Origin of the sequence: Rheinheimera pacifica, assembly GCF_900108485.1 — a bacterium.
In the GTDB taxonomy this organism is placed as follows: Bacteria; Pseudomonadota; Gammaproteobacteria; order Enterobacterales; family Alteromonadaceae; genus Alishewanella; species Alishewanella pacifica.
Genome location: NZ_FNXF01000005.1, coordinates 115343 through 230171 on the forward strand (window position 1 = coordinate 115343; position 114829 = coordinate 230171).

Below are 114829 nucleotides of genomic sequence, written 5' to 3' on the forward strand. Positions count from 1 at the left end.
GCCGAGTTTATTGCTATATTGGACAGTAATTTACAGCCTACTTACCTGAATCCGGCATTCTCATCCGTTATACCTGCTCCGCAATATCCACTGGCCATTTTTAAAGATGAAGAAAGCGATGCTTTGCTGCTGGCCGAAATTGCCCCGCAACCACACTGGCACGGTGAAGCCTGGCTACAACTGGCACAAAATGAAAGGCGTACGCCGGTAGCTTTAACTATGACCCGCCACCTGGATAGTGGCAGCTACTTGCTGACCGGGCGTGATATCAGCACCTGTAAGCGAAAGCAAACAGAACAAGATGCCGATTATATTTATGATGCCGACACCGGCCTTTTTACGCCGTTACTGCTTAACCAATTTATTCAGACTGCGATAAACAGCACCACCGCCAGCCAGCCGCAGTTCGCCATTTTCCTGATCAAGTCCAATCAGGTATTAAGTTACATGGCCGCCGCCCCCCAGGACAAAGTACCGGATGTTATCCGCAGCCTCAGCTCACAGTTAAAACAATACAGCAGCAAAGGCGCCGTAGTAGCCAGATACAATACCGATACATTGGCCATACTGATCCCCGCACACCTGTGCTCAGCACAGATTGAAGTTAACCTGAACCGGCTGGCGCATAAAATTTTGCTGGTAGCCGACCAGGCTGCACAAGAGTTTAAGCAATCGGCCTTACAAACCTATATTGGCATCAGCATTTATCCGTTGGATGGTACCAGCCCGGCAGTGCTGTTAAGCAGTGCTTCCACGGCCATTTGTAACGCCGCCAGGCTCGGCCGCAGTAATATGCAATTTGCCAACAGCCGTTATCAGCTTAAAGCACCGGAATACCTGGCTCTGGAAGCCGAATTGCTAAAAGCGCAGGAGAACGACGAGTTTGATGTTTACTATCAACCCAGGCTGAGCATTGGCAGTAATCGTGTTGTCGGCTACGAAGCCTTGCTGCGCTGGCACAACCCCAAACGTGGCATACTGGCACCGCAGTATTTTCTCAATATAGCGGACGATACCGGCCAGGTTGTTGTGCTGGATAAACTGGTTTTCCGTAAGTGCTGCCAGCAACTGAACCACTGGCAGCAAACCGGTATCAGCCGTGGCCGCATGTCGGTGAATATTTCTACGCTGAGCTTTCGCCAGCAAGATTTTGTCAGCTCGTTACAGCAACAACTGGAAGACGCGCAGTTATCAGCAGACTTGTTTGAACTGGAACTGCATGAAGATATTTTCCTGCAACCCGACAGCACAATAAACACCACGTTACAGCAACTTATTACACTGGGCTTTCATTTAACACTGGATAATTTTGGCCAGGGCATATCGTCATTGTCTGTACTGCGCGAATACCCACTGCACAGCCTGAAAATAGCGCAGAGCTTTATCCGGGATATGGAACACAATGAACAGCAACGTAATATAACCGCAAGCTTAATCAGGTTGGCGTCTTATTTACAAATAGATGTGATAGCAACCGGTATTGAGAATGAAATGCAGGCGTACCTGCTGCATGTGATGGGTTGTGATATTTTACAGGGCCATTTATTTAGCAAAGCCCTGCCAGCGAGCGAAATACCCGCTCTGCTGGCAAGAGAAAACCGGTTATTACGTAAAGAAGTCGGCTAGGCAAGCGCAGTTAACGTAAGTCGCTGGTTAAGTGACTTCGTCGCGCTTTTCCCGGCCCAGTAAATCCAGTGCAGCCAGTTTTGCATCTTTACCCTGATACAACACCTGATAAATCTGCTCGGTAATCGGCATTTCCACACCGACACGCTGTGCCAGGTTAAAGACCTCTTTAGCGTTACGATAGCCTTCAACTACCTGGCCAATAGCCTGGATAGCCTCTTCAACACCTTTGCCCTGCCCCAGCAGCAAACCAAAACGCCGGTTGCGTGACTGGTTGTCGGTACAGGTAAGCACCAAATCGCCCAAACCTGCCATGCCCATAAAGGTATCTTTCTTCGCACCCAGCGCACAGCCTAAGCGGCACATTTCAGTAAGACCACGGGTAATTAATGCCGTGCGGGCATTAGCACCAAAACCAATACCATCGGCCATACCGGCACCAATGGCAATCACATTCTTAACTGCCCCACCCAGCTGAACACCTATAAAATCGGTGTTGGTGTACACTCTGAAGCTTTTCGCACAGTGCAGTAAATCTGATAACTCGCGGATAAACTCAGGATCAGTAGACGACAATGAAATAGCTGTAGGCAAGCCCATGGCCATTTCTTTGGCAAAAGTCGGGCCGGAGAACACCGCCAGCGATACCTGTTCACCCAGAATATCACGTGCCACATCCTGCAACAGCCGGCCCGTGTCGGGTTCCAGGCCTTTGGTCGCCCAGGCCACACGGCCATTAACCTGCAAATGCGGTTTAATCAGCTGCAGTGTGTCGGCAAAGGCATGGCTTGGTACCACAATCAGAATATCGCGGCTGCTGGCAACAACATCGGCTAAGTTTGAGCTTACCTGCAATGTAGCCGGCAGGCGGATGTCCGGCAGGTACTTCTGGTTAACTCTGTGCTCAGCCATATGGGCCATTTCCTGCACATTCCGGCCCCACAAACTGATGGTGTTGCCATTACGTGCCAGACAAATAGCCAGAGCAGTGCCATAAGACCCTGCTCCGATCACAGCAATTGCTGAAGGTTGCATTATTTAAGCGTCTGCCTTCACGCCTTGCATTTCTGCCTGACGTTTTTGCAGATATTGAGCAAACAGCGCATCAAAATTCACCGGAGCCAGATTCAGCTGCGGGAAAGTACCACGGTTTACCAGGTTAGATACGGCTTCACGGGCATAGGGGAATAATGTATTCGGGCAGAACGACGCTAACATATGCGCCATTTGTGAGTCTTCCAGCTGACCGATAGAAAAAATACCCGCTTGCTGAACTTCACACAAAAACGCCACTTCACCTTCTACTTTGGTGGTTACTGTCAGTGACAGTACAACCTGATACACGTTGTCTTCCAGCTTTTCGCTACGGGTATCTAAATCCAGTTGCACTTCTGGTTTCCATTCTTTACGGAAAATAGCAGGTGCGTTAGGAGCTTCAAACGAAATGTCTTTTACGAAAATACGCTGGATAGCAAATTGTAAACCCTGCTCAGTGGCAACGCCGTTTACTTGTTGTTCGGCCATGATAATTCCTGTTGTGGTATTTATGATTGTAATAAAGGATCGAGCTTACCTGCCGCATCAAGCGCCAGCATGTCATCGCATCCACCAATATGCTGCCCGCCGATAAAAATCTGAGGCACTGTTGTGCGCCCGGCAGCACGTTCGATCATCTGTGGGCGCAGCTCAGGTTGCTCATCAATACGAATTTCCTGATAGGCCACGCCTTTGTTATCCAGCACTGACTTTGCGCGAACACAATAAGGACAATAGGCCTTAGTGTAAATAGTCACTTGCGACATCAATTACCTCTTCGATTTGACGACCGGCAAACTGGCGCCTGTCCAGCTTCCCATACCGCCCTGTAATATAGATACAGTAGTGAAGCCCTGCTTAACTAGGCTGGAAGCCGCTTTTGATGCTGTCATTCCAGCCTGACATACCACAATAATGGGCTCGTCTTTTTGCTTTTCAAGCCCGGCCAGCTGTTGTTTTTCAATATCGGCCAGCGGTAAGTGTTTGGCACCAGTGATATGGCCTTTGGCAAAATCGGCTTCAGTGCGGATATCCAGCACCACTGCATTGCTGCGATTTACCTGCAACGTCAGCTCTGTGGGTGATATCTGTTTTATGGCAGAAAAACGCGACTTGATCAGGCTGGTGATTAACATAATAAATAACACCACCCAAATCGCACTTAAGATCGGATGATTAGTAACAAACTCTATATACTGCTGCATACTCATTCTGCTTATCGGAAAATAAACCAGCGCAGAGTATACTCAGTTTGCCGGCCCTGAGCCAGCACACTGCCGATACAGGGCTGGAGAATTGCGCAAAATTCGGTAAGATAGCCATTCACTTTATCCGCATGTCTTAGCTAAACAACGGAGCACACATGACCAGTCGCAAAAAACCTTTGGTATTATTAATTCTCGATGGCTGGGGCCACCGTGAAGAGACCAGCAACAATGCGATTGCCCAGGCCAACACTCCGGTAATGGACCAGTTATGGCGCGATTACCCGCACACGCTGATTTCAGGTTCGGGGCTGGATGTCGGCTTGCCTGACGGCCAGATGGGTAATTCAGAAGTCGGCCACGTTAATCTGGGCTCCGGCCGCGTGGTATACCAGGATTTTACCCGCATTACTAAAGCCATCAGCGATGGTGATTTCTTCACCAACCCGGTACTGACAACCGCAGTAAAGGCTGCCGCCAGGCAACAAAAAGCAGTGCATATTATGGGGCTGTTATCCCCAGGCGGCGTACACAGCCATGAAGACCATATACTGGCCATGATTAAACTGGCAGAGCAACAAGGTGCCGGCCCGGTTTATTTACATGCCTTTCTGGATGGCCGCGACACCCCGCCACGTAGCGCCCAGGCCTCGCTGGAAAAAATTCAGGCGCATTTTGCCAGCAGCGGCAGTGGCCAGATTGCCTCTGTAATTGGCCGTTACTTTGCCATGGACCGCGACAAACGCTGGGATCGTGTACAACAAGCCTATGATCTGATTACTCAAGGCAAAGCAGATTTTCAGGCAGCAGATGCTGTCAGCGCGTTACAACAAGCTTATCTGCGTGATGAAAATGACGAATTTGTCAAAGCCACTGCGATAGTAGGTAAAGATGGCAAACCGGTAAAAATGCAGGACGGTGATGCCCTGATTTTTATGAACTTCCGTGCTGACCGAGCACGCCAGTTTAGCCGCGCTTTTATCAATGATGATTTTGATGGCTTCAAGCGCGAGTACCGCCCGGCCCTGAGCAGCTTTGTTATGCTGACAGAATATGCCGCCGACATCAAAGCCCCTTGCGCCTACCCACCAGAGAGCCTGAACAATGTATTGGGTGAGTGGCTGGCAAAACATAATAAAACCCAGTTGCGCATCTCAGAAACTGAAAAATATGCCCATGTTACCTTTTTCTTCAGCGGTGGCCGCGAAGAGCTGTTCAGCGGCGAGCAACGTATTCTGATTGATTCGCCCAAAGTGGCCACTTACGACCTGCAACCAGAAATGAGCTCGGCTGAGTTGACCGACAAGCTGGTAGCTGCGATTCATAGCAGCGAATTTGACGTTATTATCTGTAACTACCCCAATGGCGACATGGTGGGCCACACCGGCATTATGTCGGCAGCCATTAAAGCTGTTGAAGCTGTCGATTCCTGTATTGGCCGTGTTGTTGCCGCGCTGCAGGAAGTAGGTGGTGAATGCCTGATCACAGCTGACCACGGTAATGCAGAACAAATGCTGGACACTGAATCTGGTCAGGCCCATACCGCCCACACCAGCGGGCCGGTGCCGTTAATTTATGTTGGTCGCCAGGCAACCGTGGTTGAAGGCGGTATCCTGAGTGATATTGCTCCTACAATGTTGCATTTAATGTCGATGCCAGTACCTGCCGAGATGACAGGTAAAGTACTGATGCAGCTGAAATAGATGCCTCTACACTGTATAAAACGCTACTTACAGCAGTCTTGTTGGCTGCTGTGCTTTTGCCTGCCTGTAACTACCGTTGCCCAGCAGCAGGAGCAAGAGCTGGCAGAAGTTAAACAGCAAATACAGCAAACAGAAAAAGAAGTTAAGCAGCAACAAAAACAGCTGGAGCAAGCGGAAAAAAAGCTGCAACAGTCGGATAAAGCGCTGGCAGAAGCCTCAGCCGCAGTGCGTGAAACCGAGCAACAACGCCAGCAGCTTATTACGCGTGAGCAACAGTTACTTAAGCAAAAAACAGAGCTGGAGCAAAGCCTGCAACAGCAGCAAAAGCTGCTGGCATCACAGTTAAAAAGCGCTTACAGCCTGGGGCAACACGACTACAGCCGCATGCTGCTAAATCAGCAGGATTCAGGCAAGCTGGAGCGGGTGCTCAGTTACTACCAGTACTTTAACCGTGCCCGTATGCAACAACTGGCCGAACTTAATAACACCATTAGCCAACTACAGCAGGTTCTGTCTGAACTGAGCGAAAAACAACAGCAACTGGCGCAAACCCTGACTGTATTACAACAGCAACAACAACAACTGCTTGGTGCCAAAACCGAACAGCAACAAGCCGTTGGCCGGTTGCAAGCCATGTTAAAGCAACAAGGCCGGCAGCTGGATTATCTGCGCCAGAACGAAGCCAGCTTACAAGCCAAACTGGAAGAGCTGCGCCGGCTGGCACAGCAGGCCCGGGAACTGGCAGGGTTAACCAAAAACAAAGGCAAGTTGACCTGGCCCCTGCAAGGCAGCTTGTTGCAACGCTTTGGCGAAAGCCGCCAGGGCGGTATATCATCCCGCGGTATTCTGATCCAAAGCACAGAAGGCCAAGCCGTTAAAGCGGTTGCTGATGGCCAGGTCATTTATGCTGACTGGCTTAAAGGTTATGGCTGGGTCATCGTGCTGGACCATGGCGCTGGTTTTATGAGCCTGTACGGCCACAATCAAAACTTACTGAAAAAACCAGGCACCCGTATCAGCGCCGGTGAAACCATTGCTCTGGCAGGCACCAGCGGTGGCCAGTCTGCTGCCGGGCTGTATTTTGAGATCCGCAATAAAGGTGAGGCGGTTAACCCGCTGCAATGGCTCAGCAGGAATTAGCGGTTGAAAATAGGAATAACAGTAACGTGCGTTTGCTAACTTACCTGCTGCTCAGCCTGCTTAGCGTAAAGCTCTATGCCGTAGAGCCCGATGCCAGAATAGCTATTATTATTGACGATATCGGTTATCAAAAATCGGATTTAAAACTTGTTGATTTACCTTTTCCATTAACTTATGCCGTGTTGCCACACACCCCCTACGGCGCCCAGGCAGCGCGGCAGGCTTTTGCACAACAAAAAGAGGTAATGCTGCATATGCCAATGGAAGCCAGCAACGGCAAAGCACTTGGCCCGGGTGCCCTGACCAGCGACATGTCAAAACAGCAAGTCCAGCACACCCTGGAACAGGCTTTGGCGGATATTCCTTACGCTATTGGTGTTAATAATCATATGGGTAGCTTGTATACCGCGCAGGAACAACCGATGGCCTGGATGATGGAGTATTTAAGCCACCGCCAGCTGTTTTTTGTCGACAGCCTTACCACGCCAAACAGCACAGCAGCCAAATATGCCCGCCATTATGGCGTGACAAACTTAAGCCGGCATGTGTTTCTCGATAATGTACAAACAGAAGCCGCTATCACGATACAGTTTGAGCAGTTGCTTGCCATTGCCCGCAAGCGCCACAGTGCCATTGCTATTGGCCACCCTTACCCGGAAACTTACCGCTTTTTGCGGAAAAACCTGCCGGTGTTGCGCCAGCAAGGCATAGAGCTGGTCAGTATTTCGGCCTTGTTGCCAACGGGCCACAACGTGGTTGCTGCTGGTTTTACTGCACCGGCTATTTCAGCGGCACAGTAAAGTTGCAGGCATAAAAAAACCGCCAGCAGGCGGTTTTTTTATGCTCAGGCTTAGCTCATGGCAGCCTGCAGCTTTTTCATTGCATTCTTTTCTAACTGACGTACCCGCTCAGCAGACACACTGTATCTGTCGGCCAGTTCCTGCAATGTCAGCTTATTGTGGTCAAGCCAGCGGGCCCGGATAATATCCTGGCTACGATCATCAAGGGTACGCATTGCGGCTTGTAAACGGTCTACCGCAGCGTTATCCCACTGATCTTCTTCTACCCGCAGTGCCAGATCAGAGGCTTTATCCTGCAGATAATATGCCGGTGCAGTATAGGCTGCTTCGTCATCATCATCCGGCGCGTCAAATGGCATATCGTAGTTGCTCATGCGTGATTCCATCTCGCGCACTTCATGCTCGGCAACACCCAGCGACTCTGCTACGTTTTTCACTTCTTCCTGGTTAAACCAGCCTAAGTGTTTCTTGGCTTTACGCAGGTTAAAGAACAATTTGCGCTGGGCTTTAGTGGTAGCAATTTTTACGATGCGCCAATTTTTCAGCACATACTCATGAATTTCGGCTTTAATCCAGTGCACGGCAAAGGAAACTAAACGCACACCAACATTAGGATCGAAACGTTTTACCGCTTTCATCAGGCCAATATTGCCTTCCTGAATTAAATCGCTTACCGGTAAACCATAACCAGAGTAGCTGCGGGCAATGTGCACCACAAAGCGCAGGTGTGACATAATTAATTGGCGTGCGGCTTCTAAATCACCGTTCTGGTGTAAACGTTCAGCCAGATTGCGCTCTTCTTCTGCGCTGAGCATGGCAATGGAACTGACAGCATGAGTGTAAGCTTCCAGGCTGCTGCTGGCTGCTACCGGTAGTGACATCATTTCTGCTGTATCGCTCATTTGTGTGTCCTGTCCTAACTAAGTGAACCGATATTAGCACTCTTTGACAGAGAGTGCTAATTTTAGTTGCGGCAGTTTTTAGATCTGCTTATTCTAAAAACTGCGGTGTAATAATTAAACGCTATTAAGGGCCAGTGGGTTCAATAGCACTGATATGCCGGCGTACTGAAAGGTAAGAGCCGGTAAGGCCCAGTAGTACTGCCAGCAACATTAAGCTGAAAAACTCTGTTACGCTAAACGCCATCAGGCGAAACTCGCTGTCGTATAAAGAGGTAACACTACCAATAGCGCCTTGCAGCCACCACAGCATGGCTTCTACAATCAGAAATGCCAGCAAGCCACCGAATACACCAAACCATACACCACTGTATAAGAACGGCCGCTGAATAAAGGCATCGGTTGCCCCTACCAGTTTCATCACTTCAATTTCGTCTTTCTTACTCATAATAGATAGCCGGATGGTATTGCCAATAATCAGCAATACTGCACCAAGCAACAAAATAGCAATCACCAGCACCGCCTGGCGCAACAGGCTGACAATAGCATCCAGCCGGGTAAGCCAGTCGATATCCAGTTTACCAAACTCGACGATACGCTCTTTTGACAAGCGATCCAGTAACTGGCGGGCACTGCCGGCGCTGGTGTTTTTCGGCAATACCAGTAATACATCCGGCAAAGGGTTGTCTGTCAGATAAGTCAGTGCAGCGCCAAAACCCGAAACATCGGCAAATTCAGCCAGCGCCTGCTGCTTGCTGATATGAGTGACGCGGGCAATGTCATTGTCGGCCTGCAGAATTTTCAGCAAACTGTTAATTTGCCTGTCGTCAGTGCCATCTTTAATAAATAAGCTGATCTCAGCAGCCTGAGTAAAACTGTCGCTCACCTGCTGCACATTTTTTACCAGCAGATGCAAAGTAGCAGGTAGTGTCAAGCTAACGCCCAGTACGCCAATAGTCAGAATAGAAGCAGAGGGCGTGCGCCATAACTCGCCCAGGCTAAACAATGCCTGGCGCACATGGTTAACCCAAAACATCACAAAACGGCGGCCAAGACTAATTTTATGCGCAGAAGCCCCGCTGCTGGCACGGCCGGAAAACAGAATACTCATAATGGGTCTTCCTGATACTGCAGCAGGCCATCGTTAATCATTTTGCCTTGTTTTAATGTCAGAGTACGGTATTTCATCCGCGCGACCAGACCAAGGTCGTGCGTGGCAACCAGCACCGACACACCTACCTGATTAAAGGCCTCAAACACCCGCATAATGTCTTTGGACAGATCCGGGTCAAGGTTACCGGTAGGTTCATCGGCCAGTAGCAAAGGCGGTTTATTCACCACAGCGCGGGCAATGCCTACCCGCTGCTGCTCACCACCAGACAAGGTTTGCGGCAGGCAGCGTACTTTATCCAGCAGGCCCACTTTATCCAGCGCAGCATGCACACGCTTTACCATATCTTTACCGCTAAAGCCTTCTATCACCAGCGGCAGTGCCACGTTATCAAATACAGTGTGATTCATCAGCAGACGGTGATTTTGAAAAATAATGCCAATATCGCGGCGCACATAAGGAATATGCGGCCGGCGAATACGGCTTAAATCAACGTCGTTAATTAATACCCGGCCAACACTGGGGCGTTCAATCAGGCTGATCAGCTTTAACAGCGTACTTTTACCGGCACCAGAGTGGCCGGTAAGAAATGCCATTTCACCTTTTTCCAGTTTAAAACTGACGCGATCCAGCGCAACAAAACCACCCGGATAGCTTTTACTGACCTGATCAAACTCCAGCATAGTTACGCATCCCGGTTAAATAGCGCGCGAATAAAGTCCTGGCTGTTAAACACGCGTAAATCATCTATACCTTCACCAACGCCGATATAACGCAGGGGCATTTTAAATTGATCAGCAATGGCAAAAATTACGCCGCCTTTGGCGGTACCATCAAGCTTGGTTAAGCTGATCCCGGTTAATTGCACCGCTTCATTAAATACTTTGGCCTGGCTGAGCGCATTCTGGCCCGTGCCGGCATCCAGCGTCAGCATCACTTCATGCGGTGCTGTCGGGTCAATTTTTTGCAGTACACGAACAATTTTTTTCAGCTCTTCCATCAGGTGAGCTTTATTTTGCAAACGACCGGCCGTGTCAGCAATTAACACATCAACCTTACGCGCTTTGGCCGCCTGATAGGCATCAAAAATAACTGAGGCACTGTCTGCACCGGTGTGCTGGGCAATAACCGGGATTTGGTTGCGCTCGCCCCATACCTGCAGTTGCTCTACCGCCGCAGCCCGGAAGGTATCGCCTGCCGCCAGCATGACCGACTTCCCCTGCTGCTTAAACTGTTGTGCCATTTTACCGATAGTCGTGGTTTTACCGACACCGTTAACACCCACCATCAGAATAACAAAAGGCCCGCCCGCATTTATCGGCAACAAAGGTTGCTCAACATCTTTTAGCAGCGCTGCCATATCCTGCTGTAACTTTTCAAACAACAGCGAAGAGTCTTTCAGCGATTTACGATCAGCATGTTGCTCCAGTTGCCGGATCAGCTTCTGCGTGGTATCAACACCAACGTCGGCCAGCAGCAGCTGGGTTTCCAGCTCTTCATACAGCTCGTCATCTATTTTGCGGCCGCTGAATAAGCCCGCCAGGCCAGAGCCCAGATTCAGGCTGGTTTTGGCTAAGCCCTGCTTTAAACGGGAGAAAAAGCCGGTTTTTTTTGCCGGTTCAGTAACTGTAACGGGTTCAGCAGCTACCGGTTCAGCCGCAGTTTCAGTTGTGGCTTCAATAGCCTCAACAGCTGCACTATCCGCCGGTTCAGCATCCGTTACAGTGGTATCTGGCACAGCAGTTTCGGTCTGGCTATCGTCTTTGCCAAAGCCAAGCCAGGAAAACAGTTTATTTTTTTTGCTCATAAGCTCAAGTGTATGCAGATAAAAACTAAGGTAAACTTGGCCGTTATACTAACACCTTTGTGTTAAAGGCAAAACGGATTAGATGAAACAAGCAAAAAGCACAGTAAAACGCCACTCTGCTGGCGAAAAACGTCTTGCCGCGGTAGCAGGTGCACCGGGAGAAGTACGGGTTATAAGTGGTAAATGGCGTGGCCGCAAACTGGCAGTGTTAAATGCTGAGGGCCTGCGGCCAACCACCGACAGAGTAAAAGAAACGCTGTTTAACTGGCTGATGCACGACATTAGCGGGGCAACGGTGCTGGATTGTTTTGCCGGTAGCGGCAGCCTGGCGATAGAGGCATTATCACGTTATGCGGCCCATGCCACCTTAGTGGAACGTGATGCCGGCCTGGCACGGCATCTGAAACAAAACCTGCAAAAGCTAAAATGCGACAACGCGCAGGTGATAAATCAGGATTGCTTAAGCCTGTTATCCACCATGGCAACAAAGCAATACAATGTGGTGTTTATCGATCCACCTTTTCGCAAAGGTTTAGCGCTGCCCTGCTGTCAGGCACTGGAGCAACAGCAATGGTTAGCCGACAATGCCCTGGTATATCTGGAAACTGAAAAAGAACTTATAACGGCACAGATGCCGGCAAACTGGCGTTTACTAAAAGAGAAAATAGCCGGCCAGCTGGCTTACCGGCTATATCAGCGCAGCTAATACGCGCAGGCTGGGTTAATCTGTATTGCTCAGCTCCATTCCCAGGTTAGTCAGGCCTTGCTCTTTTACCCAGTTTTGCAGCATTTGCCGCTCTTCGCGGCCAAATTGCTTAACGGACGTCACAAGTTCAATCAGTTCAGCCAGGCAGTCCATTTCGTATTGCATCAGCGGGTGCTCGCGAACGATTTTTTTCAACTCTGCTTCGGTAGTAATATCATCGTCAATACTGTCGTGCTCGATTAACCGCGCTACGGTTGCCTGCGAAATTTTCGCGACATTGATAAATTCAGCGGCATCTTGCTGGGCAATACCGCTTAGCATCATATCCAGGGCCGTGGCGCAATCTACTGCCGGATAGACACCAAAAATATCAAAGTCACTTAACTCCGGTGTTATTGCGTCCAGTTCTTCAGACAGTTTTTCGAAATTAATTTTGGCTTTTTTTACCGTTAACCACTCCCATACCAGCGTCAGTATATGGCGTGGCAGTTCGGCATCACCGGTTTGGGTTACTTCAGCAAACAGCTGGTAATTCGGTAACATGCGTTCAAGCAAGGTGGCAGCAACGGCGGCTTGCTGGTAAAAGTTCAGCTCACGCATCGCCTGAAAATTATTGGCTTTTTGTTTCATCTTTGTCCTGAAGACATGACCAGCAAATATCAAAACTCTGATAGTTAAGTTCACCACAGCTACATTGCCACTGTGCTGGTTCATGCTTTAATTGTTGTAAATACTGGTTGATTATACGCTGTGCACAGGGAAATTGCTGCTGTGGCACCCAAAGCTGAATGCCAACGTCATTTAATGGCAGCTCACCCGCTGCCCCGGCAAGATATTCACCGCTCACTCTGACTAACACAGCGGCGTGCTGCAATAAGCCTTGCACCAGCCCCGCTTCAAAACTGTTGGCCGCCTGATATAACCGCTGCCATTGCTGCACGTCATTGGGGTGCAACAGTTCCATTATCAGCCCGTCACTTGCAGTTGCTTTTGCGCATATTCAAATTTCAGTTTGAACTCCATCATGCGCTCTTCCATCGCCTGCACCTGCAGTTGATGGGTTTCTTGCTGTTGTTGTAATTCGGTACGAAGTGCACGAATTAACTCACGGCTACTGTCGGCTTCCTGCTGTTGTTTTTGCTCTGCCGCATACTGGCGGTTTTGTGCATGCTCAAGCTGGGCTTCTATTTTTTGTTGCCGGCTCTGGCTAAGCTGATACTGCTCTGTCAGGTTAACGTAATCTGCCTGCAAGCGGGTCAGTTCAGAGCCTAAGCCGCTGCTTTCATCGGTTGCTCTGGCCAGTTGCTGCTGCAAGTCTGTCAGTTGTTGTTCTGACGCGTTCAGCTGTTGTTGCCATTGCTGCTGTTGCTCAGCCTGAACAGACAGCTGTTGTTGCAGTTGCTGAATTTTTTGTTGCTGTAAGTCGTGAGTTCTTTTACGGTCCTGCACTTCCTGTTGCAGCCTGGCGATGGCTTGCAGTTTGTCCTGCTGCGCGCCCTCCATCGCAGCCACACGTTGATGCTCTGCCGTTAACGCTGCGGCCTGCGTCTTCAGGTTTTGCTGCAGTTCGGCCAGTTGCCGCTCATGTTCGGCCTGTAACGCATTAAGTTGCTGCTGGTGTTTTTGCTGTTGTTCACTGGCTAATCTCAGCTCGGCGTTAGCCTGTTGCACAACCAATTTTAATTCGTGGGCAGCGGCTTTGGCTTGCTCTGTGTCAGCTTCTGCTGATGCCAGTTGCTGCTGTAGCTGACTTAACTGAAATTCGGCCTGCTGCAGCTTTTTCTCAGCTTCGTTATTGCCGTTATCGGCGTGTTGCAATTGCACAACCTGCTGTTGTAATTGCTCGTATTGTTTAATCTGTGCAGTGTAATTTTGCTGTATTGCCGACAACTGAGTGCTGGTTTTCTCCAGCTCTTCGGTAACGGCGTGATGTTGCTGGCGTAACTTAGCCAACTCCAGATGATCGGCACTGGCTACCGGAGCAGCCATATCAAGTTGTTGCTTGGTATGTTGCCAGTCTTTAAATAGTTTCTGGTAGGCTTGTTCTTGTTCAAACAAGCGTTGTTGCCACTGTTGCTGGCTATCGGCCAGCACCTCACTGGCAAATTGTTCCAGCTGTTGCTGCTGAATATTAAGAAGCTGAGTAGAGAAGTCGACCAGGCTGGCTTCCAGCTGTTGCTGCGCAGTCTGGGTTAAATCGGCAATAATTTGCTGCTCGTTTTTATTATTGTTTTTCTTCACTGCATTCATTGTCAGCTCTCGCTTTACTTCGGTAGCTATTGCCTGCGTTTTGCAAGCGCCCCGACGTCAACAGTTAAGCACACCATAGCCAGAATCTCAGCATAAAAAGGCTATAACATACTATGCCGGACTTTAGTGTAATATGACTTATCATTGATAGCTAACGCTATTGATAGTTTTAACATTTTCGCGGTTTAATTTTTTATAACAGGAGCCTGCATATGATGGATTTAACCACCCCCGCCCTGCTGTTTCCCGCCATATCTTTACTGTTTTTGGCTTACACCAACCGTTTTTTGGTGTTGGCGCAATTGATCAGGGAGCTAAACCAGCGCGAAGGCGATAATGTACGCCAAATGGCCAGGCGCCAGATAGACAACTTACGCCGCCGTATAGTGTTAATAAAAGTGATGCAGGCTTTTGGTGTACTTAGCTTTGTACTATGCACTGCCGCCATGTTCTGTCTGTTTATGTTATGGCAAACCGCAGGTCAGCTGCTGTTTGTTGTCAGCCTGATTAGCTTATTAATTAGTCTGCTCTATTCTTTATATGAGATCCAAATCTCCTGTGATGCCATAAATATAGAACTGGAATCACTGCAAAACCGCTAACGGACACCGATGATGACAACCAGCACCGGATGGCAACATGAGTAATGATGAGTTTCTGTTTCAGCATGAAAACGCAAGCCCGGATGAAGAACCGGACATCAATACCAGCCCGCCATGGCAGGTACTGATAGTTGATGACGATGCCAGCATCCACCAGATCACCACTTTGGTGCTGAACAACTTTGAATTTGAGCAGCGACCGTTGCGGCTACTGCATGCCTACAGCGCACGCGAAGCCTTGAGTATTATCTCGCAACAGCCCGATATTGCCCTGGCCATTATTGATGTCGTGATGGAAACACAACATGCAGGTCTTGAATTAGTTAAAACCATCCGCCAGCAGTTACAAAACCGCAGTATACGGCTGATTTTACGCACCGGCCAGCCAGGAGAGGCGCCTGAAGAGCATGTTATCCGCGATTACGACATTAACGATTACAAAAACAAAACTGAAGTAACCGCAATAAAACTGAAAACGATGCTGTACGCCGGGCTACGTTCATACCGCGATCTGTGCATTATTGAGCACCACAAAACCGGCCTGGAAAAAATAATTGGTTGCACTACCAGTTTTTTACAGTGCAGCAGTTTAAAAGAGTTTGCTTCATTAATTCTGGGGCAGGTTGCTTATTTGCTCGGTCTTGAGCGTGAACAAATATACTGCTGCGCCGCAATTCATAACGCCGCTCAGCAAGGCCCCAAGCTGGATATTATTGCCAGCAGTAACCCTGCCAGCGGCGATAAGCTACCTGACGACGTTGCCAGCAAAATCCGGCAGGTACAGCAAAATAAGCAGTCTTACTATGCGGAAGATTGCTTTATCGGTTATTTTACCACGCACAAGGGCAACGAAAATTTCCTCTTTGTTAGCAAAGGCAGTAAATTAGAACAGAGCGATCATCACCTACTCAGTTATTTCTCGCACAGCATTGCCATAGCTTATGAAAATATCCAACTGCGCGAGCTGATGCGGGAAAGCCAGCGCGAGCTGTCCTATATTTTGGGCGAAGCGGTAGAAAAACGCTCGAAAGAAACCGGCAGCCATGTAAAACGGGTGGCTAATTACAGCTATCTGCTGGCAGTTAAATGTGGCTTGTCAGAGTATGAAGCCGAAAAAATAAAACTGGCCTCCCCACTGCATGATTTAGGCAAAATTGCGATTCCGGATCATATTTTAAATAAACCCGCTAAACATGATGGCAATGAATGGGCTATTATGCTGCAGCACGCCGAGCTTGGTTACCAGATTTTACAACATTCCACTAACGAGATACTGCAGATGGGTGCCATTATTGCTTATCAGCATCATGAAAAGTGGAATGGTAAAGGCTACCCGCAAGGGCTAAGTGGCCACAATATTCATATTGCCGGGCGCATAACCGCACTGGCAGATGTTTTTGACGCTTTAGGCAGCGACCGGTGCTATAAAAAAGCCTGGCCATTGCCGGAAATTATCGAACTTATTCGCCAAGAACGTGGTCAACACTTTGACCCGGTATTGGCGGATATATTGTTAAACAATCTGGATGCCTTCCTCGCAATACGCGATGCGTACCCAGATTAAGCATAGGAAGAAGTGTATGCTACGCAAAAATATTAAACATATGGTTATTACCTGTGCCGCACTGGCAGCGCTGGTTATTGCCGGTTGTGCTACCGGACCTAAAGTACGCTCTGACGCTGCGGCCAACACTAATTTTTCCAGTTATAAAACCTTTGCTTTTATGCCTGAGCCCGCAACAGATAAAGCTGGCTATGCCACTTTGGTCACGCAGCATTTTAAAGACGCTATCAGCGCTGAAATGACGGCTTTGGGTTATCAGTACAGCGAAACCAATGCTGACCTGCTGGTAAACTTTAACTCTAATGTGGAAACCCGTACTGATGTGCGCTCTATGCCATCAGCCACCTTTAACTACGGCTACTATAATTACCGTCGTGGTTATTATGCCGGCTTCCCGCTGTACACCAATGACGTAGATACTATTCGTTACAAATACGGTACGGTAAATATTGATGTTATTGATGCAGAGAAAAAGCAGCTGGTGTGGGAAGGTATTTCTGAGGGCACGCTGAAAAAATCAGATCTGGAAAAGCCTAAGCAGGCTATTTCAGAAGTTGTTAGCCTTATTTTTCAGCAGTACCCAACGCGGCGGGTTGTACCGCAGTCTTAACTGCGGCCAGAGTTCAGCAGTACCCGCTTAAACCGCATCGGGTACCAGTTGCTTAATTTTTTGTTGTAACGCCGCACAGTCGGCGTTTTTATTTTGCTGCTGAATGGCTAACGTCAGCTCTCCTACCGTTACACCAAATTTATGCAAGGTACTGCGATTTATCAGGTTCTGCTCGTCTACCAGATAAAGCCAGTCTTTTATCTTTACATCCATCGTATCGCCGTCATATGGAATACGCAGTGTATATTCCCAGTACAAGGTGTTCCCCGCCAGTTGCCCGGTGGCGTTACCGATTACATCACCGGCAGTACCGCTAATACTGCCATCCGCGTTTTGGTGCAGTTGCCAGTGGCGCTGCTCTGTGCGGCCATCGCTAAAATAAAACAGTTCGTACAAATTGCCGGTATTTCCCTGCCAACTGCCGCATAATTCTGCGGTAAAACGTACACTCTGCTTACCTTGCCAGTTGTGTAACACGCCCCAGGCCAAGCTTTCCCCCTGAAAAAACTGATCCAGCTTTAATACTGGTGTCTCATTGCTATACTCGGACACCGACTGACTGCAACCTGCAAGTAGCAGAGCACCGGCAACAGCAGTGGCTAACAATAATTTGTGCATAATTTCCTCCACTAATCGGTCAACTTACGCAGTGCAGCCGCTGCCGGCTCAGAAAAATAAAAAAATTTTTGCGAACGACCAACTAAATTTGCAGTCAGCCCGACTTAATAAACAAAACCAGCAGAGAATAACAATATCGTGTTTAAACGCAGTGACGAGAGCTTAATTGCCAAAGCGTTAAATGGTGATCAACACGCCTGGCAGCAGTTGGTGAACCGGCATCAAAGTGCACTGTTTTACTTTGGCTTACGCTTGCTTGGGTCGCGTGAAGACGCCAATGACCTGTTGCAGGATGTATTGATGGTGTTGTGCCGTAATCTGGGCCAGTACCGGGGTGACAGCAGCTTTAAAAGCTGGTTGTTTGGCATTGCCAACTACCGCGCCATGGACATGCTGCGCCGGCGAAAATACAGCGACAACGATGATGAACTGGCTGAAATGCCCGCCGACGCCCCCGGCTTGCCAGAGCAACTGGCCAGTGACCGGCAGCAAAAGCAAGTGCAGCAGCAGTTGCGCAACTTGCCGGCGGAACAACGTCTGGTGTTGGAGCTTAAGTTTTATCAGCAGTTCACTTTTGATGAAATTGCCAGCCAGCTGGCGATTTCCAGTAATACCGTAAAATCCCGTTTTTATGCCGCGCTGGATAAATTGCGCCTGCAGTTGGAGGACAATCATGTCGAACAATCAGCAAATTTTTGAAGACTGGCTCGACGGTAAAATAACCGCTGAGCAGTGCGCCTTTCAGTTACAACACGACCCTCAGTGGTATGCCCGGCTGCAAAACACTCTGGCATTGCAGGCTGACGCCAAAGCACCGCGTTTTGAACCGGTACCGGAGTTTGATAGCAGCGCCTTGTTTGCCAAACAGTGGCAACGGCCAAAACTGCAACGTAGCTGGTGGCCACAGCTTAGCCTGGCACTGTCTTGTGCGGCCATGTTAATTAGCCTGTCTCCGGCTAAGTTTCAGCTGCAGGATGGCAGCCTGACACTTAGCTGGCACAACAGCCAAAGTGAAATTAACAGCGCCGTCAACACTGCACTGCTGGCTTATCAAAAAGAGCAGCAGCAATGGCTGGTGCAGCAACTGGATACGCAACAACAAAGCACCAACTCGCAGTTGGTACTACTGAAAGATTACTTACAAGATGAACTTAAACGCGACCAGCGCAGCGATATGCTGCAACTGGTGGAGTACCTTAACCAGCAACGCCAGGCTGACTGGCAATACTGGCAGGAAAACTATCAACCGATGCAGGCCGGTTACCGTCCTGCCAGCAGTTACTATAGCCCAACCAATACCGGAGTGGTAAAACCATGAATGCATTACGCCGTACCCCATTTTATGCCGCAACCGTTGGTGCAGTTTTAGCATTAATGCCGCTACATGCCGCCGAAGTTAGCCCGGCACTGAAAAAAAATGCCGATATTCTGCAAACTATTCTGCAAACTGCGTTTAAAGATAACGAAAACAGCCGGTTATCATCGCTGCAGTACAGCTATTTAAGTGGCCAGGGCTTATTGTTTCAGGCCAGCAGTGGCGGCCGGCATATTTTTCAATTCAGAAATATGAGCATACCGGCCACGCCGGTTGCACCAGTGCCACCATTACCGGGCGGTGAGTTTGAATTTGATAGCATCGATATTGAAAAAATCACAGAAGCTGCAGAAGAGATGGCAGAGCAAATGCAGGACCAGCACCGGCAAACCTATCGCATAGCGGAAAAACAGCGCGCTATAGAGCGTGAACTGCGTGATGTTGAACGCGACAAACGCGATATCGAGTTTAATAAAAATCTGACCAAACTGGATAAAGAGCAACAGCAGGAACTGCAAATGCTGCAGCAAAAAACCAAGCTGCTGCAGGAAAAGCTGGCCGAAGTGGCTAAAGAAGCCGGCATAAGCCGCAAGCAACTGGAAGAGCAGCGGGCAAAACAACTTGCTGAACAACAGCAACAAACCGCCGCCATGGTGAAGACAGTAGGCGAGAAATTCAGCCAGGTATTGTGTGACTACGGCGCCAGCCTGCGCGATATGCCGGATAACGAATACGTTACCTTGCAGGTAAACAACCGTGGTAGCGAAGGCCGCTATTACTGGGTGGTAAAAAAAGCCGATATTAACCAGTGTATGACCGGCAAAATTAAAGCAAAAGATTTACTGGCCAAAACCAATAGTTACCAGTTCTGATATTAGAAAGAAAATGACCACCTTAGTGAGAATCGATTTGCCCTAAGCCAACCGTTGAAGGCATGGATGCCTGACAAATTCGTCAGGAACGAATTTGAACTGCTCCGCTGGCCCGCAAGGGTGAATGTCATGGACGACATTCACAATCGAGCCCCCAAGGATGGGTTCACGGCGCGTTGGTGTGGGCAAACTGGTTCGAAACTGCAACTAACTAAAGATGTTTCATTTCTGCACTTTCGGCCGCAATAGCTGAAACCGCGTTGCTGCATCTGCGACAAAATAATCGCCCGGGCCACCACCGCGTAATACCGGCTCAGCCGCTGCTGTATCGTATAGTCCATCTACCAGCAAATGCCGCGCAATATGCACGCCTACTACTTCGCCAAACACCATCCAGGTTGTTATTTTGCTGCCATCGGCTGCACTTAACTGCACTATCTGGCTTAGCTTACACTCAAAAGTAACCGGGCTTTGTGCTACATGCGGCACCTTGATAATACTGGACGCTTTGGTTGTTAAACCGGCCAGCACAAATTCATCTACCTCAGGTGCAACAGCGGCACTGGTCTGGTTCATCGCCTCTGCTAACGGTTTAGTTACCAGGTTCCAGCAAAACTCACCGGTTTGCTCAATATTACGCAGTGTATCTTTGTAACTGGTGCTGGCAAAACCAATAATCGGCGGCGTGTAGTTAAAGGCATTAAAAAAGCTGTAAGGTGCTAAGTTCAGCCGGCCTTCGCTGTCCTGTGATGAAATCCAGCCAATCGGCCTTGGCGCTACCAGCGCATTAAAAGGGTCGTGCGGCAAGCCATGGCCTTTAGCGGGTTCATAGAAATAGATATTGTCTGACATGGTTTTCCTCTGACACAAACTAACCGGATGCCAAGAGTAACAAAATCCGCTTTATGGGCGTGGTTTTTTCAGCGACAATAAGCGCAGTTTATCTTCTGAGTATCGCTATGTCCGGTCCGGCTTTGTCCAGTGACGCTATTATTGAGGCTTTTTATCAGCACGGCTGGGTTTGGCTGCCGAATTTTTTAAGCACTGAATTAAATACCGCACTGGCACATGAAGCCAGACATCAGGCGCAGCTTGCGCCTGCAGGTATTGGCCGCCAGGGCGGTCATCAGTTAAATCAGCAGATCCGCCGCGATGCCACCCAGTGGTTTGATGGCAGCACAGCGGCGCAGCAGCAATATCTGGCACAGATGGCACAGTTACAGCAGCTGTTTAACCGGCGCTGCTTTTTAGGTTTATTTGATTTTGAATGCCATTTTGCCCGTTACCAAAACGGCGACTATTACCAAAAGCATGTTGATGCTTTTAGTGGCCGCTCAAACCGGGTGCTTACCACGGTAAGTTACTTAAACAGTGTCAGCGCGGGCGGCGAGTTAGCGCTGTATGATGAGCACGACTGCCTGATTGATAAATTTCTGCCCACTGCCGGCAGCCTGATCTTGTTTGAAAGTGAGCGTTTCCCACATGAAGTACTGCCAGCTATAGACAGCCGCTACAGCATCGCCGGCTGGTTTCGCAAAAATGCCAGTATTAACGGCGTGCTGGACCCGGCAAATTAAAACGCCTATGATAAGCGCCATGCGCACTGTACTTAGCTATTTGTTATTGCTTACTCTGGCACTATCCGGCCTTAGCGGATCGGTGCAGCAGGCGCATGCCTATACGCTGGCCGATGCAATGGTTCAGCATACAGCACCGGCAGCCGAAGCCGACATGCCATGCCATAGCGTACAAACCGCAATACCTGACGACACTAATCACAGTTGCTGTGAGCAAGCACAACATAAATGCAAAGGTGATTGCTGCACCAAGCACTGCGCTACTGCCGGCGCACTGTTAGCCACCGAGTTATTTCGCTATATCCGCCCTGATAATACCGTTGCAAGCCTTTCTGGCAGCCTGCCCCAATGGTTATTTACTGAAGATCCCCCGCCGCCTATAAACGCCTGAACCGATTAGACCTTGTTAATGCTGTGCTTTTGCACGCGGGTTGGTATTGTTTCAGGAAAATATTATGTGTACTTTTTATTTTATAACCTTGCTGTTGTTGCAACCGGCTTTTGCCCTATTGGCACAAGATCATAGTGAACATCTTCATCAGGCTGCTTCGCCTGCGGCGCAGCAGAGCGTATTACCACAAGCAACACCGCTGTATGTCTGTCCGATGCACCCACATATTCAGCAAGGCGAAAGCGGTAACTGCCCGATTTGCGGCATGGATTTAGTGCTGCAGCGCCAACAAACTACAGCAGCAGTAGACGTTAACGGTGCTATGCAGCAAGCGCTGGCGATACGTACCGAAGCTGTAGCACCGCGCACGTTATGGCGCTTTATTGAAAGTTTTGCCCAGGTGCAGTACCCGGAAGATGCTATTCACCACAGCCATATCCGCGCCGAAGGCTGGATAGAACAATTGTATGTGCGCAGCCTGGGCCAGCGCGTTAAAGCCGGTGAAAAACTGTTTAGTTACTATGCCCCGGATTTACTGGTAGCACAGGACGATTATCTGCAGGCGTTGTCTGTCAGTAAACAAAATGGCGAGCGCAGCAGCAGCCTGCTAAAACGTGCCGAAACCCGCCTAAGGCTGCTTGGCCTTACCGATAACGATATTAGCCAGCTACAACAAAGCCGGCAAAGCCAGTACCAAATAACCGTGTATGCCCATCAGGATGGTGTGGTAACTGTGCTGAACGTGCGTGATGGTATGTATATCAGCCCCGGCGATACCCTGATGGAGATCACCAGCTTAGCCAAAGTCTGGCTACTGGCCGATGTACCTGAAGCGCAGCAAAGCTGGTTGCGTGAAGGTATGAGCGCGGAGGTCGATATTCCATCGCATCAGATAACAGGCATTGAAACCAGGATCGATTTTATTTACCCGGCACTGGATGCGCAAAGCCGCAGCAGCAAAGTACGCATGACGGTAGATAACAAACAGCAACTGCTGCAACCCAATATGTTGCTGCCGGTACGTTTGTATGGCGGGCCGCTGCGTGATGTATTGGCGGTACCGCGTGATGCGGTGTTGTTATCAGGTAACGGAAGCCGGGTTATTGTTAAAGATGGCGATAGCTTCAGTGTACGGCATATTACTACCGGCAGCAGCGCCCAGGGTTATGTGCAGGTGTTAACCGGCCTACATCAGGGGGAGCAGGTGGTGGTATCCGGCCAGTTTTTACTTGATGCCCAGGCCAGTTTAAGCCAGTTGCCACAAAGTACCGCTGGCAGTCATCAGCATTAGGAGCAGCGAACATGATTAAAGCTATTATTCGCTGGTCGGTACAAAACCCGCTGCTGATTTTGCTAAGCACCTTTGCGCTGGCACTGTTTGGCTATCAGGCCAGCCAGCAACTGAAATTAGATGCCCTGCCGGATTTATCCGATGTGCAGGTTATTATAAAAACCAACTACCCGGGCCAGACGCCAGAAACCATAGAGCAGCAAATCAGCTATCCGCTGTCCAGTGCGTTACTGGCCGTGCCCAAAGCCAAAGCCGTACGTAGCTTCTCCATGCCGAACGACAGCTATCTGTATGTTATTTTTGAAGATGGCACCGACCCCTACTGGGCGCGATCCCGGGTACTGGAATATCTGCAAACCGTTACTCTGCCCGCAGGTGCCAATGCCACCTTAGGGCCCGATGCCAGCGGTGTTGGCTGGATATTTCAGTATGCTCTGGTCGATAGAACCGGCCAGCAGTCACTGGAGCAACTCAGCAGCCTGCAGCAGTTTTTCCTTAAACCCGAACTGCAAAGCGTTGGTGGTGTGGCGGAAGTCGCCAGCATCGGCGGTATGGCAAAAACTTATCAATTGCAAATAGAGCCGCGCCTGATGCGTGCTTATAACGTTACTCTGGCGCAGGTGATTAGTGCTATTAACAACCATAATCAGCAGCAGGGCGGCGGCATTATTGAAGTAGCCGAAACTGAACTGCTGGTGCAGGCCGGTGAATATATTCAGTCGCTGGAAAACCTGGCCGCAGTGCCGCTTGGCGTGCGTAACAGCGCCGATTACCCGCTGACACTAGCTGATGTTGGCACTGTGCAGTTAGTACCGGCAGCACGGCGCGGTATTGCCGAACTGAACGGCGAAGGTGAAGTGATTGGCGGTATTATTGTGATGCGCCAGGGCGAAAATGCGCTTAGTACCATCAATGCAGTAAAACATAAACTGGCCGGGCTGAAAAACGGCCTGCCAGAGGGGGTTGAGCTGGTAACGGTGTACGACCGCTCCGAGCTGATTGAAAACACCGTCAGCAATTTAAGCCAGAAACTGCTGGAAGAAATGGCGGTAGTCGCGTTGGTGTGTCTGGTGTTTTTACTGCATGCCCGCTCTGCGTTAGTTGCGGTAATCAGCTTACCACTGGCTCTGCTGGCCAGTATTTTGCTGATGCAAAAACTGGGCATTAATGCCAACGTTATGAGCCTGGGTGGTATAGCTATTGCCATTGGCGCTTTGGTAGATGCAGCCATTGTCATGGTAGAACACGGCCATAAAAAGCTGGAACAGGCCCGTGCTAACGGTAAAGAGCTGAGCGCTGCAGAGTTTCGCCAGACCATTATCGATGCCTGCCTGGATGTCGGCCCGGCGCTGTTTTTCTCTTTGCTGGTGATCACCGTCAGTTTTTTACCGGTGTTTATGCTTGAAGCGCAGGAAGGCCGCCTATTTGCCCCGCTGGCTTACACTAAAACCTTCGCCATGGCCTCGGCGGCATTGCTGGCAATAACGCTGATCCCGGTGCTAATGCTGTACTTTTTACGCGGTAAGCTGCCCTCAGAACACAGCAACCCGCTTAGCCGCCTGCTGATTGCGCTTTATACCCCGCTGCTAACATTGTGTCTGCGCTTTCCAAAAGCCTTAGTGCTGCTGTGTTTGCTGGCACTGGGATCCAGCCTGCTGCCGTGGCAGCGATTATCTACCGAGTTTATGCCAGCCTTTGCTGAAGGCGATCTGCTGTATATGCCCACCACCCTGCCCGGTATAAGCCCGGCCACGGCGGCAAAGCTGCTGCAGCAAACGGATCGCTTAATAAAAACCGTGCCCGAGGTAGACACCGTGCTGGGTAAAAGTGGCCGCGCCGATACCGCCACCGATCCGGCTCCGCTGACAATGCTGGAAACCAGCATTAAGTTAAAGCCGCAAAGCCAGTGGCGGCATGGGGTTACGCTTAATGATATTATTGCGCAGCTGGACGCCACCGTGCAGGTACCGGGCCTGACTAATGCCTGGTTGCCACCGATAAAAACCCGCATTGATATGTTATCTACTGGCATTCGTACCGCAGTGGGGGTGCGTGTCAGCGGGCCGGATCTGGCCACTATTTCACAAACAGCACAACAGTTGGAAAGCCAGATCAGACAACTGCCAGGCAGCCGCTCGGTATTTGCTGAGCGCGCTGAAGATGGCCTGTATTTACAAATCACACCCGACTTACAGCAGTTGGGCCGCTACGGCCTGACACTCGCCGAGCTGCAGCAATATGTCGCCTTTGCTATTGGCGGTGCGCCGGTAGCACAAAGCATTCAGGGCCGCGAGCGCTACGATATAAGCCTGCGCTTCCCCCGTGACAGCCGCAGTCACCCGGATGATATCCGCCGGTTGCCGCTGCAAACGGCTGACGGCGCCTACCTGCTACTGGAGCAGGTAGCAAAGGTAGAGGTAATACAGGGCCCGGTGATGATCCGCGCTGAAAACGCCCGGTTAACCAGCTGGGTGTATATCGATCTGCCAGCAGAAACCCGGCTTGGTACTTATATTGCGCAGTTGCAGCAGCTGCTGGCTGAGCAGCGCTTTGCACCGCAGGTTAGTGTCAGTATCGGCGGCCAGTATGAATATCTGCAGCGGGTAACACAGCGCCTGCAGCAACTGCTGCCTTTTACCTTACTGCTTATTGTGTTGCTGCTGTATTTAACCTTCCGCCGCTTTAGTGATGTGCTGCTGGTGCTAGTTACTTTACCCTTTGCGCTTAGCGGTAGCTTATGGCTGCTGTATTTGCTCGATTACCAGCTGTCGGTAGCGGTTGCCGTAGGCTTAATTGCCTTAGGTGGCGTGGCGGCCGAATTTGCGGTGGTCATGTTGCTGTATTTAAAGCGCGCAGTAGAGGAAGTAAAACCACAAAATCAGCAGCAGCTCTGGCAAGCCATTATGCAGGGTGCTGTGCAGCGGGTAAGGCCAAAAGCGATGACAGTGCTGACCATTATTGTCAGTTTACTGCCGGTAATGCTGGGCAGCGGGGCCGGCAATGAGGTTATGCAGCGTATTGCCGCACCTATGCTGGGCGGTATGCTGGCCGCGCCGCTGGTGTCGATGCTGCTAATGCCGGTATTGTATTTTTTGCTGCTGCGCCGCGCATTACCGGAAAAATGATAAGGACAGCAAAACTAAAGGCTAAGCAGATCTTTTTCTGAGGATGGCATGCCCGATTTGGGCGCCACAGAGTGTCTGAGCCCTGCCGCAGGCAAAAGGCGACAAATGAATTTGTTACCCGCCTTCGCTGGCGCGAAAAGGTCTGAGGCTGCGCTATCGGCGCAGTGCTCCCTGTGTTTAATTCAAATTCAGGGTTATTGCTCTGGACGTAGCGTTACCTTTTGCCCAACCGCGACACCATATTTGGCAAACCAGCCGCGCGGCATTTCCAGCGCGGCGATTACCGGCTGCTTTGCAGGCACTGGTGTTTCATCATAGGGTTCAAGCGTAATCAGCTCTGCAATAGTCCAGTTGGCATCAATATAAGCCACATCCAGCGGCATAGCGGTATTTAGCATCCACAGTGAAATCTCTGTTGGCTCGCGGTACAACAATAACATGCCCGGGTCTGCACTTTGCTGAAACATCAGCCCCTGTGCGCGCTTTTGCGGTGTATCTGCCAACTGCACCTGTATACGCTGCTCGCCAAGCTGCAACGGCACCAGGCTGAATACTTCCCGCTCATCTGCCGGTAAAGCACAGGCCAATAACGGCATTGCCAAAACCAGCATAACTAAAAATCGTTTTATCATCGGTTTATCCTTGTAACAGGTAGCTTAAGGCAATACCGGCGAACACCAGCATCCCCACATAGTGATTATGTAAAAACGCACTAAAACAGCCCTGACGACTGCGTCTGGCAATAATATACTGATAAATAAAGCAGCCAGCAGCGGCAATAAGGCTGAGGTAATACACCAGATGTAATTGTGCCAAATACCCCACTGTAACCAGCAGCAGTAAAGTACACAACTGCAACAGCGCAATAATGGCTAAGGCATATTTGCCAAATAAAATAGCGGTAGATTTAATGCCTACCTTTACATCATCCGGCCGGTCTACCAGCGCATAGTAAGTGTCATACGCTACTGTCCATAGCAAGTTCGCAACGTAAAGCAGCCACAGTATGGGCGGCAACTGTAACTGAATAGCCATAAACGCCATTGGCATACCCCAGCTAAAAGCCGCGCCCAGCACCACCTGCGGCAAATGGGTGTAACGTTTCATAAAGGGATACACCGACGCCAGCAGTAAAGCCACCACCGATAACAATACTGTCTGCCAGTTTAAAAAAAGCAATAAACCGGCAGACAGCAACACCAGCAGAGCGAATAACTGCAGCGCTTCACTACTGCTTATCGCACCGCTGGCCAGGGGCCGCTGTTTAGTGCGCTCTACCGCACCGTCCCATTTGCGATCGGCGTAATCGTTAATTACGCAACCGGCGGCGCGCATTAACACCACACCAGCGCTAAACACCAGCAGCAAACACAACGCCGGCGGGCCTTCGGCAGCCAGCCACAGTGCCCACCATGTCGGCCATAGCAGCAAATACGTCCCTATCGGCTTATTTATCCGCATCAGTTGCAGGTAATAATCACGATGGGCCCAGTGCAGCGCCAGTTTCATCACAAGGTCGCTTCCAGTTTACTGATATCAGGCAAAAAGGCTTCAGCTACCAGCAGTGGCTGGCCTTGCAACTGAAATACCGAGCGGCGCACATAACAGCGCGCAGCAATATTCAGTTGAGGCAGCATAACGTCAAGCTGCGCTGCCTCAATAGTGCCGCGGTGCAGGCTCTGATGCTGAAAAATATAGTCACCCAAAGGCCGCTCGCCTAAATCGGCCAGCGGGCGCAGCGTGGCGATAGTTTGCTCGGGTAGCCAGCTTTGAGCATACACACAGGGCATATCGTTGCACCACAAAATTACTTCCCGCACCTGCGCTGCAGTAGTGTCAGGTAACAAGGGTTGTAAAAATTCGGGTAATACGGCGCTGTGCTCCTGTAATACCTGCAGACGAAAACGCTGACAATGCCGCTTTAAACGTGCGGTCAGCGAGGCGGGTTCTAAAATCCACGGCGCTAACGCGGCCGGTAACGCCAGGGTATTGGCGTCCTGCCAGTGCCGGGCAAGAGAAATCAGGGGAGTGCTCACAAATATCTATTCTGCAACCAAAAGTCTGGCCGCATCATAGCAACTTCAGGCTGACTTTTCAGCCGTAATCAACACAGAAAAACGGCTTACTGTAAACTAAGTTAGCTGGTAAAATGCCACGCTTAACGCTACTGTTAGTGTCGTTGCCGCCATTTATTCCTCAACCAAAAGTGATACTTATGATCAAAAGCCTGCTGCTTTCTCTGGTGCTGTCAGTGCCGCTGCTATTAGCAACCCCCCCCGCTGTTGCACAGCAGCCAAAAGAAATTGTCTATTACGGTTTTGACCCGGATATCGTAACTAACTATATTTCCGGCAACCGCCGCAGCCTGGGTTATATCCGCGTTACTGTCGAGCTGATGATCGAAGATAAAGCTTATCTGACCGCTATTGAACATCATGAACCGCTGATACTGGATCTTATTATCGGCACCTTTACCAAACAGCCGGAAGATAAAATAAAGTCGCTTACCGGCCGTGAAGAAATTCGCCTGGCTATTTTAGATAAACTGCAGCAGGCGATGAAAAAAGAAACCGGCAACGCTATGATCAGAGATATTTTATTTACCAAGTATCTATATCAGTAGCACCTGTCTCAGTAAGCCCTTTATTGCGCATGTCCACGGCCTGTGTGTTTACGCAGCAACCAGGCCCAACCCATACCGGCTAGTAAACCTCCCAGATGCGCCCAGTTTGCCATGCTTACCCAAAGTACATCGAAAAACCCCAGCAATAACCATAACAACATAAACCCAACCAGCCCCGGGCTAATATACAAACCCTGCGCCGGGTTTAGCCGCCCTGCTATCCAGAAATAACCAAATAAACCGTATACCACGCCAGATAAGCCGCCAAAATTAGGAGTAACCATAAAGTACTGCGCAGCATTTGAAATAAGCGCCACCGACAGGGTGACATTCAGCAACATTACCAGCCCCAGCCGTTGCTCAAACTGACGCCCCAGATACAACCACCATGCCAGATTAAACACCAGATGAGTTAACGAAAAATGCAATAGCATCGGCGTAAACCAGCGCCACAGCTGGGCGGGCTCAGTAAGCTGCAGGGCACCGCTGCTGCTGCGCCAGTCTACTTGCTGCCACAGATACACCAACAGGCATAACAGCAACAGTGCAGACGTTAAAGGTGCCTGACGCCACAGCTCGCGCCAGTTAAACACCGGCAAGCCATCATCCTGCAATTTTTGCGTGTCTGGCTGGCTTAGTTGCCAGGCCGCGGCCTGATACCGCGGATGCGCCGGCTGCTGTAAAAAACGGGCAAACTCCTGCTCTATCCGCGCCAACTGCTCTGTTGCACCATACAGCTCTGCCAGCGTTGGCTGCTGCACTACTGCATTTACTTCAAGCCCCTGCGCTACGCAGTAAGCAGCAAATAGTTGTGCCGCCTTAGCAGAATTTAACTCGGCAAATTTATGCACTGTCGCCACTCACAAAAGGTAACTGCTGGCGCCAGCTTTCAAAGCCGCCATCCATGCTGTATACCTGTTCAAAACCTTGCTGGGCTAAATATTGTGCCGCGCCCTGGCTGGAGTTACCGTGGTAACACACCACCACGACTGGCTGTTCAAACTCATACTGCTGCATAAAGCCAGTTAAGCTGCCATTGGTCAGATGAAAAGCCCCATCAATATGGCCACCGGCAAAGCTTTGCTCATCGCGGATATCGGCAATAACTACCTTACCTGCAGCCAGTAATTCAGCCGTTTGTGCCACAGAAATATGTTGAAAATCGCTCATAATTACCCCTCAATGTCAGGCTGGCTATGATACCGCAGCTATCAGGAATTACCAGCCAGACACATCGCAGCCCCAACCACCGCAGTTTAATGCTAGTTAAACAAGAATCGCTGGACACTGATTAAATTATTGTTAACAATAGCAACCTACATTACCGTAACCTCGGAGACATCATGACCAGCCTGATTATTCTGGCTATTTTAGTTGCCATAGTATTCTGGGTTATCAGCATTTTTAATCAGCTGGTAAAACTGAAAAACCGTTTTCAGAACGCCTTTGCCCAAATTGAAGTGCAGCTAAAACGCCGCTACGACCTGATCCCCAATCTGGTTGAAACTGCCAAAGCCTACATGGCACACGAGCGCGACACGCTTGAGGCCGTTATTAATGCCCGTAATGCAGCACTGGCCGGGTTAAAAGTTGCAGCAAACAACCCGGGCGATGCCGGAGCTATCAGTGCCTTAGCCGGAGCTGAAGGCGCATTGCAAAGTGCCATGAGCCGCTTAAATGTGGTAATGGAAGCCTACCCGGATTTAAAAGCCAACCAGAATATGATGCAGTTATCTGAAGAGCTTACCAGCACCGAAAACCGTGTAGCCTTTGCCCGTCAGGCTTTTAATGACGCGGTTACCGATTACAACAGCTACAAACAAAGCTTTCCACCGGTCCTGCTTGCTTCCGCTTTTGGCCATGCAGCAGATGCCAAGCTGCTGGAGTTTGCTGACAGCGCCGCCATTCAGGCCGCACCTAAAGTCAGCTTTTAAGTAGCATGGCAAAACATGAGCAGTAACTTTTTTGCCCAGCAGGATTTAGCCCGGCGTAATACCCGCATTTTAGTGGTGCTGTTTACACTGGCAGTCCTGCTGCTGTTGATGCTGACCAATGTTATCGCCTTAATTAGCCTGGGCTTTGTTGACCCGGCTTTTTTATCATCCCTGCACTGGCAAACCCTGCCCTGGCATCTGGTAGGCTGGGTCAGTATCGTCGTACTGGCTGCCGTAACCATAGCCGTGTTGTTTAAATGGCAGCAGCTGAGGGCTGGTGGTAAGGTAGTAGCCGAATCGCTCGGTGGTATACGGTTATTACCCGACAGCCAGGACCCACTACAACGGCGCTTGCTTAACGTGGTAGAAGAAATGGCACTGGCCGCCAATACGCCGGTGCCGCCGGTATATTTACTGCCAGAACAGGGCATTAATGCTTTTGCTGCCGGTTACAGCCCGGCTGATGCGGTAATTGGCGTTACCCAGGGTTGCCTGGAGCAATTAAACCGCGACGAATTACAAGGCGTTATAGCCCATGAATTCAGCCATATTTTAAACGGTGATATGCGGATGAATATCCGCCTGATTGCCATCTTAAATGGCATCCTGTTTCTTGGACATATTGGCTACTACATGCTGCGCGGCAGCGGTAGAGCAGGTGCCATACGTGCCAGCAGCCGCTCTTCCGGTAACAGTAAAAACAATGGCGGCGGCATAGTGCTGCTGGCGCTGGGCTTAGTGGTAATAGGCTATTTAGGCTCTTTCTTTGGTAACCTGATTAAAGCGGCAGTAAGCCGCCAACGCGAGTTTCTGGCCGATGCCTCTGCCGTGCAATTTACCCGCAACCCACGCGGTATCGCCGGGGCGTTAAAAGCCATTGGCAGCCACAGCGGCTCGAGTAAAATTAAAAACCAGAATGCCGACGAAAACAGCCATTTGTTTTTTGGTGAAGCGATTAGCCGCTGGGCGTCAATTTTTGCCACACATCCGCCACTGGCCACGCGGATAAAACGCCTGGAACCCCATTGGAACGGCAAATTCCCCACAGCCCGGGCCGCACAAACGGCAGTTGATGCTACCGCCGGCACCAATGAAGCTAAGCCCACTAATACTGAGCGCCTGCAACAGGCGTTACCTTTATTGCTGCTACACAGCAGCCGCCAGACAGAGCCCGCTACCGCGCTGGTGTGTTGTTTGCTACTGCAGCAGGATCACGATATCCGCCAAAAACAATTGCAGCTGATTAAAGAGCTGGGCTCAGCCAGTTTATTGCAGCAAACCGATCAACTGTGTGACAGCGTGGCAAGCCTGGATACACTACAACAAGTGCAGTTATTGCAGCGGTTGATCCCGGCATTGAAAACCTTATCCGAAAGCAAATTCCGCCAGTTTGAACAATTGTTACAGGCACTGATACAGGCTGCCGGCTCACCGGATATCGGTAGCTGGCTGGCACGCGAATTTGTAGAGCACAGCGTGGCAGTGCAGTTTGACCCAGAGCAGATAAGCCGTAAATACTCGGGTAAAACCCTGACCCAACTAAAACCTGCAGTTAGCGCACTGCTGTCTTTGGTTAGCCAGGTTGCCGGTGACACTGCCAAGCAACAACAGGCCTGGCAGGCTGCCGCTGCTGTATTGCCTTTTACCGCTGACAGCTCCAGGCCCGATTTCAGCTTTACCAGCCTCAGCCAGCAACTGCCGCACTTGCTGGCACTGGCACCGCAGCAAAAGCAACAATTGTGGCAGGCTATTGAAGCCGGTGTGCGGGCAGACGAGCTGCTGGTAACACAAGAGCAGGCATTACTGCTGGCATTGGCGCTGTTACTGGAAATACCCTATCAGCCCGGAGCGTAATTTACCGCTTAATTAATCCATATCAGCCGGTATTGCCGTTATCATTACAGTTCACCCTTTAGCATCTGCTTAATTTCAGGTAAAATTAGCGGCCATTTTTTCAGCAGGAAAACGTCATGACCGATAATCGATTATTTCTGATGTACGATACGTCATTTGACGAGATGGATGCTGAGGGCAGCCCGAGTTTTGGCTATGTGCTGGTGTTTAACAGCGAAGACGCCGAACAATATCAGGCCGGTGAAAACCCGTCCTGCCCGGCCGTATCTATGATGTTTACCGACCATGCCGATGGTGCTATCAGTGGTGACTTACTCGGCTGGGCCCATCTGGATGCCGACATTTTCCAGCAATTCCCATTAGGCCACTTTTTATTATTGATGGAACAAGCCGCCCAGGTTGCCATTAATGCCTACCGGCAGGTTGGCCAGGTACCAGATCGCTTAGTGGCTCAGCATCTTGGTGATGAAGAGCTGATCCAGTTCGATGTGCAATTTAACGATCTGCAACTGAACGAACAACAAAACGAACAGCAACTGGCGCAGCAGCTGATGTCCGGCCGCCCCTATCTCGACTCGTAGTAGACAGAGTAGTGGCAATAAATACCCTAAAACTGTTTTGCATTTCACCCTAGCGGCTTTTACTATTAGCCGCTGAGTTGGCAGTTTGTTACCGGAGAAGGTGTTATGGCGCATGCCATTGATATGTCAGCAATTGAACAAGCGTTAGACGGCTTTACCATACCACCGCAACCGGAGATCCTGCAGCATATTCAGCAACAACTGGATATGCCGGAACCCAGCATTAAACGCATCGCCGCGCTGATAAACCTCGATATCGGTATTGCCGGTTTTACATTAAAAGTGGTGAACTCAGCTTTCTTTGGCCTGCGGCATAAAATTACCTCTGTTGAACATGCCTGCAAATTTCTTGGTGTTAGCCGGGTATTAAAACTGGTGCGCAGCGTGCTGGTACGCTTTACGCTGTCTGAAGGGCGGGATGACAAATTCAGCCTGAAACTTTGGTCCAGCGCATTGCAAACCGGCAATATCGCCATGACACTGGCCAGGCATTTTAATTTTAGCCAGGATATTCAGGACGACTGCTACAGCCTGGGCCTGTTTCATAACGCCGGTATTGCGCTTATTCAGCAGCAGGTGAGCAACTATGAACAACTGCTGCAGCAAGGCTTGCAACAAGGCCGGGGTTACAGCGAAATTGAAGAGCAGTATTTTCATACCTGCCACGAGGTATTAGGCTTTCTGGTGGCACAGTCATGGGGCTTAACGCCAGAGTTGTGCAATGTTATTGCCTATCACCACAGCCCGGCACTGATGTTGGAAACCGACAGTGAACTGGAAAAACAACTTTTTGCCTTGCTAAAACTGGCAGAGCACTTCAGTGGCGAAAGCCGCCAGCTATTTAATATTACGCTGGACCCGGAATGGGAGCTGCACAAAGGCGCCATTCTCGAAGTATTGGATATAGAACCGCTGCAATTGCCTGAACTGGCCGAACTGCTGCACCGCCAACACATCAATACCGTTTACTCAGTCTGATCATGCCGCACCAAAAACTGCATTTACCGGAAAAACGCTGTCCGGTATGCGGCCTGATGTTTAGCTGGCGTAAAAAGTGGCAACGTAACTGGGAGCAGGTAGTGTATTGCTCAGAGCGTTGCCGTCGCCATAAAACGGCCAACCCGGCCCAAAGCTGATGAAAATTATACTGGCGCCGATGGAAGGCGTGGTCGATCACCTTATGCGCGATATGCTGACACGTATTGGCGGCTACGACTTATGCATTACTGAATTTATCCGCATAGTAGACCAAAAACTACCGGCACGGGTATTTACCCGCTTTTGTCCAGAGCTGCAAAACGGTGGCAAAACCTTTGCCGGTACGCCGGTGCGGGTGCAACTGTTGGGGCAAGACCCAAACTGGCTGGCCGAAAATGCCGTACGCGCGGTAGAACTGGGCTCGCCCGGCGTTGATTTAAACTTTGGCTGCCCGGCCAAAACGGTAAATAAGAGCCGCGGCGGTGCTGTGCTGCTAAAAGAAACCGAGCAACTGTACCTTATAGTTAAAGCCGTGCGCGATGCCGTGCCGGCGGCCTTCCCGGTAAGTGCTAAAATCCGCCTCGGTTATGACGATACCAGCTTAACGCTGGCCAATGCTGCTGCTATTGCCAGCGCGGGTGCCAGCATGCTTACCGTGCACGCCCGCACCAAAAGCGACGGCTACCGGCCACCCGCGTACTGGCCATGGATCGCAAAAATTAAGCAGCAAGTGAGTATACCGCTGGTAGCCAATGGCGAAATCTGGAACGCCGCTGATGCTGCCCTGTGCCAGCAACAAGCCAATTGCAGCAATATTATGCTCGGCCGTGGCGCATTGGCCATGCCAAACCTGGCACAAAGCATACGCACCGGTGCTGCCGCTATGCCCTGGCCGCAAGTGCTGGAGCTGCTAATGCGCTACTCTGAATTTGAGATCAGCGGCGATAAAGGCCAGTACTATGCAAACCGTATCAAACAATGGTTTAGCTATTTAAAGCTGCAGTACCCACAAGCCGCCGACTTATTTCAGCAACTGCGTGTACTGCGTAAAAGCAGCGATATTCTGGCGACATTAAATCAGGCACTGCTGCATAGCCAGCACGCTTAGGCCGCATTGACGCAAAGTTTTTTATAAAGGCTATACTCCTCAGACAGTTAGTTTAAGGAGTGTGCTTTATGCCAATACAGGTTGCCGTGCTGAAGGAAAGCCGGCCACACGAAAAGCGTGTTGCCATGGTGCCCGCCGTGGCTGATAAACTGAGTAAGCTGGGCTGCGATATCTGCCTGCTCAGCGGCGCAGGCCTTAGCAGTAAATTACCCGACAGCGCCTATACAACGGCGCGCTTTGTTAATACAGAGCAAGAACTGCTGGCAACAGCCAATATAGTGCTGGCAGTGCAGCCCCCTACAGCTGAGCAAATTAACCTGCTGCCGCCCGGCTGCATGTTGCTTAGCTTTGTTTATCCGCATAAAGAACCCGACCTTACCCGCTTACTGCGCGATAAGCACATTACCTGCTTTGCTATGGAGCAGGTACCGCGTATCAGCCGGGCCCAGGCCATGGATGCGCTGTCATCTCAGGCGGCGTTAGCCGGTTACTATGCTGCCCTGCTCGGTGCTACTAAGCTGGCGCGTATCTTACCGATGATGACCACCGCCGTTGGCTCAATCCGCCCGGCCCGCTGCCTGGTAATGGGCCTGGGTGTTGCCGGTTTACAGGCCTTAGCCACCGCACGGCGTTTAGGCGCAATAACTGAAGGCTATGACGTACGGCCCGAAACCAAAGAGCAGGCCGAATCCTTAGGTGCCAAATTTGTTGATACCGGCGTCGATGCCCGCGGCGAAGGCGGCTATGCCCGCGAGCTGACACCAGAAGAAAAAGACAAAATTGCCAGTGTCGTCACCCGGCATATTCAGCAGGCCGATATTGTTATTACCACGGCAGCCATACCGGGACGGCCTTCACCTAAGCTGATTAGTAAAGCCCAGGTAGATGGCATGAAACTGGGCGCAGTGATCATTGATTTAGCGGCTGAAGGCGGCGGTAACTGCGAATACAGTGTGCCCGGTGAAACCATTACACAGGGCCAGATCACCATAGCAGCGCCGTTAAATGTACCTTCGATGCTGGCTGAACATGCCTCAGAGCTGTACGCCAAAAACCTGCTGAATTTATTGCAGCTGTTTATTGTAGATGGCGAAATTAAACTGGATTGGGATGACGAAGTGCAGGCAAAAACCGTACTGACGCATCAGGGCGAGATCAAACCTGCAGCAGTAAAAACTGCGCTGGAACAGCAATAACCTGGCATTATTTTTGGGGAGCATTATGGACTACACCACCACCATTTTAACCGGCTTTGTCGCGCTGTATATTTTTATGCTGGCTGCTTTTACCGGTTTTGAAATTATCGGCCGCGTACCAGCCATTTTGCATACACCGCTGATGTCCGGCTCTAACTTTATTCACGGCATTGTAGTGGTAGGCGCGCTGTGGGCGCTGTTAAACGCCAGCTCGTTACCCGAGCAGATCATCGGCTTTCTCGGCGTGCTGTTAGGCGCAGGCAATGCTGCCGGTGGCTATGTAGTAACCGAGCGCATGCTGCAAATGTTTAAACCTTCCAGCAAAACCAATAAGGAGTAAGGCATGAACGCAGCTTTACTCATCGACAGCAGCTATTTTATTGCCGCCTTTTTGTTTATCTACGGCTTAAAGCGTATGTCTTCACCGCTCACGGCACGCTCCGGCATCGTTGTTGCCGGTATTGGTATGGTGCTGGCCGTGCTGGCCAGTTTTTTATATACGCTGGATGTCAACGAAGCCGCCAGGCCACATCTTAGCACTAACCTTACACTGGCATTGATTGCACTGGCACTTGGCCTTGGCTGGGCCTGGCGCAGCGGTAAAACAGTAGCCATGACCGAAATGCCACAGATGGTAGCGCTGTATAACGGCATGGGCGGCGGCGCAGCAGCGGCGATTGCCGCAATAGAGCTGATTGGCTACAAAACCCACGGCTCAGTGTCACTAAGCCTGGCGGTTCTGGGCGGGCTAATTGGTGCTGTGGCGTTATCCGGCTCGCTTATCGCCTGGGCAAAACTGGATGGCCGCATCAATAAAACCCTGCGCTTTGGCTCCTTGCAACTGGTAAACGGCAGCCTGCTGTTAGTACTGCTGGCAATTGGGGTGTACATTATCTGGCAAGGCGGCATGGTAAGCTGGCCGGTGTTTGCCGCATTCTTTGCCCTGGCGCTGATTTACGGCGTAATGATGACGATGCCGATTGGCGGCGCTGATATGCCGGTGGTCATTTCGTTGTACAACGCCTTTACCGGTTTAGCTGTTGGCTTTGAAGGTTATGTGCTGAATAACCCGGCCTTGATGATCGCCGGTATGGTGGTTGGCTCGGCCGGCTCTTTACTGACACTACTGATGGCCAAGGCGATGAACCGCTCTGTGGCCAATGTACTGTTTTCTAACTTTGGTGAGCTAAGCGATGAAGCGCAGGGTGATATGGCCGGCAGCCAAAAACCAATTGATGCCAGCGACGCCGGCATTAATATGCGTTACGCCAGTAAAGTGATTATTGCACCGGGTTATGGCCTGGCGGTAGCCCAGGCGCAGCACAAGCTGTACGAACTGGTAAAACTGCTGCAGGACGCCGGGGTAGAAGTAAAGTTTGCCATTCACCCGGTAGCCGGCCGTATGCCGGGCCATATGAACGTGTTATTGGCCGAAGCCGGAGTACCGTACGATATTATCTTTGATATGGAGGATATTAACGGCGAGTTTAAAGAAGCCGATGTTGCCATAGTGATTGGCGCCAACGACACAGTAAACCCGGCGGCACGTACTAATAAAAGCTCGCCGATTTACGGCATGCCGGTGCTCAATGTCGATATGGCTAAACAGGTGTACGTGGTAAAACGTGGCCAGGGTAAAGGTTATTCCGGCGTAGAGAACGCACTGTTTTACGCCGACAATACGCAGATGGTATACGGCGATGCACAAAAGGTGATGGTATCGATGATCCAGGCGATTAAATCACTCGGCGGCGGGCATTAACCGACACAGTGAGAACCGTTACCGGTTTAATTGCTGTTGGCACAACTGTGCCAGTGTTTGTAATGCCCGCTCCAGCCTTGCGTCCTGCGCTACCGCGCAGTTTAAACGGATAAAGTTACGGTAGCCCGCGCTACCGGCTGGTGCTGTGGGCGAAAATATAGTCCCCGGTGCTATACTGATTTTTTCCGCCAGGGCCTGCTGTGCCAGCTCGTAACCATCTACGTCTTGTGGCAGCTCGACCCAGAGTACAAAGCCGCCCTGAGGCTGGCTAACCCGGGTGCCGGGCGGAAACAAGCGGCCAATACTGCCGCTGATACGTTGCACCGCCGCTTCATACTGCGGCCGTACCTGGCGCAAATGCCGCTCATACTGGCCGCTTTGCAACAGCTTCGCCACCGCTAATTGTGGCAATGCTGCGGTACTTATATTGCTGATAAACTTCAGGTATTCTATTTTTGCCGTATGTTTTGGTGCTATGACCCAGCCCAGGCGTAAATCCGGCGACAGCGTTTTAGAAAAAGTGCTGCAGTAAAAAATATCCTGTTGTGGCGCCAGCGCTAAACAACTGCCCGGCCGCGGCCCGGTAAAGCCTAAATCGCCGTAGGTATCGTCTTCTATCAACGGTATGCCACGCTGTGCCAGCAACTGCACTATGCGCTTTTTATTGCCGTCCGGGATCAGGCTGCCCAGCGGATTACTGTAGTTAGCAATCAGCACACAGGCCTTTACCGGCCATTGCTCAAGTGCTTGCTGCAACACGTCAGGCGCCATGCCGGTTTGTGCGTCGGTGGGCAGTGCCAGCGCTTTTAAGCCAGCCGCCTCCAGTGCCTGCAGCAAACCATAAAACGCTGGCGATTCTATCACTACCACATCGCCAGGCTGCGTCACAGCCTTTAAACTCAGCATCAGCGCTTCCTGGCAACCATTGGTAATAATGACATCGTCTTGCGATACGACAGCGCCATGTAACGCCATACGCCGCGCTATTTCACGACGTAATTCGACCGCGCCGCGGCTGGCTTCGTAGCGCATTAAGCGCGCCGGTTCGGTTTTTATTACTTGTTGCAGTGCTTTTTGCAACGCGTGCTGTGGCAGGTAAACCGCAGCCGGTACCGCAGCGCCTAAGCGCATATAAGCCGGATCGGCTGCGGCTTTAGATAACGACAACGCTATCTGCTGGCTACAAACAATAACCGGTTCGGCCGCTTGCTGCAGCGGTACACTACTGAGTGGTGGTGGCTGATAACGCGGTTTAACAAAGTAACCGCTGCGGCTATTGGCCTGTAAGTAACCGTCAGCTTCCAGCCGCCGGTAGCTGGCCACCACGGTAGACACGCTAAGCGCCCGGCGTTTGGCCAGTTCGCGTACGCCCGGCAAGCGTTCACCACAGCCATATTGGCCCTGCTCTATTTGTTGTTGCAGTTCGGCAGCCAGTTGTTGATAACGAAAACTCACACGCCCTCCTTTGGTTTAGCTAACTCCACTGCAACGCCTGCCATAACGGTGGTAAAACCGATAATGCCAGCAAAGCACCCATTGCCCGGTTAAACCAGCGCCGTTGCTCCGGTGCTGTCAGTAAGCGTTTTAAACCGGCACCAAACATCAGCCAACTGATAGTGCAGGGCAAACCCACCAGCAAAAATACCAGCGCAATCAGTGTCAGTTGCTGCCAATACACGCCCTGCAAGCTGGTAAAAGCCGCAATAGCACCGGTAATCATTACCCAGGCTTTGGCATTTACCCACTGAAACAACAGTGCCTGAGTAAAACTAAGCGGTTTACTGTTGCCCGTTTCTATTTGCTTTGGCTCAGCGCTGGCAATTTTCCACGCCAGATACAGCAAATATACCGAGCCAACTAATTTTATCAGCTGATGTAGTAATGGCTGTTGCTGCAAGATCAGCCCGGCACCCAGCCCTACCGCCAGTAACATCAGTAAAAACCCCAGCTGAATACCGGCCAGATGCGCCAGGCTTTTTTGCACGCCGTAATTAACACCGGACGACATAATCATAATATTATTCGGCCCGGGTGTAATACTGGTGGCAAAGGCAAAAAAAACTAAGGTCCAGAATAACTCCATGCTGCTTGCTCCTGTTTACTTACGTTAAGCCACCACAGTAGCGCGCCCCTCCGGCAGAAAATATACACAGAACAGCGCAAAATAAGCAGTACAGATAAAATTAAAGTAACAGTAAAACAATACAGCCTGAGCCAAGTGCTTACATCAGGCTATCAGGTCACACCAGCGGTGCAATAAACAATTAATTACACAAAACATTCTGCTACTAACTCATGATTAACAGCTTTGTAGTCGCTAAACTTAAAAACATCCTGATTTTTATATTTATTGTGGAGTAATGGGTATGGGCCTTTGGTCTTTTGTTAAACCGGCCGCTAACAGACACACTGTGTCGGCCTGGTTGCTTGTGTCTGCACTGGCATTAGCGGTGTCAGGCTGTGGTGGTGGCAGCGACAGTGCGGATAGTGCGCCGCCGGTTGCCACACCACCGGTCGTAACACCGCCAACGCAAACTCCGCCCCCGGCAGACGATCTGCCCGAGCCGGCTCTTGAAAACGCGCCAAGCGCAGACATTAAACCGCTACCCAAACCGGGTGGCCCGTCATTACCACCACCGCCGGCTGAACTCAGGCTGTCGGCAGCTTATAATAAAAGCACCGCTGCAACAGCGGTATTTGCGGTATCTGCCAGCTCGTCCGGCGATGAAAACAACAACAACACTGCAGCTAAAGCTATAGACGGCGATTTAACCAGCCGCTGGGAAAGTGCCTGGGGCAATGGTGTGGCCGATGCCGACAACGCCTGGTTACAGTTTGACTTTGGCGCCAAAACCGCCATTGGTTATATCAAGCTGCACTGGGAAAACGCCTACGCTGAAGAATACGCCATTTATATTTCTGATGATGGCCAAGACTGGTATCAGCTACGCTACGTTACCGGCGCCCAGGGCGGCACTGAAGAGTTTTTTAATCTGGATATCGATGCCCGCTATGTTCGCCTGCAAGGCATCAGCCGCCACACCCGGTATGGTTATTCACTGTTTGAAGTCGAATTTAAAACGCCGGGCAGCGACAACTCCTTGCCGCGGTTGGATACCTCCTATGTGCCCTACCCGCTAAGTGGCAATGGCCGCCAGCCACTGCCGGCCCCGGATGAGCCGGTTGAAAGCGTGCGCTTTACTCTGGCTGACGGCACTCTGGTTACCCGGTTTGGTATGGTTGGCCGCTCCCGCCACGCCCGCGAACGCGGTGAAGAATGGAACGAAATTGGTTTTGGCCTGAACGAAACCGTCGACGCCCAGGGCAACCCCGCTGATAAAGGCCCTGGTGCGCACTTAAACTTTGTTGCCAACTACTTTAAAAACCGTACCTGGGGCGTCGAGTTTATTGATAACAGTAATGTAGCCGGTGTTACCGCACCAAGGATTATCGTCAACCAGTATTACCTGCAAGCGCAAAAAGGCGGTGGCCACTCTTTTGTGCGCCGTTTTGATGAGCCCAACGTTACCGGTTTTGGCTGGATGAGCCCAGGCCGGCTGCTGGACAACTCCACTTATCTGAGTGACGGAGCCCCCTGCCCGGTAGTGCAAAAGCCCGCCAATGGTGTGCTGTTAAACCCCAACACTGGCTACAACGGTATCATTGGTGCAAATGACGGCTGCAGCGTGGTGTTTGACACCTACCCCGGCCACAGAGCCCTTTCGGCTAATGCCGATGGCGTAATGGTGCCCAATGGTAATAACGTAGCAGCACGGGCGCTGAAAAAAGGCGATATTATTGAGTTTACCGGCTCGTTCTTCTCTACCCGTGAAGTGATGGATGCCATTGGCGATAACGGCGGCTTTCGTTATTACACCAACGAGCTGACCTACGTCATGGGCCAGGGCTTGCGCCCCTGGTACGGTGTGCAACCGCGGTTAATGAACCAGCCACTGCCAGACAGCACTCTGCAAGGCGGGCTGGGCTCGGTATCATACGATTATGCCGACAACGCTACCTTTATATTTCAGCAGCCACACAACAATATTGGCATGCAAAATATGCAGCGCTTTATGGAAGGCCGCCGCTGGCTGCACACCAACTTATGGACCGGCGAACATAACGAAGATGGTAATGATCGCAATGACGCAGGCCGGTTGCTGCAAGGTCCGCGTTTTAACCAGTCATCCTGTTTTAACTGTCACGTTAGCAATGGCCGCAGCGTAGCGCCAACAGTAGTAAACCAGCGCCTTGATACTATGGCAATACGTACCGGCGTCACCGGTACCGACGCCAACGGCAATTACCTGCCACACCCTATATACGGCCAGGCAATGCAGATGAATGCGCGCTCAACCACCACAGGCGCTGTGCAAAACTGGGGCAATGCGGCTGTGGTTGCCGGTTTCACCACAAAAAATGTACAACTTGCCGACGGTACCGTGGTTGAACTGCGTAAACCGGAAATCGCCTTTGAAGGCCCGACGCCTGAAGCTTATTCCGTGCGCTCGGCGCAGCCATTAATCGGTATGGGCCTGCTTGAAGCCATTGCCGATGAAACCATTTTGGCCCGGGTACGCACCACCCCCGATGCCGACGGCGTGCTGGGTACCGCCAACTACGCTTATGATCCGGAAACCGGCGACGTGCGTTTAGGCCGCTACGGCTGGAAAGCAGGGAAAGTCAGCCTGCGCCACCAGGTAGCCAATGCCGCCCTGTTGGATATGTCGGTAACCTCATCTATTTACCCGAACCGCAACTGCCTGGCCGGGGCAACGCACTGTGATGCGGCCAGCGGCACAGAGCCCGGCTTACCAGATGAAGCGCTGCAGTTAATGACAGAATATCTGCACCTGTTAGCCGTACCGGCACAGCGCAGCCTGGTCAGTGGTTTTCCTAAAGGCGTATCGCCCATGGCGTATCTGGATGTTGAGCCGGCAAAAATAGCCCAGGGTGAGCAAGTGTTTAAAGCCATCCGCTGTAATGCCTGCCATGTCAGCGAAGTGCAAACCAGCGCCCGCTCGGCGTTTGACGAAGTGCGTAACCAGACTATCCGGCCTTATACCGATATGCTGTTACATGATATGGGCGAAGAGCTGGCCGATAACTTCGCCGAAGGCTTAGCAGGCGGCAGCATGTGGCGCACGCCCGCGTTATGGGGCATAGGCTACACCGAACACGTTGCCGCCGGTACACCGGTAGGTTATTTACACGACAGCCGCGCCCGCACACTAACCGAAGCCATTTTATGGCACGGCGGCGAAGCTGAAGTGATTAAAAACCGCTTTATCAACTTACCCACCGAAGAGCGCCAGGCGCTGCTGGCTTTCCTCAAATCGCTGTAATATAAAGCCCCGGTGCTTACCAGGCACCGGGTTTTCACTCTCTGGTCACTTAGTCACTTTCAGCTATCTTGTCCCTGCTCTTGCTGTGCCACAAGCTGCAGGCTTACGGCATAGACAGATATTCCGCCGCGCAGTACACTGAGGCGCTATTTTATTAACAAACAAGGCTATACCAGTGAATACAGAAAATTTGTCTGAAGCACAAATTGCAGAAATAAAAAGCAACTTCGATTTTTTTGACCGTGACGGCAATGGCCGGATTGATTTAACCGAGTTTATCGAACTGCTTACGACTTTGGCCCCCAAAACCAAAGTCAGCCATGTTGAAGAGGGTTTTAAGCTTATCGACACCAATAATAACGGTTATATCGACTTCGCCGAGTTTTTAGACTGGTGGCAAGACTGCTGGTGGGAATACTAAAATCAAAGGGCAAGGCCGCAGCCGGCCCTAACCGGCAAAACTAATTTTGCCGGTGGTTGCGCCCGATATACCCGAGCGGGCGTTACTGAATATTTCTTCGATTTAACATCTACTTAAAAGGCAAAGGAATAACCGGGGTAATGGCAATATCTTCCAGGCACTGCTTTAGTAACAGCTGCTCAGCTTTATAGATTTTAGAGATTGAACCATCGTCCGTTTTAACATCTACCACTAAGCAGGCACAGCTAAAACCGCCGTTTCTATTGGTACGAACAAAATTATCCTTATTCTCCATGCCCAGAAAAGCCAGAGCCATTGACTCATCATCAACGCTATAGCCTCCTTGTATAGAAATAGCCCAGCTGCCGTCTTTATCTGACAGCCAGACATTGGCAGATGTCGGGTTTTCAAGCCAACCGCACCTGGTGTCCGCAGAGTAAGCGTAAGAAGATACAAAAATGGACAATGCTATTAAATACTTCATGTGAAATCCTGCAGCCTGCTACGGCGTACAACAGTGGAAATGGCTAAACGCTGCCAACAACTGCCGAATGTAGTTCATTTAGCCAAACTATAAGCCACTGCAACACCGGCCACTACACTAATATCAAGCTCATTTGTGGTGTTTTATCCTTGCCATTACACGAATCGTATTAATTATTTCTGTTCTGGTAATAAGCAGGCAGTCTTTGCCTATTCACTTGCACCAATTATGTCGTGACCGTAGGAGTTATCTATCGAACACAGCCATTCACCATTTGGCGACTTTTCAAAGACATAAGTAGCTTTACGCTCTGTCTCAGGATAATTTGGACCTGATACAATAGTTTTTGCCAATACCAGCACCGTGTTACCTGATTCCAGAATTTCCAGACCATTTTGCTTCACTTGCAAGCCGTTCTTAAAATAGACGGCGATTTTCTTAAATGCTTCCAGAATTTGAGCTTTACCAACCGCATTCACGCCTGGCATCACTACCAGAACTGCATTGTCAGTATAAATATCCATTAGCGTTTCAAAATCTTCAGCAACGATGGCTCTATCAGCTTTTTCTATTTGTAGTTCGACTAAATGGCGATTCATTAAAAATTACTCCTTTATGTACTTAAGGTACGCCTTTGCATTCTTACTAATTAATGGTGAAAACGACTAAAACATTGGCCGCTGGTTTATAGCTTATAAGCAAACATAACATAACCAACTAATTTTAAAAGATAAAAATACTGGCATAACAGTTGATTGCTTAATGATAAAACACCGCATGTTTAACATTAAAAGGATCAACACTATGAACAGAACACTGGTTATTATCTTATTAGTTGTTGTAGGTATTTACTGCTTACCTACTTTACTGGCTGTGGCCGCGACCATTTTTGCTATTGTGATCGGCGTTTTCGGCGCTATTCTCGGCGTAGGTATCTCATTAGTGGTAACGCTGTTGCCGGTTATTATTGTCGGCTACCTGATCTGGTGGCTGGTGCGTGACAACCGCCGTAACCGCCAGTATTGAGCGGTGTTCTGCATAGCAGGGGGCTAGCGTAAGCCCCCCGACAGAAACCTTACTCATGCCCCCACGGCGCGGGGGGCAATTCAGCTAAAGGTCGGCTGAGATCAAAATCGATGCGCCAGCTCCAGTCATTGCCGCGCACTGTGCCGTAGGTGTAACGCACGCCCGGCTCTATCTCAATGCGCCAGCCACGAAAATAACCAGACTCTGTTGTTCTTTCTAACGACTGAAATTCCTGCCGGATCGCTGTGCCCTCACCATAGGAAAAACCGCCATACATAGTGACACTATCGTTATGCCCGTCTTTGGTGCGATGATCGTGACGTAACTCCAGTTTGTCTGCATGTTTGGTATAGATCCAGGTGCGCGAACGGTTCCAGTCTTGTGCAGCTTCCAGTTCTATATGGAACGGCAACTTTAGCTGCGTTTCACTGCAGTCACGAAAGTGCACAATCAACAGCTCGGTGCCGGTTAGCATAGTGTCACCCTCTGGCGCCAGTGTCAGCTTACCGGGATAGGCTTTGCCGCACTGCACACTTAACTGCTGAAAAAACTGCTCAAAGGCTTTATCCGGTGGGGTTTGAGCATGCGCCTGCAGGCTGAAAGACAGCAGCAGGCTGCTTATTAAAGTCATTTTTTTCATCGGTTTGATGCCATGTGAAGTAAGTAGTTAAGCCAAACACACTAAACAAAAACCGCCTATTGCACCAGAGCAGAATTGGGCATTAGCTGTTATTACGACAACCTATAGCCTAATCAGCAAAACTCACCTTACCCATAGTAACGCCCGGGATACCCTCGCGGGCGTTGCTGAATTTTTGTTTACCGCCGACTAAACATTCATTCGCCAATACGGCAAATAATACTGCTTCTTTCGCGTCGGGGTTTATGCCTAAATCATGGGTGGTTTTAATGCTTACGCCCGGCAGTGCAGCCTGAATTTGGGCCATTAACAACGGGTTATGAATACCGCCGCCGCTGGCGTAAATAACAAACTGCTCTAGTTTTGCTGTGGTTTGCTTAATAGCGCTGATAATCATATCGGCACTAAAACAATTTAGTGTGGCCATAATATCGGCATGGCTTAACTGCTCTGTGCCACTTACCTGCTGCGCCTTAGCAAGATAGGCCAGATTAAACACCTCCGGCCCGGTGGTTTTAGGAAAACCCAGCGCAAAAAAGCTATCTTGCTTTAACGCCCCCAGTAAAGGCTCACTAACCTTTCCGGCTTTGGCCAGCAGGGAGTTTTCATCAAAATACTTACCCGGATAATGCTGTTGAATAAACGCATCCATCATAGTATTGCCGGGGCCAATGTCGCTGCTAAATACTGCTTCGGCGTCCAGTGTTTGTGGCAGCCAGGTAAAGTTAGCTATGCCGCCGATATTCAGCATAATGCGGTTTTCGCTATTGCTGCTAAACAATAAATAATCGCCATATACCGCTAAGGGTGCACCCTCGCCGCCTGCAGCAATATGTTTTTGCCGAAAATCACTCAGCGTAATAATACCGGTGGCCATGGCTAAATGGTCACCATCGCCAATTTGCAGCGTGGCATTACCGTAATCGGCCAGATTATGCTGGCGTTTAGGGCAGTGAAAAATGGTCTGGCCGTGGCTGGCTATTACGTCAACATCAGCAGCCGTCAACTGCCACTGTTCCAGGCACTGGTTAATCATGCGGCCGTGTTCCAGGCCTATCCACGGGTTTAACAGCGTTACTGCCTGCAGGTCTACTTCACGTTTGGAAAACACTGCTTTTACCCGCTGCTTGTAGCCGGCGTCGTAATCTACCGTGGTGAACTGCAGTAAGTTAATGCGGGTATTGAGGCCATCGCCGCTGAGTTCGCACAGTGCCACATCCAGGCCGTCGAGTGAGGTGCCGCTCATCAGGCCAATAACTTTACGGCTGGGTTTGGCGGCAATATTAAACAAGTTCTGAATATGTGCGTGCATAGGTTTTCCTGTTGAGGCTGAAGCAAAACTATTGTTGCAAACTGTAGCATGAATAATTTATCCGACAACACCAAGATTTACACTAAATAAAATTGCATAAAATTTCGCATTGGGGTATATATTCATCGAAAGCTAGTTACTAATGTATAAAAAATTCATAAATTCAAACCCGATATTCTAGCTATAGCAACTGGGAGTATACACAGATGGCGTCTTACCTTAGCAGCAAAACCGCCGGCCACACACTGCGCCAGGCCTCTAAACTGGCTTTGGCAGTAAACCTGGCATTATTCAGCCACATCACTCTGGCACAACAAACGAGCGAAGCCGCGGTGGAAAAAACCGAAGTGATCACCATCACCGGTTCGCGCATTGCCCGTACTGAACTTGTGGCATCAAGCCCGGTCGCTTCGGTAGATGAAGTACAAATTCAACTGGACCGCGCCGTTAACGTTGAAGACATTACTGCAAAACTGCCGCAGGCGGCAGCAGGTGCAAATGCCACCGGCGCCACTGTGGGTGACTCTTTAGGCTCTTCAACTATCGACTTACGCAGCCTGGGCCAAAACCGCACTCTGGTGCTGATTAACGGTACCCGTGCCATGCCTTTCAGCTTTCGTAACTCGGTAGATGTTAATATTATTCCGGCTGGCTTAATTAAGCGGGTAGATGTATTAACCGGTGGTGCGGCTGCCGTATACGGCGCCGATGCAGTAGCTGGCGTAGTGAATTTTATTATGGACGACAAGTTTGATGGCGTTGAGCTGTCGGCCAGTTATGAAACCGCCGATGGTGGCGGCGAGAAAATGAATACTGAAGCCGTATTTGGTGGTGACATTGCCAATGGCCGTGGCCATATTACCGGCTATGTTGGCTACTCTGAACGCAAAGCGCTGCTGGCCGGTGAACGTGACTGGGCGATGCAAAACAGCGGCAGCATTATCAACAGCGGCGGTTTTTATACCGATGTTGCCAGCGGCAACACCTTTGGTATTGATGATAACGGCGGCGTAACTGCAGGCCGTAACACAGTAAACGTTACTGATCAGCGCTACCTTACCCAGCCAATGGATCGTTTATCTGCCGGTTTATTCTTTAACACCGAATTTAACGACTACGTTGAACTGTATGGCCGCGGCATGTACGCCAAAGTAAAAGTAACCGGCGCCGGTTCTGCTGGCCAGACACCCATTTCAGTTAACGAGCAGGTTACCTTAACGGCAAATAACCCTTATATTCCTGCTTCGGTGCGTGATTTAATCAGCTTTGACGCCAACGGCAATGCGCTGGTTAACGTAGAGCGTAACCTGGGCCTGGGCGTGCAATACACTGAAGCGGTGCGCGAATCCAGCCAGTTCCAACTGGGCTTAAAAGGCATATTAACCGATAGCTTAAGCTACGACGTTTACGCCCAGTATGGCCTTACCGATGAAACCTCGAGCATTTATAACAATGCCTACCGCAACAACAACAGCGGTGTCAGCCGTTTCGGCGCTTTGGCCAACACGGTAGATATTTTTGACCCGCAACTGGATTTAAGCTCGTTTAGCGTGCCACTGCTGTTTGCCAACCGCGAGCGTACGCAAAGCGTATTGGCGGCTACAGTGTCGGGCGATTCAGCGCCATTATTTGAATTACCGGCCGGTGCAGTAAGCTACGCACTGGGTTATGAATACCGCAAAGAAACCGGTAAACAAATTCCGGGCGATGCGTTTCGTAACGGCACCAGCTTTTCTTCGGCTGGTGTATTTGATATGGACGCCAGCTTCGACAGTAAAGAAGTCTATGCCGAAGTGCTGGTACCACTATTTTTTGATACCGCCTTTGCCGAACAGCTTGACGTTGAAGGGGCTTACCGCGTTTCGGAGTACTCTAATACCGACGCTGAAAACACCTGGAAGCTGGGCATTAACTGGGCAATAAACAGCGACATACGTATTCGTGCCAGTCGCCAGACTGCGTTTCGGGCACCTAACTTAGGTGAATTTGCCAGCCCGATCACCGCCTTGTCACTGGCGTTGTTTGACCAAACCAGCGAGCAGTTTGTACCACGCTTTGCCGGCCGTTTTGATGGCGACCCATGTTTACTGGGCACAGGTAATGCCGAGCAATGCGCCCGTTACGGTGCCGCTCCGGTAGGCACACCGTTTGATGCTTCTACCGCCAGTTACACCTTTGGTGGTAACCCGGATATTAAACCTGAGCAAGCCGTATCTTCTACGCTGGGCCTGGTGTATACGCCGTCTTACTTGAAAGGGTTTGATGTCACTCTGGATTACTACACCATTGAAATTACTGATGCCGTAAGCCAGATCCAGCCGGCTGCCGCGCTGAAAAACTGTTATATCGACAACCCTGTTGCCGGCAACCCCTTGTGTGACGCGGTACGCCGCAACCCGCAAACCGGCCTGATAAGCACGGCCATTGTGAACGACTTTAACCTGGCAGCAGTGAAGCAAGACGGCGTTGACCTGGCAGTTAATTACCGTTTTGACGCCCCGGCCGTTATAGGCGGCAGCATGAAGCTGGCGTATCAGGGTACCATTATTACCAAGCAAACCCGGCAGGATAACGCTACCCTGCCAGCCATTGACTGTAAAGGTACCTTTGGCAGCGCCTGCTCCGGCGATTTTGCCAGCGTGCTGCAGGCAGACTACAAGCACCGTATGACACTGGACTGGAACCTCGACACACTTGGTGTGCAATTGGGCTGGCGTCGTATTGGCGAAGTAGATAGTGCAGCCAATCGCAGCATCAGTATTGGTGCACAAAACTATATCGACTTATCCGCATCATGGCAGGCTACTGACGAACTTAGCGTAACAGCCGGTATTGATAACCTGCTGGATAAAGATCCGCCATTGCCGTTCTCTGGCGCCAACCATTTTAATACTGTAAGTGACTACTCAGTTCTGGGCCGCACTGTAGGTATTTCACTGCGTTACAAGCCCGCGTTCTAATCCCGGACCCGGTGTTTCCCGGCCTGTATTGCAGGCCGGGCTTTTCAATTCTCTCCCTTCATAATAAGCTGCTGGTTAAAATCGCTTTACTATACTGAGCCAATCAGGCTGCAAACAGGAATACCGGATGTCTGTACTCGACAAAATTCATGCCCTGCGCGAAAAATTTCCGCGTGCAGAGCAGCAACTGGCGGAATATATTCTGGCCAACCCGGATCATATCCGTGATATGCCATCACAAATGCTGGCAAAAGCCGTGGGTATCAGCCAGGCCAGTGTGGTGCGCTTTACCCAGAAACTGGGTTACAAAGGCTACCCGGATTTTAAATTTGCCATAACCGACAGCCTGCACCATCAGGTGCTGCCTGCCAGCGCCGACAAACTACACGGCGAGATTTCACTGGACGATACCTTCAGCACCATGAGCCAGAAACTGCTGGCCAGCAAAATTAATGTGCTGAATAAAACCCATTCTATTAACTCACAAACCAGCTATGAGCAAGCCGCACTAATGCTACGCAACGCCAAACGGGTGTTGCTGTGTGGTAAGGGTGGTTCGGCCTTAGTGGCAAAAGATTTCTCTTACAAGCTGCAAAAACTCGGCATGGCCGCACTGGCCGAAACCGACACCCATGTGCAACTGGCCAATATTGCTAACTACACCGCCGAAGATGTGCTGGTGGTGCTGAGTGAATCAGGTGAAACTGCCGACAGCGTAAAAATTACCGAGCAAGCCGCAATTAACGCGGTACAAATTATCAGTATTACCGCTTATGGTGCCAATAGCATTGCCCGGCTGGCCGGGCTGAATTTGTACACTGTGGCAGACGAAAGCTCAGCGCGGTTGTCGTCTATTCTGGCGCGTAATGCGCAAGAGCTGGTGATCGACACGCTGTTTATTCTGCTAACCCAAACCTGCCCGCAAGGCCGCAAAAAACTGGCGGCATCCAATAAAGCGGTAGATACCTTTTTAGCCCGCAAACGCTAATAAATTAAAACATCCTAATATAGAGTAACAAAAGCTTGATCCAGCGCATAAGCGCTGGCTGCCTGCGCTTGTATAGTGTTATGGCTGTACTACTTTATAGGTACTGCCTAACATTAACCTGCGCACGCGGAGTATGCAGATGGATATTGTAGACCTGTCCCGACTTCAGTTTGCCTTTACGGCAATGATCCACTTCCTGTTTGTTCCTCTTACTCTTGGTATGGCCTTTTTACTGGCCATTATGGAATCGGTATATGTTATGACCGGTAAAACCATTTACCGCGACATGACCAAATTCTGGGGTAAGTTATTTGGCATTAACTTTGCGCTTGGGGTAACCACCGGTATTGCCATGGAATTCCAGTTTGGTACTAACTGGTCTTACTATTCGCATTATGTTGGCGATATTTTTGGCGCACCATTGGCTATAGAAGCGCTAATGGCATTTTTCCTCGAATCTACCCTGGTTGGCCTGTTTTTCTTCGGCTGGGACCGTTTAAGCAAAGAAAAACACTTAGCCGTTACCTGGCTGATGGCACTGGCCACCAACTTGTCAGCTTTGTGGATTTTAGTTGCCAACGGCTGGATGCAACACCCGATAGGCTCGGTATTTAATATCGACACTATGCGGATGGAGCTCACCAGCTTTAGCGAAGTTATTTTTAACCCGGTGGCCCAGGTTAAATTTGTTCACACCGTATCAGCCGGCTATGTTACCGGTGCAGTGTTTGTGCTGGCCATTTCCAGTTGGTATTTGCTTAAAGGCCGCGACTTACCTTTCGCCCGGCGCAGCTTTGCCATTGCTTCAGCCTTTGGCCTGGCCAGTGCGCTGTCGGTAATAGTGCTGGGGGATGAATCAGGCTATGAGCTCGGCGATGTGCAAAAAGTAAAACTGGCCGCTGTAGAAGCCGAATGGCATACCCACCCGGCACCGGCTGCCTTCACCGTGTTTGGCGTACCGAACGAGCAAACGCAAACTACCGACTACGCGCTGAAAATTCCGGCTGTGCTTGGCCTTATTGCCACCCGCTCGGTAACAGAAGAAGTAGCGGGTTTAAGTGAGCTGAAAGAAAAACACCTTGAGCGCATTATCCGCGGCCAGGAAGCTTATGTGCTGATGACGCAATATCGCGCCGGTGATAAATCGCCCGCTACTATCAACCGCTTTAATGAAGTCAGCGCCGATTTAGGCTACGGCATGCTGTTAACGGCCTACACCGACGATGTTGCCAATGCCACAGCCGAACATATTGCTCAGGCAGTAGAAGACTCAGTGCCTAAAGTATGGCCGCTGTTCTGGAGCTTTCGCATTATGGTAGCGTGCGGCGTATCTATGCTGGTGCTGTTTGCCGCGGCCTTCTGGCACAGTGCTAAACGCACGGTAGATAAACCGCGCTGGCTGCTTAAATTTGCCCTGTTCAGTCTGCCACTGCCGTGGATAGCCTGTGAAGCAGGCTGGTTTGTCGCTGAATATGGCCGCCAGCCCTGGGCCATAGGTGAAATACTGCCAACCCATTTAGCGGTATCGCAGCTTAGTGTCAACGATATCTGGTTCAGCCTTGGTGCCATTGTGGTGCTGTACACCATCTTCGTCATTATCGAAATGTGGCTGATGACTAAATACGCCAGGCTTGGGCCTTCCAGCCTGCATACCGGTAAGTACGATTTAGAAAGCCCAGCTACCGTGAAGGAGGCATAACATGGATTACGAAGCACTAAGGTTTATCTGGTGGTTGCTGATTGGCGTACTGCTGATTGGTTTTGTGGTAACCGACGGTTTTGATATGGGTGTGGCCGCCTTGCTAAAAGTGCTGGGCACAAGCAATGACGAGCGCCGCGTTATGATCAACACCATAGCGCCGCACTGGGATGGTAATCAGGTATGGTTAATTACTGCGGGCGGTGCCTTATTCGCCGCCTGGCCTACGGTATATGCCGCCTCGTTCAGTGGCTTTTACATCGCCTTAATGTTAACGCTGTTTGCGCTATTTTTACGGCCGATTGGCTTTGAATATCGGGCAAAAATTGACAGCGAAACATGGCGCAGCCGCTGGGACTGGGCGCTTACCGCAGGCTCGGCCATACCGGCGCTGATTTTTGGCGTAGCGTTTGGCAACCTGTTACAAGGCGTACCTTTTTACTTTGACGACATTTTGCGCCTGCACTACACCGGCAGTTTCTGGGCTTTGCTTAACCCCTTTGCCTTACTGGCCGGCGTATTAAGCCTGCTAATGATAGTAAACCACGGCGCCACTTACCTGCAGCTGAAAACCGAAGCCGAACTTAAAGCGCGCAGCGAAAAACTGTCGGTAATGCTGGCGCTGGTGTGCGCGGTTATCTTTGTACTGGCCGGTGTGTGGCTGTATCTGGCTGTCGATGGCTATAGCGTTACCAGCATTATTGATACTAACGGTGCCAACCGTACTACCGACAAAACGGTACTGATAAGCGCCGGAGCCTGGTTTAGCAACTATGCTAAATGGCCGCTGCTATGGTTAATACCGGCACTTGGCGTGGCAGGCTTTTTAATCTGTGCGCTGGCCAGTAAAACACAGCGCCATATTACTGCTTTTATCAGCTCGTCTTTGGCCATTGCCATGGTAGTGCTGACAGCCGGCATCAGTATGTTCCCGTTTGTTATGCCATCCAGCACTACACCGGCACACAGCCTGACCATGTGGGATGCCACCGCCAGTGAAACCACGCTGATGATTATGTTTGTGGTGGCGTGCATCTTTGTACCGCTGATCCTGGCGTATACCGCCTGGAGTTACTTTGTCATGCGCGGCCGCTTAAACGAGCAGCATATCCGTGACAACAGTCATTCACTGTACTGATCTTCAGTTGAAAAAAGGAGCACCTTATGTGGTATTTTGCCTGGATTTTAGGCGTATTAATGGCCTGCTCATTTGGCATTATCAATGCCATGTGGCTGGAATTTAAAGGCTACGAAGGCGAGGACACCCAAGCTGACTAGCCCAACCAAACCGGCGCAGCAGTTGGCAACACTGCTGCAAAGCCAGCGTAAACGGCTTAACAGCGCCCTGCTGTTAGCCGTAAGCGCCAGCCTGCTGTTTATCTTGCAATGTTATTTACTGGCCAGCCTGTTTGCCAGCTGGCTTGTTGCCAGCCAGCAAGGTCAGGCAGTTAACAGCGACCAACTGCTTAACACCCTGCCCTGGCTGGCGCTGTGCCTGCTGGGGCGGCCTGCACTGCAATATTGCCGTGAACAACTTAGTTTAAAGGCCAGCCAACATATCCGCAGCCGCTTACGTGTGCAGTTGCTGGCAAAACTGGCTGACGCCGGCCCGGCTAAAAACCAGTACGGTAATGATGGCAGCTTAAGCAGCAAACTGCTGGAGCAGGTTGATGCGCTGGCTGGTTTTATCAGCCGCTATTATGTACAACGTTATCTGGTGTTGATCACGCCATTGCTGCTGGTGGGTGCCACCTTTGTTTATAGTCCGCTGGCGGCGGTTATTTTATTAGTGACCGCCCCGCTGGTGCCACTGTTTATGATACTGCTGGGCAATGCCGCCGCCGGTGCCAGCCAACGCCAGTTGCAACAACTTAGCCGCATGAGTGGCCGTTTTCTTGATTTAGTGCGTGGTATGCCTACGTTGCAGCAATTGCAGGCTACTGAGCGCGCTGCGCAATCGGTTGCCACTGCCGCAGGGCGTTACCGCGATAGCAGCATGGGTGTGCTGAAACTGGCGTTTTTATCCGGTGCGGTGCTGGAGTTTTTCTCGGCACTGGCCATTGCCTTACTGGCATTGTATTTGGGCCTGGGCCTGCTGGGTATTTTGCCCTGGGCCAAAGAAGTTATACCGGTGCCGTATCAGGGCGCTTTATTTATTTTGCTGCTGGCACCGGAATTTTACGCACCACTGCGCCAGCTTGGCAGCGATTACCACGCAAAAGCACAAGCCGAAGCCGCAATTGACGAGCTAAGCCCCATTTTACAGCGTCAGGCCTGGCAACACCCCGGCACACAACAGCTAACACTAAGCGGCGCACCGCATATCGAGCTGCAGCAACTGCATATTTTAACTGCCGGGCAGCGCCAGCGGCTGGCACCGGTTAGCTTTAGCATAAAAAGTGGTGGGCGCATTGCACTGCAGGGGCCAAGTGGCTGCGGTAAATCCAGCCTGTTGTATGCACTGCTGGGTTTTGCGCCGTATCAGGGCGATATTCTGATCAACCAGCACAGCCTGGCACAGCTTGAACGCAACCACTGGCAACAACAACTGGGCTATATGGCGCAGTACAGCAGTATTGCTGCTGCCAGCATTGCCGATAACCTGCGCCTGGCCGCACCGGATGCCACTGAGTCACAACTGATCGTTGCACTGCAACAGGTAGAACTGTGGTCATTAATACAACAATTACCGCTTGGCCTTAACACTGTGCTGGGCGAGCGCGGCCGGGGCTTATCCGGCGGCCAGTTACAACGGCTGGCACTGGCGCAGTTGTTGTTGCGCGATGCTAAAGTCTGGTTACTGGACGAGCCCACCGCGCATTTAGACGGCGCTACCGCTTATCGTTTACACCAGCTGATTGGCACGCTCAGCCGAGGTAAAACCCTGATTATTGTTAGCCACCAGTTGCACGGCCTGGACTGGCTGGATCAGGTAATACGGCTGGACAACCCTGCCATTAGCCATATTGACGGAGCGCAGTATGTTCAAGCCTAAGAGCGTGCCAGCGCCTGAACGCAGTATTCGTTTACGCAGCCTGCTGCAAAGCCGCGGCAAGGCATGGTTGCTGGCCTTGCTGCTGGGGCTGGTTACTTTACTGGCTGCAGTGACCTTGCTGGCATTATCTGGCTGGTTTATCAGTGCCGCCGCGCTGGCAGGGCTGGCCAGCGTGGGCGCTTATGGTTTTGATTACTTCCGACCGGCGGCGATTATCCGCCTGTGTGCCATTGGCCGCACGGCCGGGCGCTATGCAGAGCGCTTAACCTCGCACTATGCTGCCCTTGGCTTGTTAAAAGATTTACGCGTGCACAGCTTTACCGCGCTGGCACAACAGCCGCACAGCAACCGCCATTCGGCAGATACGCTGCAGCATCTGGTCGGCGATATCGATTTACTCGATCAGTTTCCGTTAAAAGTTATCGCGCCCTGGCTTTGGGCCTGCAGTTTAACCGCACTGGTGCTGCTGTTCTGGTACTTGCTGGCACCTACTCTGCTAATCTATGCCGCCCCTTGCCTGCTGCTGGCGCTGGCGTTGCCGCTGCTAACGGTACGCCGTGGCAAAGCACTGGCACAACAGGATACCCGCTCCACCACACAGCGGCGCACACAACTGCTGGAGCCGCTATCAATGCTAACGTCGTTACTGTTGTGGCAACGCTGGGCAGATAAAATCAGTCAATTTGGCGCACTGGATCAGGCTTATATCCGTTTACAGCTGCGCCAGCAGCAATTAATCAGCCGTACCGCTTTGGTGCAGCAAAGCCTGCTGGCATTAAGCCTGCTGGCACTGCTGTGGCAGGGCAACGCGCTGGTGGCCGCCAACTCACTCAGCGTGCCGCTGCTGCTGGCGGCGATGCTGGCACTGTGGGCGCTGCATGAAGTATTGCTGCCGCTATGTCAGAGTTTTGTTGCGCTGGGCCTTAGTAGCGCCGCACGCGACCGGCTGAACCGGTTAACTTATGTCAGCACGCCAACACAGTTTAATAAACCTGAACCTGCCACACCACTGAGCCTGAATGTCTGCCAGTTGTCGGCGCGCCAGAATGGCGCTTTATCTGGCCCTTCTCAAGTCAGCTTTAACCTGCAAAGTGGTGATGTACTGCTTATCAGTGGCGCCTCCGGCAGCGGTAAAACGACTTTGTTGCAGGCGCTGGCTAATCAACTGGCGTTTAGTGGTGATATCAACCTGAACGGCCTGCCTTACGCCGAATGGCAACTGAGTAACACTCTGGGCTATTTGCCACAACAGCCTGATTTATTTGATTTAACCCTGGCGCAAAACCTGCGCTTAGGTGCGCCAGATGCAACCGAGCAACAGCTATGGCAGGTATTAGATGACGTGGCACTAAGCGACTGGGCCAAAAATCAGCCGCAGCAGCTGGATACGGTGATGGGTGAATACGGTGCCGCGGTGTCCGGCGGCCAGGCCAGGCGCATTGCCCTGGCGCGCTTGTTGTTAACACAACGGCCGGTATTACTGCTGGACGAACCTTTTGCCGGCTTAGATCCTGACAGCACAGCACATGTACTTAAATCTTTGCTGCAGCATCAGCATAACGGTTTGCTGGTTATGGTCAGCCATCAGCAGCTTAATGTGCCGCATGCTAAACAGCTGCAGCTGTAGAAGCTGCAGCGTTATTTTTGCGCTGTTATACAGGCAGCAACAGAATCACGCTCAACCAGGTTAGGAATAAATAAATGTGTGCGGTGCTGCACATCGTGTTTTTCTGCACTGAGTTCAATCGCCAGTTTAGTGGCATAACTGGCCATTTCTTCCACCGGATAATGCATAGTAGTTAACCGTGGCCGGCAGGCGCGGCTGACAATTAAATCATCAAAGCCGATAACCGATACATCCTGCGGTACACGCAGCCCGGCAGCAAACAATGCATGAATAGCACCGATAGCCATTAAATCGTTATAGGCCAGTAAGGCAGTAAATTTTATGCCTTTGGCCAGCAAAGCATTCACCGCCTGCTCGCCGCCTTCAATATTGGCGGTCGATTCTTCCACGGCCTGTTCGGCCAGTGTTATACCCGCCTGCTTTAACGATTTACGGATGCCCTGCAAGCGGAACTCCGGGTCGCCGTTTTGGTAAATGCTGGTAACCACAGCGAATTGGTGATGGCCTTTTTGCAGCAGATGATCAGTCGCCTGACAAGCACCGGCAACGTTATCCAGCCAGACACAGCGATGTGCCAGGCTGGGAATATAGCGGTTAATCAACACCAGGCCCGGAATTTCGGCCGCCAGTTTCAGCAGCGTTTTCTCGTCTGAGTATTCGCTGTGCAAAATAATGGCACGGCAGTTATGGTCGCGCAGCGAGTCTATTGCTTCAAGCTCAGATTTAGTCTCGTACAGCGAGTTGCTCATCAGCAGTTTGTAGTCACTTTCGCGGGCAGCTTTTTCTACTCCGCTGGCCAGGCTACCAAAAAATGGCATCGACAACTTAGGCGTTACCACGCCCAGCGTATTGGTGGTTTTACTGACCAGCGCCCTGGCATTGCTGTTTGGCCGATAACCCAGCTCGGCAATGACTTTTTTTACCCGGGCGCGGCAGGCCTCGCCAACCTGATGGCCGTCGTGGATCACCCGCGATACCGTTGCTATCGACACCCCTGCCACTCTGGCCACATCTTTAATGGTTACCATAAATACCGTTCTGCTCTGTAAAACATTGTTAGGCTTATTGTTGGCTATGTTGTGCCAGTAACTGCCGGCTAATTTGCTGGCTGCGGGCTGCCGTTAGCCGGTAATAGCGTAAACAGGCCAGTGACAGTAAACTAAATAACACTGTACCGAAACACAAGATCAGCCGCATGGCAAAAATACTCTGCTCAGATTGCGCACCGGCCAGCTTAGCGTCAAAGCCAATCAGGTTCAGGCTAAGCCCGGCCAGCAGCAGTGCCAGTGCCACACTGATACTGCTAACCCAGTTATGCAGCGCTACAAACAAGCCTTCGCGCCGCTCACCATGTAGCAGCTCATCTTCATCGCAGACATCAGCCAGCATCGACGGCAGCAGCATTGTCATCGCTGTCCACACTGCAGTGCAAAACAGTGCATCCAGCAGCAGCCACCAGCCGCTGCCGGGTGTAAAAATAAACCACTTTAAGCCACCGCCTACAGCGGTTAACCAGTATATCAGTGCCAGTGCGCGTACTTTGCCGCAGTGCGAGGATAACCGCACCAGCCAGGGCACGGTAGCAAAGCCCAGCGCAGCGTATGCCATTGACAATAAGCCCTTCCACACGGCGCCTTCGGCAATATTACCGTCAAACATAAAGTACACCAGCAGGTAGTAGTCCATACCGGCGCTGTAGGCACCCCCGCCCAGCTGCAATAATGTCAGCAGCAGCAATACCCGCAACGAGCGGTTAGCGCTTAACGTGCTCAGGCTGTCACGCAGACCGGGCCGCTGCAACAGCGGTGCCCGCCGGGGTGCGCGCTCGCGGCTGTAAACAGCGGCCAGCGAACCCAGCAAGCCGAGAATAAACACTGCCACGCCCCAGCCAACATAGCGGATACCAATAAACACACTGCTGAACAGCGCCAGTTGCGCCAGCGGAAACAGCCATTGATACAGCAGCGAACCAAGCTTAAGAAAATAGGTGGTAAAACCCATAATTTCAGTACGCTGATGATAATCGGGGCTCATTTCATAGGCCAGGCAGGTCATCGGTACGGCAACAAAGGTGGCGGCAATATAAAAGGCTAATAACCAGAACACAAAGTACAGCAACTGCGCAGGTTCGCCCCAGCCGGCCGGTACCATCCAGATCAGGCCGAAACACAGGCAACTCAGCCAGGACGCTATAAAAATAAAAGGCCTGCGCCGGCCAAAACGGCTTTGGCTGTGATCCGATAAATGGCCAACCCAGGGCCCAAGCACTGTGCCCAGTAACACCGGTATGGTTAATGCCAGGCCAAGCAGAAAAGGGTCAACCCCCAGTGTCATCTGATAAAACGGTATCGCCAGCACGTTAACGCTTTGCGCGGCAAAAAACATGGCAAAAAAACCGGCCCCCAGCGCGAGGCGTTGGCCGGTGCCAATGTTAACCCGGTGGCTGACAGCAGCGGACTGAGCCGTTGGCGGTTGTTGCTGCAGCGCCATAAGGCTCCTTGTTGCGGGCGGTGACAAAGCGGCAATTATAGAGCTGCTGCCGGGGGACAGCAACAGCGCCCTAAATGCAGGCTTTAACGCTGCCTGCTCAGCGTTTAATTAAACTGACTTCTGCCAATTCAACCGCGTGCCAGCCGCCAAGTGCGCCAGCAGTATAAGCGCCGGTGTTAAAGCGCAATTGCACACCCTGCAACTGGCGTAAATCGCTGTTTTGCGGCCAGGCCTGCCCCGCTTGTGCGGCAGGTAACAATGCCGGCATAAACATCGGAAACGCCTGCGGCATCGCCGTTGCGGTGCTACGTAACGTGCTTAGCGGCAACAGCAGATATTGCCATTCGGTGCTGACATTAAGCTCAGCACCAAAGGCCAGGCCATCGGCATCCAGCAGCGCCAGTTCAATCTGCTCGTTTTGCTTAACCGCGCGTATTTTTATTGCCAGCGTATTGTACCCGGCTAAATCACGCTGTTGCAGGCTGTTGTCCGGCGCCGGTGTGGTGCGCAGCAGCAGTTCCGGCGCACCGGCTTGTAAATCTTCCATCGCCAGCCGCAGTGCCAGGCCTTTGCCTTGCTGGCCGCTAACCAGATCCTGCCGTACCCTCTCGTCTTTCGGGTACAGGTTATTATGCCGATCCAGCGTGGCGTCATACAGTGCTACCGGTGCATTGGCCGGTTGCAGTTGCAGGTTCCAGTAGTTGCCGGCTGGTACAAAATCCCACTGCAGTGGTGAACCCTGGCTGCTGCCGGGGAATGTAACCTGTTGCTGTGGCGTGCTAACCGTTACCGCATATTCCAGTAAGCCGGTTTGCTGCCAGGCGGGTGTTTTTGGCAGGGCTACCTGGTAAATGCCACCGGCAGCGGCTTGCATTGGCAAGGCTGTGAAATTACGGTGGCCGACATAGCGCAGCATCAGCTCGACCTTTTTCGGCGTTTCGTTTGCGCCTAACTGCAGGCTAAACTGAATATCGTCATTCAGGCTGGCCTGGCGCAACGGCTGATGGTACACGCTGAGTTCTGCAGCCGCTGGTTTTGGCAATAAATAGCTCAGTGTGCTATCAACCTGCTTTAGCTGCGATGGCTGTTTGGCCAGTAAATAAATGCCCGGCGTTAAGCTTACCGTGCCGTTTTTAGCCTGAGTACTAAGGTTGTTGCCGTCGTTAAGGCCTTTAACGTAAAAACGCTGACCTAAATCGGCCAGTTGCAGGCTTAGCTGTTGTTGATTGTGATACAACCTGGCCACCTCGCGGCGCAGGCTGGCGCTTTGATGCGGGTCTTGCAGTGGCTGCAAATCCGGATACAACTCCAGCTGCCACAAGCCATCGGCGCGCTTATCTAAAAAGTAAGCACCGCTGCCGCTGTACTGCGCCACTACAGAGCTGCCGACACCGGCAATTTGCTGCAGTTTTTTGCTGTTTTTTGGCTTGGTTTGGTTGCTGTTGCTGTAGATAAACTTGTCATCGGTATTCAGCAGGCTAAGGTTGGCGGCGTAGTTCAGGCTGACACCGGCAAACTGATTGCTGGCCGGGTAGTCGCTGCTGGCTTGTGCCCGTGGCAAACGGCGAAAGGCTTCGGCCGCTATCATTAAGCTGATGGCTTTGCCCGGCGTATACAGCAGGTTAAGAAAATGCGTGTTGTAGTCTGAATTGGTATGCGCCATCGCTGCCGGATCATAAGCAAACTGGGTGGCCCACTGAAAACCGGCCGCACGGAAACTGCGCGCCATGGCCGGATACATTACCGTGTTGGCAACATCGGCAGCGTCAAACTCGTACACCATTTTTGCCTTGCTGTTGCACTCGCTGATGGCGGCAAAAGGGTTGGTGTAGTGCGCCACTGTCGGCAGCATATTGGCCAGAATAGTGTGGTTTTTAACCAAACCGGTCGGGTACCACTGATAGGCCACGCCATCAATACTGCTGTTGCACAGCGCCGCGGCAAAGGCCTGATCATTACCCTGCTCGCTGGTGTTATAAAACAGCGGCTTGGTGACACCGGCAGCGCGCACAGTGGCAACTAACTTTTCAATATAGGCCGCACTTTGTGCCGCCGGGGTTTCATGTTTCGGCTCGTTAAACAGCTCGAAGGCGATAACGCTTGGATCATTGGCATAACTGACACCGGTATAGGGGTTTATATGCGTCAGAATTTGTGTCAGGTAGTTTTGCTGCGCTGCTATCGCTTTGGCTGACTGGTTCATTTGCGACTTGCTAAACAGGGTGGCAAAGCTTTGCTCGTTCGGGTCCGGCTCTGGGTAACCGCTGCCCCACCAGCCAATCGGCGTAATAATGGCTTTAATATTATGCTGGCTGAGCTTAAACAGCAGATAGTCAAACAATGCCAGATGCTCGTTTTGCAGCAGGTTGCCGTCAACATCGGCTAACTGGCGATCCCACAGGTGAATGCGGTAGGCGTCTAGGCCTAATCTGGCCATGTGCGCCACATCCATGTCTATTGCCTGTTTATGATCAACACCGAGGCGCTGCAGTGCGCGGTAACCGTACGCAAAGGGCGCACTGTAATTTACGCCGAACAGGGCCACTTCCTCCCCCTGCCGGGCGCCGTTTTGCCAGTGCATTACGCCATCGGTTACCGCTACCGTGTCAGCTTGTACTGCGCTGTGTAACAGCGCGGCCAGTACCGTAGTAATTAAACTGATTTTTCTCATTGTTATGGCTCCTGTTGTTACCACCAGGCAGCGTAAAACGCCACCAGGATCAGGCTGACAATAGCAGCCGACAAATTAAAACTGCTGCGGGTACTAAACTGAATATCATCCAGTTTCACCGCATTGGCCTGCTCACCCTGGTTTTGGTACAGCGATACCACTATTGCCAGCAACAGACAGCTGATAAACACCAACCCAACGCGATCCATAAACGGCAGCTCAGGCCAGAATAATTTAAATAACAGCGATAACACTGCGCTGCCAATCGCTGCCAGCAGTGCAGCCAGTGGCGTGGTGCGGCGCCAGAACATGCCCAGCATAAACAACACCACTATGCCCGGCGTAAAGAAGCCGGTAAATTCCTGAATATACTGATACGCCTGATCAAATTCGCCCAACAGCGGTTTAGCCGTCATTAAGGCCACACCCAGTGCCAGCAGGCTGACAGCCCGGCCAACAAACACATAGTGCTTCTGGCTTTTCGCCGGTTTTAGCTGAGAATAAATATCCATGGTAAAAATGGTGGCGATACTGTTAGTCATCGACGCCAGACTGGATAAAATAGCGGCCACTAAAGCGGCAAAAATCAGCCCTTTAATGCCGGATGGCATCATGCTCATTAATTGCGGATAGGCCTGATCCGGTTTATCCAGCGCCGGCAGTAATAAGGTAGCGGCAATGCCCGGCAGTACCACAATAACCGGCATTAACAGCTTTAAAAATGCGGCAAAGGCGATGCCTTTTTGCGCTTCTGCCAGGTCTTTCGCCGCCAGAGTGCGCTGAATAATATATTGGTTAAAGCCCCAGTAACTCAGGTTCATTACCCACATGCCGCCAATCAGCACTGAAATACCGGGCAGGCTGATATAATGCGGGTTGTCGGGCGTTAAAATCATATCGAATTTGTCCGGCGCTTCGCTCATTAAGCGGCTGAAACCCGACCAGACACCATTACCATCGCCCAGCGCCTGCAGCGACATATAAGATAAAAATAAGCCGCCGCCTACCAGCAGCACCACCTGAATAATGTCGGTAAAAGCCACTGCCTTTAAACCGCCGTACAATGAGTACGCCACCGACAAACCGGCCAGCAATAACATGCTGTTAGTTAAACTGACGCCGGTAACCGTATTAATTGCCAGCGCGCCCAGCCACAATACTGCCGTTAAGTTAACAAACACATACACCGCCAGCCAGAACAGCGCCATGGTAGTACGCACGCGGTTATCAAAACGCTGCTGTAAAAACTGCGGCATGGTATAAATTTTGCGTTTTAAGAAAATGGGTAAAAAGTATTTACCGACAATAATCAGCGTAATAGCGCCCATCCACTCATAAGATGCGATAGCCAAACCAATGGCGTAGCCAGAGCCGGACATACCGATAATCTGCTCGGCAGAAATATTAGCCGCAATTAACGAGGCGCCTATTGCCCACCATGGCAGGCTGTTACCAGCCAGAAAGTAGTCGTTGGTGTCTTTGCTGTGGCCGGCTTTCTCGCGTGATACGGCGTAAGCTATTAACAACAGCCCAAGCACATAACAGACCAGTATGGTCAGGTCTAAGTTGGTTAATGTCATAATGGTTCTTCCTGCTATCCTGTCAAAAGCCGGCCATGGGGCCGGTATATTTTTATATTATTGAAAACTGTAAATAATTTCCTGAATGTACCAATCACCCTGCGCCAACACTGCCGACGGAAAACCCGGCTGATTCGGCGCATCCGGCCAGTTTTGCGCCTCCAGACACAAGCCCTGGCGCGGTGAAAAAGGCGCCGCCAGAAAATTGCCGCTGTAAAGCTGTATGCCGGGCTGAGTGCTGTGTACCGTTAATGTCAGCCCGCTTTGAGCTGAATACAGTTGCGCCTGTTGATGCAGCGCGTTATAAGGCTGAGCCGCAGTAATAAAACAATGGTCAAAACCCGATGCCTGCTGCAGCTGTATATCACCCTGCGCTAAGGCATCGGCGATAGTGCGCGGGCTTAGAAAATCAAAGGCGCTGCCGGTTACGGCCTGCAACTGGCCGGTGGGAATACTGCTGCTGTCGGTGGGTAAGTAATGCCCGGCATTTAACTGCAACTGATGGTTTTCAATGCTGCTTCCGTCGGTGTTAAGGTTAAAATAGCAGTGGTTAGTCAGGTTAATCAGCGTGTCTTTATCTGCTCTGGCGCGAAACTGCATACTAACAGCACCGGCGTGTAACGAAATATGCTGCCATACCTCTAACCGGCCGGGAAAGCCCTGCTCTCCATCGGCGGCGCAGTAGTACAGCTCTGCACTGTTTTTTGCCAGTTGCAGCACTTGCCAGGCTGCACGGTGAAAACCGGCGCTGCCGCCGTGCAAACAATGGCTGCCGTTATTCACATTCAGTGTTAACGGCTGGCCATTTAACTGGCAACGGCCATTGGCAATACGGTTGGCAAAACGGCCTATGCTGGCGCCAAGATAAAAACTGTCGTGCAAAAACAGCTCTGGCGCCGCATAGCCCAGCGTTACCTGATGCCCGTCTACCCGAATGGCACTGATAGTGGCGCCAAACGGCAGCAGGTCCAGCTCAAGACCATTGCCGTCGGTTAAGTGCAGTGGCGACAGGCTGTTGCCGTGTTGGCCGGGCGCTGTCATCAGCGTACCTGCTCGGCGCCCTGGCTGGGCGTACAGACAAACACATCGGCAACTAAACCAGTTTTCGCCGGATACTCTGCCGCTACGGTGACTTTTACCGCGTCAACCATTGCCTGCGGTACCAGTGCCACCACGCAGCCGCCAAAGCCACCGCCGGTCATTCGCACGCCGCCGTTAGCGCCGATAAGGTTGCTGATCATCGCCACCAACTCATCTATCGGCGGTACGGTAATTTCAAAATCGTCACGCATTGACTGATGCGACTGCGCCATCAAGCGGCTTAAGGTAGCAATATCGTTTTGCGCCAATGCGACAGCAGCCAGTTCGGTGCGCTCATTTTCGCTTACCACATGGCGCGCCCGTTTGGCGACCAATGGCTCCAGCTTGCTTTGGCCAGCTAAAAACGCCTGCCAGCTGACATCGCGCAGCGCTTTTACACCAAAGGCGGCGGCGGCCTGTTCGCACTGGGCGCGGCGGGTGTTGTATTCGCTGTCGACCAGACCACGCTTAACGTTAGAGTTAATAATCATCACCGCCATGCCGGTAGGCAGTGGCACCGGCTGTGCCGTTAAGCTACGGCAATCTATCAGCAGCGCCTGGCCTTGCTGGCCGCAGGCAGAGATCAGCTGATCCATAATGCCGCAGTTGCAACCAACAAAATGATTCTCGGCGTGCTGGCCGTTCAGGGCATTGTCGCGCGGCAAAATATCAATGCCGGCCAGAGTGCAGTAAGTTAACCCCAGCGCCACTTCAAGCGAGGCAGAAGAGCTTAAGCCAACACCCTGCGGCACATTGCCACCAATCGCTAAATCGCAGCCCTGTAAGTTGTAACCTTGCTGCAGCAAGCTGTTAGCCACGCCGCGCACATAGTTGGCCCACTGCCACTGGCTGTGTTTGGCAATAGGCGCAGTTAAACTGAACTCGTCCAGCTGCATGCCGTAATCCAGCGCCAGCACACGTACCAGTTTGTCGTCACGTTTATTAGCCACGACTACAGTGTCGTAATTAATGGCGCAGGGCAGCACAAAGCCGTCGTTGTAGTCGGTGTGTTCACCAATTAAATTTACCCGGCCCGGCGCGCGAAACACATAAGCGGCACTGTGTTGAAACTGCGTGGCAAACGCCTGTTGTACCTGCTGAACTAAACTCATCTCAGCCTCTCTGCTGTTGTTTGTAATGTTGATTGCTTAAAGCACGCAGCCGCTCTGCCGCTTGTTCCGGTGTCATATCACGCTGGGTTTCCGACAGCATTTCATAACCCACCATAAACTTTTTAATGCTGGCCGAGCGCAGCAGAGGCGGATAAAAATGCGCATGTAACTGCCAGTGTTCAGTGCTGTCGCCGTTATAAGGCGCGCCGTGCCAGCCCATCGAATAAGGGAAAGAGCACTGAAACAGGTTGTCGTAGCGGATCGTCAGCTGCTGCAGAATATCGGCCAGCGCCAGTTGCTCGCTGTCGGTCAGCTGCTCCATCCGTGCCACCTGGCGTTTGGGTAGCAGCAGGGTTTCAAACGGCCAGCTGGCCCAAAACGGCACCACTACCAGAAAATGCTCGTTTTCTACCACAGTACGCTCACCGCTTTGCTGTTCCTGGCCGGCGTAATGCAACAGCAGGTTTTTGCCGTGTTTGGCCAGATAGTCGCGCTGGGCGCTGTCGGCTTTGGCCGGTAAAGTCGGTACTGAGCTGGCAGCCCAGATTTGGCCGTGCGGATGCGGGTTAGAGCAGCCGTTAATGGCGCCTTTGTTTTCAAATACCTGTACCCAGATATAGTGCTGCGATAACTCCTGATATTGTGCTATCCAGCATTTTACTATTGCAGTAATGTCGCTAACGCTAAGCTCAGGCATGGTTTTGCTGTGATCAGCCGAATAACAAATAACCCGGCTGGTGCCGCGTTCAGCTTTCAGTACAAACAAGTCATCGTCACTGCGCTGGTAGTCGGGTGTGTCATGCATCAACGCAGCAAAATCGTTGGTAAACACATACGGCTTGTTATAGGCCGGGTTTACTTTGCCGTTAATCCGCGTATTGGTTGGGCACAAAAAGCAGCTGCTGTCATAAGAGGGCAACGCCTCGTTGCTGACGTCTTCAATCTGGCCCTGCCATGGCCGCTTTGCCCGGTGAGGCGATACCAATACCCAATCGCCGGTTAGCGGGTTATAGCGGCGATGCGGATGATCTTTGGCATTAAATTCAGTCATAACGACGTTCCTGCTACTGTGTTATTCAATAAGTTCTGGCTGCCTGGCAGCCGGGGTTTATTCTGTCTTTGCCGCTTTGTCTGCCATCAGGGCCAGTTCGTTGCTAACAATACTGTATTCATCGCTATAAGCACTGATGGCTGCGCCTTGCAGCGTATCACCAATGCGTACCAGTACCGCCGCTTTGCCCTGCTCTGTCAGCACCAGCTCCGGGTTAACAAGCTGAATATCACCGGCCAGGCTGAATTTAATCTGCTTATCGTTTAACGGCACCAGGTTACCCTGGCTGTCGGTGAGTTCAGCATACACAAACACCAGATCGTTAACGCCGGTTTGCGGAGCCATGCCACTGCTGTCCAGCGTTACCCGCAGCGCCGCAACGTCACCGGGTGTTGTCACGCTGTGCTGCGCTACCGGCTGGTTATTAATAAAGGCTTTAGCGCTTAGCGTACCGGGCGTAAATTGTTTTAAGTCAAATTCAAACGGCGGATGTGGCAGGTGCGTAGCGAACGGGCCGGTTGCCGGTTTTTGCCGCGCAATCATCGTATCGTTTAGCCACAGTTCTACTTCATCAGCATTGCTGAACACCCGCACTTTAGTAGACGAGCCCTGGCGCCACTCACTGGCAATATGCACCATAGGGCCGGAAGCATAGTTGTCGGAGGTTTGCGTAGCACTGCGCTGGCTTTGAAAAAAGTAATAGCTGTATTTGGGTAAGCGGTACAGGCTCATAATGCCGGACGCTTCCAGATCATCGGCATAACCGCGGTTGTAATCGAACATTACCCAGTAGCCATCGGCAAAGGCCGGCGTAGTCAGGTTGTCGTTGTGTGCTTCTTGCAGGTTCAGTGCCTGCTGCAGTAACCGCGCTTCACCGTGGCGCAGTAACTGACGGCTGGTGCGCTCTTCTTCTTTTAAATCTGCCCAGCTGTCTTGCTGTAGCCCGGCGTTTTGCGCGTAGTATTCCCAGTCACCGTACTCAGACACGTTATACGGCTGGGTCGGTGTTTCGTAATGCATTTGCCGGTGCTGGCGCGCTTGCAGATACATATCAAAGCCGTGCTGCCAGCCGGCAGAATAGGCGCCGGGATATTCCTGCTTTACCGTATTGTGCAGCGTGGCAATAAAATTGTCTGGCATATCTGATTCGTTTAACGAACATTCCCACGCCAGTACACTGGCATGGTTGCGATCGCGGCGGATCATATCGCGGCAGGTTTGCACAATCTGCTGCTCAAACTCAGGTTCTGCCGAGTAATACTGCCAGCCAAGAATAGCATCAATTAACACCAGCCCCAGCTCGTCGGCGGCCGCCATAAAGGCCGGCGAGTGCGGATAATGCGACAGGCGCACATAGTCAAAGCCGGCCGATTTTATCTTTACTGCATCGCGGTAATCGGCTGCAGCAGAGGTAGCATAGCCCACATGCGGATATTCCTGATGCCGGTTAACACCGCGCAAAAAGGTGACTTCGCCGTTAATCAGCAACTGATGCTGGGCATTAAAAGCAAAGCTGCGGATACCCAACCGGGTGTACTGTTGTTGCAGTAATTTGCCATCCAGATACAACGAGGTGCGTAGCTGATATAAATGCGGGCTGTCCGGATGCCATAGTTTCGGTGCATTAACAATAAGCTGTTGCTGTATATGCTCTGCGCCACCGGCTATTAAATGACCAGCTGGTAAATGAGTAGTGTCGCTGCTAACCTCTGCCACCAACTGGCCCTGATAATACAATTGCTGCTGCAGCACCGGTTGTTGGCTTTCGCGGTAACGGTTAACCAAATGGGTTTGAATGTTCAGCGTGGCTTGCTCAGCACTGACTTGCGGATACGTCACAAAGATACCGCCGCCGGCAGTTTCGTTAGCCAGCATTTCATCGCTGATATGCAGCGCATCTTTTACCAGTAAGTTTACATCGCGGTACAGGCCGCCATAGGTGTTAAAGTCCAGCAGGGCTAATGGCTTAGGCCCGGTAACAGGGTTGTCGCGGTTATCCAGTTTCACCTGCAGCAGGTTATCCCGGCCCGGTACTAACTTTTCGGTTAAATCCAGCGTAAAAGGTAAATAGCCGCCCAGATGATGGCCAATTTGCTCACCGTTTAAGAATACTTCTGCCACGTTCATTGCCGCTTCAAAACGCAAGAGTACTACTTTGTCCTGCCAGTCTGCTTGCCAGCTCAGTGTTTTCTGATACCAGGCAATGCCCTGCCATTGGTTATTTACCAGCATAGGTTCTATTTGCGGTGTGTGTGGCAGCGACACCGGTTGCCAGTCGGCACTTGGCGGCATCGCGTCGGCACCGGTGGCTTTGGCAAACAGCCAGTCTTTATTCAGGGTTATCCGTTGGCTGACCGCTTGCTGCTCTGCTTCAGCTTTAACCAGCGGCTGGGCACTCTGCTGTTGTGGCTCTGTGGTTTTGCTGCAGCCTTGCAGCAAGCTTAAGGCGATACATAAAAAGAAAAATGAAAACTTCACCCGCTTGGTATCCTTCTGAAATTGGTTTACTGATAAAAGCCTTTGGCTGGCAAAAGCTTGTAAGTAAAAAAAGCACTTAGCTAACAAAAGTTCTGCTCGCTTTGCGGCCGAACTACCAGCTCGTGCAGGTGTACCTTAGGCGCCGTCAGCAACATGCTGATGGCAGCATCGGCCACCTCGTCTGCCGATAAGTAATCGGGGTTAGCGTTAGCGCGAAACATGGTATTAACTCCGCCCGGATACAGCGACAGCACTTTTACGCCACTGTTATGCAGCTCTTTGCGCAGCACCTTGCTGTAGCTGTCGAGCGCAGTTTTACTGGCGCTGTACGACGCCAGGTTAGCGTTGGCAAACAAACATACTGTGGACAGCACGTTTAACACTACGCCACTGCCGCGCAGCCGCATTTGCGGCACCAGCTGCGCAATAAAACTGACCGGCGCATAAAAATTTAACTGCATCATCTGTTGCAGTGCCTGCCAGTGCGGCTCTGCTGCGCTATGGCGTGCGGTATTGGCCCCGGCGCAATTGATCAGCATATCCACGGCGCCGTTTTCGGCCTCTGCAGCAGCACAAAACGCGGTTACTTGCCTATCTGCATCCGGGCCGTTTAAACAAAAAGCTCGGGCAAACACCGGTGCATCCTGCGCCAGCAATGCCTGCGTTTGTGCCAGTTTGTCGCTGCTGCGGCCACATAAGCTAAGGCGGTAACCAGCCGCCGCCAGCTTAATGGCCAAAGCGCGGCCAATTCCGGACGAAGCACCGGTAATTAAAATATGCTGAGCCATAATGCTAATATCCGCTGAAGCCGGCCCACTGTAATAACGCAGCGGGCCGGTGGTTTTACATGGTTAGCTGGAAGCCCAACAGGTAACGACGGCCCCACTCACGGTAATGCGCCGGGCGGCTTGGGTCGTTATCAAAGTAACTGAGCGACAGCTCGTTGGTCAGGTTCTGGGCCTGCAGCATCACTTTAAAGTTTTCGGTAAACTCGTAAGAAATGCTGGCATCTACCGTGCTTTCAGCGCGGGTGCGCGTCATTTCAGTGGTGCCCCAACTGCCAACTGAGGTATTGGCACTGCGGTAGTTGTACGACACTTTGGCATCAAAACCGGCGCGGTAATACCACAGCGTGGCGCTACCAACATGGCGGGATAAACCACCGAGCGGGAACGGGTTGGCTACCGGAGTAAACTCAGTAATATTGGTGTCGGTAAACGAGTAGTTTGCATACACACCTAAACCATCCAGCCAGCCCGGCAGCATTTTAAAGGCTTGCTGGTACATCAGTTCAAAACCACGGATCTGACCGCCGTCGCCATTTACCGGCCGGGTAAAGTCGTATTCAGTGCCATCTACCGTTACTTTTTCTACGCTAACACCAATGTGGCTGCTTAGATCTTTAAAGAACACCGATACCGCAGCTGCTGTATCTTCGTTCCAGTAATATTCCAGGCCTAAATCCAGCTGATCGGCAACAAAAGGATTTAACTTAGCATTACCACCAGAGCCGGTATTAACACCGTCTTGCTGGGTATTGAGCTCAAAACCAGAGCGCATTTCAATTAACGGCGGGCGCGACATTGCGCGGGACAAGCCCAGACGTAACTGTGCTTCTTCTGTTAAAGAGAACACCATATTCAGCGACGGCAGCAGTTTGCTGTAGCTGTGCTCATCGGTTACCGGTGAGTAATCAGTGCTATTCATTAACTGATAACCGGAAGAGGTGGAAGAGGTATGTACATAGCGCAGACCAACATTACCGGTGTAAGGAATGCTGCCAATTTCGCCAACCATTTTCAGCATGGCATAAGCAGCGCTGTTGGTTTCTTCTACCCGCCAGCTACCGGCTAAATCCAACGGCCCTTTTTCGTATTGGCTACGATGGTCAATACCGCCAAAGCCCTGCTGTGCTACCTGATCCCAGTTATTAAAACCATATAAGTCCGGCGAAACAAAATCGCCGCCAATGGCATAGCTGTAGCCGTAATTACTTAAGCCGTGATCGGCAAGCGGCTGCTGCCACCAGCTGATAACATCGTTGTTTTTATCGCGATCGGTAACACGGCCGCCAACCAGCAATGTTTCAAACACGCCCCAATCGACACTGCGTTCAAAATCCAGTTTTAAACTGACCATTTCATCGGTTAGGTCGCGGTCGGTATCGACATTCATACCGGAAATCATATAGTTTTCCGGTTGGCTGATATGGTCGTCCACCCAAATTTGTAATTGCTTGCCGGTATTATTCCAACGCACATCCAGCGGCGTCGGGCCGGTATAATCAGAGGTAATATTTACCCAGCGCGATTTAATACTGGCTTCAGAGTAGCCAACATCAGCAGAAACGGTCCAGACGTCGCCGCTCCATACTGTTTTTAAACCGGTACTGATAAGCTCATTTTCCTGAAACCAGGTGGCGTTATTGGCAGAATGCGCGCCCCATAAAATGCCGCCGCCGGTTAGCTGCTGTGAGCCATCGGCTTTAGTAATAATGGTCGGTGCCGAGGCAGAATTCTGATAACCCCAGTTGTTTGAGCCCTGCCAGTTACCCCAGCCGTCAAACCAGAACTGATCTTCGCGCTCTTCTATATCAAACTGCGAGTAGAACAAATCATATTTCAGGTTTAAGCGGTCGGTGGGTTCCCATTCCAGAATGGTCAGTAAACCAAGGCGTTCAATATTGCCTACTTTAGTACCGCTTTTACCGCCCCAGGGTGCAGCTTCAGTAATACCATCTTCGTTGATATCACCCTGCTCGGCCGGGTTGTTGTTGTATGAATAAAATTCTGTACCGCGCTGAACTGACGGCTGATCCTGATAAGACACGCCAAACACTACGCCAAAGTTATCGCTTAACTTATCCACATAGGCAAAGGCCGCCTTTTTACCGCTGCTGTCAGCACCGCTTAAATCATCAGCCAGATCGTACTGCATCAGGTTGCCGCTGAGGCTAATCAGCCGTTTGTCGCGCGATAACGGGCTGACAAAATTCATATTAACCAGGCCGGCAATACCGCCTTCAACATTGTTGGCCATCGGGCTTTTATACACTTCAACCGAGTTGATTAACTCGGCCGGAAACTGCTCGTAGCGCACGTCGCGGCTGGGCTCGGCACTGACTATTTCGCGCCCGTTCATGGTGGCAATGTTCAGCCGTGGGCCCAGGCCACGGATAGATAAACTGCTGGCATTACCGCGATCACGCTCTGCTGCCACGCCGGGTAAACGTGCCAGCGCATCAGCGATGGTAACATCGGGCAATTGGCCAAGATCGTCGGTAGAGATAATTTCAACGCTGGATTCAGCGAATTTTTTCTGCTGTAAAGATTTGCTTAAAGTAGCACCAAAGCCTCGTACCACGATGGTTTCTACCTGATCCTGCTCAGCCACTTGCGCTTGTGCTGCGGCCTGCTGCTCTGTTGCGGTTTGCGCCTGAACATTTTGTATAGCCAGACACTGCGCTATAGCCACAGCCATAACGGTTAATTTGAATTTTGCTGTCATTTCCTACCCCTGTCGATACAACTTGTTATTGTTTTATCTGTTGCCAGCCCAGTGCTGATAACGCAGGAGATAAAAAACCAGCCTGGTGTAACCCATGGTTACACTGAGCACTTATCACCTGAAACCTGCTCAACCTGATGCGATGCGGGCTTTTTATAACATTTAAGGTAAACGTTTACCATAAAATTTTCGGCAAAACCCAGCGATATGAACGTAAATACATGAATAAAATAAAAATAAATGTACTGCATAATAAACCGGCCAGTCCCAACAGGCATAGAACACGGCCGAACAGGTAAACGCTTACCATGCATAGGGTAAAAATAACGCCTTAAAATATAAGGCCGTAGCGGCAATAAAAACCAGTTGCTAAAAGTGGCAATAAAAACTATTGCACGCAGTGCTTTTTTATTAGCTGCAATTTATGCCAATAAAAAACCCCGCGCTATAAAGCACGGGGTGTCAGATAAAAAGACAAAGGACAAGGATAGACGTAGTTTGGTGGGGACGTTCAGTTCGCGGTAGCGCTACCTGTTGGTAACGTATCGCTCACTCGCTCCCGGGAAGTTCCACCAACTCTTCCCAGGCTGCTTACTTTACCGACGCAACGAACTCAGGGTAGGCTTCAATTCCACACTCTGAGGCATCAACGCCTTCATACTCGGCTTCTTCGCTTACGCGGATGCCCAAAACCAGTTTAAGTACATACCAAACAATCAGGCTGCAACCGAATACCCAGACAAAAATGGTAGCCGCGCCGATCAGTTGGCCAGTGAAACTGCTGTCACTGTTAGTTAGCGGCACTAACAGTAAGCCATAAATACCTACAGTACCGTGCACAGAGATCGCACCTACCGGATCATCAATTTTTAGCTTATCTAGGCCGATAATAGATGCCACCACCAACACGCCACCAATAGCACCGAATAAGGTTGCCTGCAGTGCAGTTGGCGTGGATGGCTCAGCAGTGATAGCCACTAAACCTGCCAGAGCGCCGTTTAAAGCCATGGTTAAATCTGCTTTACGGAACAACACTACCGACAGAGCCAGCGCCGCTATAGCGCCTGCAGCAGCTGCAGCATTGGTGTTAAGAAATACTACGGCGACCGCATTAGCGTTGCTGATATCGCCCAGTTTTAGTACCGAGCCACCATTAAAACCAAACCAGCCCATCCACAGCACCAGAGTACCCAGTGTTGCCAGCGGCATATTGGCACCCGGAATGGCATTTACTTTACCGTCTTTGCTGTATTTGCCTTTACGCGCACCCAGCAATAATACCCCGGCAAGCGCGGCAGCAGCACCAGCCATATGCACTATGCCTGAACCGGCAAAGTCAGAGAAACCCAAATCACCTAAGGTGTATAAGCCAAATACCGCATTACCGCCCCAGGTCCATGAACCTTCCATTGGGTAGATAAAACCGGTCATTACTACCGCAAACGCCAAAAAAGCCCACAGTTTCATCCGTTCAGCCACAGCACCGGACACAATTGACATAGCAGTAGCAACAAACACTACCTGAAAGAAAAAGTCAGAGGCAGTAGAGTACACAGCTGCGCCAGTGAAGCCATCTTCACGTTCAGCAAAGCTGGTTAGCGTGGCGTCCACATCAACAGCGCCAATACCGCTTAAGAAAAACTCGCCGCCGTACATAAAGGCGTAACCGCACACCAGATACATAATGCAGGCAATAGAATACAACGCCACGTTCTTAGTCAGAATTTCAGTAGTGTTTTTTGCCCGTACCAGGCCAGCTTCCAGCATAGAGAAGCCCGCCGCCATCCACATTACCAATACCCCGCACATCAGGAAGTAAAAGGTGTCCATCGCATACTGTAAATGATAAATTTGCTCTTGCATGATAACAGCTCCTTATATGGCTTCAGCGTCAGACTCGCCGGTCCGAATACGCACTGCCTGCTCCAGGTCATAAACAAAAATTTTGCCGTCGCCGATACGGCCGGTGTAAGCGGCTTTCTGGATTGCTTCAATCAGGCGATCCACCTGATCGTCCAGCGTAGCAATTTCCAGTTTGACCTTAGGCAGGAAGTCGACCTGATACTCGGCACCACGATATAATTCGGTGTGCCCTTTCTGGCGGCCGAAACCTTTTACTTCTGTTACCGTTAAACCTTCTACCCCAATGTCAGCAATGGCTTCGCGTACATCGTCCAGTTTAAACGGCTTGATGATGGCACATACAAGCTTCATGGTGTTTTCCTTTTTACTTTTATAAGGCGATTGCACCTTATACAAGGAAACCTTGTGCCAATTTTATTTAATTATTAAATATCAACAAGTTAAACTAAAAACACTATTGCGGGCGAAAAAAAACGCACCAGAACGGTGCGTTTTTTCCCTGTCGCTGTGCAGTTTCAGCGCAGGCTCAGCCAGCCAGAAATTGCTGCCATTCGCGCAGCAGTTTTAGTAAATCTTCCAGTCCGCATTGTGTGCTCATGCCCTGCTCGTCCAACTGTAAATCATCATCGGCCAGTTTATCTTGTTGTCGCTGCGGCAACTGCTCTGTACCGGTGTAAAACAGCGTGTTATGGCTTAAGGTAACTTCGCCGTTTTCCACCTCCAGCAAAAACTCTTTGCCCTGATACTGCATACTCTGGTGTGGCTTAAGTGTGCCAAGTTGCTGCAACAAGGCGGTATAGGCTTCAGCCTGTTGGCCAAATTCGTCCAGCAAAAAGCGGCCTAATACCTCATGCTCGACTGAGAGTTTTATACTGAACTGCAGTGTATTGCGATCGTAGATAAAGTCGTATTCCATACATTTTGTCCATACGAAGAAATAGGCTGATGGTCATTTGCGTCGCTTTACCCTAGCAGGCTTGTATCCCCAATGGGGCGACACAGGGTGTCTGAGCGGACGCACCAGCGGGAGCGAGTTACTGTGGCGAGCCCAGTGGGTGGTGCAAGCCTGCTCACGCAAATAATCTATCAGTCTGTCGCTGATAAAATTGTAGCTGTTAGCTGCATATTAGCGAGCAGAAAAAAGGCCTGCAGTGGCAGGCCTTTAGCATTGCAGCGCTTATTACACTGCTTGCTGAATAATCACGTTATCCGCTTTTTTGGTGTATTGCGGCATACGGTGGAAATTCAGGTAACGGTAGGTATCGGCCGCGGTGGCATCAATTTGCTTCGCGTACTCCATATACTCGGCTACTGTTGGCAAGCGACCGATAATGGAGGCTACTGCTGCCAGCTCGGCTGAAGCTAAGTATACGTCGGCGCCCTGACCTAAACGGTTCGGGAAGTTACGCGTAGAGGTAGACACTACGGTTGAATTTTCAGCAACCCGTGCCTGGTTACCCATACACAGTGAACAGCCTGGCATTTCAGTGCGGGCACCTACTTTACCGAAAATGCTGTAATAGCCTTCTTCAGTTAACTGTGCCTGGTCCATCTTGGTTGGCGGCGCAATCCATAAACGGGTTGGCAGCTGGCCTTTGTATTTATCCAGCAGCTTACCGGCGGCACGGAAGTGGCCGATGTTGGTCATACAAGAACCGATAAACACTTCGTCGATCTTGTCGCCAGCCACATCAGACAGTAAGCGCGCATCATCCGGATCGTTTGGTGCACACAGTACCGGCTCTTTAATGTCAGCCAGGTCAATTTCGATAATTTCGCTGTACTCAGCATCAGCATCGGCCGACATCAGCTGTGGATCTTTCAGCCAGGCCTGCATCGCCTGAATACGACGCTCGATAGTGCGTACATCGCCGTAGCCTTCAGAAATCATCCATTTAAGCATCACAATGTTTGATTCCAGGTACTCAGCAATAGATGCATCTGACAGCTTGATGGTACAACCGGCAGCTGAACGCTCGGCAGACGCATCAGACAGTTCAAATGCCTGCTCTACGGTTAAGTTTGGTAAACCTTCGATTTCCAGAATACGGCCAGAGAAGATGTTCTTCTTGCCTTTCTTATCGACGGTCAACAAGCCTTTTTGAATGGCTACGTACGGAATGGCATGCACTAAGTCACGCAGCGTAATACCTGGCTGCATTTCGCCTTTAAAGCGCACCAGTACTGATTCCGGCATATCCAGTGGCATTACACCGGTAGCAGCAGCAAAAGCTACTAAGCCAGAACCGGCCGGGAAGGAAATACCAATCGGGAAACGGGTGTGCGAGTCGCCACCGGTACCTACGGTGTCCGGCAGTAACATACGGTTTAACCAGCTGTGGATAATACCATCACCCGGGCGCAGTGATACACCGCCACGGTTCATAATAAAGTCTGGCAGTGTGTGGTGCGTATCTACGTCAACCGGCTTCGGATAAGCAGCAGTGTGGCAGAACGACTGCATGGTTAAATCGGCAGAGAAGCCTAAACACGCTAAGTCTTTTAACTCATCACGCGTCATCGGGCCGGTAGTATCCTGCGAGCCTACTGTAGTCATACGTGGTTCACAGTAAGTGCCAGGGCGTACACCTTTTACGCCACAAGCTTTACCCACCATTTTCTGCGCCAGCGTAAAGCCTTTGCCTGAATCGGCTTTAGCTTGCGGACGACGGAATTTATCAGAGTGACCAAAGCCTAAAAATTCACGCGCGCGGTCGGTTAAACCACGGCCGATGATCAGTGGAATACGGCCACCGGCACGTACTTCGTCAATTAATACGTCAGTTGCAAGGCTGAATTCTGCCAGCACTTCATCAGTGCCATGACGGACAATTTTGCCTGCAAATGGCAGAATGTCGATCACATCGCCCATTTCCAGCTTAGACACATCAACTTCAATCGGCAGTGCGCCTGAGTCTTCCATAGTGTTAAAGAAGATTGGAGCAATTTTGCCACCCAGCACAAAACCACCGCCGCGCTTGTTTGGTACGAACGGGATATCATCACCCATAAACCACAGCACTGAGTTAGTGGCGGATTTACGTGATGAACCTGTACCTACAACGTCTCCAACATAAGCCAGTGGGAAGCCTTTTTTATTCAGCTCGTCTAATTGCTTAATCGGGCCAACCGTACCCGGCTGATCCGGGTTAATGCCTTCACGGGCGTTTTTCAGCATGGCTAAGGCATGCAGCGGAATATCCGGCCGTGACCAGGCATCCGGTGCCGGTGATAAGTCATCAGTGTTGGTTTCGCCAGACACTTTAAATACGGTAACAGTAATTTTTTCCGCTAAGGCTGGCTTGGCTTCAAACCACTCGGCATCAGCCCAGCTTTGCACCACTTGCTTAGCATGCACATTACCGGCATCGGCTTTCTCGGTGACATCATGGAAGGCATCGAAAATCAGTAAAGTGTGCGACAGCGCTTTAGCGGCAATCGGGGCTAACTTTTCGTTATCCAGCAGGCTGATTAACGGCTGAATATTGTAGCCGCCCATCATGGTGCCCAGCAGCTCTGTAGCATATTCGGCGCTGATCAGGCTGCTTGACGCTTCGCCGTTGGCCAGGGCTGCTAAAAAGCCGGCTTTAACATAAGCGGCTTCGTCTACGCCCGGTGGTACACGGTTTACCAGTAAATCAACTAAGGTGTCTTCTTCACCTTTTGGCGGGTTCTTTAACAGTTCAACTAAGGCGGCTACCTGCTCTGCATTGAGCGGTTTTGGCGGGATACCTTGCGCTGCGCGCTCGGCCACATGTTCGCGATATTGTTGTAGCACAGTATGATCCTCATGGTCGTTGCCGGCAGTCTTGCTACTGCGGCGTCATTTCACTGAAATGAATGGGCGTAATTATATGAAAATTCGGGCCAGATTGACATCAGGCCGTTAACCACCCTACTTATAGTGGGTATAAATTCTGTGAATATAAAACCGGATGTTATATATTCTTTATTATAGTGGTCAGACCTCACTATCTATGCCAGAGGTTGGAATCCCGAACTGGGCGCCACAGAGTGTCTGAGTGGGCGACAAATTCGTCAGGAACGAATTTGAACAGCTTCAGCTGGCCTCTGGTGTCGGGCAGGATAGACCGACATAGTTCTGTGGCGAGCCAGAGCGGGAATTGCAACCGGCGCGCTCAAGCCAAACACTACATCAAAAAAACAAAAAAGCTGAGCAGTCACCTACTCAGCCTGTGCAGTGTAGCAGAGATTTGTTACCAGATCTTAACGCGCTGTTCTGGCGGTAAATACATCTTATCGCCTTCTTTAATATCAAAGGCAGTATAAAACTGCGGAATATTCGGCAGTACACCAATAACCCGGTAATGCGCCGGCGAATGTGGCCCGGTGCTTAACTGACGGCGCAAGGCTTCTTCACGAAACTTAGTACGCCAAACCTGCGCCCAACTGATAAAGAAACGCTGGTCGCCGGTAAAGCCATCCATTACCGGAGCCTCTTTGCCTTCCAGTGACAAATGGTAAGCTTTTAACGCGACTGTCATCCCGCCTAAGTCACCAATATTTTCACCCAGTGCCACAGCACCGTTTACATTAACGCCCGGTAATGGCTCAAAACGGTTGTACTGGCCAATTAACTTAGCACCACGCGCCTGGAACTGGCCTTTGTCCTGCTCTGTCCACCAGTTACGTAAATTGCCGTTACCATCGTATTTAGCGCCCTGATCGTCAAAACCGTGGCCTATTTCATGGCCGATAACGCCGCCAATACCACCGTAGTTCACCGCGTCATCAGCCTCCATATTAAAGAATGGCGGTTGCAAAATAGCGGCCGGGAACACAATTTCGTTGTTTACCGGGTTGTAATAGGCATTTACCGTTTGCGGTGTCATAAACCACTCGCCTTTGTCAATGGGCTTGCCCAGCTTGTTAATCATATCGTCATACGCCCAGTGGCTGGCGCGCATAAAGTTACCGACTAAATCATCTGCTTTAATTTCCAGCGCTGAGTAATCTTTCCACTTATCCGGGTAACCAATTTTTGGCGTAAAGGTGCTGAGTTTTTCCAGCGCGGCAACTTTGGTTTCTTCGGTCATCCATTCCAGTTCTTTAATGGATATTTCGTAAGCTTTAATCAGGTTAGCAACCAGTTGTTCCATCCGCGCTTTGGCTTCAGGTTTAAAGTGGCGCTCTACATACAGCTTACCGGTCAGCTCGCCCAACACCTGATCCGAGGCATCTACCGCGCGTTTCCAGCGTGGTTGCTGTTGCTCAATGCCACTTAAGGTAGTGCCGAAAAAGGCAAACTTGCGCTCGGCAAAGTTACTGCTTAATTTATCGGCATAGCCATTAATGGCTTTGATGCTTAAATAATCCTGCCAGCTTTGCAGATCAGTGTCTGCCAGCACTTTGCTAAAACCTTCAAAGTACGACGGCTGGCTGACAATAATATCTGTAACCGTGCTTAACTTAGCGCCATTGGCAAACGCAGCCCAATCAAAGCTGCCCATGCTGCTGTTAAGCTCAGTGACAGACATTTTGTTATAGGTTTTGTCGGCATTACGGCTTTCCAGCCGGGTCCAGTGGTGCTCTGCCAGCGCTTTTTCCAGCGCGTAAACCCGCTCTGCTGCCGCTGCAGCATCGGTGTTGCCTGCCAGGGTAAACATGTCGGTTAAGTACACTTTGTACTGGTTAATAATATTTACTGAGGCTGCATCATCTTTAAAATAGTAGTCACGGTCTGGCAGGCCTAAACCGCCCTGGCCCAGATATACCGCATACTCGGAAGAGTTTTTTGCGTCGTTATTAACATACCAGCCAAACGGAATGGCCACACCATCGCGCTGCAAGCTGGCAAATAACGGCGCCAGTTGCGCCTTGTCGCTAACGGCTTTAATAGCATCCAGTTGCGGTGCCAGCGGGCTTAAACCCAGTTTTTCAATAGTGGCTTCATCCATAAAGCTGTTGTAGAAACTGCCCAGCTTCTGCTCATCAGAGCCGGCTTTTAAATCGCTACGGGCCGACACTTCATCAATAATGGCCTTAACTGCCTGCTGTGAATTGTCGTTCAGAATGTGGAAGGAGCCGTAAGAGGCTTTATCGGCAGGGATCGGCGTTTCAGCCAGCCATTTGCCGTTAATGGCCAGGAAGAAGTCTTCACTGAATTTTACCGCCGGGTCAAAATATTGCTGATCAATGCCCGATACCAGCGCTGTTTTAGCTTCAACAACTGCCGCAGCCGGGATTTGAGTTTGGGTTTGAGTAGAGTCCTGTTTGTTACACGCCGTAAGGCCAAGCGCCAGCGCCACAGAGGCGGCGGCTAAAGTAAGTTTCTTCATTGTTGTTATCCTGATGGGGTTACTTATTATTACGCCGCTTTATACTACTCCGTTGTATAACTGATGCCAAACCGCCGCTGCTACGAAGTTGTAACAAGTTATAAAAACGCTATGATGCTAGCCAATAAACCATCTGAGAGAACAACAGCATGGACAAATTGCAACACGCTAACCAACTCCTGCAATGGCGCGAGCAGCGTCAGCTTAGCGCTGAACAGTTGCAGCAGGCCAGCGGCCAGTTTCCGCTGCAGCCAGCTACAGGCCTGTGGCTGGCACAAGCTAACCTTATTTTGTTATTTGGCACTGTGGTACTGCTGGGCGCGGCGCTAATTTTTTTCCTCGCGCATAACTGGCCGTTTATGCATTACTTTACTAAGTTTGCCCTGGCCGCCGGTGCGCTGGCGCTATCAGGCGTTATTGCTATACGCAGCGTACCTGCCAGCCTGGTGCAGCGTGCGGCGTTATTAGCTGCTGCCATACTGACAGGTGCCTTACTGGCATTGATTGGCCAGACTTATCAAACCGGTGCAGATATCTGGCAGCTATTTGCCGGTTGGGCTGCGCTTATTACGCCGCTGGTGCTGCTATCTAAAAGCCGGGCCTGTTATTTACTCTGGTTTGTGGTGCTGGAACTTGCGCTTGGCCGCTATCTGAGCACTCAGTCTGAGTTTTTCTGGCTGCTGGCAAGCCCGCCAATGATACTCAATCTGGCGCTGGCCAATCTGGTAATACTGGCATTTGCCGAATTTGCCCTGCCCCGGCTAGGGGTTAAAGCCAATCAAACGCTGGTTCGTCTTGCAGCGCTGATACTAATAGCCCCGTTAACGTACGGTGCAGGTATCGGCACCTGGGACAACAGCTATCAGCCTAACTTGCTGGTGTATCTGCCACTCACCGCCGTGCTGACGCTGTGGTACTGGCGCCAGCGCCGTGATGTGCTGATCCTGGCTTTACTGGCCTTTAGCGCAATTACCGTGGCAACCTCAATGCTGGCAAGCCTGCTGGAACATGCTGATGACTTTTTTGCCATGAACTTGTTAGCACTGTTTGTGATTGGCAGCAGCGTTGCTGCTGTTATCTGGCTGAAAAAGCTCCAACAAACCGTAGTAGGGAAAACAACATGAGCAACCATACGGCACTGAGTACCCAACTGCAGCACACCGGTATTATTGATGCCGCTAAAGCGCAGCAATTACAGACAGCAGCCAGCCCCTGGTGGCTGCAGATTTTGCTTGGCATTGCCGCCTGGATTGCGTCTGTTCTGATCATCGGCTCTTTTTTAGGCCCGTTACTGGCACTGGCCGATAATAACCCGGTGCGCACTGTGGCCGCCGTTGCATTGCTGGCTGCAGCAATCTGGCTGACAACCCGCAAGCAAGAGTTTTTACAGCAAATGGCGGTGGCCATTGCGCTGGCCGGCCAGGGGTTGCTGGTATACGTTATCTATGATGTGTCGGGTTCAAACGATGAAACCGCGCGCTATGCCTGTGCGGTGATCGCCATCTTGCTGCTGTTAAGCCCGTTAAACCAACTGCATCAGCGCGCCAGCCTTAGCATAGCGTTGTTATGTCTGTTATCGCTGGTAAGTTCCGCCCCGCTGCTTGCGGTTGTCAGCAGCCTGCTGGCTATTGTCGCCGCACTGTTATGGTGCAGTCGGCTAAAATGGGCCGGCTTTGCTCAGGCAGCTACCATTAAAAGCCTGCTGGAAGTGATAACTTTGGCAGCGCTGGCACTAACGTTGTTCGGCCAATGCTTATTGTGGCTGGACACCGGTTACTGGCTGGACAACAGGCTGGATATGGCCCGAGCCCTGTATAGCGCACTTGGCAGTGTATTATTAATTTCAACCGTATTTTGGCTAAGCCGGCTGGCAACAGTACCCAGCCGTCTGGCACTGCTTACTATCGCCGTGGTGCTATGTATTTTGCTGTACCCTGCATCCGGTTTACTGGTGAGCACAGCACTGATGCTGGCGTGTTTTTATGGCTGCAGCAGAAACTGGTATGCGTTATGTCTGCTTAGCATGCTGTTGGCCATCAGCCAGTTTTACTACAGTTTAGAGCTTAATTTATTACATAAATCCGGTATTTTAGCCCTTAGCGGTGTAACGCTGCTGGCAGCCTGGTTATTGTTGCAGCGCTATCAGCGGAGACTTGTATGAGCATTACACTACAACGCCGGGCTATTGCGGCCGCTTTGCTACTCATTCTTGCCGCAGCAGGTTTTGCTATCTGGCAGTTTGAGCAAACATTAAACACCGGCCGGGTGGTCAATATTGCGCTGGCACCGCTGGACCCACGCTCAATTATGCAGGGCGATTATATGGCACTGGCCTACGCCATTGACCGCGAATTACCCGAAGATGCCGCGCAATATAAATACGCCTGGTTAAGTATCGATGCCGAACAACGGGCCAGTTTGCACAGCCTGAGTAATAACCTGCCGCAAGACCCACAGCTGGTTGCAGTATTGCTGCGCTGGCGCGACGGTATTATCAGTGTTGGCCCTAATGCGTTCTTTTTTGCTGAAGGTACAGGCGCACTGTATGAACAAGCACCTTATGGCCAGTTTCGGGTAGATGCCAGCGGCAAGGCGCTGCTGGTAGGCCTATTGGATGAAAATTTGCAGTTATTGAGAGAAAATAACCGCTGAACCTACACTAAGCGAGAACCGGATTACCCTAAGCCAACCGTTGCAGACCAGGACGGTCGAATCGAGCCTACAGGGACGTATTTACGGCGTGTTGGTGTGGGTAAACCGGTTCGACGTGCTTCAGACTTTTTAACCTTTGCACTGATAACAGCCCGGACTGCGCGGGCAGCTGTTACCGCGGGCGCAAATAAGCTGCACCGGCTTTTGTAAGCTGCGTGCCACCCAATTAATATTCAGAATATTCGCCACACTGGTCAGCGCGGTTTGAATACCTTTCGGTACCTTAGCACCTCCGCTGCTGCCAACGCACAGCTGTTTTAACTCAGCCGCCATCGTATCGGCATCAACGCCTTGTGCCAGCAAAGCCGGGTTTAAATCAATACCGGCACACAACACATGCGTATTACCTGCCAAATCGCTTACTTTAGTTGACTCGCAACAGTAAATACGCGGTGCACCGTTTACATCCAGCAACGACAACTGCGCGCTGCTGGCTACGCCTTCAACATCAAACATCCGAAACACTGCCCAGTGCTGGCAGGGGTCTTCTACCTGCCGCATATTGCCCCACGGCAGCGGTATACCATTGCCACGATACACCGCTTTAAGTTTACCCGGCGTGTAGGCATCAAAATAATGCCAATGTGTATAGGGCGATACCGCCGTCATACGGCGCATAGCTACTGAAGCCGATACGCCGGCTTGCTGATGGGTGCTGATCTCATAACCGTGACGGTCCAGCAACTGGCGAAACGGTAACTTAGGGCAAAGTAAAGCACCGGCAAAAAAGCTCGATTCAAAATCACGCCAGGCATGCAAAATATCCTGCGGCTGCACGGCGGTAGAGCTGGACAGCTCGTCGTCATGCGCGCCGCCCACTGTCATGCTGCTTTTCACGCCATCTTTGTTGTGCAGCACGGCATGGCCAATATGCACTGCCAGCTCATACTTTAACCGCGTAGGAAATTGTTGTAGCAAGCTGTTTAAGTGCAAGGTATTGGGCGGGGTAAAAAACGACGTAGAGACATTTTTTGACAATACGCCCAGCTCATCCAGCAACTCTTTAGGTGTTTCGTCATACCAGCTTATTTGCAGCCCAAGCTGTTTTACAATCGCCAGCAATTCGTCCACGCCAAGCGGCATCCGTTTTTGGCCAACGTCTTCGGCCGCACGCTCCAGCTCGGGGAAATGGTTTTGATGATGCTCCTGATGCGCACGGATCAGCAACTGGGCAAATTGTTTGCCACTGGTACCAGTTTGCGACAGCATCTCCGGAATGGCAATTTGTAAAATATCGTTGGAAAACAAAAAGCCCGGCTCCAGCGCCATACCACTGATCCCGCCACGGCTGCCTTTTTGTGGCGTTAAATCCTGGCCGTCGTCTTCACCATCAAGAAACCAGTCGATGTCTTTTTGAAATACTTCGGCTATCACTTCAAGCATTTCAATGCCGGGCACCCGCTTACCGCGTTCAATCATTGACAGGTAAGACACCGAGGGCGCCTGTTCCGCGTTCACCCGGATACAGCGGGTGGACAAATCTTCCATAGTTAAGTTATTGCGTTTTCTCAGATTTCTGATCTTGGTTCCGAGAAAATGCGACTTTCTGAGCAGGCTTTTGTTTGCTTTCATTTTGTAAAATTCACACTGTAAAATTTTTATTGTGAAATTATGCTGATTTTTAGCCTAGACTAGTTTTTAACCGATAGCAACTGGTCCGCGTTCTGACAAACGCGACAGAGGTGACGGTCCGGAATCCTGATAGCGCAGCCACAGAGTGTCTGAGCGAACGCGTAAGCGGCAGCGAGTTGCTGTGGCGAGCACAGCAGGAATTGCGGACCAAAGCTTTACACAATTACCGGCAACAAGAGCTGACAAGAGACGAGGATGACATTATGACTACACTGGCCCAACACCACAGCACTCCATCACCAAGCCATACCGCCTGGATGGCGACTGAACTAAGCGTGATTAACGAGCTGAACCAGCGCCATGTCAAACAGGTAATGGATTACTCCAAAGGCTTTTTAGACAAAACCTTTCCACTGCAGCAAGGCTCGCATAAAGATGTATGCAGTTACGTAGTGTACTACCAGCAGTTGCTGGCATTTTTTGCCGACGGCAGCACCAGCGGTTTGCAAACCCCGGCACAGTTTGTTGCGTTAAGCGGCCACCGTGAAGCGCCCTGCTCTATCGTGCTGAACAATAACGGCCGCCACGTCGAGCTTATTTTAAACCGTAGCGGCATTAACGGCAGTCAGGATAAAGCCAGCATTGACGACATTCAGCTGCAAACCTCTGAGCCGGATTGCGTCTGGTTTAGCATGGTAACCGGCCGCCAGGTTAGCTGCGCCCACAAAGGTAATAAGCAGTTTACCTGCAAAGACGGCCAGCCATATTCACTGGTATAAATGGAGTTTTAAGATCGCGCCAATACATAACACTTCGGCGATGATTAACAAGATCGCCGAAGTGTGTTGTTATTTTCATTAAAGTTTTCCGGGCAGCAGCCGATACAGGGGCACCAATACGTTAAGCCGCCTGCCTTTTATGCAAATTAATACTCTGCAACCCCAGACTGTTAGCCTAAAACTGAACCTGCCGGAACAAACTGCAGCCGCTGCCACCGGCACAGCTAGCAATAACAACACTATGCCGGGTGCTTATGTCAGCTTGTCAGAGCTGGGCAAAACCAAAGCCAAACAAGCAGAGCAAAATAAAGATATTGATGACAGCAACCTGCCGGATACTATTAAGCAGATATTAAAAACTATTCGCGATCTTAAGCAGCAAATTGCCGATAAGCAGGCCGAAATAGATAAAGCTAAACAGGATGGGCAGCAATCCGAACAACAGCGGGAAAAACTGAAACTATTGCAAACTGAGCTGAGCATGCTGAACAGCGCCCTTGGCAGCGCTCAACAGAGCCTGAATAAAGCTATGCAGCAGCAAGATCTAAGCGATGAACAAATACAAACTGCTTTATCGCTGATGTTGTAACACTGCATAACTTAGCTACACTGCAGCCCATGACGTAAAGCAAGTGATGCCAATAAACCCAACACGCAATAATTGAGCTTTAACGATGCAAGATTTGATTTACCTGCGCCATTATCCCGACACACTACAACAGCAGGTACGGCAATTGCTGGCAGAAGACCAGTTAGGTAACACCCTGCAGCGCCGCTACCCGAACCAAAGCCACAGCGTGCAAACCGACAAAGCCCTGTACGAATTTACCCAGGAGCTAAAACGGCAATGGCTGCGCAGCAGCGAACCGGTTAGCAAAGTAATATTTGATCCCAAAATTCATATTATTAATAACGCTCTGGGTACCCATACCCAAATTAGCCGGGTGCAGGGCGGCAAACTTAAAAGCAAAAATGAGATCAGGGTAGCGGCGTTACTCAAGCAGCTACCACTACCGCTGCTGCAAATGGTAGTGGTACACGAGTTGGCGCACTTACGCGAAAAAGACCACAACAAAGCCTTTTATAAACTTTGCCAGCATATGCAGCCAGACTATCACCAGTTGGAGCTGGATTTACGCCTGTACCTCACCTTATTTGAACAGCGCGGTGAAAGCAGCGTATAAGCCTGGCGGCCATACAGTTTATTTGAATAAAAACCACAGCCAGACACCAGCCAGCACCAGTAAAACCGCGCCAATCTGCCGTGAATAGCGCTTCCACAGCTTTAGTGCTGCGTCACCGGCAACATTCACCAGTAGCACCAGGCCAAAATACCTTACCGAGCGCGACAGCGTAACTGCAAGTAAAAACAGCAGGAATGAATAGCCTGTAGCACCGGCAGCCAGCATTGCAATTTGCAGAGGCGTAGGCGTTACGCCTACCGCCAATACCGACATAAAGCCGTTATTATGTATTTCCTCGGCAAAGCTGTCATAAGCCTGTGCCCCGCCAAACAGGCTGATCAAGGTATCACCCCATTGCTCCATCGCCAGCGCACCCAGCCAATATCCCAGCGCTGCCGCAGTGATATTGCCAGCCAGTGCCACACTGGCAATGCTCCAGCGCCGCCGTTTCTGGCTTAGCATCCATGGAATTAAAATGGCCTCTATCGGTATCGGTATCACCAGCGTTTCCATCATCGACAGCACAAATAACAGCGGTAACGCATAGGCAGACCGGTCCAGGCGGTCCAGCCAGGTTTGGGCCGATAATTCTTTAGAATCGAGCATCGTGTTAAAAATCCTTATAAGCCAGTTTTTTACATATGGTAGAAACAGGTGGCAACGCAGACAACATAACCTAGTACAACCCTAAGCATGATCGCGGCTAAACTGTGGCGCGGCCAACGTGCAGGTATTTCTTACCTGCACGTTATAACACTTAACACTTAGCTTCAATTTGGTTGCAATCAATTACACTTAGTACTCTGTATGGGCGCTAACATCTTAGCTAAACCACTGCTGAGAAATAGCATGATGAAAATTAGCACCTTCCCCCTGCTCGCTGGCAGCCTGTTGCTACTAACCGGCTGCGATATTGAATACGGCACCTTGCCGGAACATTATTATGATTTTCGCCATGACGCTCACCAGTGGCAGCCGGGCTTTTCTGACTACCCCCGCGACAACGCCGATATTTATCAGCTTGAAAGCGGCATGCGTGACCTGCCGACAGGCTTTTCCGGCAAAGGCTTGTATCTGGCCGGCATGAACCGCAGCGACGATTTGTTTATGTACATTAAAAAGCAGATAACCGGGTTACAGCCCTCCACCCGTTATCAGCTATCGGTTTCAGTGCGCTTTTTAACCAATGCCGGCGCAGATTGCATGGGGGTCGGCGGTGCACCGGGTGAGTCGGTATACTTAAAGTTTGGTTACGCCGCTACAGAGCCGAAGCAAGCCGGTTACTATTTAAATGCCGATAAAGGCAACCAAAGCCAGGACGGTACCCAAGCCCGTGTCATCGGCAACGTTGCCGCCCCTGGTATAAGTTGCGACGGCCAAAACTTTGCCAGCAAAACCGTTAGCGGTGGCGGCAATACACCGCTGCAGTTTACCAGTAACGCCGATGGCACTATCTGGGTGTTTATCGGCACAGACTCAGGCTATGAAGGCCTAACCCGGCTGTATTATCAGGAGCTGGAACTACGTATTGGGCCGCGTTAATCATTAACAGGCTAAACAGCCTGCTTTAAAACGGCACGAATACCTGCACATTGCCGCCACCAAACTGTAAATTGTGCAGTTTAACAGTAGGGTTAATTGTCAGATAAGCGCCGGTTAATTCACTTAGCTGCCACACTACATTTGGGCTTATTTTTGCAAGCCAACCATTGTCTTTAAGCGGTTCATCACTATGGCGGCGTAGTTCGCTACGCACGTTGGCATAACCGGTATATAGCGTAGGACGCCATAGCCAGTTTTCGCTGATTGGCCGTTCAGTTCTGACATAAGCAAAAGCTTCGCGCCGATATTCCGCCGCAGTGCGCTCCGGGCTGGCCCGGCTGTCTTGCTCGGTTAAACGGTTTGCCTGTAAACCAAAGCTAAGCGAGTCTGCCGCGGGTGCCTGCTGCCATTCGGCATTTAATTGCTGAAATCGTCTTACCAGCAACCAGTCTGTCGGCTGGGGGGCAGTTAGCAAAGTACTGGCACTACGCCGGCCATACAGCCCCTGAGCCTGCACCAGCACCCGGGCACCTTGTAGCAATTCCTGCTGCCAGTTCACACCGGCGGAGTATTGTTTGTCGGTAAATAATTGCTGCGCCTGTTGGTCGTTAAAACGCGTCGTTAAATTAACATTAGCAAAGGCGGCAAGCTGTTGTCTGCCTATGGTCTTAGCCCCGGCCAGATAAAGCGTTACCGGGGTTTGCTCATAGCGGTTATCGCTGTAGGTTTTACTATTATAAAATACATCAGCCAGCACTACCGCAGCGGTGGCATAACTGCCGTCATCATAAGCGCGGTGGGTTTCAAACTGCAGATCCATCTCCTCTTTGGCACCACTTACATCGCCCCATACACCCAATTCCCACTGCTGATCAGCCTGATAACCAACGCCGAACAGGGTTCTGTCATAGCGGCCATCCAGATCTTCTGAGCGTTTATGCCTGAAGCCGGCAAACACCGGCGCATCAAAGCTGAGTTTTTGCTGCATCAGCGAATGCACATAGAACTCTTTGCCTCTGCTGCTGCCGCCGCTACCATACCAGCCATTTTGCTGCCATAAAGGGCTGGCGGTTTGTATTGGCTGCTCAGTAAAACTAAGCCGTTGCAAAAAACTTTCTATATTGTAATCAAACTGGCGGCTCTCTAACCGTTCCAGCCGAAATGGCTCAGGGCCATGCCAGCCGTTGCTGGCCTGCAAGGACGTCGCGGTGAGTAGCAGGGTTATACCAAAGCAGATACTGCGAGTGTAAAACATAGCTCTTCCATAATAAAAAGTTGTGCAGTATATGTAGTATGGACTTAACCGGTTATGAACCAAAATGCTAACTGCCCGGGAGGCTTTATGCTTAAGTGCGACTTGCACGATTATATTGAAATTGTTTGCCTGTACCATTACCCGCTACAGCTGACACTAAGCTCGGGTGCTGTGCTTACCGGCACTGCCGTAACCACCCGCTATAACGACCAGCGGCAGGAATGCTTGGTAATTAAGCAAAACGCTAGCGAGCAGCTGGTGGTTCTTGATGATATTGCGCTGCTAGAGGTAACGGTAGCCAACCCACATTTGCAGCAAGTCCGGTTTAAATAGCTTATTGTTTGTATTACAACGCACTAACAGCAGGCTGTACAAAGGCTGGAATATGCCAGCATTGCGCACTCGCAGGCATTTTTTCGACACCTTTTGGTGCCATCTGTTGTATTACCACCTGATCAACAATCGCTGTTGCTGTCTTTGCCATATTGTCAAAATCATCAATGCCATTATTGGCAAACCCCTTACGTGTACGATGAATATTAAATTTCGACGAAAAGCGCCTGCCAAAAGCCTGTTCTACGCCATTTTTACCGAGAATAAAACCAAAAAGCCCACCCCACGTTGCCGCTGGGTTATCTGAATCCCACCCGGCAAGCACAGCTATTTTAATGGTTTCCTGCATATCACCCTCGCCGTAAAACAAACTGACCAGACTGGCCGCAAAGTTTATGCCTGCCGCAAAACAACCGTTGCAATACAACTTTTTACGGCTTATCTCATAGCCATCCTCTTCCTGCAGCTGATAACGCTGATACAGCTTGTCCCTGGCCTCTTCCCAGGGTATACCTGACTGATATAGCGACAAGACGAAATCAAACATCTTTGCCGGGTACTGGTTTGGCGGTAATGCTGCCCGGGCTTGTTTCGCAATGTGTATGATCTGCGGTTGTATCTGCTTATTGCTATCAATACCCGCTGCCAGCGCGTGCAGCACCACATAAAAATTGGCAATGTCTGCCGCTTCACCATAGGCTGTTGTACGTATGGGTAAATAGGCCAGCGCCGATGCGATATCCGGGCGAAAAGGCGCCAAAATACCAAACAGCTCGGTAGTCAGCTGCGCATCGATCATGTCGTAGTGCGGGTTATAAGCGGGCATACCGGTATAAGGCGGTAAAATATCTTGCTGCATTAAATCAAACGCTTGCTGATTTGACACCCATAAAAAATTCTCTGGCTTACCTTCAGCTGTTTTAAACGGGGTGTTTGCGTCTGTATAAATATGCGCTAACCAACCGCTGCGAATTTGCTCTGCACTTAGCAAAGGTTGCTTTGCGTCGTGCATTAACTGCAGATAGATATATTCAATATCACTGTCATCATCCGATCCCCAAACTTCATCTTCACCTGCCACCACCCAATCAATCGTCTCCGATAACTGGCTGGGAATACCCTGACCCCAAATGCTGGGTTGATCCTTTGTTTGCCAATCATGGCGGGTATAAAAAACGCCGGCTGGCCCCTCGCCACCAATTTTATCCATTTCAGTTACCAGACCAGTCCAGTTACCAATACTCATGCCAAGCCAGAAACCATGAACTTTATCGGCATAATCTTGCTTTAGCATCAGGTTTGTCCCAGCCGGGGCCTGACTGCAAACATCTGCTGCAGGTACAGGTTGTGCAGCTGAAACAGCAGGCGTAACCAACATCAATAGAATTAGGGATATTTGGCAACGAGAAAACCGCATAAAGCCTCTAAATGTAAGCGCTAACATTAATCAATGTTATGCAATAACTTGCAACTTACGTCAAGATTATTCACTGACCAGTAGCCAATGGTCGGCAGTGCATCAAGCGCCGAAGATATGGCCCGGCTACATTAAAACAACGACAACCCCAGCTCGTCGGCCAGCTGTTGAATTAACTGCATGGCCACCACCGAGTTACCATAGTTGTTCAGTGGCGGGCTCCAGGCGGTTATCACACCAAATTGCGGCACTATCGCCACAATGGCGCCGCCTACACCACTTTTAGCTGGTAAGCCCACTTTAAAGGCAAACTCACCAGACTGATCATACATGCCACTGGTAGATAAAATGGCATTAATACGGTGAGCATCACGCCGGCTGCAAATTTGTTCGTTAGTGCTTGGCTGCACACCGCGGTTGGCTAAAAACAACAGCGAACGTGCCAGTTGCTCGCAGCTGATTGCGGCGGCACATTGGTGAAAATAATGCTCCAACACTTGCGGCACGTCCGCTTCAATATTACCGAAACTTTTCATCAGATACGCCATAGCCGCGTTGCGGTTGCCGTGCTCAAGTTCAGACAAATACACCTGCTGGTCGGCGTAAAGCGCTTCTTCCCCGGCTAAACGGCGTAAAAAAGTTAAAAACGCACTTTTGCTGGCCGAGTAATGGCTAACCAGAACATCAGCCACCACAATGGCGCCGGCATTAATCATCGGGTTGCGGGGTATCCCCTGCTCCCACTCCAACTGCACTATAGAATTAAACGGCTGGCCGGAAGGCTCCATATTTACCCGCTGCCACAGCTCATCACCCAAGCGATTCATTGCCATTACCAGGCCAAAGATCTTAGAAATACTTTGCAACGAAAAGCTTTGTTGTGCCGCACCGGCGCTATGCAGCCGGCCATCCAGCGTGGCCACCGCCACCGCGGCTTGCTGCGGCGCCACTTGCGCCAGCGCCGGAATGTAATCGGCCACTTTACCGGTGCTGTACAAGGGTTGGCTCTGCGCTAACATTTGCTGCAACAAGGCACTAAGATCGGTGGTGTTCGTTATCGGCAAGGCTGCCTCCTGCACTATTATCTATGCCGGCAGTATGCCACAGCAGCACAGTAACCGGGGCATTTTGCCGCTTTGCATTAGCGCTGAATTTCTGTTGATATAGCATTTTTTGCTTTAGTGAATAACGTCTGATGCTGAAATGGTGCCGTCGTCTGCACAACTGGCTGGGTTTACTGTTGGTAGTACAAATACTGCTGTGGTTTTTAAGCGGCCTGGTAATGGCTGTTTTGCCGATAGAACGAGTGCGGGGCGAACATTTACACGCTCAGCCTGATACGCTGTGGCATCATGCCAGCGTTAATCCGGCCGGCGTGTTGGCACACCACAGCAAACAGGCCATTATTAGTCTGAGCCAACAGCTGACACTAAGCGATAACCAGCTTAATGCTGAGCCGGTATATCTGGTAGACGATGCCGGCCAGCGCTTTCGATACAGCGCTGTTGACGGCACGTTATTAACGGCAATATCTGAGCAGGACATCACCGCACTGGCGCAAGCGCAATACCGGGGTAATGGCACGCTTCGCCGGATAACGCTGCTACAACAAGCCCCGGCAGAGGTACGACACTTACCAGTGCCACTATGGCAATTGCAGTTTGCCGACAGCGACAACAGCATTTTTTATCTCGACCCGGCTACCGGCTCGGTGCTCAGAGTGCGTACAGATGGCTGGCGGTTGTTCGATTTTTTCTGGATGCTGCATATTATGGATTACGACGAGCGCAGCAACTTTAACAACCCGCTGCTTATCAGCACCGCCGCGGCATCTTTACTGTTTACACTAACCGGCATTCTGCTGCTGTGGCAGCGCTACCGGCCCAGACGGCATCAACTAACACCAGGCAATGTTCAGCCCGGTTAGACGGAGGCGTTATGCTCAAGTGCGACTTGCATGATTATATTGAAATTGTCTGCCTGTACCATTACCCGCTACAGCTGACACTAAGCTCGGGTGCTGTGCTTACTGGTACAGCCGAAACCACCCGCTATAACGACCAGCGGCAAGAGTGCTTGGTAATTAAGCAAAACGATAGCGAACAGCTGGTGGTACTGGATGATATTGCGCAGCTTGAAGTGATGGTTGCCAACCCACATTTGCAGCAGGTGCGGGTTAAGTAAGCTTTGGTTCGCAGTAGCTGATTATCTGATATGTTTATTCCGCATCGCAAAAGCGCGATAAGGTAAAAGGCAAAACCCGACGCCGCAGCTCATCGCTCGAAACCAATATTTCACTTGCAGGACCCAAATCGAGATGCTTAAATAACAAAATAATAACACCCCATCTCAAGGAAGATCCGAAATGCCTCAGAATTATCCACATTTAAGTCGGGCAGAGCTGGAAACAGCTTTTAAAAACAATCAGTACGATATTTTTGTACAGGATGAACGTGAACTGGTAGAGCTATGGATTGCCGAGCAAAAAAGTAAAGGTGGAAATCAGCAGCAAATTGCCACCAAATTTCAGCAACTTATTGGCATGCCATTAGATGAATACCTCATGCAGTTTGGCAAAAACTATGGCGCTACAGTCGTAGCTGCAGGCTCAGATGCCAAAGTACTCAGTGTGCTGGCAGTAGAAATGAAACGCTCTGGCAGTATTCTGGGTCAGTACTATTTTCAAACTCAAAACGGCAAAAAGTATATCGTATTTAAAGGTCGCGCCGGCCTACGTCAGATTTTGACCGGAACACGCTATCTTGCAAACAATAGTAAAGTAATGCAGTTAGGGATAGGTGGCCAAGCTATGCGCGCCTCTGCCAAAGGAGGCGTGTTAATTTCCGTTATATTCTCTGCAACTCTTAATACCGTTGACTGGATCTTCAAAGACGAATTCCGTTGGACTAACTGGATAGCGTCTATATCAACCGACATAGTAAAAGCTGCCATTGCCAGTGCAGCAGGTTATGCTGCAGGCATGGTGGTTTCTGCAGGCCTTGTCGCAATAACAGGCGCAAGTATTGCGATATTTCCCTTGGCAGCAGCTATTTTAGTCGGTATTGGTATTGGGTTCGCACTCAACTGGTTGGATAACAAATATGGTGTCACTCAAGCCATTATTAACCATCTCAACCGCATTGAACATGACACCAAAAAAGACATCAGTGACGGTGTCTACTACGTTATATCTGAAGCAGGCCGCGCTGTAAGACGCCAATTGACAGGCGTGTTGCGAAGCCACTTATCAAGCATTTTACGCAGATTTAACGGAATTCCAGTACTACGATGAACATCAATAAACCCAAAGCCGTTCTGTTTGGCGCAGGTATATCTATATTTTGCTGCCTCTTTGCGCTGGGCTTGTTTTGGATATTGCAAAGCGATTGGAGCGGCCAGCGAGAGCAGTTAAAAAGTGGCCAACAGCTAATAGTGCTAAGTTATTCTTCCGGTTATATTCCGGGTGTAATCGCCGGTATAGCTGTTATTGCCTTATTGTTTACTGGCCTTACGCTACTGTTATTCGCAGGCAATAAAGCACAACAGCTCAAACCGGCTTTTACCAGATTTTGTACCGTAGCAGTATTGTTGAGCCTTGCCGGTGTGTTTTTTGGCGAAATGCTCATTACTAATAAGTGGGATAAACAAGCGCAACAAAAAGGCTACCTGCCCTGCCCCGTCGGCACACTGTTATCCAACCGCTTAACCTACACCGCCTGGGTTCAAAACGAAGCCTTGTGTTACAACAGCGATGTCCGGCGCATTATCAGCCGAGGCACGCCAGAGGAAACCAGACAGGTAGAACAGTATTGGCAAGCACAGCAAAAACAAAGCCAAACACGGGCGAAATTGCAGCAAGGCTAAACAGTTAAGCAAATACTGGCCACTCGCCACTTATTTGAATCGCGACAGCAATGAGAGGCCTTTAAAAATTGAAAAACTTTAAGAAGACCAGTTTTATGTCCCGTATCCTGAGCATAATATTTTGCGGCCTCTTTACCCACACAGTACATGCCAACCTTACACAACCGGAACTTAACTGTAATCTGATTTGATGCATAAAGACGAAAATGAACTGGCACCTTGGAAGTTGGTTGCAGGGCTGACAGTATTTGCAATTCTTACAGCCTTTGGCTTTGGTTATTTCGGCTATTACTTGTCGTTACTGCTTAAAGGCTTGTTCAGCGCAGCTGAATCAGTGACGTTAAATAAAGGTGCTTTTTACTGTTTAGGTGCGGCAATAATTGGTTGTATGTTGCTGTATTTTGGTGTGCGAAAACTTCAGGGTAAGACGGTAAGTACTATACAAAATAGGCGGGCAAGCCTGATTTTCTTTATCGGGTTAGGTATCGCAGTAGTTCTGCCGCAACTTATTCATTATCCTACTGCCAGCTACCTGCAAGCGCAGGGCTATAGCGAATGCGCACTGCAATCGCGGCAGTGGTTACACGACAAGGTGATGGTATTTACTGTTACGCCAGAACACTGCATTGAACTGGCTCGGGCAGACTGCGAAGAAGCACCTGTCAGGCAGAAATGCCGCTTATTACCACAGTTCAGCACAAGCAAAACCGGAACTGATTAGTCCTCGGGGAACTACTTATCCAAAGCATGGGCATCAATTATGTGATATTTGCTCAAACCCGCGGTGAACCGTTGCAATATCAGGGTGATGCCCGCCAATACCAGATCCCGGCAAACAGCGTACTGTTAACACAAGGCAAAATTAGCGACGGTGTTATTGCCACCGACAAACTGCGCTTCTTTCGCCAGGATGCGCCAGAGCAGCTAACTTAGATCACCGCGCGCTGGTTAACCAGCATCAATACAGAACAAGCTGCCTCACTCAAGGTTGCAGCATGTCAGGTAAAGGCGTAGCGTCTTTAACCGGATAACCCTGTTGCTGTTGTAACAGTGCCAGCTGCGCTAAACGTTTCGACAGCGCCGGGTGGCTATCAAACCAGTCCGGTAAAGCGGAACTGCTCTGCTGTTGCATTGCTTTGAAAAAATCTTCTGCTCCGCCGGTATGGCCATAATGGCAATGGAGTATCGTCAGCGCTTTGGCATCGGCGGCCAGTTCACGTTGTTGTGAATGCTGCGCCAGCCCCAGCTCTGTAGCCGGCATAAACCATTGACTGGCATTGCTGCTGCCGGTGACACCATACACCAGGCTGGCTAACACCAGCGCCCGCCCCAAGCCCCGCAAATGATCTCGGTGCTCTAAATGCGCCAGCTCATGAGCCAGCACAAAGCTCAGCGCATTTTCACTGTTTACCTGCTTTAACAGGCCCTGATACACCAGCATGATGCCACCGGGAAGCACACTGGCGTTGCTGATATTCTGCTCGACAAAATGCAGTTGTACCGGATAGGTCATAGTGCTGCATTGCTGCAGCTGGTTAGTCAGTTGTTGTAAGGCTTGCTGCTGTGCACCAGGCTGGTTGGGCGCAATAGCAAAATGGCCGAACCATTTGTATTCCAATTCAGGATCAAGTGAACTGACTACTCTGTCGATCAACAGCCCCAGCAGCAGGTAAATCAGTACCGTCGCCAACAGTAAAGCCGAGCCCAGCAGTAGCAATTCCTTGGCCGGCTGCTGGTGGCTGACGTTGTGATTATCTGTTGGCAGGCGTCCTTTATAGGCCATTCGTGGCCTGTACCTGACCGTAAATGGCCGTGCCATAGGCCAGTAATTCGACCGAGCCAATGCCATTACCGGCGGCGTTGTAAATCGACGAGGTTTCAACGCGCACATTTATGATTTGGCAGGCACCCGGACAGCTTTCTTTCATCCGTAATATGGCTTCACGCCGCGCCCGATCAAGCAAGGTTTCATAGCTTTGCACCGGGCCGCCAATCAGGCTGCGCAGGCCGGCGACAATACGTTTAAAGTAGTCAATCGAAATCACTACGCTGCCGGTAACCAGCTCGCTGCGTTCAATCTGCTGCATTGGGATCAGCTGGTAGCGGCTATTGGTATTGGGTAATACTACCAGCTCGGCTTCCCGTTGCCGGATGCTGCTAAAATGCCGGCTTTCCAGATAGCGGCCAACAAAAAAGCCCAGCAGTAATAAGGTTATAAACCCAAGAAATGCAATCATCGCTTACTCCACGCGCACTGCCGTGCCATATACATAGATTTCAGCGGCACCAGCGGCCACCGATGACGTAGAAAACCGCACATTGACAATGGCATTGGCGCCCAGTTGTGCGGCTTGATCGGTCATCCGTTGCAGAGCCTGATCGCGTGACTCATTTAACAATTCGGTATAGCCGCGCAGCTCACCGCCAAACACATTTTTTAACCCGGCCATAATATCGCGGCCAACATGCTTGGCGCGCACCGTACTGCCGGAGACGACACCAAAACAATCTATAATGGTTTTGCCGGGCAGGGTTTCGGTATTGGTAATAAACATTAAAGTATCCCTTTTAAAGTTAGAGTGAAGTTAACATTTTTATAGTACTGGCTGTTATAGAAATTTGATACGCAATAATAGCCTGCAGATAAAAAAATAGAGCGTGTTGCAGGGCTATTGCTAAGCGCCTGCTTTAGCACAAAACCGACAGTCGACAAAGGTTAAAACCATTTCTCTACTGGTACAGTGAAACTCTGGCCAATTTTCTGACACTGGCTGCGTTACTAAGCTGCACGCTGACAAAGCGAGAAATGGCAGCAGTAAAATACTGCAACCGGCGGTCTCAAAAGCCATCAATCAGCAGATCAAGACCTGCTTTGATTTGCTGGCGGTAACTTTGCAAGTTGATTTCCGTGGCTTTTAAACGCTTTGCCGATACAGAGGCAATATCCAGCAAGTCGATATAACTGGCTTGTTCTTCTATAGTGACCGGTATTTGAAACTGCGATAATAAGGCAGCTTTTGTTTGAGTTTTAATCAGCGCTACCAGCAAAACATCAATATTGTGAAATAGGGTATTAGTCAGCACCACAACCTGCTGTTGCTCTATGCAGGCCACGCCAAATTGCTGCAGCACTAAATTTGCCCCAAGCGCTCAGCAAAAGTGCCGTGCTCAGCAACTTGCTGGTTATAGGCTGCTATCGCATCGGCATTTTCTGCCTGCCACAACTCAGCTTTAGCCTGGCTAACCGCCTTGCGTAGCGCATACTCTAACACCACAGATGGGCTGATATTGAGTGACTTAGCCTCGGCCAATAAGGCCGCATCCACCGAAGTATTACAAGCTGCTTTTGTAGCATGGTTCATACTCAAGCTCCGCTGTTAGTTAATAAGCTGCAGTATAGCGCAAATTTTATGCGCAGATGATCTGCGCAAATATCGCTAATAATTAAACTGCTGCTTATGCAGTTTGCGCAGCACTTTTTTACCAGCCTTAGCCATATTTAGCCTGGCGCTAAACTGGCGCAGCTGGTCATCGCTGAAACATGGCTGAGTGAAGCGGTTAATGTAATCGCCTACCAGATCGGTATACTTTACGTTTGCCGGTATTTGAAATTTAAACTGCGCGCGCAGGCTAAAAGCAACAATTGAATGCACGCTATCACCGTCTTTGCCGGTTAAACCCAGCAGCTGTTTTACCGCTTCAGTGTGTTTGTAGTTTTGGTGCAGCGGGTTCATAAACTGATGCTTGCTGCGAAAGCGCTGTACCGTCCACTTTGGTTGCTTCTCGCCACCGAAAATCCAGCCCCGGTAGTTTTTAACCTCTATAACAAAGATACCAAAGGGGCTGAGTACCAGGTGATCTACCTCAGTAAAATCACCTGTTGCTGTCGGTATTACCAGATTGCGATAGTGCTGATAGCTGGACGGTAGCTCTTTCGCCAGCACTTTGTGCAGCGCCCACTCGCCCAGCGCACCTTTAATGCGCGCGGCATAACGGCCAGCAACATACGCCAATAAGCCTACAACCAAGGCCAACAACAGCAGCATAGCCAACATACTGCCAAGCAGCGCCAGCACAGGGGCAAATAAGCCTTTTAATACATCAGCTGGCTTTGGCTGCGCGGAAGGAGCCGGTTTAACCGGTGGCGGTGTTGCGGCTTTAACAGCAACATTAGCGTTAACCGGCTTTGTTGTTACTGTGTTTTTAACGCTGCCAACGGTAATGGGTTTGGCTGGAATATTAGTAAGCACCAAATCTTTTACCGGCGCAGGTATCGGGTTTTGACAGTGGTTATCAAACTCACGCTTAGCGCTTTGGTAGTTATGGCTATTCGGCTGATTGGAAAACTGCACAATCTGGTGCTGCAGCAACAAACACGCCCCTTCGGTGTATTGCTTCTGGCCAAAGGCCAGCGGGGAGGTCAGCAGTAACAGCGGTAAAGTAAAACGCATCCAGCGCATAAGGCGTCCCTGAATTATGGAATGCTGATGCTAGCAAGGTAAGAAGTAAGCGGCAAGTACGCCTTGTGACTGTGCACTTACCAATGCCCAACTTTAACGGTCTGACCCAGAGGACTTTTTAAATTCTCACGATATCAATGTCACTGAGCCATCGACTATAGTAAAAAATGTGGTAGCTTTGAGCTTTGCAATTAGAAGCATAGTAAAATTTATCAACTTTCAATCAGCTTTTTTAAAAACTTATCACAATAATTACAGCTTTCAAGGAGATTTTGCGTTGAGTAAATTTAAATTTAGAAAAAATGCTGAAATAGGCAAGCTGGAGGCAGAAACTGATTCATTTCTAAAAGCCTGTTTTTATAAATCAGATGTTTTTAAAGGTATAGTTGACTTTGACAGCTCAGAAAAAAACCCTGATTTTACAAGGAGAATTATTGTTGGCAGGACAGGCAGCGGTAAAACTGCACTATTAAAGCAGATAGTAAGCAGTGACCAAGTTAAGGTTCATGATACAATAGAAGCTGAAAATACGGTATTTGAGCATATAAATAACAATATCTTCATCTCAGATTTAATAAACAAAGGGATTGACTTACGTGTTTTCTATAAATCATTATGGTTACACGTTCTACTTGCAAAAGTTATAAATCAGTTATACCGATCATCTTATGACAGTTTTTTTGAATATATAAAAAGTTTGATAAAAACAGAAAAAAAACCATACAAACCTGAAGTCGCTAATGAATACCTTGAAATGTACAAAGGAAACTTTTTTAACGATAATGCTTTTCTTGAGATAACAGAAAGAATGCAAGATCAACTATCCGGCGAGATGAATATAGGTCTTATAAAAATTGGAGGACTTGCAAATGATGATACTACGATCAAGATTCAAACCGCAACATCCAGCTATGTCAGCAAGGAACTTCTCAGAAAGCAAAAAGAACTTATAAAATTAATAAAGTGCGAGTTCTCAAACGAAAAACAAGTAAGAATAGTTATTAGCATTGATGACCTAGATAAATCTTGGTTAAGCACTAGCGCTATCAGGTATGATTTTATAAATGCCTTGCTCGAAGCATTTAAAGAGTTACTCGATATAAAATCAGTAAAAATTCTCATTTCAATTAGAACAGACATAATAATGGGAATTTATAAAAATAGTCTGAGACAAGATGAAAAAGACCAGTCTTTAATATACGCCATATCATGGAATAAAATTGAAATAAGAAGCATTCTAGACAACAGGATAAATCATCTCGTACAAAACCAATACCAGTCAACAAAAGTAGTAAAATTCTCTGATGTATTTAACTTTAAAGTGCTAGGTGAACCTGCGGATGAGTACATCATAAGTAGAACGATGCTTAGACCTAGAGATGCAATTAATTTTGTAAACCTGTGTCTAGCAGAATGTGATGGAAAAGTAGACTTAAATGAAGATATCGTCCTTGAGGCAGAAGAGAAATTTTATTCAGTGAGAAAAGTAGCATTGGTAAAAGAGTGGAAGAGTATATATTCCCACATCGCCGATTACTTAGATGCACTTTCTTTTCTAAAAGAAAAATTTTTCAAAATTTCTGATGTGCCTGAACAAATAAAAGATAGAGCGCTCAATTATTTAATTAATCGACCAAATGATCAGCCAAATGATGAAGAGCATAATAACAGAATACTCGACTTTGATCAGTTGATGAAAGTCTGGTTTACTGTTGGAGTTATAGGAATCAAAAAATCCTCAACTTTGACTATTTACTCGTCATTTGAAAAGCCTGAGCTTGATATCACAGACCTAACTAAGAGTTTTGAAGTACATCCGTTGTTTTTCCGACACTAATATCGCTATAAGGCAAAGGCCGCAATTGCGGCCAGCCACGCAGACATTAACTCTTGTTATTCATGCCAGACAGTCCGGCAGCGTAGCCGTGGTAGATCTTTGTCACCAGTTAAGACTCAGCAAAATCGATGCATCTCATCAAGTTATTTTTTCCGCTTGAGTAGCATAGTCTTTTTGCAGCTACTGCTGTATCGGCGCGATCAATTCTTCATAGGCCTCCCGCGACATAGCGCCGAACTCACGGTAGCCGTTAAGGGCGCTTATTGCCTAGTCGTAAATTTCACCTTCACAGTGAAAGCGGTAGCTAAACAGCTGGCCTGAGCATAGTACTGAAACAGCTTCATGCCGCTTTGCTGTTTAAACGCCATATCGGCATGTGCACTGCAACTAATTAACAGTGCTACGATGACTGAATTAGCAGATTTATTAGTAAACATAACGACCTCCGTGCGCCCATGAATTATTGCCGCAGTAAAACAACAAAGGCCGCATTCGCGGCCTTTGTTCTCTACTCATTCAGAAAAATTACTTTTTCTTCGCTTTCGGGTTTGGCAGGTCGGTGATTGAGCCTTCGTAAATCTCGGCGGCTAAGCCGATAGACTCATTCAGTGTTGGGTGAGCGTGGATGGTTAACGCGATGTCTTCAGCGTCGGCACCCATTTCTACTGCTAAGCAGATTTCGCCCAGCATTTCACCGGCGTTGATACCAACAATAGCGCCACCCAGAATACGGTGGGTTTCTTTGTCGAAAATCAGCTTGGTAAAGCCTTCAGTACGGGCTGAAGCGATAGCACGCCCTGATGCTGCCCATGGGAAGGTAGCAGTTTCAATTTTTAAGCCCTGCTCTTTGGCTTCTTTCTCGGTAACGCCGGTCCAGGCCATTTCCGGGTCGGTGTAAGCTACTGACGGAATGCAGCGCGGGTCGAAGTAGTGCTTCTGGCCGGCGATAACTTCAGCCGCTACGTGGCCTTCGTGTACCGCTTTGTGCGCTAACATTGGCTGGCCGATCACATCACCGATAGCATAGATATGGCCAACGTTGGTGCGCAGTTGCTTATCTACATTGATAAAGCCGCGCTCGTCTACGTTAACACCGGCTTTAGCGGCATCTAACAGCGCGCCGTTTGGCTTACGGCCAACTGCAACCAGAATTTTGTCGTAACGTACCGCTTTCTCAGGTGCGTTTTTACCTTCAAAAGTAACGTATAAACCGTCTTTCTTCGCTTCTACGCCAACAACTTTGGTAGACAACATAATGTTGTAGTTGTCTTTGTTGTACTTGGTGTAGGCTTTAACGATATCAGCGTCGGCTGCCGGTACTAACTGATCAGCAAATTCTACTACTGATACTTTAGAACCCAGTGCACGGTATACAGTGCCCATTTCCAGGCCGATAATGCCGCCACCTAATACCAGCATTTCGCCCGGAATATCTTTTAATTCCAGCGCGCCGGTAGAATCGATAATACGGTCGTCATCTTTTGGAATAAACGGCAGTGATACCGGCTCGGAACCTGCAGCAATAATGGCGTGTTCAAACGTAATAGTGGTGTCGCCAACCTGTAAGGTGTTCGCGCCGGTAAATTTACCGTAACCGGTAACTACCTTAACTTTACGCATTTTCGACATACCGGCCAGGCCGTTAGTCAGCTGGCCGACTACTTTGTCTTTCCAGCTACGAACTTTGTCTAAATCAATTTTCGGCTCACCAAAGGTAACGCCGTGTGATGCCATATCGCGGGCATCGTCAATCACCTTAGCAACGTGTAATAAGGCTTTAGATGGGATACAGCCCACGTTTAAACACACGCCGCCTAAAGTGCTGCGCGCTTCAACCAGGGTAACTTCCAAACCTAAGTCTGCGGCACGAAATGCTGCAGAATAACCACCAGGGCCTGCGCCCACAACTACTACCTGAGTTTTGATATCGTTGCTCATCGTATTACCTTTCTTTATCAGTTCAGAGTACTGACAACAGCATGTAGGGCACGGCTGTCAGGCGAAAAAAGTGGCAGAATTTTAACATCCTGCCTGAGCGATGTCCCGTAACTTTTCAGCACGGGACACAAAATTCGCTCTTAGCTGTTACATAATGATCTGGCGAATATCAGCCAGATAGCTGGCCAGCGTCGCGGTAAAGCGTGCTGCCAGAGCGCCGTCGATTACGCGGTGATCATATGACATACTTAACGGCAGCATCAGCTTGGGCTCAAACTCTTTACCGTTCCATTTCGGCTTAATGTCTGATTTCGACACACCTAATATGGCGACTTCCGGCGCATTTACAATAGGCGTAAACGCCGTACCGCCGATGCCGCCTAAGCTTGATATGGTAAAGCAGCCGCCCTGCATATCAGCAGAGGTTAACTTACCTTCGCGTGCTTTTACCGAAATGTCCTGTAACTCGCGTGACAGCTCGATAATGCCTTTTTTGTTTACGTCTTTTACTACCGGTACAACCAAGCCGTTTGGCGTGTCTACCGCTATACCTAAGTGCACGTACTTTTTCAGGATCAGGCTTTGGCCATCTTCTGACAGTGAACTGTTAAAGGTTGGGAATTCTTCCAGCGCCTTAGCCACCGCTTTCATAATAAACACCAGCGGGGTGTACTTAACGCCAAGCTTTTTCTTCTCGGCCAGGCTGTTTTGCTCTTTACGGAAGTCTTCCAGGCCGGTGATATCGGCTTCGTCGAACTGGGTAACATGCGGAATACGCACCCAGTTACGATGTAAATTGTTGCCGGATAACTTCTGAATACGCGACAGCGGCTTGCTTTCTACTTCACCGAACTTGGCAAAATCAACTTTTGGCCAGGCGATTAAGTCAAAGCCCATGCTGTTGCCTGAGCCAGAGCCTGCAGCTGCGCCGCTTTCAACTTGCTTAACCAGTTGCTTAACGTAGTTTTGCACATCTTCTTTTACTACGCGGTCTTTACGGCCGGTGCCTTTAACTTTAGCCAGGTTAATGCCAAATTCACGCGCTAAACGGCGGATAACCGGTGACGCATGGGCATAGGCGCTGTTTTCAACAAAGCCATCATTTGATGCAACTGGCGCTGTTGCAGAAGCAGCAGGTGCCGCTTCAGCTTTACTTTCAGTTTTAGCAGCAGGTGCTTCGGTTTTCGTTTCGGCTTTAGTTTCGGCTTTTGGCGCTTCAGCGTCTGCCGGAGCAGCATCGGCCGAACCTGTGGTTTCAAACAGCATAATCAGGCTGCCGGTAGATACCTTATCGCCGACGCTGATTTTAATTTCTTTAACTTTACCGGCAAACGGCGCCGGTACTTCCATACTGGCTTTGTCGCCTTCAACGCTAAGCAGCGACTGATCTTCGCTTACCGTGTCGCCTACTTTTACCATAATTTCAGTAACTTCAACGGCGTCACCGCCAATATCCGGTACTTTTACGTCTTGTACGCTGGCGGTTTTGCTTTCAGCTTTGGCTTCAGTTTTACTTTCAGCCTTGCTGTCTGCTTTTGCTTCCTGCTTCGCCGGTGCCGCTTCTGCTTTGGCAGCGCCTTCACCTTCAAAGGTCATAATCAGGCTGCCGGTTTTAACCTTGTCGCCTACTTTTACTTTAATTTCTTTTACTACACCGGCGTCATTGGCCGGTACTTCCATAGAAGCCTTGTCACCTTCAACGCTGAGCAGTGATTGGTCGGCAGCAACTTTGTCGCCTACCTTCACCAGAATTTCGGTTACTTCAACTTCATCAGCACCAATATCCGGTACATGAATTTCAATAGTCATGTGTAATCCTCTTATGCGTACAGCGGGTTGGTTTTGCCGCTGTCGATGCCGAATTTCTTAATCGCATCTGTCACTACGGTTTTCTTCAACTCGCCCTGCTTCACCAGCTCGCTTAGTGCGGCCACTACGATATAACCAGCGTTCACTTCAAAGTGGCGGCGCAGGTTCTCACGGCTGTCAGAACGGCCAAAACCGTCGGTGCCCAACACCTTGTAAGACGTGGCCGGAATAAAGGCACGTACCTGATCGGCGTAGTTTTTCATATAGTCGGTAGCAGCAATGGCCGGCGCTTTGTTCATTACCGTAGCAATGTAAGGCGTTTTAGCCTTGGCATCCGGGTTTAACATATTAAAGCGCTCGGCGTCCTGGCCGTCACGCGCCAGTTCATTAAACGAGGTTACTGAGTACACGTCAGACGCTACGCCGTAATCTTTGCTTAAAATTTCTGCCGCTTTGCGCACTTCATTTAAGATAGTGCCCGAGCCCATCAACTGTACCTTACCGCGATCGCCGTTTAAGCTTTCCAGCTTGTAAATACCGCGACGAATACCTTCTTCGGCGCCTTTTGGCATAGCCGGGTGATGGTAGTTTTCATTCATTACGGTAATGTAGTAATAAATGTTTTCCTGATCTTTACCGTACATACGGCGGATACCGTCTTGCATGATAACCGCCAGCTCGAAGGCGTAGGTTGGGTCATACGAAATACAGTTTGGTACTGTGCCGGCCAGAATGTGGCTGTGGCCGTCTTCGTGCTGTAAACCTTCGCCGTTTAGCGTAGTACGGCCCGCAGTAGCACCTAACAGGAAGCCACGTGCTTGTTGATCACCGGCCAGCCAGGCCATATCGCCCACACGCTGGAAACCAAACATTGAGTAGTAGATGTAGAACGGGATCATCGGTAAGTCGTTAGTGCTGTACGACGTTGCCGCAGCTACCCAGGACGACATCGCGCCCAGCTCGTTAATACCTTCCTGCAGTACCTGGCCGCCGACGTCTTCTTTGTAGTAGCTTACTACTGAGCGGTCTTCCGGCGTGTAGTTCTGGCCGCCCGGGTTATAAATACCGATTTGGCGGAACAAGCCTTCCATACCAAAGGTACGGGCTTCGTCGGCAATAATCGGCACAATTTGCTTACCGATATGCTCGTCTTTCAGCAGAATATTCAGTGCCCGTACATAGGCCATGGTGGTAGAGATTTCGCGTTTTTGCTCTTCTAATAAACCATCAAAAGCGCTTAATTCCGGCAGTGTTAATGGCTTGGTAAAGTTAGGCAGGCGTACCGGCGTATAACCGTGCAATGCTTTGCGCCGTGCATGCATATATTCCAGCTCTGGTGAGCCTTCCGGCAGCTTAATATACGGCAGCTCAGCAACTTGTTCTTCAGTAATGTAGTCTTCCAGGCCCAGACGCTTGCGCAGTTGCAGCACGTGCGTCAGGTCCATTTTTTTCACCTGGTGGGCGATGTTTTTACCTTCTGCTGCTTCACCCATACCATAACCTTTAACGGTTTTGGCTAAGATAACCGTAGGTTTGTCGGTGCATTCCTGTGCCGCTTTAAAGGCCGCAAACAGTTTAGATGGCTCGTGGCCGCCGCGTTTTAAGTCGAAGATTTCTTCGTCGGTCATATCAGCAACCAGTGCTGCGGTTTCCGGGTAACGGCCGAAGAAGTGCTTACGCACATAGGCACCGTCGTTAGCTTTGTAAGTCTGGTAGTCACCGTCGATGGTTTCGTTCATCAGCTGTAACAGCTTACCGGTGGTGTCTTTAGCCAGCAGTTTGTCCCAACCACGGCCCCATACTACTTTAATTACGTTCCAACCGGCGCCGCGGAACAAACCTTCCAGTTCCTGGATAATTTTACCATTACCCATTACCGGGCCATCAAGGCGCTGCAGGTTACAGTTAATTAAGTAACACAGGTTGCCCAGCTTCTCACGGGCAGCAAAGCTTACGGCCCCGCGTGATTCCGGCTCGTCCATCTCGCCATCGCCCAAAAAGGCATAAACGCGCTGTGCGCTGGTGTCTTTTAAACCACGGCCGTGTAAATATTTTAAAAACCGCGCCTGATAAATAGAAGCAATAGGGCCCAGGCCCATCGACACGGTAGGGAACTGCCAAAACTCCGGCATTAATTTCGGGTGCGGGTAGCTGGATAAGCCTTTGCCGTCTACTTCCTGGCGGAAGCTGTCCAGTTGCTCGGCAGTTAAGCGGCCTTCAACAAAAGCACGGGCGTAAATACCCGGTGAAATATGGCCTTGATAATAGACTAAATCGCCGCCGTCTTTTTCGTTCGGTGCGCGGAAGAAGTGGTTAAAGCAAGTTTCATAAAACGCCGCTGAAGACTGGTAAGACGCCATATGGCCGCCTAAGTCCAGCTCTTTTTTCGAGCCGCGCAGTACGATCATAATGGCATTCCAGCGGATCACCGAGCGGATACGTCGTTCCAGGTTAACATCGCCAGGGTAAGCCGGTTCTTGCTGCGGTGGAATGGTGTTAATGTAGTTGGTAGTCACACCGGTAGGCATAGCAACGCCTTCTAACCGGGCTTGCTCCAGTACCTGCTCCAGCAGGAACTGTGCCCGCTCTACCCCTTCAGTGCGAACAACCGATTCCAGCGCTTCAAGCCACTCTTTGGTTTCCAGAGCGTCGATGTCAACTTTACTGACTTCAGACATATCGAGGTTTCCTTTGGTTATGCACGCCTGTGTTTTAAATGCACAGCTGCGTTAAAAATAATGATCAGCCTTGTTGGGTGCGCCGTAACGAACGTTCAATACGCGAGCGCTCTTTACCCACATCCAGCAAAGCTTCTTCGATAAAGGCCAGATGGCCGTTACTGGCCTGGCGCGCCTTCTCTGGCTCACCATTTATGACCGCTTGCATCAGCCGTTGCCGATGCGAATTCAGCTGGCCGACTATGCCTTCCTTCTGCTGCAGGGTTTCCAGGTTAACCCGGATATTCTGCTCCACCAGTGGCGTTAAGCCGCGCACTAAATGCAGTAAAACCACATTATGTGACGCCTCTGCCACTGCTAAATAAAAACTGCCTACCGCTTTGGCTTCCGCATCCAGATCATTTAACTGCTGTGCATCACAAATAGCATCATAGTGGTGCTTAATCTGGTCAAAATCGGCCGTTGTGCCACGCAATGCGGCGTAATAAGCACATATGCCTTCCAGCGCGTGGCGAAATTCCAGTAAATCAAACTGCGATTCAGGATGACGTGCTATTAATTCAAACAGTGGATCGGTAAGGCCGGCGGTCATATTGTCGCACACATAGGTGCCACCACCCTGACGGCGGCTGATCAGGCCTTTGGCTTCCAGCTTTTGAATGGCCTCGCGCAATGACGGCCGCGACACGGCAAACATTTGCGCTAAATCACGCTCGGGTGGCAGCTTTTGCCCCGGTGCAAAACTGCCCTCCAGCAACATGTTTTCCAGTTGCTCGACAATGCGATCAGAGAGTTTAGCCGGTTTAATTTTAAAATCTGCCATGCCGTGCTGTGGTTTCCTGTGGGCCGCAAGCCTTTTGTAAATTGGTATTACCAATTTATTTTTAGTGCCGATAAGGTAACAGTTTCTGCTTAGTAAGTAAATAAAGCAGAGATTACCGGCAAAGGCAAAAGCAGAAAATAGTTAGAGTAATAACTCAGTACCAAGCGGCTAAGAAAGAGACAGGAAGAATTGGTCTGACCAGACGAGATGTGGTTATCATATTAGTTCAGGCTCCGACGAAAACCTCCGCTATGCTCGCCACAACGGGCTTTCGGCAGTCCTGCCTTCAAGCTGGCGGATCGGCTGCGCCGACGCAATTTGTTCCTGACAAATTGCTCATCCGCCTTCGCTGCGCGAAATGATTTTGTGGCTGCGCTATCGGAGTTCTCGTCTACTTGCTGTTCACCCCCTCTTTGGTAAAGAGGGGGTTGGGGGAGATTCGATGGTTAGAGGCGAGATTCGAAGTTACCCTAACCAACCGGTTAAAGTTAAAATAGCCGTAAAAGCTAAAAAGAACAGCATATTACGTTTAGCCAGCTGCACCATATAGCTGGTGTCGTCCAGCGTATTAATGCTTTCAGCCGGCAATGGCTCTGCGGCTGTAGCAACATCTACTACTACCTGCTCATTGCTGGCGGTAAAATCAAGAAAATACCCCAGCAACGCGGTAGACGCGCGGGAAAAATGCCCCACCAGCGCAAAACCCAAACCAAATAACCGTGCCGGAAACCAGTTAGCCCAGTGTGCTACATAATGTACTGCTTTGTTGTCGTCGCCCAGGCAGGCGGCATACGCGGCGGCGTCTTCTTCTGCTACCGCTTCCTGTAAATGCCGCACCAGAGCATAGGTAATTACACCAAAAGCACCCAACAGTAAAAACCAGAACACCACAGCGGCATAGTAACGAAAATTCAGCCAGATCAGTAACTGGCCATAACTGCTTTGCTCGCGCGTGCTGCCCATATCTGTGCGTATTTGCTGCATGGTAATAAAAGCGGCTTCTTCGTCACCTCTGTCCATCGCATTTAAATATTGTTTATATAACTGGCGGTAGTGCCAGCAACCAATAGCCACCAGCAATACCAGGGTGTTAACCACTAAACTTACTAAACGGCTGTCGAGCAGGCACAACACCAGCATAACCAGCGCGCCGGGTAAGGCCAGCCATAGGTATTGCCCCAGGCTATGCGTAGACAACTTGCTTAATGCTGAGCCGGCGGTAAAGCGCACATAAGCACGGCAATAGCCGCTGGCCTGCCACTTATTGCTGCGTACAGCCAGGCGCTCAATAATTAATGCCAGCAACATACTGATTAACGTCATACAAAAAACTCCTTTATCGCGCTCTTTATCACACTCTTTTTATCGCGCACTTTTTAACGCACTACGGTAGCGCACCCAGTCAAACGCGAGGCCGGGGTCGGTTTTACGCCCCGGCGCAATATCACAATGCCCAACAATACGGTCTGGCGTAATAGCCGGATGCTGCTGCATTAAAAAATAGCTCAGCGCAATAAGGCTTTGATATTGTTGCTCAGTATAAGGCAAATTGTCTGTGCCTTCTAATTCAATACCTATAGAAAAATCGTTACAGCGCTCACGGCCGTCAAACAGGCTAACCCCAGCATGCCAGGCGCGCTGGGTAAAAGGTACGTAGTTAAAAATGCGGCCATCGCGCCAGATAACACAGTGCGCCGATACTCTAAGCCCCTGTAAACCGGCAAAGCTGCTATGCGCGCTGCAATCTAAGTTACCCATAAATAAGGCGTCAACAAAACTTTGTTCGGGTATGTCAGCAAACTGCCCGGCCGGCAGGCTGATATTATGAATAACCAGTAAACTGATGCTTTCAGCTTCCGGGCGCGCATCACAATGCGGGCTTGGGCGGGTTAACATGGCTGGCGGTTTAGCACTCATCAGAAGTTTTGCCTTTGCAGGTCTGTGCCAGTAAGCTATGGGGCTATTGTCAATGCTGGAGCCTTTTAATGCAAGCGCCTGAGCCCACGAACAAATATGGTAAGACCTTTGCTATTATCGCCTGGCTTATTTTAATGGCACTGCTGTTTGTATTTTTTCAGGACACTATCAGCAAGCAGCTTAACCCCAACCAGCAGTTAAGCAGTGTGCAAGGTAGTACGGGTGAAGTACGTACTGTGCTTATCCGTAATAAAAGCGGCCATTATGTTGGTACGGCGCTTATTAATAACAGCCCGGTCGACTTTATGCTGGACACCGGCGCCACCACTGTTGCTATAGCAGCCAGCTCGGCGGAAAAACTCGGTATGCCGTTTGGCGCAGCTATACAGGTAAGCACCGCCAATGGCTTAACCACTGCTTATCGCAGCCGCATTGACCAACTGCAACTGGGCGACATAATACTAACCAATATTCCCGCCAGCATTGTGCCCAACCTTAGCGGTACCGAGATATTACTGGGCATGAGTGCGCTTAAACAGTTAGAATTCCACCAACAGGGCAACCAGCTCACCCTGATCCAGCATAAATAAAAACGAGCATCACTAACTTTTGTACAAACTATGATTATGTCAACTGATATGCCAACTGATTACTCAACACTGCTACAACAGGAAATTATCCGCTCGGTATCTGATGCGCTGGCAGAAGATTTAGGCTTTTTACCACTTAGCGAAGGTGATATTACCGCTTCGCTGATACCACAAAGCCAGCACGCCACTGCCACCATTATTACCCGGGAAAACTGTGTAGTGTGCGGCACCGCCTTTGCCGATGAAGTATTTCGCCAGTTAGGTAACGACGTTAAACTGCAATGGCAGGTAACAGACGGCGATAAGGTACCAGCCAATACCACCCTTTGTACCTTAAGTGGCCCGGCACGCATATTACTGACCGGCGAGCGTACTGCGCTTAATTTTCTGCAACTGTTAAGCGGCACCGCCACCACTACGGCGCACTATGTGCAGTTTTTGCAAGGCAGCAATACCCGCCTGCTGGATACCCGTAAAACCCTGCCCGGCTTGCGCTTTGCACAAAAATACGCGGTAACTACCGGTGGCGGCAAAAACCACCGTATTGGCCTGTTTGATGCCTTTTTAATAAAAGAAAATCATATCGCTGCTGCAGGTTCTATTGCTAAGGCCGTTGCCAGCGCCCGGCAAAACTTTCCCGGCAAACCGGTAGAGGTAGAAACTGAAAACCTGCACGAGCTGCAACAAGCACTGGACGCCGGTGCCGACATTATTATGCTGGATAACTTCAGTACAGCCGATATTGTGCAGGCCGTTAGCATTAATAACGGCCAGGCTAAACTGGAAGTGTCGGGCAATATTACCAGCGGACGCCTGGCAGAACTGGCCAGCACCGGGGTAGATTACATCTCCAGCGGTGCGTTAACCAAGCATGTGCAGGCGATAGATTTATCAATGCGGCTTAATATCAGCCAGGCAATCTAATAACTGATAGACTATCAATCAGCGCTATACTGTTTGAGTAAAACTTGGAGAATGCTATGCGACCATCCGTGGCACTATCACATAACAGGGCATTGATACACACTCTGGTAGCACGCTATAAAGCAACTAATCCGCGTATTTTCGGCTCCGTAGCCATGGCTAAAGATATCGAAGGTAGTGATCTGGACATACTGGTAGATACCTTACCGGGCACAACACTCTTTGATTTAGGCGAACTACAGTTAACTCTGGAAGAAGCTCTCGGTGTACCGGTAGATCTGCTAACTCCAGGCGACTTGCCAAAAAAAATACGCTTATCCGTACTCAGGCAAGCCATTCCGGTATGACGTCAGAAAGAATACTTACCTATGTCGAGCAAATGCTAGAGTCTGTATTTCTGGCTTGCTCTTACATTGAGGGTTTAGAAAAGTCAGACTTTTTAGCCGACAAAAAAACTCAACAAGCCGTAGTGCTAAACCTTCTTGTTTTAGGTGAAACAGCAACAAAAATACTGCAAACCCAGCCAGATTTTGCTTCGCAACATACTGATATCCCCTGGCGAAGCATGAAAGGTATGCGTAATAGAATTGCGCACGGCTATTTTGATATTAATTTAGATGTCGTCTGGGATACCACCAAACAAGCATTGCCCCAGTTACATCTGCAGTTAAAACATTTAGTAAGCAGCTTAAACTAAAATACCAACAAACCTTAAGTCCCCTTTAAGCACGATTAAGTAAACTTCTGTTACAGTGTGCAGGTCTTATGACGCTGTAAAAGCTAACAGGAACACCCGATGCAGTTAACCGGTAAAGTGGTGTTCTGGCGCGACGATAAAGGCTTTGGCTTTGTGGTATGCGATCAGACCCAGCACAAATTGTTTTTCCATATCCGCGATCATGCCGGCACTGAAGGCCGCCCGCAAATGGGTGACACACTGCAATTTAGCGTAAAACAGGATAAACGAGGCCGTGATATTGCTGCTCCCTGGCAGTTTGTTACTGCCAAAACTACTACCTTACCACTGCCACATAAAGCCGCCGTGCATTCTGACCGCCTCAGTATTCAATATGCTAACCAGATAGCACTACTGTTTCGCATCAGCTTTCTTGTTGCTGTTATTATTGCCCTGCTGTTTGGCCGCCTGCTATATATTTTGCCGCTGCTATACCTTGAAGCCAGTTTATTTACCTACTGGCTATACAAAACCGACAAAGAAGCCGCCATCGCCCGCCACGGCAACCGTCTTACTGAAGAAAGCCTGCAGCTGTTTAGCTTAATTGG

General features: G+C 50.3%; 112 protein-coding genes (2 of these 112 cut by a window edge). 55 read left to right on the plus strand and 57 right to left on the minus strand.

What is annotated here, in order from left to right:
• A protein-coding gene (locus BLW68_RS08655) for a putative bifunctional diguanylate cyclase/phosphodiesterase (RefSeq protein ID WP_177172191.1) crosses the window boundary here: on the plus strand, positions 1-1626 show its 3' portion. The gene continues 150 nt to the left of window position 1, outside the view; only the last 1626 of its 1776 coding nucleotides appear in the window; the start codon falls outside the window, past its left edge; its stop codon occupies positions 1624-1626.
• A 27-nt stretch (positions 1627-1653) separates the two neighbouring features.
• Here BLW68_RS08655 and gpsA read toward each other — a convergent pair whose 3' ends face one another.
• From gpsA to BLW68_RS08675, 4 genes are read right to left on the minus strand one after another with little or no spacing between them, the layout of a single operon-like run.
• A complete protein-coding gene (gene gpsA, locus BLW68_RS08660) occupies positions 1654-2661 on the minus strand; it encodes an NAD(P)H-dependent glycerol-3-phosphate dehydrogenase (RefSeq protein ID WP_177172192.1) in 1008 nt (335 codons plus the stop codon).
• Between the two features lie 3 nt (positions 2662-2664).
• Positions 2665-3150 (minus strand): protein-export chaperone SecB, encoded by a 486-nt coding sequence (gene secB / locus BLW68_RS08665; protein WP_092792367.1) that lies wholly within the window; start codon positions 3148-3150, stop codon positions 2665-2667.
• Between the two features lie 20 nt (positions 3151-3170).
• Positions 3171-3428 (minus strand): glutaredoxin 3, encoded by a 258-nt coding sequence (gene grxC / locus BLW68_RS08670; RefSeq protein ID WP_068233031.1) that lies wholly within the window; start codon positions 3426-3428, stop codon positions 3171-3173.
• A gap of 3 nt (positions 3429-3431) precedes the next feature.
• Positions 3432-3866, minus strand: a complete 435-nt coding sequence (locus BLW68_RS08675) for a rhodanese-like domain-containing protein (protein ID WP_092792369.1) — start codon at positions 3864-3866, stop codon at positions 3432-3434.
• Positions 3867-4024: 158 nt separating this feature from the next.
• On the opposite strand from BLW68_RS08675, the gene gpmM reads away from it, so the two are divergent.
• Genes gpmM through BLW68_RS08690 form a run of 3 tightly spaced genes read left to right on the plus strand, consistent with a single transcriptional unit; the run spans position 4025 to position 7509 of the window.
• Positions 4025-5569 carry a 2,3-bisphosphoglycerate-independent phosphoglycerate mutase gene (gpmM, locus tag BLW68_RS08680; RefSeq protein WP_092792371.1) on the plus strand — a complete coding sequence of 515 codons (1545 nt, stop codon included), beginning with the start codon at positions 4025-4027 and terminating at the stop codon, positions 5567-5569.
• Positions 5570-6709 (plus strand): murein hydrolase activator EnvC family protein, encoded by a 1140-nt coding sequence (locus BLW68_RS08685; protein ID WP_092792373.1) that lies wholly within the window; start codon positions 5570-5572, stop codon positions 6707-6709. It begins immediately after the preceding gene.
• Between the two features lie 26 nt (positions 6710-6735).
• Positions 6736-7509 carry a divergent polysaccharide deacetylase family protein gene (locus tag BLW68_RS08690; protein ID WP_092792639.1) on the plus strand — a complete coding sequence of 258 codons (774 nt, stop codon included), beginning with the start codon at positions 6736-6738 and terminating at the stop codon, positions 7507-7509.
• 50 nt (positions 7510-7559) lie between these two features.
• Here the strand turns inward: BLW68_RS08690 and rpoH are convergent, their stop codons facing one another.
• The 4 genes from rpoH to ftsY form a co-directional block, all read right to left on the minus strand.
• A complete protein-coding gene (gene rpoH / locus BLW68_RS08695; RefSeq protein WP_068233039.1) occupies positions 7560-8411 on the minus strand; it encodes an RNA polymerase sigma factor RpoH in 852 nt (283 codons plus the stop codon).
• A gap of 124 nt (positions 8412-8535) precedes the next feature.
• Complete coding sequence (gene ftsX / locus BLW68_RS08700; protein WP_092792375.1) at positions 8536-9519, minus strand: permease-like cell division protein FtsX; 984 nt, start codon at positions 9517-9519, stop codon at positions 8536-8538.
• Positions 9516-10202 carry a cell division ATP-binding protein FtsE gene (ftsE, locus tag BLW68_RS08705; RefSeq protein ID WP_092792377.1) on the minus strand — a complete coding sequence of 229 codons (687 nt, stop codon included), beginning with the start codon at positions 10200-10202 and terminating at the stop codon, positions 9516-9518. The genes ftsX and ftsE overlap by 4 nt, the downstream gene beginning before the upstream one ends.
• Positions 10203-10204: 2 nt before the next feature.
• A complete protein-coding gene (gene ftsY / locus BLW68_RS08710; protein WP_092792379.1) occupies positions 10205-11326 on the minus strand; it encodes a signal recognition particle-docking protein FtsY in 1122 nt (373 codons plus the stop codon).
• An 82-nt stretch (positions 11327-11408) separates the two neighbouring features.
• On the opposite strand from ftsY, the gene rsmD reads away from it, so the two are divergent.
• On the plus strand, positions 11409-12032 hold the full coding sequence (gene rsmD, locus BLW68_RS08715; RefSeq protein WP_092792381.1) for a 16S rRNA (guanine(966)-N(2))-methyltransferase RsmD: 624 nt from the start codon (positions 11409-11411) through the stop codon (positions 12030-12032).
• Positions 12033-12047: 15 nt separating this feature from the next.
• Here the strand turns inward: rsmD and BLW68_RS08720 are convergent, their stop codons facing one another.
• From BLW68_RS08720 to BLW68_RS08730, 3 genes are read right to left on the minus strand one after another with little or no spacing between them, the layout of a single operon-like run.
• The gene (locus tag BLW68_RS08720) at positions 12048-12662 is read right to left on the minus strand and encodes a YjaG family protein (RefSeq protein ID WP_092792383.1); all 615 of its coding nucleotides are present in this window, start codon (positions 12660-12662) and stop codon (positions 12048-12050) included.
• Positions 12643-12996 carry a putative signal transducing protein gene (locus tag BLW68_RS08725; RefSeq protein ID WP_092792385.1) on the minus strand — a complete coding sequence of 118 codons (354 nt, stop codon included), beginning with the start codon at positions 12994-12996 and terminating at the stop codon, positions 12643-12645. Before BLW68_RS08725 ends, BLW68_RS08720 begins: the two co-directional genes overlap by 20 nt.
• Before the next feature lie 2 nt (positions 12997-12998).
• Positions 12999-14282: a coiled-coil domain-containing protein gene (locus BLW68_RS08730; protein WP_092792387.1), complete on the minus strand. Its 1284-nt coding sequence runs from the start codon at positions 14280-14282 to the stop codon at positions 12999-13001.
• A 212-nt stretch (positions 14283-14494) separates the two neighbouring features.
• On the opposite strand from BLW68_RS08730, the gene BLW68_RS08735 reads away from it, so the two are divergent.
• From BLW68_RS08735 to BLW68_RS08745, 3 genes are read left to right on the plus strand one after another with little or no spacing between them, the layout of a single operon-like run.
• On the plus strand, positions 14495-14884 hold the full coding sequence (locus BLW68_RS08735; RefSeq protein WP_231732036.1) for a DUF2721 domain-containing protein: 390 nt from the start codon (positions 14495-14497) through the stop codon (positions 14882-14884).
• Between the two features lie 37 nt (positions 14885-14921).
• Positions 14922-16448, plus strand: a complete 1527-nt coding sequence (locus tag BLW68_RS08740) for a response regulator (protein ID WP_092792389.1) — start codon at positions 14922-14924, stop codon at positions 16446-16448.
• Positions 16449-16464: 16 nt separating this feature from the next.
• Positions 16465-17058 carry a DUF4136 domain-containing protein gene (locus BLW68_RS08745; RefSeq protein WP_092792391.1) on the plus strand — a complete coding sequence of 198 codons (594 nt, stop codon included), beginning with the start codon at positions 16465-16467 and terminating at the stop codon, positions 17056-17058.
• Positions 17059-17085: 27 nt separating this feature from the next.
• On the opposite strand, the gene BLW68_RS08750 is transcribed toward BLW68_RS08745, so the two are convergent.
• On the minus strand, positions 17086-17676 hold the full coding sequence (locus BLW68_RS08750; protein ID WP_092792393.1) for a DUF3833 domain-containing protein: 591 nt from the start codon (positions 17674-17676) through the stop codon (positions 17086-17088).
• 138 nt (positions 17677-17814) lie between these two features.
• On the opposite strand from BLW68_RS08750, the gene BLW68_RS08755 reads away from it, so the two are divergent.
• From BLW68_RS08755 to BLW68_RS08765, 3 genes are read left to right on the plus strand one after another with little or no spacing between them, the layout of a single operon-like run.
• A complete protein-coding gene (locus BLW68_RS08755) occupies positions 17815-18375 on the plus strand; it encodes an RNA polymerase sigma factor (protein ID WP_092792395.1) in 561 nt (186 codons plus the stop codon).
• Positions 18350-18994: a hypothetical protein gene (locus BLW68_RS08760; RefSeq protein ID WP_092792397.1), complete on the plus strand. Its 645-nt coding sequence runs from the start codon at positions 18350-18352 to the stop codon at positions 18992-18994. Before BLW68_RS08755 ends, BLW68_RS08760 begins: the two co-directional genes overlap by 26 nt.
• Positions 18991-19863 (plus strand): hypothetical protein, encoded by an 873-nt coding sequence (locus BLW68_RS08765; protein WP_092792399.1) that lies wholly within the window; start codon positions 18991-18993, stop codon positions 19861-19863. The genes BLW68_RS08760 and BLW68_RS08765 overlap by 4 nt, the downstream gene beginning before the upstream one ends.
• Before the next feature lie 222 nt (positions 19864-20085).
• On the opposite strand, the gene BLW68_RS08770 is transcribed toward BLW68_RS08765, so the two are convergent.
• A complete protein-coding gene (locus tag BLW68_RS08770) occupies positions 20086-20715 on the minus strand; it encodes a flavin reductase family protein (RefSeq protein WP_092792401.1) in 630 nt (209 codons plus the stop codon).
• A 107-nt stretch (positions 20716-20822) separates the two neighbouring features.
• On the opposite strand from BLW68_RS08770, the gene BLW68_RS08775 reads away from it, so the two are divergent.
• From BLW68_RS08775 to BLW68_RS08790, 4 genes are all read left to right on the plus strand, one after another.
• The gene (locus tag BLW68_RS08775; RefSeq protein ID WP_092792403.1) at positions 20823-21440 is read left to right on the plus strand and encodes a 2OG-Fe(II) oxygenase; all 618 of its coding nucleotides are present in this window, start codon (positions 20823-20825) and stop codon (positions 21438-21440) included.
• A gap of 19 nt (positions 21441-21459) precedes the next feature.
• Positions 21460-21831 (plus strand): hypothetical protein, encoded by a 372-nt coding sequence (locus tag BLW68_RS08780; protein WP_143039937.1) that lies wholly within the window; start codon positions 21460-21462, stop codon positions 21829-21831.
• A gap of 64 nt (positions 21832-21895) precedes the next feature.
• The gene (locus BLW68_RS08785; protein WP_092792407.1) at positions 21896-23122 is read left to right on the plus strand and encodes an efflux RND transporter periplasmic adaptor subunit; all 1227 of its coding nucleotides are present in this window, start codon (positions 21896-21898) and stop codon (positions 23120-23122) included.
• 11 nt (positions 23123-23133) lie between these two features.
• Positions 23134-26247, plus strand: a complete 3114-nt coding sequence (locus tag BLW68_RS08790) for an efflux RND transporter permease subunit (RefSeq protein WP_092792409.1) — start codon at positions 23134-23136, stop codon at positions 26245-26247.
• A gap of 194 nt (positions 26248-26441) precedes the next feature.
• Here BLW68_RS08790 and BLW68_RS08795 read toward each other — a convergent pair whose 3' ends face one another.
• From BLW68_RS08795 to BLW68_RS08805, 3 genes are read right to left on the minus strand one after another with little or no spacing between them, the layout of a single operon-like run.
• Entirely contained in the window at positions 26442-26879 is a 438-nt protein-coding gene (locus BLW68_RS08795) for a DUF192 domain-containing protein (protein ID WP_092792411.1), read from the minus strand.
• Positions 26880-26883: 4 nt separating this feature from the next.
• Positions 26884-27756 (minus strand): 4-hydroxybenzoate octaprenyltransferase, encoded by an 873-nt coding sequence (gene ubiA / locus BLW68_RS08800; protein WP_092792412.1) that lies wholly within the window; start codon positions 27754-27756, stop codon positions 26884-26886.
• Positions 27756-28283 (minus strand): chorismate--pyruvate lyase family protein, encoded by a 528-nt coding sequence (locus BLW68_RS08805; RefSeq protein WP_092792414.1) that lies wholly within the window; start codon positions 28281-28283, stop codon positions 27756-27758. The genes ubiA and BLW68_RS08805 overlap by 1 nt, the downstream gene beginning before the upstream one ends.
• Positions 28284-28462: 179 nt before the next feature.
• Here BLW68_RS08805 and BLW68_RS08810 point away from each other — a divergent pair, with 179 nt between their 5' ends.
• Positions 28463-28870, plus strand: a complete 408-nt coding sequence (locus BLW68_RS08810; protein ID WP_092792642.1) for a flagellar basal body-associated protein FliL — start codon at positions 28463-28465, stop codon at positions 28868-28870.
• A gap of 20 nt (positions 28871-28890) precedes the next feature.
• Here BLW68_RS08810 and glpG read toward each other — a convergent pair whose 3' ends face one another.
• Together glpG and glpE are read right to left on the minus strand one after the other, a co-directional pair.
• Positions 28891-29730 carry a rhomboid family intramembrane serine protease GlpG gene (gene glpG / locus BLW68_RS08815; RefSeq protein WP_245728302.1) on the minus strand — a complete coding sequence of 280 codons (840 nt, stop codon included), beginning with the start codon at positions 29728-29730 and terminating at the stop codon, positions 28891-28893.
• Positions 29714-30040: a thiosulfate sulfurtransferase GlpE gene (gene glpE / locus BLW68_RS08820; RefSeq protein ID WP_092792418.1), complete on the minus strand. Its 327-nt coding sequence runs from the start codon at positions 30038-30040 to the stop codon at positions 29714-29716. Before glpE ends, glpG begins: the two co-directional genes overlap by 17 nt.
• Positions 30041-30213: 173 nt before the next feature.
• Between glpE and BLW68_RS08825 the strand changes: the two genes are divergently transcribed.
• The 9 genes from BLW68_RS08825 to BLW68_RS08865 all read left to right on the plus strand — a co-directional run bounded on the left by BLW68_RS08825 (position 30214) and on the right by BLW68_RS08865 (position 38283).
• Positions 30214-30804 (plus strand): LemA family protein, encoded by a 591-nt coding sequence (locus BLW68_RS08825; protein ID WP_092792420.1) that lies wholly within the window; start codon positions 30214-30216, stop codon positions 30802-30804.
• A 15-nt stretch (positions 30805-30819) separates the two neighbouring features.
• Complete coding sequence (locus BLW68_RS08830; RefSeq protein ID WP_092792422.1) at positions 30820-32658, plus strand: M48 family metallopeptidase; 1839 nt, start codon at positions 30820-30822, stop codon at positions 32656-32658.
• Positions 32659-32774: 116 nt separating this feature from the next.
• Positions 32775-33239 (plus strand): hypothetical protein, encoded by a 465-nt coding sequence (locus tag BLW68_RS08835; protein ID WP_092792424.1) that lies wholly within the window; start codon positions 32775-32777, stop codon positions 33237-33239.
• A gap of 105 nt (positions 33240-33344) precedes the next feature.
• The gene (locus BLW68_RS08840; RefSeq protein WP_092792426.1) at positions 33345-34217 is read left to right on the plus strand and encodes an HDOD domain-containing protein; all 873 of its coding nucleotides are present in this window, start codon (positions 33345-33347) and stop codon (positions 34215-34217) included.
• A 2-nt stretch (positions 34218-34219) separates the two neighbouring features.
• On the plus strand, positions 34220-34375 hold the full coding sequence (locus BLW68_RS08845; RefSeq protein ID WP_092792429.1) for a DUF2256 domain-containing protein: 156 nt from the start codon (positions 34220-34222) through the stop codon (positions 34373-34375).
• Positions 34375-35325: a tRNA dihydrouridine(16) synthase DusC gene (dusC, locus tag BLW68_RS08850; RefSeq protein ID WP_092792431.1), complete on the plus strand. Its 951-nt coding sequence runs from the start codon at positions 34375-34377 to the stop codon at positions 35323-35325. The genes BLW68_RS08845 and dusC overlap by 1 nt, the downstream gene beginning before the upstream one ends.
• 68 nt (positions 35326-35393) lie before the next feature.
• Entirely contained in the window at positions 35394-36521 is a 1128-nt protein-coding gene (locus BLW68_RS08855) for an NAD(P) transhydrogenase subunit alpha (RefSeq protein ID WP_092792433.1), read from the plus strand.
• Between the two features lie 25 nt (positions 36522-36546).
• Positions 36547-36861: an NAD(P) transhydrogenase subunit alpha part 2 gene (locus BLW68_RS08860; RefSeq protein WP_092792435.1), complete on the plus strand. Its 315-nt coding sequence runs from the start codon at positions 36547-36549 to the stop codon at positions 36859-36861.
• 3 nt (positions 36862-36864) lie between these two features.
• Entirely contained in the window at positions 36865-38283 is a 1419-nt protein-coding gene (locus BLW68_RS08865; protein WP_092792437.1) for an NAD(P)(+) transhydrogenase (Re/Si-specific) subunit beta, read from the plus strand.
• Between the two features lie 18 nt (positions 38284-38301).
• On the opposite strand, the gene BLW68_RS08870 is transcribed toward BLW68_RS08865, so the two are convergent.
• Together BLW68_RS08870 and BLW68_RS08875 are read right to left on the minus strand one after the other, a co-directional pair.
• Positions 38302-39738, minus strand: coding sequence for an aminotransferase-like domain-containing protein (locus tag BLW68_RS08870; protein ID WP_092792439.1), 1437 nt, complete (start codon positions 39736-39738; stop codon positions 38302-38304).
• A 19-nt stretch (positions 39739-39757) separates the two neighbouring features.
• Positions 39758-40366, minus strand: coding sequence for a LysE family translocator (locus BLW68_RS08875; RefSeq protein WP_092792441.1), 609 nt, complete (start codon positions 40364-40366; stop codon positions 39758-39760).
• A 283-nt stretch (positions 40367-40649) separates the two neighbouring features.
• Here BLW68_RS08875 and BLW68_RS08880 point away from each other — a divergent pair, with 283 nt between their 5' ends.
• Both BLW68_RS08880 and BLW68_RS08885 read left to right on the plus strand, forming a co-directional pair.
• Positions 40650-43628: a di-heme oxidoredictase family protein gene (locus BLW68_RS08880; protein WP_092792442.1), complete on the plus strand. Its 2979-nt coding sequence runs from the start codon at positions 40650-40652 to the stop codon at positions 43626-43628.
• A 175-nt stretch (positions 43629-43803) separates the two neighbouring features.
• The gene (locus tag BLW68_RS08885; protein ID WP_092792444.1) at positions 43804-44049 is read left to right on the plus strand and encodes an EF-hand domain-containing protein; all 246 of its coding nucleotides are present in this window, start codon (positions 43804-43806) and stop codon (positions 44047-44049) included.
• A 109-nt stretch (positions 44050-44158) separates the two neighbouring features.
• On the opposite strand, the gene BLW68_RS08890 is transcribed toward BLW68_RS08885, so the two are convergent.
• Both BLW68_RS08890 and BLW68_RS08895 read right to left on the minus strand, forming a co-directional pair.
• A complete protein-coding gene (locus tag BLW68_RS08890) occupies positions 44159-44533 on the minus strand; it encodes a DUF4087 domain-containing protein (protein WP_092792445.1) in 375 nt (124 codons plus the stop codon).
• Positions 44534-44742: 209 nt separating this feature from the next.
• Positions 44743-45132: a YybH family protein gene (locus BLW68_RS08895; RefSeq protein ID WP_092792447.1), complete on the minus strand. Its 390-nt coding sequence runs from the start codon at positions 45130-45132 to the stop codon at positions 44743-44745.
• A gap of 205 nt (positions 45133-45337) precedes the next feature.
• On the opposite strand from BLW68_RS08895, the gene BLW68_RS08900 reads away from it, so the two are divergent.
• Positions 45338-45559 carry a hypothetical protein gene (locus tag BLW68_RS08900; protein WP_068233148.1) on the plus strand — a complete coding sequence of 74 codons (222 nt, stop codon included), beginning with the start codon at positions 45338-45340 and terminating at the stop codon, positions 45557-45559.
• Between the two features lie 49 nt (positions 45560-45608).
• Here BLW68_RS08900 and BLW68_RS08905 read toward each other — a convergent pair whose 3' ends face one another.
• Together BLW68_RS08905 and BLW68_RS08910 are read right to left on the minus strand one after the other, a co-directional pair.
• Positions 45609-46199 (minus strand): hypothetical protein, encoded by a 591-nt coding sequence (locus BLW68_RS08905; protein WP_092792448.1) that lies wholly within the window; start codon positions 46197-46199, stop codon positions 45609-45611.
• Positions 46200-46308: 109 nt separating this feature from the next.
• Positions 46309-47511 (minus strand): anhydro-N-acetylmuramic acid kinase, encoded by a 1203-nt coding sequence (locus BLW68_RS08910; RefSeq protein ID WP_092792450.1) that lies wholly within the window; start codon positions 47509-47511, stop codon positions 46309-46311.
• A 206-nt stretch (positions 47512-47717) separates the two neighbouring features.
• On the opposite strand from BLW68_RS08910, the gene BLW68_RS08915 reads away from it, so the two are divergent.
• The 7 genes from BLW68_RS08915 (at position 47718) to BLW68_RS08945 (ending at position 57780) form a co-directional block, all read left to right on the plus strand.
• Positions 47718-50471: a TonB-dependent receptor domain-containing protein gene (locus BLW68_RS08915; RefSeq protein WP_092792452.1), complete on the plus strand. Its 2754-nt coding sequence runs from the start codon at positions 47718-47720 to the stop codon at positions 50469-50471.
• Positions 50472-50598: 127 nt separating this feature from the next.
• Positions 50599-51459, plus strand: coding sequence for a MurR/RpiR family transcriptional regulator (locus tag BLW68_RS08920; protein ID WP_092792454.1), 861 nt, complete (start codon positions 50599-50601; stop codon positions 51457-51459).
• 139 nt (positions 51460-51598) lie between these two features.
• Positions 51599-53158 carry a cytochrome ubiquinol oxidase subunit I gene (locus tag BLW68_RS08925; RefSeq protein WP_092792456.1) on the plus strand — a complete coding sequence of 520 codons (1560 nt, stop codon included), beginning with the start codon at positions 51599-51601 and terminating at the stop codon, positions 53156-53158.
• A 1-nt stretch (position 53159) separates the two neighbouring features.
• Positions 53160-54296, plus strand: a complete 1137-nt coding sequence (gene cydB / locus BLW68_RS08930; RefSeq protein ID WP_092792458.1) for a cytochrome d ubiquinol oxidase subunit II — start codon at positions 53160-53162, stop codon at positions 54294-54296.
• 26 nt (positions 54297-54322) lie between these two features.
• Positions 54323-54436, plus strand: coding sequence for a cytochrome bd-I oxidase subunit CydX (cydX, locus tag BLW68_RS08935; protein WP_092792645.1), 114 nt, complete (start codon positions 54323-54325; stop codon positions 54434-54436).
• A 22-nt stretch (positions 54437-54458) separates the two neighbouring features.
• The gene (gene cydD / locus BLW68_RS08940) at positions 54459-56153 is read left to right on the plus strand and encodes a thiol reductant ABC exporter subunit CydD (RefSeq protein ID WP_218141338.1); all 1695 of its coding nucleotides are present in this window, start codon (positions 54459-54461) and stop codon (positions 56151-56153) included.
• A complete protein-coding gene (locus tag BLW68_RS08945) occupies positions 56140-57780 on the plus strand; it encodes an amino acid ABC transporter ATP-binding/permease protein (RefSeq protein ID WP_092792463.1) in 1641 nt (546 codons plus the stop codon). Before cydD ends, BLW68_RS08945 begins: the two co-directional genes overlap by 14 nt.
• Positions 57781-57791: 11 nt before the next feature.
• Here BLW68_RS08945 and BLW68_RS08950 read toward each other — a convergent pair whose 3' ends face one another.
• From BLW68_RS08950 to BLW68_RS09025, 15 genes are all read right to left on the minus strand, one after another.
• On the minus strand, positions 57792-58808 hold the full coding sequence (locus BLW68_RS08950; protein ID WP_092792465.1) for a LacI family DNA-binding transcriptional regulator: 1017 nt from the start codon (positions 58806-58808) through the stop codon (positions 57792-57794).
• Between the two features lie 34 nt (positions 58809-58842).
• The gene (locus BLW68_RS08955; protein WP_092792467.1) at positions 58843-60270 is read right to left on the minus strand and encodes an MFS transporter; all 1428 of its coding nucleotides are present in this window, start codon (positions 60268-60270) and stop codon (positions 58843-58845) included.
• A 97-nt stretch (positions 60271-60367) separates the two neighbouring features.
• On the minus strand, positions 60368-62941 hold the full coding sequence (locus tag BLW68_RS08960; RefSeq protein ID WP_092792469.1) for a glycoside hydrolase family 5 protein: 2574 nt from the start codon (positions 62939-62941) through the stop codon (positions 60368-60370).
• Positions 62942-62958: 17 nt separating this feature from the next.
• Positions 62959-64521 carry a sodium/sugar symporter gene (locus BLW68_RS08965; RefSeq protein WP_092792472.1) on the minus strand — a complete coding sequence of 521 codons (1563 nt, stop codon included), beginning with the start codon at positions 64519-64521 and terminating at the stop codon, positions 62959-62961.
• Between the two features lie 57 nt (positions 64522-64578).
• On the minus strand, positions 64579-65562 hold the full coding sequence (locus tag BLW68_RS08970; RefSeq protein ID WP_092792474.1) for an aldose epimerase family protein: 984 nt from the start codon (positions 65560-65562) through the stop codon (positions 64579-64581).
• Positions 65562-66713 carry a galactokinase gene (galK, locus tag BLW68_RS08975; RefSeq protein ID WP_092792476.1) on the minus strand — a complete coding sequence of 384 codons (1152 nt, stop codon included), beginning with the start codon at positions 66711-66713 and terminating at the stop codon, positions 65562-65564. Before galK ends, BLW68_RS08970 begins: the two co-directional genes overlap by 1 nt.
• A 1-nt stretch (position 66714) precedes the next feature.
• Complete coding sequence (locus BLW68_RS08980) at positions 66715-67764, minus strand: UDP-glucose--hexose-1-phosphate uridylyltransferase (RefSeq protein ID WP_092792478.1); 1050 nt, start codon at positions 67762-67764, stop codon at positions 66715-66717.
• A 57-nt stretch (positions 67765-67821) separates the two neighbouring features.
• Entirely contained in the window at positions 67822-70242 is a 2421-nt protein-coding gene (locus BLW68_RS08985; RefSeq protein ID WP_245728303.1) for a glycoside hydrolase family 2 TIM barrel-domain containing protein, read from the minus strand.
• 80 nt (positions 70243-70322) lie between these two features.
• Positions 70323-71030, minus strand: coding sequence for an SDR family NAD(P)-dependent oxidoreductase (locus BLW68_RS08990; RefSeq protein ID WP_177172193.1), 708 nt, complete (start codon positions 71028-71030; stop codon positions 70323-70325).
• A gap of 55 nt (positions 71031-71085) precedes the next feature.
• Entirely contained in the window at positions 71086-73749 is a 2664-nt protein-coding gene (locus BLW68_RS08995) for a TonB-dependent receptor (protein ID WP_092792482.1), read from the minus strand.
• A 591-nt stretch (positions 73750-74340) separates the two neighbouring features.
• On the minus strand, positions 74341-75612 hold the full coding sequence (locus BLW68_RS09005; RefSeq protein ID WP_092792486.1) for an ammonium transporter: 1272 nt from the start codon (positions 75610-75612) through the stop codon (positions 74341-74343).
• A 12-nt stretch (positions 75613-75624) separates the two neighbouring features.
• Positions 75625-75963 carry a P-II family nitrogen regulator gene (glnK, locus tag BLW68_RS09010; protein WP_027672351.1) on the minus strand — a complete coding sequence of 113 codons (339 nt, stop codon included), beginning with the start codon at positions 75961-75963 and terminating at the stop codon, positions 75625-75627.
• A gap of 175 nt (positions 75964-76138) precedes the next feature.
• Positions 76139-76528, minus strand: coding sequence for a YacL family protein (locus BLW68_RS09015; RefSeq protein WP_092792488.1), 390 nt, complete (start codon positions 76526-76528; stop codon positions 76139-76141).
• Positions 76529-76792: 264 nt separating this feature from the next.
• Positions 76793-79390 carry a bifunctional aconitate hydratase 2/2-methylisocitrate dehydratase gene (gene acnB, locus BLW68_RS09020; protein WP_092792490.1) on the minus strand — a complete coding sequence of 866 codons (2598 nt, stop codon included), beginning with the start codon at positions 79388-79390 and terminating at the stop codon, positions 76793-76795.
• Between the two features lie 439 nt (positions 79391-79829).
• Complete coding sequence (locus BLW68_RS09025; protein ID WP_092792492.1) at positions 79830-81911, minus strand: M13 family metallopeptidase; 2082 nt, start codon at positions 81909-81911, stop codon at positions 79830-79832.
• Between the two features lie 149 nt (positions 81912-82060).
• On the opposite strand from BLW68_RS09025, the gene BLW68_RS09030 reads away from it, so the two are divergent.
• Genes BLW68_RS09030 through BLW68_RS09040 form a run of 3 tightly spaced genes read left to right on the plus strand, consistent with a single transcriptional unit; the run spans position 82061 to position 84563 of the window.
• Positions 82061-83035 carry a DUF2157 domain-containing protein gene (locus BLW68_RS09030; RefSeq protein WP_092792494.1) on the plus strand — a complete coding sequence of 325 codons (975 nt, stop codon included), beginning with the start codon at positions 82061-82063 and terminating at the stop codon, positions 83033-83035.
• Complete coding sequence (locus tag BLW68_RS09035) at positions 83032-84072, plus strand: DUF4401 domain-containing protein (RefSeq protein WP_092792496.1); 1041 nt, start codon at positions 83032-83034, stop codon at positions 84070-84072. Before BLW68_RS09030 ends, BLW68_RS09035 begins: the two co-directional genes overlap by 4 nt.
• Complete coding sequence (locus tag BLW68_RS09040) at positions 84069-84563, plus strand: GDYXXLXY domain-containing protein (protein ID WP_092792498.1); 495 nt, start codon at positions 84069-84071, stop codon at positions 84561-84563. Before BLW68_RS09035 ends, BLW68_RS09040 begins: the two co-directional genes overlap by 4 nt.
• 129 nt (positions 84564-84692) lie before the next feature.
• On the opposite strand, the gene BLW68_RS09045 is transcribed toward BLW68_RS09040, so the two are convergent.
• Positions 84693-86195: a DUF3612 domain-containing protein gene (locus BLW68_RS09045; protein ID WP_092792500.1), complete on the minus strand. Its 1503-nt coding sequence runs from the start codon at positions 86193-86195 to the stop codon at positions 84693-84695.
• A gap of 263 nt (positions 86196-86458) precedes the next feature.
• Here BLW68_RS09045 and BLW68_RS09050 point away from each other — a divergent pair, with 263 nt between their 5' ends.
• The 3 genes from BLW68_RS09050 (at position 86459) to BLW68_RS09060 (ending at position 88158) form a co-directional block, all read left to right on the plus strand.
• Positions 86459-86974 carry an aldolase/citrate lyase/malate synthase family protein gene (locus BLW68_RS09050; RefSeq protein ID WP_143039938.1) on the plus strand — a complete coding sequence of 172 codons (516 nt, stop codon included), beginning with the start codon at positions 86459-86461 and terminating at the stop codon, positions 86972-86974.
• A gap of 139 nt (positions 86975-87113) precedes the next feature.
• A complete protein-coding gene (locus tag BLW68_RS09055) occupies positions 87114-87563 on the plus strand; it encodes a hypothetical protein (RefSeq protein WP_092792502.1) in 450 nt (149 codons plus the stop codon).
• 85 nt (positions 87564-87648) lie between these two features.
• Positions 87649-88158 carry a M48 metallopeptidase family protein gene (locus tag BLW68_RS09060; RefSeq protein ID WP_092792504.1) on the plus strand — a complete coding sequence of 170 codons (510 nt, stop codon included), beginning with the start codon at positions 87649-87651 and terminating at the stop codon, positions 88156-88158.
• Positions 88159-88176: 18 nt separating this feature from the next.
• Here BLW68_RS09060 and BLW68_RS09065 read toward each other — a convergent pair whose 3' ends face one another.
• A complete protein-coding gene (locus BLW68_RS09065) occupies positions 88177-88764 on the minus strand; it encodes a YqaA family protein (RefSeq protein ID WP_092792506.1) in 588 nt (195 codons plus the stop codon).
• 243 nt (positions 88765-89007) lie between these two features.
• On the opposite strand from BLW68_RS09065, the gene BLW68_RS09070 reads away from it, so the two are divergent.
• Complete coding sequence (locus tag BLW68_RS09070) at positions 89008-89700, plus strand: hypothetical protein (RefSeq protein WP_092792651.1); 693 nt, start codon at positions 89008-89010, stop codon at positions 89698-89700.
• Between the two features lie 25 nt (positions 89701-89725).
• Here the strand turns inward: BLW68_RS09070 and BLW68_RS09075 are convergent, their stop codons facing one another.
• The gene (locus BLW68_RS09075) at positions 89726-90955 is read right to left on the minus strand and encodes a hypothetical protein (RefSeq protein ID WP_092792508.1); all 1230 of its coding nucleotides are present in this window, start codon (positions 90953-90955) and stop codon (positions 89726-89728) included.
• An 87-nt stretch (positions 90956-91042) separates the two neighbouring features.
• Here BLW68_RS09075 and BLW68_RS09080 point away from each other — a divergent pair, with 87 nt between their 5' ends.
• The gene (locus BLW68_RS09080; protein ID WP_092792652.1) at positions 91043-91288 is read left to right on the plus strand and encodes a Rho-binding antiterminator; all 246 of its coding nucleotides are present in this window, start codon (positions 91043-91045) and stop codon (positions 91286-91288) included.
• 13 nt (positions 91289-91301) lie between these two features.
• On the opposite strand, the gene BLW68_RS09085 is transcribed toward BLW68_RS09080, so the two are convergent.
• Together BLW68_RS09085 and glsB are read right to left on the minus strand one after the other, a co-directional pair.
• Positions 91302-92582 carry an ADP-ribosylglycohydrolase family protein gene (locus tag BLW68_RS09085; protein WP_218141339.1) on the minus strand — a complete coding sequence of 427 codons (1281 nt, stop codon included), beginning with the start codon at positions 92580-92582 and terminating at the stop codon, positions 91302-91304.
• 254 nt (positions 92583-92836) lie between these two features.
• Positions 92837-93769, minus strand: coding sequence for a glutaminase B (gene glsB, locus BLW68_RS09090; protein ID WP_245728305.1), 933 nt, complete (start codon positions 93767-93769; stop codon positions 92837-92839).
• 131 nt (positions 93770-93900) lie between these two features.
• Here glsB and BLW68_RS09095 point away from each other — a divergent pair, with 131 nt between their 5' ends.
• From BLW68_RS09095 to BLW68_RS21110, 6 genes are all read left to right on the plus strand, one after another.
• On the plus strand, positions 93901-94632 hold the full coding sequence (locus tag BLW68_RS09095) for a PepSY domain-containing protein (RefSeq protein WP_092792514.1): 732 nt from the start codon (positions 93901-93903) through the stop codon (positions 94630-94632).
• A gap of 11 nt (positions 94633-94643) precedes the next feature.
• Positions 94644-94889, plus strand: a complete 246-nt coding sequence (locus BLW68_RS09100) for a Rho-binding antiterminator (RefSeq protein WP_092792516.1) — start codon at positions 94644-94646, stop codon at positions 94887-94889.
• Between the two features lie 181 nt (positions 94890-95070).
• Positions 95071-95997, plus strand: coding sequence for a hypothetical protein (locus BLW68_RS09105; RefSeq protein ID WP_092792518.1), 927 nt, complete (start codon positions 95071-95073; stop codon positions 95995-95997).
• Positions 95994-96569 (plus strand): hypothetical protein, encoded by a 576-nt coding sequence (locus BLW68_RS09110; RefSeq protein WP_092792520.1) that lies wholly within the window; start codon positions 95994-95996, stop codon positions 96567-96569. Before BLW68_RS09105 ends, BLW68_RS09110 begins: the two co-directional genes overlap by 4 nt.
• Positions 96570-96759: 190 nt before the next feature.
• A complete protein-coding gene (locus BLW68_RS09115) occupies positions 96760-97290 on the plus strand; it encodes a hypothetical protein (RefSeq protein ID WP_092792522.1) in 531 nt (176 codons plus the stop codon).
• 41 nt (positions 97291-97331) lie between these two features.
• On the plus strand, positions 97332-97502 hold the full coding sequence (locus BLW68_RS21110) for a hypothetical protein (protein WP_177172194.1): 171 nt from the start codon (positions 97332-97334) through the stop codon (positions 97500-97502).
• Between the two features lie 49 nt (positions 97503-97551).
• Here BLW68_RS21110 and BLW68_RS09125 read toward each other — a convergent pair whose 3' ends face one another.
• The 6 genes from BLW68_RS09125 to BLW68_RS09150 form a co-directional block, all read right to left on the minus strand.
• Complete coding sequence (locus tag BLW68_RS09125) at positions 97552-98352, minus strand: M48 family metallopeptidase (RefSeq protein WP_092792525.1); 801 nt, start codon at positions 98350-98352, stop codon at positions 97552-97554.
• Positions 98342-98806, minus strand: coding sequence for a YbjQ family protein (locus BLW68_RS09130; protein ID WP_092792528.1), 465 nt, complete (start codon positions 98804-98806; stop codon positions 98342-98344). The genes BLW68_RS09125 and BLW68_RS09130 overlap by 11 nt, the downstream gene beginning before the upstream one ends.
• 3 nt (positions 98807-98809) lie before the next feature.
• Positions 98810-99124, minus strand: coding sequence for a YbjQ family protein (locus BLW68_RS09135; protein ID WP_092792530.1), 315 nt, complete (start codon positions 99122-99124; stop codon positions 98810-98812).
• Between the two features lie 283 nt (positions 99125-99407).
• Positions 99408-99701 (minus strand): CcdB family protein, encoded by a 294-nt coding sequence (locus BLW68_RS09140; protein WP_092792531.1) that lies wholly within the window; start codon positions 99699-99701, stop codon positions 99408-99410.
• Positions 99701-99931, minus strand: a complete 231-nt coding sequence (locus BLW68_RS09145) for a type II toxin-antitoxin system CcdA family antitoxin (protein ID WP_092792533.1) — start codon at positions 99929-99931, stop codon at positions 99701-99703. Before BLW68_RS09145 ends, BLW68_RS09140 begins: the two co-directional genes overlap by 1 nt.
• 75 nt (positions 99932-100006) lie before the next feature.
• Positions 100007-101029, minus strand: a complete 1023-nt coding sequence (locus BLW68_RS09150; RefSeq protein ID WP_092792535.1) for a nuclease-related domain-containing protein — start codon at positions 101027-101029, stop codon at positions 100007-100009.
• Positions 101030-101207: 178 nt separating this feature from the next.
• On the opposite strand from BLW68_RS09150, the gene BLW68_RS09155 reads away from it, so the two are divergent.
• Complete coding sequence (locus tag BLW68_RS09155) at positions 101208-102866, plus strand: KAP family NTPase (RefSeq protein ID WP_218141340.1); 1659 nt, start codon at positions 101208-101210, stop codon at positions 102864-102866.
• Positions 102867-103126: 260 nt separating this feature from the next.
• Here BLW68_RS09155 and BLW68_RS21115 read toward each other — a convergent pair whose 3' ends face one another.
• The 7 genes from BLW68_RS21115 to ampD form a co-directional block, all read right to left on the minus strand.
• A complete protein-coding gene (locus BLW68_RS21115; protein WP_177172195.1) occupies positions 103127-103303 on the minus strand; it encodes a hypothetical protein in 177 nt (58 codons plus the stop codon).
• Between the two features lie 88 nt (positions 103304-103391).
• Positions 103392-104804, minus strand: coding sequence for a dihydrolipoyl dehydrogenase (gene lpdA / locus BLW68_RS09160; RefSeq protein ID WP_092792538.1), 1413 nt, complete (start codon positions 104802-104804; stop codon positions 103392-103394).
• Positions 104805-104951: 147 nt separating this feature from the next.
• A complete protein-coding gene (gene aceF / locus BLW68_RS09165; RefSeq protein WP_092792540.1) occupies positions 104952-106613 on the minus strand; it encodes a pyruvate dehydrogenase complex dihydrolipoyllysine-residue acetyltransferase in 1662 nt (553 codons plus the stop codon).
• Positions 106614-106624: 11 nt separating this feature from the next.
• Entirely contained in the window at positions 106625-109291 is a 2667-nt protein-coding gene (aceE, locus tag BLW68_RS09170; RefSeq protein ID WP_092792542.1) for a pyruvate dehydrogenase (acetyl-transferring), homodimeric type, read from the minus strand.
• A 64-nt stretch (positions 109292-109355) separates the two neighbouring features.
• The gene (pdhR, locus tag BLW68_RS09175) at positions 109356-110114 is read right to left on the minus strand and encodes a pyruvate dehydrogenase complex transcriptional repressor PdhR (RefSeq protein WP_068233272.1); all 759 of its coding nucleotides are present in this window, start codon (positions 110112-110114) and stop codon (positions 109356-109358) included.
• Positions 110115-110579: 465 nt separating this feature from the next.
• The gene (gene ampE / locus BLW68_RS09180; RefSeq protein ID WP_092792545.1) at positions 110580-111437 is read right to left on the minus strand and encodes a regulatory signaling modulator protein AmpE; all 858 of its coding nucleotides are present in this window, start codon (positions 111435-111437) and stop codon (positions 110580-110582) included.
• A gap of 39 nt (positions 111438-111476) precedes the next feature.
• Entirely contained in the window at positions 111477-112031 is a 555-nt protein-coding gene (gene ampD, locus BLW68_RS09185) for a 1,6-anhydro-N-acetylmuramyl-L-alanine amidase AmpD (RefSeq protein WP_177172196.1), read from the minus strand.
• 68 nt (positions 112032-112099) lie between these two features.
• On the opposite strand from ampD, the gene BLW68_RS09190 reads away from it, so the two are divergent.
• The 5 genes from BLW68_RS09190 to BLW68_RS09210 form a co-directional block, all read left to right on the plus strand.
• Positions 112100-112621: a retropepsin-like aspartic protease family protein gene (locus BLW68_RS09190; protein WP_092792549.1), complete on the plus strand. Its 522-nt coding sequence runs from the start codon at positions 112100-112102 to the stop codon at positions 112619-112621.
• A gap of 36 nt (positions 112622-112657) precedes the next feature.
• Positions 112658-113545 carry a carboxylating nicotinate-nucleotide diphosphorylase gene (gene nadC, locus BLW68_RS09195; RefSeq protein ID WP_425438497.1) on the plus strand — a complete coding sequence of 296 codons (888 nt, stop codon included), beginning with the start codon at positions 112658-112660 and terminating at the stop codon, positions 113543-113545.
• 56 nt (positions 113546-113601) lie between these two features.
• Complete coding sequence (locus BLW68_RS09200) at positions 113602-113892, plus strand: nucleotidyltransferase family protein (protein WP_092792551.1); 291 nt, start codon at positions 113602-113604, stop codon at positions 113890-113892.
• On the plus strand, positions 113889-114242 hold the full coding sequence (locus BLW68_RS09205) for a HepT-like ribonuclease domain-containing protein (RefSeq protein WP_092792553.1): 354 nt from the start codon (positions 113889-113891) through the stop codon (positions 114240-114242). Before BLW68_RS09200 ends, BLW68_RS09205 begins: the two co-directional genes overlap by 4 nt.
• A gap of 99 nt (positions 114243-114341) precedes the next feature.
• Positions 114342-114829 carry the 5' portion of a DUF1294 domain-containing protein gene (locus BLW68_RS09210; RefSeq protein WP_092792555.1) on the plus strand. It continues 172 nt past the right edge of the window, so 488 of the gene's 660 nt are visible here — the first part of the coding sequence; the start codon lies at positions 114342-114344; its stop codon lies beyond the right edge, outside the window.

What these genes read in the sequence shown, in the direction of transcription:
- gpsA (WP_177172192.1), bottom strand. Translation starts at nt 2,661, where the DNA reads ATGCAACCTTCAGCAATTGCTGTGATCGGAGCAGGGTCTTATGGCACT.
- secB (WP_092792367.1), bottom strand. Translation starts at nt 3,150, where the DNA reads ATGGCCGAACAACAAGTAAACGGCGTTGCCACTGAGCAGGGTTTACAA.
- grxC (WP_068233031.1), bottom strand. Translation starts at nt 3,428, where the DNA reads ATGTCGCAAGTGACTATTTACACTAAGGCCTATTGTCCTTATTGTGTT.
- BLW68_RS08675 (WP_092792369.1), bottom strand. Translation starts at nt 3,866, where the DNA reads ATGCAGCAGTATATAGAGTTTGTTACTAATCATCCGATCTTAAGTGCG.
- gpmM (WP_092792371.1), top strand. Translation starts at nt 4,025, where the DNA reads ATGACCAGTCGCAAAAAACCTTTGGTATTATTAATTCTCGATGGCTGG.
- BLW68_RS08685 (WP_092792373.1), top strand. Translation starts at nt 5,570, where the DNA reads ATGCCTCTACACTGTATAAAACGCTACTTACAGCAGTCTTGTTGGCTG.
- rpoH (WP_068233039.1), bottom strand. Translation starts at nt 8,411, where the DNA reads ATGAGCGATACAGCAGAAATGATGTCACTACCGGTAGCAGCCAGCAGC.
- ftsX (WP_092792375.1), bottom strand. Translation starts at nt 9,519, where the DNA reads ATGAGTATTCTGTTTTCCGGCCGTGCCAGCAGCGGGGCTTCTGCGCAT.
- ftsE (WP_092792377.1), bottom strand. Translation starts at nt 10,202, where the DNA reads ATGCTGGAGTTTGATCAGGTCAGTAAAAGCTATCCGGGTGGTTTTGTT.
- ftsY (WP_092792379.1), bottom strand. Translation starts at nt 11,326, where the DNA reads ATGAGCAAAAAAAATAAACTGTTTTCCTGGCTTGGCTTTGGCAAAGAC.
- rsmD (WP_092792381.1), top strand. Translation starts at nt 11,409, where the DNA reads ATGAAACAAGCAAAAAGCACAGTAAAACGCCACTCTGCTGGCGAAAAA.
- BLW68_RS08720 (WP_092792383.1), bottom strand. Translation starts at nt 12,662, where the DNA reads ATGAAACAAAAAGCCAATAATTTTCAGGCGATGCGTGAGCTGAACTTT.
- BLW68_RS08725 (WP_092792385.1), bottom strand. Translation starts at nt 12,996, where the DNA reads ATGGAACTGTTGCACCCCAATGACGTGCAGCAATGGCAGCGGTTATAT.
- BLW68_RS08730 (WP_092792387.1), bottom strand. Translation starts at nt 14,282, where the DNA reads ATGAATGCAGTGAAGAAAAACAATAATAAAAACGAGCAGCAAATTATT.
- BLW68_RS08735 (WP_231732036.1), top strand. Translation starts at nt 14,495, where the DNA reads ATGATGGATTTAACCACCCCCGCCCTGCTGTTTCCCGCCATATCTTTA.
- BLW68_RS08740 (WP_092792389.1), top strand. Translation starts at nt 14,922, where the DNA reads ATGAGTAATGATGAGTTTCTGTTTCAGCATGAAAACGCAAGCCCGGAT.
- BLW68_RS08745 (WP_092792391.1), top strand. Translation starts at nt 16,465, where the DNA reads ATGCTACGCAAAAATATTAAACATATGGTTATTACCTGTGCCGCACTG.
- BLW68_RS08750 (WP_092792393.1), bottom strand. Translation starts at nt 17,676, where the DNA reads ATGCACAAATTATTGTTAGCCACTGCTGTTGCCGGTGCTCTGCTACTT.
- BLW68_RS08760 (WP_092792397.1), top strand. Translation starts at nt 18,350, where the DNA reads ATGTCGAACAATCAGCAAATTTTTGAAGACTGGCTCGACGGTAAAATA.
- BLW68_RS08765 (WP_092792399.1), top strand. Translation starts at nt 18,991, where the DNA reads ATGAATGCATTACGCCGTACCCCATTTTATGCCGCAACCGTTGGTGCA.
- BLW68_RS08770 (WP_092792401.1), bottom strand. Translation starts at nt 20,715, where the DNA reads ATGTCAGACAATATCTATTTCTATGAACCCGCTAAAGGCCATGGCTTG.
- BLW68_RS08775 (WP_092792403.1), top strand. Translation starts at nt 20,823, where the DNA reads ATGTCCGGTCCGGCTTTGTCCAGTGACGCTATTATTGAGGCTTTTTAT.
- BLW68_RS08780 (WP_143039937.1), top strand. Translation starts at nt 21,460, where the DNA reads ATGCGCACTGTACTTAGCTATTTGTTATTGCTTACTCTGGCACTATCC.
- BLW68_RS08785 (WP_092792407.1), top strand. Translation starts at nt 21,896, where the DNA reads ATGTGTACTTTTTATTTTATAACCTTGCTGTTGTTGCAACCGGCTTTT.
- BLW68_RS08790 (WP_092792409.1), top strand. Translation starts at nt 23,134, where the DNA reads ATGATTAAAGCTATTATTCGCTGGTCGGTACAAAACCCGCTGCTGATT.
- BLW68_RS08795 (WP_092792411.1), bottom strand. Translation starts at nt 26,879, where the DNA reads ATGATAAAACGATTTTTAGTTATGCTGGTTTTGGCAATGCCGTTATTG.
- ubiA (WP_092792412.1), bottom strand. Translation starts at nt 27,756, where the DNA reads ATGAAACTGGCGCTGCACTGGGCCCATCGTGATTATTACCTGCAACTG.
- BLW68_RS08810 (WP_092792642.1), top strand. Translation starts at nt 28,463, where the DNA reads ATGATCAAAAGCCTGCTGCTTTCTCTGGTGCTGTCAGTGCCGCTGCTA.
- glpE (WP_092792418.1), bottom strand. Translation starts at nt 30,040, where the DNA reads ATGAGCGATTTTCAACATATTTCTGTGGCACAAACGGCTGAATTACTG.
- BLW68_RS08825 (WP_092792420.1), top strand. Translation starts at nt 30,214, where the DNA reads ATGACCAGCCTGATTATTCTGGCTATTTTAGTTGCCATAGTATTCTGG.
- BLW68_RS08830 (WP_092792422.1), top strand. Translation starts at nt 30,820, where the DNA reads ATGAGCAGTAACTTTTTTGCCCAGCAGGATTTAGCCCGGCGTAATACC.
- BLW68_RS08835 (WP_092792424.1), top strand. Translation starts at nt 32,775, where the DNA reads ATGACCGATAATCGATTATTTCTGATGTACGATACGTCATTTGACGAG.
- BLW68_RS08840 (WP_092792426.1), top strand. Translation starts at nt 33,345, where the DNA reads ATGGCGCATGCCATTGATATGTCAGCAATTGAACAAGCGTTAGACGGC.
- BLW68_RS08845 (WP_092792429.1), top strand. Translation starts at nt 34,220, where the DNA reads ATGCCGCACCAAAAACTGCATTTACCGGAAAAACGCTGTCCGGTATGC.
- dusC (WP_092792431.1), top strand. Translation starts at nt 34,375, where the DNA reads ATGAAAATTATACTGGCGCCGATGGAAGGCGTGGTCGATCACCTTATG.
- BLW68_RS08855 (WP_092792433.1), top strand. Translation starts at nt 35,394, where the DNA reads ATGCCAATACAGGTTGCCGTGCTGAAGGAAAGCCGGCCACACGAAAAG.
- BLW68_RS08860 (WP_092792435.1), top strand. Translation starts at nt 36,547, where the DNA reads ATGGACTACACCACCACCATTTTAACCGGCTTTGTCGCGCTGTATATT.
- BLW68_RS08865 (WP_092792437.1), top strand. Translation starts at nt 36,865, where the DNA reads ATGAACGCAGCTTTACTCATCGACAGCAGCTATTTTATTGCCGCCTTT.
- BLW68_RS08875 (WP_092792441.1), bottom strand. Translation starts at nt 40,366, where the DNA reads ATGGAGTTATTCTGGACCTTAGTTTTTTTTGCCTTTGCCACCAGTATT.
- BLW68_RS08880 (WP_092792442.1), top strand. Translation starts at nt 40,650, where the DNA reads ATGGGCCTTTGGTCTTTTGTTAAACCGGCCGCTAACAGACACACTGTG.
- BLW68_RS08890 (WP_092792445.1), bottom strand. Translation starts at nt 44,533, where the DNA reads ATGAAGTATTTAATAGCATTGTCCATTTTTGTATCTTCTTACGCTTAC.
- BLW68_RS08895 (WP_092792447.1), bottom strand. Translation starts at nt 45,132, where the DNA reads ATGAATCGCCATTTAGTCGAACTACAAATAGAAAAAGCTGATAGAGCC.
- BLW68_RS08900 (WP_068233148.1), top strand. Translation starts at nt 45,338, where the DNA reads ATGAACAGAACACTGGTTATTATCTTATTAGTTGTTGTAGGTATTTAC.
- BLW68_RS08905 (WP_092792448.1), bottom strand. Translation starts at nt 46,199, where the DNA reads ATGAAAAAAATGACTTTAATAAGCAGCCTGCTGCTGTCTTTCAGCCTG.
- BLW68_RS08910 (WP_092792450.1), bottom strand. Translation starts at nt 47,511, where the DNA reads ATGCACGCACATATTCAGAACTTGTTTAATATTGCCGCCAAACCCAGC.
- BLW68_RS08915 (WP_092792452.1), top strand. Translation starts at nt 47,718, where the DNA reads ATGGCGTCTTACCTTAGCAGCAAAACCGCCGGCCACACACTGCGCCAG.
- BLW68_RS08920 (WP_092792454.1), top strand. Translation starts at nt 50,599, where the DNA reads ATGTCTGTACTCGACAAAATTCATGCCCTGCGCGAAAAATTTCCGCGT.
- BLW68_RS08925 (WP_092792456.1), top strand. Translation starts at nt 51,599, where the DNA reads ATGGATATTGTAGACCTGTCCCGACTTCAGTTTGCCTTTACGGCAATG.
- cydB (WP_092792458.1), top strand. Translation starts at nt 53,160, where the DNA reads ATGGATTACGAAGCACTAAGGTTTATCTGGTGGTTGCTGATTGGCGTA.
- cydX (WP_092792645.1), top strand. Translation starts at nt 54,323, where the DNA reads ATGTGGTATTTTGCCTGGATTTTAGGCGTATTAATGGCCTGCTCATTT.
- BLW68_RS08945 (WP_092792463.1), top strand. Translation starts at nt 56,140, where the DNA reads ATGTTCAAGCCTAAGAGCGTGCCAGCGCCTGAACGCAGTATTCGTTTA.
- BLW68_RS08950 (WP_092792465.1), bottom strand. Translation starts at nt 58,808, where the DNA reads ATGGTAACCATTAAAGATGTGGCCAGAGTGGCAGGGGTGTCGATAGCA.
- BLW68_RS08955 (WP_092792467.1), bottom strand. Translation starts at nt 60,270, where the DNA reads ATGGCGCTGCAGCAACAACCGCCAACGGCTCAGTCCGCTGCTGTCAGC.
- BLW68_RS08960 (WP_092792469.1), bottom strand. Translation starts at nt 62,941, where the DNA reads ATGAGAAAAATCAGTTTAATTACTACGGTACTGGCCGCGCTGTTACAC.
- BLW68_RS08965 (WP_092792472.1), bottom strand. Translation starts at nt 64,521, where the DNA reads ATGACATTAACCAACTTAGACCTGACCATACTGGTCTGTTATGTGCTT.
- BLW68_RS08970 (WP_092792474.1), bottom strand. Translation starts at nt 65,562, where the DNA reads ATGACAGCGCCCGGCCAACACGGCAACAGCCTGTCGCCACTGCACTTA.
- galK (WP_092792476.1), bottom strand. Translation starts at nt 66,713, where the DNA reads ATGAGTTTAGTTCAGCAGGTACAACAGGCGTTTGCCACGCAGTTTCAA.
- BLW68_RS08980 (WP_092792478.1), bottom strand. Translation starts at nt 67,764, where the DNA reads ATGACTGAATTTAATGCCAAAGATCATCCGCATCGCCGCTATAACCCG.
- BLW68_RS08990 (WP_177172193.1), bottom strand. Translation starts at nt 71,030, where the DNA reads ATGGCTCAGCATATTTTAATTACCGGTGCTTCGTCCGGAATTGGCCGC.
- BLW68_RS08995 (WP_092792482.1), bottom strand. Translation starts at nt 73,749, where the DNA reads ATGACAGCAAAATTCAAATTAACCGTTATGGCTGTGGCTATAGCGCAG.
- BLW68_RS09005 (WP_092792486.1), bottom strand. Translation starts at nt 75,612, where the DNA reads ATGCAAGAGCAAATTTATCATTTACAGTATGCGATGGACACCTTTTAC.
- glnK (WP_027672351.1), bottom strand. Translation starts at nt 75,963, where the DNA reads ATGAAGCTTGTATGTGCCATCATCAAGCCGTTTAAACTGGACGATGTA.
- BLW68_RS09015 (WP_092792488.1), bottom strand. Translation starts at nt 76,528, where the DNA reads ATGGAATACGACTTTATCTACGATCGCAATACACTGCAGTTCAGTATA.
- BLW68_RS09025 (WP_092792492.1), bottom strand. Translation starts at nt 81,911, where the DNA reads ATGAAGAAACTTACTTTAGCCGCCGCCTCTGTGGCGCTGGCGCTTGGC.
- BLW68_RS09030 (WP_092792494.1), top strand. Translation starts at nt 82,061, where the DNA reads ATGGACAAATTGCAACACGCTAACCAACTCCTGCAATGGCGCGAGCAG.
- BLW68_RS09035 (WP_092792496.1), top strand. Translation starts at nt 83,032, where the DNA reads ATGAGCAACCATACGGCACTGAGTACCCAACTGCAGCACACCGGTATT.
- BLW68_RS09040 (WP_092792498.1), top strand. Translation starts at nt 84,069, where the DNA reads ATGAGCATTACACTACAACGCCGGGCTATTGCGGCCGCTTTGCTACTC.
- BLW68_RS09045 (WP_092792500.1), bottom strand. Translation starts at nt 86,195, where the DNA reads ATGAAAGCAAACAAAAGCCTGCTCAGAAAGTCGCATTTTCTCGGAACC.
- BLW68_RS09050 (WP_143039938.1), top strand. Translation starts at nt 86,459, where the DNA reads ATGACTACACTGGCCCAACACCACAGCACTCCATCACCAAGCCATACC.
- BLW68_RS09055 (WP_092792502.1), top strand. Translation starts at nt 87,114, where the DNA reads ATGCAAATTAATACTCTGCAACCCCAGACTGTTAGCCTAAAACTGAAC.
- BLW68_RS09060 (WP_092792504.1), top strand. Translation starts at nt 87,649, where the DNA reads ATGCAAGATTTGATTTACCTGCGCCATTATCCCGACACACTACAACAG.
- BLW68_RS09065 (WP_092792506.1), bottom strand. Translation starts at nt 88,764, where the DNA reads ATGCTCGATTCTAAAGAATTATCGGCCCAAACCTGGCTGGACCGCCTG.
- BLW68_RS09070 (WP_092792651.1), top strand. Translation starts at nt 89,008, where the DNA reads ATGATGAAAATTAGCACCTTCCCCCTGCTCGCTGGCAGCCTGTTGCTA.
- BLW68_RS09075 (WP_092792508.1), bottom strand. Translation starts at nt 90,955, where the DNA reads ATGTTTTACACTCGCAGTATCTGCTTTGGTATAACCCTGCTACTCACC.
- BLW68_RS09080 (WP_092792652.1), top strand. Translation starts at nt 91,043, where the DNA reads ATGCTTAAGTGCGACTTGCACGATTATATTGAAATTGTTTGCCTGTAC.
- BLW68_RS09085 (WP_218141339.1), bottom strand. Translation starts at nt 92,582, where the DNA reads ATGCTAAAGCAAGATTATGCCGATAAAGTTCATGGTTTCTGGCTTGGC.
- BLW68_RS09095 (WP_092792514.1), top strand. Translation starts at nt 93,901, where the DNA reads ATGCTGAAATGGTGCCGTCGTCTGCACAACTGGCTGGGTTTACTGTTG.
- BLW68_RS09100 (WP_092792516.1), top strand. Translation starts at nt 94,644, where the DNA reads ATGCTCAAGTGCGACTTGCATGATTATATTGAAATTGTCTGCCTGTAC.
- BLW68_RS09105 (WP_092792518.1), top strand. Translation starts at nt 95,071, where the DNA reads ATGCCTCAGAATTATCCACATTTAAGTCGGGCAGAGCTGGAAACAGCT.
- BLW68_RS09110 (WP_092792520.1), top strand. Translation starts at nt 95,994, where the DNA reads ATGAACATCAATAAACCCAAAGCCGTTCTGTTTGGCGCAGGTATATCT.
- BLW68_RS09115 (WP_092792522.1), top strand. Translation starts at nt 96,760, where the DNA reads ATGCATAAAGACGAAAATGAACTGGCACCTTGGAAGTTGGTTGCAGGG.
- BLW68_RS09125 (WP_092792525.1), bottom strand. Translation starts at nt 98,352, where the DNA reads ATGGCCTATAAAGGACGCCTGCCAACAGATAATCACAACGTCAGCCAC.
- BLW68_RS09130 (WP_092792528.1), bottom strand. Translation starts at nt 98,806, where the DNA reads ATGATTGCATTTCTTGGGTTTATAACCTTATTACTGCTGGGCTTTTTT.
- BLW68_RS09135 (WP_092792530.1), bottom strand. Translation starts at nt 99,124, where the DNA reads ATGTTTATTACCAATACCGAAACCCTGCCCGGCAAAACCATTATAGAT.
- BLW68_RS09145 (WP_092792533.1), bottom strand. Translation starts at nt 99,931, where the DNA reads ATGAACCATGCTACAAAAGCAGCTTGTAATACTTCGGTGGATGCGGCC.
- BLW68_RS09150 (WP_092792535.1), bottom strand. Translation starts at nt 101,029, where the DNA reads ATGCGCTGGATGCGTTTTACTTTACCGCTGTTACTGCTGACCTCCCCG.
- BLW68_RS21115 (WP_177172195.1), bottom strand. Translation starts at nt 103,303, where the DNA reads ATGTTTACTAATAAATCTGCTAATTCAGTCATCGTAGCACTGTTAATT.
- lpdA (WP_092792538.1), bottom strand. Translation starts at nt 104,804, where the DNA reads ATGAGCAACGATATCAAAACTCAGGTAGTAGTTGTGGGCGCAGGCCCT.
- aceF (WP_092792540.1), bottom strand. Translation starts at nt 106,613, where the DNA reads ATGACTATTGAAATTCATGTACCGGATATTGGTGCTGATGAAGTTGAA.
- aceE (WP_092792542.1), bottom strand. Translation starts at nt 109,291, where the DNA reads ATGTCTGAAGTCAGTAAAGTTGACATCGACGCTCTGGAAACCAAAGAG.
- pdhR (WP_068233272.1), bottom strand. Translation starts at nt 110,114, where the DNA reads ATGGCAGATTTTAAAATTAAACCGGCTAAACTCTCTGATCGCATTGTC.
- ampE (WP_092792545.1), bottom strand. Translation starts at nt 111,437, where the DNA reads ATGACGTTAATCAGTATGTTGCTGGCATTAATTATTGAGCGCCTGGCT.
- ampD (WP_177172196.1), bottom strand. Translation starts at nt 112,031, where the DNA reads ATGAGTGCTAAACCGCCAGCCATGTTAACCCGCCCAAGCCCGCATTGT.
- BLW68_RS09190 (WP_092792549.1), top strand. Translation starts at nt 112,100, where the DNA reads ATGCAAGCGCCTGAGCCCACGAACAAATATGGTAAGACCTTTGCTATT.
- nadC (WP_425438497.1), top strand. Translation starts at nt 112,658, where the DNA reads ATGTCAACTGATATGCCAACTGATTACTCAACACTGCTACAACAGGAA.
- BLW68_RS09200 (WP_092792551.1), top strand. Translation starts at nt 113,602, where the DNA reads ATGCGACCATCCGTGGCACTATCACATAACAGGGCATTGATACACACT.
- BLW68_RS09205 (WP_092792553.1), top strand. Translation starts at nt 113,889, where the DNA reads ATGACGTCAGAAAGAATACTTACCTATGTCGAGCAAATGCTAGAGTCT.